The organism is Paenibacillus sp. N22P23, assembly GCF_059383735.1.
Window position 1 is genome coordinate 403,701 of sequence record NZ_JBXENT010000001.1, and the last position, 114,333, is coordinate 518,033.

A 114,333-nucleotide genomic window follows, 5' to 3' on the forward strand; every position below is an offset into this window, starting at 1 on the left:
CTTATTCGTGCCTTGCTGCCGGTATCCGGTCATGCATTGTTTGGCGTAACGATGGGCTATTATTTGGGTAAAGCGAAATTCGCGGCTGAATCGAACAAGAAGCGAAATTTCCTCTTGCTTGCCGCATCAGTACCGCTCGTGGAGCACGGTGTTTATGATTATATTATGGGCTCCGGCAGTACCTACTGGGTATGGTTTATCGTACCGCTCATGGGTTATTTGTGGATTAAAGGCGTGCGGAAGATGAATCATGCAAATGCCAGATCGCCGTTTCGTATGCTTGGCCATGAGGAAGAGATTAAGCTTTAGCATTTCCGTCTATAATAGGAAAAAAGCTGCATCTTACTCAGGAGGATACGATGATTACGGCTCGTGTGAAGGTAACCATTCGCTGCAATTTGTGCGGCGAGAAATTCGTCCTGCGCGGACGCAAGGAGAAAGATAAGATCGATACCGGGTTCAAGCAGTGCCTATGCAACAATATCAACGACTTCGACGTCGAAGAGCTGGCATTGTAGGAACAGCCATGTAAGCAAAATCATACCAATATCATGCATAAAGCTCCTTTCTGCAAACCAAACTAACACCAGGTTTTGCATACGAAAGGAGCTTTTGCTATATGTACCGTCGTTTAAGCGCAGTGCTGTTTCCTGTGATGACGCTGTTTTTTATCGGCTCTATCTATTGGGGCTATCAAGAGCATCAAGAGAAAAACTCAATACTGATTAAAGCAGAGAATCAGTACCAACGTGCCTTTCACGATCTGACCTACCATGTAGAGCAGCTCCATCGTGAGCTCGGAAACACGCTTGCCGTGAACAGCACGTCCCAAGGCTTTCACCGAAAGGGTCTCGTTAACGTATGGCGGCTGACCAGCGAAGCGCAGAACGAAATTAATCAACTGCCGTTAACGCTGCTCCCATTCAACAAGACAGAAGAATTTTTGTCGAAAATCGCGAATTTCTCGTACAAAACCTCCGTTCGTGACTTAACGAAGCAGCCGCTGAGCCCGGATGAATATAAGACGTTAAAAACGTTATATTCCGATTCGGAGTATATCTCCAAGTCACTCTTTGGCGTTCAGGATAAAGTCATCGCGAACAATTTGCGCTGGATGGACGTTGAGATTGCGATCGCTTCAGAGAAGTCGACGCTCGATAATACCATTATTGACGGCTTCAAAACCGTCGACAAGAAAGTCGGCGAATACCCGGAGATCAACTGGGGTCCTTCGGTAGCAAGTATGTATCAGAAGCGTTCGATTAAGATGCTCGGAGGCAAAATGGCGACGCCGGAAGACGTTAAGAAGCTGGCGGCGAAGTTCCTTAAGCTGGACAACCCCAATGATATCAAGGTGGTCGAGAATGGAAAAGGGACCGAGTACATGTCTTACTCAGCCACCTATAAAGGGAATAAAGGAGATAATCCGATCGAGCTGGATTACTCGCAGAAAGGCGCTCAATTGATCTGGTTTGAGAATCCGCGCGATATCGGCAAGCCGATTATCAGTGTGGGCGATGCAAGGAAGAAGGCAGATGAATTCTTGTCCCGCCATGACTATCCGAAGATGAAGGCAATCACGTATGACCAAGACGACTCGATGGCTGTATTTACTTTCGTAGCCAATCAGAACGGGGTGTTGATTTACCCGGATAAGCTGACGGTCAAGATTGCACTTGATAATGGAGATGCGGTTGCACTACAGGCTTCTGACTTTGTGTATGAGCATCACAAACGCAATTTACCGAAGCCAAAGCTGATGAGTGCGGATGCGAGAGCAGCGCTTAACCCGGACTTCAAGGTGCAGAGGGAACAGATGGCGCTCATCGATAATGACATGGGCGATGAAGTGCTATGTTATGAATTCGTAGGCAAAATCAATGGCGGCGTTTATAAAATATATATAAACGCGGACAGCGGTTTAGAGGAATCCATCGAGCAATTACCTGAATAAACAAGGGAAGGCGTGCATGTTATGCACGTCTTTTCCTGTTATCCCACCTCTCCCCAAATTTCGACATGCTGTGGTATAATCGAACCATTAGGGGAGGGGAAGCTAGTATGCTGCCAAAAGTTAATCATTTTCTATATTTGCATGTAGCTTCGTCCGATGAAGAAGAGGCCGCGATCGAGTATAAATCCAGAATTGCGGACAGTAATAACGACGAGTTGCTTATTGATATACCGCTTGTTGAAGGCACGGGGAAATATAAAAGGCTGTTTCTAGGGGACGAGCTCTCTGCGTATTTCGTATCCGAAGACGGTGTGAAGAACTATTTCAATACCCATGTACTGGGTTTTAAAGAAGACGGCGTGAAATTAATCCGTATTCGCAAGCCTGAGCCTGAAGCGATTACGAAAGTACAGCGACGTAATTTTCTGCGTGTTGCCGCGGAGCTGGAAATAGCTATTCAATTGGGTACTAATATTAGATTTATCGGGATGACAGATGATGTCGGCGGTGGCGGGATCTCGTTCCTCGTCGATGGCAAATGGCCGATGAAGCAGGGCACTAATTTGGAATGCTGGCTTCTGCTGGCCTATCGGAACGGCTCGGTCGATCATTCTCATTTCAAAGCAGAGGTAGTTCGCGTAAAGCCGCTTGAGTCAGGGCGCAATCAAGTCATGGCGAAGTTTTCGAGCATTCTCGACAGCGAACGCCAGCGTATAATTCGGTATTGTTTTGAACGCCAGCTGGATTTCCGCAAAAGGTAGAAAAGCAGCATTTAATCTTGTTGCATAGCTGGGTGCATAAGGAATGACAACGTGGAAAAACTACCCTTATCCGAGTAATGCCGGAACAGGGGGACAACCATGGCAAAGAAATCACAGCGCAACTATTTGTCCATCTCGGACGAGGTCACACGTGTGCTGATCATTATCTTTCTGCTGCTGCTTGCTGCAGTCTTAATAAGCCAATTAGCGCTGCAAATTCCGGCAGTTCGGCTATGGGTAACAGGCGTAGATCGCCTTGAAGGAACCCCCTTCTAGTAGGTCTTTCGTTCTTTGCACTTCATGGGCTGCTGTGGTATAATTCTCACTATCGCAGGCAGAGCCTGCTTTTTTAATGGCGATAAGAGCAACATAGCAGCCGCTTACGACTTTCAAGGAGGGTTTACACCGCTTGGACATGGATGGGGGAAACAACGGCGGCCGCATTAACGTAGCAATCGACGGTCCTGCAGGAGCTGGCAAAAGCACTGTCGCTCGAAGAGTCGCTGAACAGTTAGGGTACATATACATTGATACAGGGGCGATGTATCGAGCGGTCGCACTCGCTGCGAATCGTGCAGGTGTTTTGCCGAGTGATGCGGACAGGCTGGCGGAGCTCGTGAAAACAGTGGATATTACACTGGAACCGGGAGCCGAAGGTCAGATTGTGCGGCTCGGCGGTGAGAACATCACAACCGACATACGTTCAAGAGAAGTAACGCTTAAGGTTTCCGAGATCGCTTCGCATGAAGCCGTTCGGTTGCGTCTTGTTGAGATGCAGCGGAAACTGGCAGCAGCGAAAGGTGTCGTTATGGATGGCCGCGATATCGGTACGCATGTACTGCCTGGGGCCGAAGTAAAGGTATTTCTAGTCGCAAGCGTTCAAGTTCGCGCGCTGCGCCGATACCAGGAGCTATCTGAGAGTGAGCTTGTGCCGCTTGAGCAATTGGAGCAAGAAATTGCTGATCGCGACCGAAGCGACGAGAGCAGAGAGTTTTCTCCGCTTATTCGTGCGAAGGATGCAGAAGTTCTTGACAGCACAGAACTGACGATTGACCAAGTCGTCGCACATATTCTAGACTTATGCCGAACCAAAACGGCGGAGGCGAAGTAAACTATGGTATATAACATTTGCCGAAGCTTACTGCGAATCATCTATGCCGTACTATTCCGGTTCGAAGCAACCGGATTAGAGAACATTCCGGCCACAGGTCCTGTCGTGCTTTGCTGTAATCATATCAGCTTGCTTGATCCTACAACGGTAGGCACGAAAGTAAACCGCAAAGTTCATTACATGGCAAAGGCGGAATTGTTTGAGGTACCTCTACTTGGGCCGTTTATTCGGACGCTTGGCGCATTCCCGGTGAAACGGGGAGGAGTCAGCAAGGATGCTATTCGCAATGCCATCAACTTGCTTAAAGAAGGCAATGTGATGGGGATTTTTCCTGAGGGCACTCGAAATGCAGGCGATAACAGCGCAGGTAAGAAAGGTGCTGCCATGATTGCGCTTCGAAGCGGAGCCGTAGTCATTCCGGTCGCTATTATCGGCAAGTACCAAATATTCCGTAAGATGCGCATTAAGTATGGCAAGCCCATTGATATGACGGCCTTTATTCAGGATTCATCTTCCGATGTGCTCGAACAAGTAACAGAAACCATTATGGCGAATATTCGTTTGATGGCGAAGCAAGGGTAATTATTTTTGTTTTTTCACATGTTTTAGACGGTGGGCCTGCGAGAGTGTTTCATTCTGAGGCTGCACGTTTAAATAAAGTTGGGGTATGATCTGAGGAGGTAATTTTAAATGTCAGAAGAAACAAAAGTGCAAGAAACCGCTGCTGCGGAAGTAAGTCAAGATGCGATGGACAATTTCGTGTCCTTGAAAAAAGGGGACACTGTGAATGGTACGATCGTCAAAATTGAAGATAACCAAGTGTTCGTAAGCCTTGGATATAAATATGACGGCGTTATTCCCCTTCGTGAGCTTTCATCGGTTCAACTTGAAAGTGCGCAAAACGCAGTTCAAGTCGGCCAAGAAGTACAACTGAAAGTCGTCAGCATTGACGATGAGAAAGAAAAACTTGTGCTCTCCAAGAAAGTGGTTGACGGCGAGAAAGCATGGGATGGTCTTCAAGCTCGCTTTGATTCCGGCGAAGTATTTGAAGTTACCGTTGCAGACGTCGTTAAAGGCGGCCTAGTCGCTGATGTTGGCGTTCGCGGCTTCATTCCTGCTTCCATGGTAGAGCGTCATTTCGTTGAAGATTTCAGCGATTATAAAGGTCGTACGCTTAAAGTGAAAGTGAAAGAAATCGATCGCGAGAACAACAAAGTGATCCTGTCTGCGAAAGAAGTACTGGACGCTGAGTTCGAGCAAAACAAACAAGCGGTTATCGGCGGCTTGCAAGTTGGTCAAGAGCTTGAAGGTACTGTTCAACGTTTGACTCCATTTGGTGCATTCGTTGATATCGGCGGCATCGATGGCTTGGTGCACGTATCCGAGCTTTCCTGGCAGCATGTAGCTCATCCGAAGGATGTCGTTACAGAAGGCCAATCCGTTCGTGTTAAAGTACTTAAAGTGGATCCTGCTGCGGGCAAGATCAGCCTGAGCATCAAAGCTGCTCAACCAGGTCCATGGGAATCGACAAACGGTCAATTCAATGTTGGTGACATCGTGACAGGTACGGTTCGTCGTATCGTGAGTTTCGGTGTATTCGTTGAAATCGCACCGGGCGTTGAAGGTCTTGTACACATTTCGCAGCTTGCACACCGTCACGTAGCAACTCCGAATGAAGTTGTGAAAGAAGGCCAAGAAGTGAAAGCGAAAATTCTTGACTTCAACCCAGCTGAGAAACGCGTTTCCCTCAGCATCAAAGAAACCGAAGAAGCTCCAGAGCAAGCGCCTGATCAAAAGAGAGAGCGCAGCGACCGTGGTGAGCGTGCACCTCGCGCACCTAAAGTCGAGCTTAACAATCCAAATGTCAGCCTAAGCAACGAAAGCATGAGCTTCACGCTGGCTGAACGTTTCGGCGACAAGCTGAGCAAATTGAAATAATCGTAATTACGATGGTAGAAGAGCCTGTTACTTTGCACATTTGTGCAGGGTAACAGGCTTTTTTCGTTGCCTAAAAATAGGTCTGCCTGGATTAGGTTCACACTCCTAAGCGCATAATATAGGCCATAAGAGGTGAAGGTTGTGAATGATGGGTTTATTGCGTTCTGGCTGTTGTCGATGGCATTCATTCTCTACGCGACAGGCTGGAAAGAGCAAGTAGCGGAAGGGATGCCAGCCCGGGTACTTGGTTTATTTATTTTGGGAGCCTTATTGCTTCATGTCGCTGAACTCACTATAGGGGATAGCGTTGTAATCACCGGCAGTGGTGCCCTCGCTATAGCTGTGGCGTTTCTTCTTTTGTTTAAGATCCGTCATTTTGGAAGTATGCTGTTCGTCTTCTTCTCTGCGCTGCTTACCGGATTTATGTGGATGTGGGTGCGCTACATTTATGGTATGGATCCTGTGTTTGTTGCCCTGAATCCGGCATGGGATGGTCCGCTGCTTGCAGGTTTTTTTGCCGGCCTGCTGGCAGATCGGTTCCGCAGTCAATTTGTTATTGCTGTAGTTGCCGCTGTTATCTCCCAGCTCGATCTGCTGATTAGCCCGCTCGTCATGACGAAGCTGCTGTTGATCGGCTCCCCCGCGTGGTGGGACGGCTTAGTCATTGCACTTACTGCTGCTCGAGTAACCGGCAATGTGAAGAGTTGGTTGAAACAGAAGGCCGTCCGTTTTGTTGAAGGTCGATCAGGCGAGAGAGGGGGGAATGTATAGTTTATGTGGGAGCAACTATGGACACAGCTGAAAGCAGGAGAACCACATCATGTGCTGTATGGGATTATGCTTGGCGTCGTGTTTGGAGTAACCGCAAGATTATTAATGCTGCGGACGGACTATCGGCAGTACCCGACCTATCCACACGGCAGAATCATTCACATCTCGCTTGGCGTCATTGCGGCTGCATTAGGCGCAGTTGCGGTTCCAGCGCTATACAAGAAGGATTTCACAGCGATAACATTTCTGACGCTGGCTGCGCAGCAATTTCGTGATGTTCGCAAGATGGAACGGGAGACGTTGGACAAAATCGACAGTATGGAGCTTGTCCCTCGCGGTACGACATATATAGAAGGTATAGCGATGGTCTTTGAGGGCCGCAATTACCTCGTTATTTTTTCAGCCTTATTGACCAGTCTTGCTTCATTGGCACTGGGACTGCCGTTTGGCTTAGGTATGGGGCTTCTGTCGCTGCTGTTTGTCTATGCTCTGAAATCCGGCAAAGCCGTATCCCATATTGCCAAAGCCGAAATTGCTGAGGTCAAAGTAGATGGTCCCGATTTATTCGTCGGTGACATCTATATTATGAACGTGGGACTGACGTCCAACCAGCAGCTGATTGCCGAACGCGGACTGGGCATTATTTTGACACCTTACAACCCTAATGGGAAAGCGACGTTGAGTAATTTAGGACAAAGACAGGCGATCTTGTTTGATTTATCCACCATTCTTGGCGTGTACCGTGACGACGGCGAACCGGCGCTCGTACCTATGGCGAAGCTCGATATGAAAGACGGGAGGCTGGCGATATTTCTGATTCCTCAGGAGAAAGATGCGACGAAGGCGAAGATTATCGTGGAGAAGGTACCGATTCTGGAATCAGCGGTGCGTATGCCGACAGAAGCGAGTGTGAACAAGAAGAAGGGAGAACAGCATGGCTAAAATTGTGGCAATCGTGACGATGCAGCATGAGCAGGTAGGAGGAGGTGCCCCGATCTTCGTGGAACCTGACATCGCGAAACGAGAATCGACCGCTTTTCTACTCGAAAAGATATTGGATGCGAGTGTGCACGATTTGAAGAACGGTTGTTTCATATTGGTAGATCATCACCGAGAATGAAATGTTAGCCAATCCCGTTGTTTTTTGCTATGATGGTAGGCGTGAGTATTTGAGTATGCCCCTCTATTACTTGTCCTGCACGTTTGAGTGTTACCATTTTAGTCGGCGCAAAGCCGGTTCATTATTGAGGAGTGAAAGATGTGTCTAAACCCATTATTGCCATAGTAGGTCGGCCTAATGTGGGGAAGTCTACGATATTTAACCGCGTAATTGGCGATCGGTTAGCCATTGTAGAAGACAAGCCTGGTGTAACCCGAGACCGTTTGTACGGTTCGGGAGAATGGAATGGTCGTGCTTTCAGTATCGTAGATACTGGCGGTATCGAAATTGACGGTGAAGATGAAATCATGAAGTCTGTCCGCATGCAAGCGGAACTGGCAATTGAAGAAGCTGACGTCATCATTTTCATGGTAGATGCCAAAACCGGGCTGACCCATGCCGACGACGAGGTTGCACAAATGCTGCTTCGTTCACGCAAACCGATTGTGGTTGCGGTTAATAAAGTCGATAACTTAAATCGGCGCGATGATATTTATGAATTTTATAACCTTGGCTTCGGAGATCCGATTGGGATCTCGGGCTCGCACGGAATGGGAATCGGCGATCTGCTGGATGCAGCGGTCGAGAAGCTTCCTGAAATTGTAGAAGAGCATTATGATGATGACGTTATTCGGGTTGCATTAATTGGACGGCCGAATGTGGGCAAGTCTTCGCTTGTTAATGCACTGCTTGGCGAAGAACGCGTCATTGTAAGCGATGTTGCAGGCACGACTCGTGACGCAATCGATACGCCGTTTGAGCGTGATGGGCAGAAGTACGTGCTGATCGACACTGCGGGTATGCGCAAACGCGGCAAAGTGTACGAGTCGACGGAGAAATACAGCGTTATGCGTGCGCTTAAAGCGATTGAACGCGCAGATGTTGTACTTGTGCTGATCAATGGTGAAGAAGGGATCATTGAACAGGATAAACATATCGCAGGTTACGCGCATGAAGCGGGTAAAGCTTCGATCTTTGTCGTGAATAAGTGGGATGCTGTCGAGAAAGATGATAAGACGATGCAGCGTTTCGAGAAAGATATCCGCGATCACTTCCTGTTTATGACGTATGCGCCGGTCATCTTCTTATCCGCACTTACCAAGCAACGGCTCCATAAGCTGCTGCCGGTTGTCTGTCACGTATCGGAGCAGCATGCGCTTCGCATTCAAACTCATTTGCTTAACGATGTGGTGTCAGATGCAATCGCGATCAATCCGCCGCCAACCGACAAGGGCAGACGTCTTCGCATTAATTACGTGACGCAGGTTGCGGTAAAACCGCCGACGATCGTACTGTTTGCGAACGATCCGGACATGATGCACTTCTCGTATGAGCGTTACCTTGAGAACAAAATCAGGGCAGCCTTCCAGTTCGAAGGCACGCCTGTACGCATTTTCACCAGAAAGAAATCCGACGAAGATTAAGACTAATTGTTGCTGCTCGATTCTGGTGTCTCTGTTTATCGGGGCACCAGTTTCCTTATCTGAAGAAAGAGGCGAAATTATCGTGTTCACCATACTTGCGGTACTCATCAGTTATTTGCTAGGTTCGCTTTCATTTAGTATTTTGATTGCCAAATGGGTCAAAGGCATTGATATCCGCAATTTCGGCAGCGGTAACGCCGGAGCAACCAATACGCTCCGTGTGCTCGGCAAAGGCCCGGGAATCAGCGTATTTCTGCTGGATATTGCCAAAGGAGTCGTTGCGGTGCTGCTTGGCTTATATATGGCTGGCGGCGATTGGGGCCCTGTTCTGTGCGGTTTGGCGGCGATTGCCGGTCATAACTGGCCGGTATGGTTTGGCTTTAAAGGCGGGAAAGGTATTGCGACGACGGTTGGTGTAATGGCGACGCTTGCGATCGTTCCGGCATTGATTGCAGGGGCTGTGGCGATTCTTTCGATCGCCATTACGCGTTTCGTTTCACTTGGATCGCTTATTTTTGCTGTGCTGATGCCAATCTTCGTATGGAATTTTGGCGATAAGCCATTCTCCTATGTTTGGGCTAGTCTGATCGTCTGTGTGCTTGCCTTCGTTCGTCATCGTACGAACATTGTGAAGCTGCTGCAGGGGAAAGAGAATAAGCTTGGAGCCAGAAAAGGGTAAGGAGGCGCGTACATGACGAAACGAAAAGCGGCGGTGCTCGTAGGGGGCAGCTGGGGTACTGCACTCGCGGCGGTACTGGCTGACAATAATTACGAGGTTGCCTTGTGGGCTCGCAACGAAACGCAGGTCGATGAAATCAATACGCATCATACCAATAGTCGTTTCTTGAAAGATGCGGTATTGCCGCATCACATATCGGCTACAACCGATATGGAGTCAGCCGTTCGGGATGCGGAAATTGTATTGTTCGTAGCGCCTTCCTCTGCGATGCGCGATGTAGCTAAACTGGCTGCGCCTTTTATTTCTGAGGATGCCATTTGCATCCATGCGACGAAAGGTTTTGAGTCGGTTACCTACAAACGGATGACCACTGTGCTTCTGGAGGAATTGCCGATCACGGCGGATCGCCTAGTTGTATTGTCAGGCCCGAGCCATGCCGAGGAGGTTGTCCGCAAATTGCCGACAACGGTCGTCGTTGCCTCAGCCAGTGTAGACGCGGCAGAGAAAGTGCAGGATGCATTCATTACGCCTTACTTCCGTGTATACACCAATAAAGATGTGATCGGCGTCGAAGTAGCGGGAGCCATCAAGAATATTATTGCGCTTGGAGCGGGACTCACAGACGGACTGGGCTTCGGCGATAATGCCAAGGCAGCGCTCCTTACGCGCGGATTGGCTGAAATCAGCCGGCTCGGCAACGCGATGGGCGCTAATCCCCTTACGTTCGCCGGACTAGCAGGCGTAGGTGATCTGGTCGTGACCTGTACGAGTAAGCACAGCCGTAACTGGCGCGCAGGCGCTATGCTGGCGGAAGGCCTGTCCTTAGACGAGGTGTTAAGCCGCATGGGCATGGTAGTCGAAGGTGTACGTACAACGAGTGCCGCTCGTGAACTAGCTCACGAGTATGGCGTGGAAATGCCCATTACGGAGCAGCTCTTTGCTGTGCTGTTCCAGAACAAAACGCCGCGCAGTGCCGTTGAATCGCTGATGGGCAGAGGTCGTACGCACGAGACAGAAGACCTGGCGGGCGAATAGTATGGAAGTTGTTTAGCCTACACCAATCCCGTCCTTCCTTCATATGATGCTAGCAGCAGCCTTCGGGGTTGCTCGGAAGCGAGTTTTTACGATGTAAAAACTTGGAGGAGGGAAACTTTTGAGCGGGAAGAAAGATATCTCTAAAGATGTTCTGAGCGCTGTCAATAAAAAGACGGGCAAGCCGGTTACCGAGAATGCGGTCAAAAAGCTAGCCAGCGGTGTTACTCAAGAGACGATGCAAAGCGAAGAAGAGCTGCGCAAGCTGATCCAATCCGTCTCCGCCATGGCGAAGGTGCCCGTATCGGAAAAAACGATCAATGACATCGTTGGAGCCGTCAAGAAGAGCGGCATGAATATCAATAGCATGGAAATGCTGATGAAGCTGATGCTCAAGAAGTAATCATGAGGACTTAAGCAAAAAGCGCCCGGCATTGCAAATACGCCGGTTTTAGCTTTCGCTGAAGTCCTTTTCTTTTTGTACCAATTTCGGATAATCGCGGCAATAGTAGCTGTTCAAACACGACAAGTGGTATAATAGAACGAATAATTGGTGCACAAGGTGGTTTGAGATCATAATGGATCCAATGATGAAGATGTGGGTTTCATTCGTAGGTATCGGATTAATGGCGATAGCAGCTGTATTAATATCGCTGGCAAGATTCAAAACAAAAGGGCTGCTTCGGCTGCTGCTTTCTATGACAGCCTTTCTATTTCTGGTTATCGGCGGTTTCCTCGGCCTGATCTCCATTTCATAACACACAACTATTAGACGAACTCGGACATGGAGTGGAAAAGGAGTAACGAAAGATGCTGGAATTGAAGGGACGTACGAAAAGTACGACAGTTTATCCTTTACAAGGGATGTCGCTGCTCGATATGGCAATGAAGCATGATATCGATTGGGCTTTCTCTTGTTCGAGGGGGACATGCGCAAGATGCCGCTGCCTTGTTGAAGAAGGCGCAGAGTTTCTCGAGGAGGTCACGGACCAAGAATGGGACAGACTTGAGCCAAGTGAGCTGGAGGAAGGTTATCGCCTCGGGTGTCAAGCGATCATCAAGAAGAATGCGGGCACGATCAAAGCTGTGAACCGGCCATATTTCTGATGAAAAGACGTGAGCGCATGCAGGCTGCTGAGCCGTTCTACCGTGCACTTGAAGTCATTGCAAGGGAAGCCGCTCCAACTGGAGCTAAATGGCTGATCGGCGGCAGTGCAGGGCTGCTGCTGCGAGGGCTGGAGCTAACTGATCCGCCCAGGGACCTGGATCTATACGCAGACGATGAGGCTGCGACCGCGCTTCATAAGGCGCTGCTGCCATACGCTGTTGATGAGCAGCACGAAAGTGTGAGTCCGATTTATCGATCGGTGCTCAGCCATTACCTGATTGAAGGCATTCAGGTTGAGCTAGTCGGCGGATTTATCGTATCTGCCGGTCGGGATCGTTATGCAGTCGAAGTGGAAGAGGTACTCTCAACACTGCAAACACCCATTACCATTGGTGAATATAAGCTGGGCATCGTCCCGCTCGCGCACGAGCTGTGGTTTAATGTTCTGCGAGAACGAGAGGACCGCACCGGGCTCATCGTTTCAGAAATACACCAAGAGCCTGCTTTGCACATGGAGGCTGCCAGCGTGATTGCCTCCAGAAATCAGTTTACAGAGAAGACGAAACAATATGTACAGCAACTGCTCGGTGAATAGATAGCACGATGAATATAGGAAGCAGGAAGCGAGGGATTCGCCATGAATGTTCAAGTTACATTCCTCCCTTCCGGACGCAGTGTAACGGTGCGTGCCGGGACAACGGTCCTGGATGCTGCCAGACGTGCCGGAGTACCCATTCGAACACGGTGTGACGGGAAAGCTGCATGTCTCATGTGTAAAGTAACAGCGCAGAACAGCTCCTCAGGACTGTCTCCGCTAAATGACAATGAGCGTTATAAGCTCGCAGGTCTAGACCGCTCGGGGACAAGGCTCGCTTGTCAGGCGCGAGTATTTGGCCGTGCCGTAGTCGAAGTTCCGGAAGATCCGTTTCGCGCAGCAGTCAGAAGACAAATGATGCGCCAAGCGGAAGATGATGAATTGTGGTAGGGGGACGTTAGTGTCATGAAAGGCTTGAGAAAAGCGGCTGCAGCTATGGTGCTTGCACTTATGGCTGCTTTGCTGTCTGGCTGTCTGTATCCGAAGGACCAATTAGGTCAATTTCAGAAGCCGCCAAAAGATGCGATTCTAAATGTACAAACGGTTGTTGACCAGTTTCAGAAAGATACGGGCTTGCTTCCGATTCAGAACAGCACCGAATCGACGCCGGTATACGAGAAATTCAAAGTGGATTTTGACAAGTTGAAGAGAATGAATTACGTCTCAAGTATCCCGGAGACTGCGTATGAGCAGGGCGGAAGTTACTATTATCTCATCATTAACGAGGATACAGATCCTACTATCAAGCTTATGAATCTCGTGCTCTATCAACAAATGAATGATGTACAAGCGGCCGTTAAAGGGTATGCGGATTCAAACAACGGTAAACTTCCTGAAGGTGCTGAACGCTATCCGGACTTTAAAGCAATCGATTTCGATGCGCTGGATCTAAAGGAGCCGGTACTTCAAAGTATGTTCACGGGGGGCATTTTGACCCCAATGATGGACCCAAAAGGAAATGTTTATATTGACTACGGCGCAGACATTATGCAGGTCGTATCGAAGCTGGATAGCGGCAATAAGCCGGATGAACACTCGGATTTGCGAGCGCTCCTTGTAGATTCTTCAGACTTTGTACCTGTCAAATCTCCTGTATATCGTTTAGTGAATGGAGAACCGCAGGCTGTTCTCAAATAACCGCAATCAACTTGCTCCACCAAAGCTCCTGTCCGTCACACGACAGGAGTTTTTTTGTTGTTCAGGCATAGGTTTCGTCTTTCTCTCATATATCTCAATCTTGGAAGGCCGGGAGCGGAGAAGCTCATCGAAATCGAAAGATTTCATGTTTCAGTCGTCATAATCGGGCCATGGACGCAATAAGCTATTACTAGTCCAAAATCATGTACGAGTTGCGTCGCTTGTTTGCAACTGTGGCAGGCGGGTAGCGGCGAACCCTGACGACGAACAGCAGGAGGAAAGCAGCAGTAACGGTACGTCCATGTACAGGCGAAATACGATTGGGAGGGGATATTCAGTGGAGAAAGTGGACATTTTCAAGGACATTGCCGAACGAACCGGCGGGGATATTTACCTCGGCGTCGTTGGTGCAGTCCGCACAGGCAAATCAACCTTCATCAAGCGGTTCATGGAGACGGTTGTGCTGCCGAACATCACGAACGATGCCGATCGGGTGAGAGCTATCGATGAACTGCCGCAAAGCGCAGCAGGCAAGACGATTATGACAACGGAGCCTAAATTTGTGCCGAACCAAGCTGTACAGCTTCGTGTGGCCGAGGGGCTTGATGTAAATGTCAGACTCGTTGATTGCGTTGGATATGCGGTAGTAGGCGCGAAAGGCTATGAGGATGAGAATGGCCCTAGAATGATAACTACGCCATGGTTCGAGGAGCCGATTCCATTCCAGGAAGCGGCCGAAATCGGAACGCGTAAAGTCATTCAAGAGCATTCCACGCTCGGCGTCGTCGTGACGACGGACGGTACAATTGCGGAAATTCCGCGCAGCTCGTATGTTGAAGCCGAAGAACGAGTTGTGAATGAGCTCAAAGAGGTCGGTAAGCCGTTCGTCCTCATTGTGAACTCCACACGGCCGAAGAGCGACGAGGCGCTTGCGCTTCGCAGTGAACTTCAGGCTAAGTATGACATCCCGGTCATTACGCTCAGCGTAGCGACCATGGGTGAAGAAGAAGTCATGTCGGTGCTGCGTGAAGTGCTCTATGAGTTCCCAGTGCATGAAGTAAACGTCAATCTTCCTAGCTGGGTTATGGTGCTGAACGACAATCACTGGCTGCGCAGCAATTACGAGAATTCGGTACGCGATACGGTCAAAGATATCCGACGTCTGCGCGATGTAGACCGAGTCGTCTCGCAATTCATGGAATACGAATTCATCGCTCGCGCCGGACTAAGCGGCATGAACATGGGGCAAGGGGTCGCCGAAATCGACTTGTATGCGCCGGATGAATTGTATGACCAAATCCTGATGGAAGTTGTCGGCGTAGAAATCCGCGGCAAAGATCATCTGCTGCAGCTGATGCAGGAGTTCTCCCATGCGAAGCGGGAATATGACCGTTTTGCAGAAGCACTCGAAATGGTCAAAACGACCGGTTACGGCATTGCAGCACCGACACTTGCAGAAATGGCGCTTGATGAGCCTGAGCTCATCCGCCAAGGCTCACGCTTCGGTGTTCGCTTGAAAGCGACTGCACCATCGATCCATATGATTCGCGTGGATGTGGAGTCCGAATTCGCGCCGATCATCGGTACAGAGAAACAAAGCGAGGAACTTGTCCGCTACTTGATGCAGGATTTCGAGAACGATCCAATCAAGATTTGGGAATCCGACATCTTCGGTCGCTCGCTCCATTCCATCGTAAGGGAAGGCATCCAAGGCAAAATTGCGATGATGCCGGACAATGCGCGCTACAAACTTCAGGAAACGCTGGGCAGAATCATCAACGAAGGCTCCGGCGGTCTGATTGCCATAATCTTGTAATACGTAAGAGACACGCGAACACAGCGTGTCTCTTTTTTGTCGTTTTGAGGGGTATTTCGCAGTAAAAAGCATGAAAAACCTAGAGAAATCCTTGGAAAAACTTGTTCAGCCTCTTGAAATTCTATAGCCAACTGTATTACTATAAATCTGTTCATGGTTCAGTATGCAGGATTTGCACATAACGGAATTTCTTTGCACCAAGGCCTGCAGGTATATTTTCTGAGGTTTCGGTAAAACAGAATGATAATGATGTGCTTATGAACTGCCGTCAGGGGAGGTGAAAGAAATGAACAAAACGGAACTGATTGCGAAAGTAGCCGAATTGACTGACCTTTCCAAGAAAGATGCTTCCAAAGCGGTTGATGCCGTTTTTGATGCCATCTCCGACTCGCTGCAAGGCGGGGATAAAGTGCAATTGGTGGGTTTCGGTAACTTCGAGGTGAAAAGCCGCGAAGCCCGTAAAGGTCGCAACCCGCAAACGGGTGAAGAGATCGACATCCCAGCAAGCAAAATCCCGTCTTTCAAAGCGGGTAAATCACTTAAAGATCTTGTCTCCAAATAAGAAACGGTTTAGGCCGTTGATAACGTCCGGGTGCTTGCTGCATCCGGACGTTTTTCGTCTCTTAGGGGCGGTTTCGTTTCTATTGACAAGGGGAGTTAATTCCAGTAGACTTTTTCTTGCGGTTCTTGGGTTGACTTTGAATCGCCGTAAATAAGCCGTGCATAACAAGCCATAGCTGCTGTCCTGAGCACGATGTTCGGGAGGCAGTTTTTTAACAGATACGGTCTAAGGGCCAATGATCGAATAGGAGGCAGTGCACATGGAAGACATGAGTGGGGAATATATCGTCATTAAAGCGAAAGCTCAAGGCGTACAAGTCATCGGACTGACTCGCGGGCAGGATACGAAATTTCATCACACCGAGAAGCTCGACAAAGGAGAAATCCTTATCTGCCAGTTTACAGACCACACGTCAGCGATAAAGATTCGCGGCAAAGCAACAGTACTTACGAAGTATGGTACCGTCGATACAGAGGATTAAAGCGAAAAGCAGGCATAGCCTGCTTTTTTAGTTTGTACACTAGAGTAGCAGGACATTCTGTGCGCGAGAGGCGGATGGTAGATGTCGCATTACAAAAGACTGCTCTATGCGTGTGCGGTAACAGCAGCTGTTACCGTGTTACTATCTATACTTCCGTTAACGGATTCACGAATGAAGCAAGCCAAAGGCGATATATCTGTCTTTCACCCCGTACCGATAAAGCGGTTGAACGCAGGGGTGATCGTAGATTCGATGCTGGGACTTCATCTTGGATTGGACGTTAAACGGGTCGATTGGAAAGGATCGGTGCTGTCGGTCGATTTATCTACAGAGCATTATGGGAATGCTGTAGAGGAGTGGATGAGCGATTTGCAGCGACTTTTGGAATTTGCATTTGTACATACGGATAATGTGAGCCGTGTTTTAGTCCGATTCGTCACCCCAATGCAGTCAGAGAATGACGATGAGATTCCCGTTAACAGGCTGCTTGCTGCGGTTGATGTCAGACGGACGGATCCCTGGCTGTCCACAGATCTGTCAAACTTAAGCGCAGCAGAGCCATTTACTAACGAAATTTGGAGGCAGCGCCTGCGTTTGTCCATTTCCCAGTTGTAGCGAAACGCTACACATAGTGCTATAATTATTTAGATTATTAACTGATGATTGGTTTGAGACGACCTCTGGTCGACTCAGCATTCATCAACGTGATTGGTTCGAGACGACCTCAGGTCGCTTAGCAATCATCTAAGTTTTGTCCGGAGGCTAGGCCAAATGAAACCATATAGAATTCCTGAGATTGCAAAAAAGTATATTGAATACGATATGATTCAGATGCATACCGAGCTGCCGGATTTTCCCGATACGAGGATCAGGCTGCTCTTCGCATTTCTGGCCAATCAACGCACGCCGCTGTTCCACAGCGAGCTCTATTCGCTTGTCACTTCCCTCGTACAGATGGGGATGGACACGCATGACCTCATTGATTCCGAAAGCGGTCGTCTTCAAGAGCGTGAGATGAGATCGCGACAGTTGAAAGTACTTGCAGGCGATTACTACAGCAGCCGATTCTATCAGCTGTTGTCGCAAGCCGGTCAGGTCGATATGATTCGCAGGATCAGCAGCGGTGTATCTGAGGTCAATAAGCTCAAGGTTAACTTATACCTGAGAATGAAACAGCTCAAGCTGACGGCTGAAGAGTACCTGAACCACTGCGTACAGCTGAAGACTGAGTTATTTCAAGCTTTCACAGTCAGCATGGATGAGAAGTTGACACGCGCCTGGACGGAGCTGCTGCAAGGCTTCGGACGCTGCGAGGTCGTCATGGATGAGCTGATACGCAGCGAGAAGCCAGAGCGGTTCAGCGGCAGCTGGGCATACTGGCATGTGTGGAATAATGGAACCGATGAAGAGAAACGCAAGCTATCCGATCTAATCACTGAGCCGTCTTATGCACAGTCCTTGATCGCAAAATATGATATTCGCACTCAATTGGCCGAGAAGCTGAAACAATCTGCTCTGCATGTACAATCGGTCGTTTCGTGTCTTGATTCCGATAAGCTCGTCCGCGAGTTGATGGGCATCGCAGAAACGTTTACACGTCCTCTTGTACCTGCGGCATCGGCCCAAGGCGAGAGAAGGTAAGGTGACTACCATGCAATCCAAATCCAAGGAACAGCACGTGCATGCCGTGTTTGAAAGCATTGCGCCAACGTACGACCTCATGAATGATTTAATCAGCTTCCGTCGACATAAGGCGTGGAGAAAATTTACGATGCGCAAGATGGATGTAAAACCCGGTGCTACCGCAATCGATTTGTGCTGCGGCACTTGCGACTGGACCATTGCGCTTGCGAAGGCAAGCGCAAGCGGTGAAGTAGTAGGGCTTGATTTCAGCGCAGGCATGCTTGAAGTAGGGAAGAAGAAAGTGAAGAGCGAAGGGCTTGATCGCCAAATTTCGCTCGTACAAGGCAATGCGATGGAGCTTCCATTCGAGGACAATCGTTTTGACTTCGCGACAATCGGTTTCGGCCTTCGCAACGTACCGGATCTCGAACAGGTACTTCGTGAAATGATGCGCGTGGTGAAGCCTGGTGGACAAGTGGTTTGCCTGGAGATGTCCAAGCCTACATGGCAGCCGTTCAAAGCGATTTATTATTTCTATTTCGAACGTGTGATGCCTGCGATCGGGAAGATGGTCGCGAAGCGGTACGAGCAGTATAAATGGCTGCCGGAATCGCTTAAGGCATTTCCGGACTCGAAGCAGCTGGCGGCGAAATACCGTGAAATCGGACTTAACAATGTTCGTGTATTTCCGCTGGCAGGCGGGGTTGCGGCATTACACATGGGGACGAAGGGAACGGACAACGCATGATTCGCAAATTTCGAATAATTTTAGAAATGATTAAGTTTGAACATACCATATTCGCCTTACCATTTGCTTTCATGGGCGCACTGCTTGGTGCGATTATTATGGAGAATCGGTATCCGGAATGGAGTGAAATAGGCTGGATCATTCTGGCGATGGTCGGAGCAAGAAGCGCCGCAATGGGGCTGAACCGAGTCATTGACCGTGTTATCGATGCCAAGAACCCGCGCACCGCGAAACGGGCGATCCCGGCAGGCCTGCTGCGAGCTGGTGAAGTCGGCTTGTTCATTGCGGTGTCCTTTATTGTGTTATTCTTTGCTGCTTCACAGCTGGATCCGATCTGTATGAAACTGATGCCGCTCGCGGTATTCATGCTTGTGCTCTACTCGTATACAAAACGTTTTACATGGCTTTGCCATGTTGTGCTTGGGCTGACAATCGGACTTGCGCCGCTTGGCGGATGGGTAGCGATTGCGGGACATTTCGAGCTGTCGGCTTGGGTGCTCTATGCAACAGTTGCTTGCTGGCTTGCCGGCTTTGATATTATTTATGCTTGCCAAGATTTCGAGTTTGACCGCAAAGAAGGCGTGTTCTCGATTCCGGCTAGGTTTGGTATGACCGGAGCTTTGCGGCTATCGCGCGGGTTTCATCTGTTGACGAGTATCGGATTCATTTCATTATATTGGTTAACCCCGCTTAGCTGGCTTTATCTGATTGGTGCCATCATCTCCGTAGGTATGTTGTGTTACGAGCACATCTTGGTAAAACCAAATGATATGAGCCGTGTGCAAACGGCATTCTTTACCATGAACGGGACACTGAGTGTTGTATTGTTTGCCAGTGCATTGCTCGATTTGGTGGTGCTGCATAAGTGGTAGAGCAAGTTGCTGAAGTAACGCGCAAGCGTATGGTTGTCGGTATTACAGGAGCGAGCGGCGCGATCTATGGGATCAGGCTGATCAGCAGCCTTCTGGAAGGCGGGCTGAGCGTACATCTTGTCGTGACCGAAGCAGGTTGGCGTGTGTTGAAAGAGGAGCTTGGATGGGATACAACGAAGCGTCAACTGGCGCTTGCCGCTGTGTTTCAAGATGCGATGGAAGCAGGGCAGTTGATCCTGCATCCCAATGCGGATATCGGAGCTTCGATTGCAAGCGGTTCTTTCCGAGCAGAAGGCATGATTATCATGCCATGCTCGATGGGGACGCTGGCATCAGTCGCACACGGCATTTCGGATGATTTGATGACACGTGCTGCGGATGTTATGCTGAAAGAAGGACGCAAGCTAATTCTTGTGCCTCGCGAAACGCCGCTGCATGCGATTCATTTGGAGAATATGCTGACGCTTGCCAAGCTTGGCGTTAAGCTGATTCCGGCGATGCCGGCCTTCTATCATGGACCGCAAACAATTGACGATATGATAAATTTTCTAGTCGGGAAAGTGCTTGATCAGCTTCCGCTGGATCATGATTTGTACAGAAGATGGGGAGATGAACAGCATGGGGTTAAATCGCCCGATTACAGTCGGTCGCATTGACTATGCGAACGTTTGGCCTATTTTTCATTATGCGGAGCAGCAACTGCCGCAGGAACGGTTCCGTATTGAGAAGCGTGTGCCTGCAGCATTGAATAAAGCGCTTCGGCAGGGTGAGATCGACATAACCTCGATGTCCTCGTATGCATATGCGGAAAATGCCAGTGAATACTTGCTGCTGCCGAATTTATCGGTTAGTGCGAAAGGACGCGTCAATTCGATACTGTTGTTTCTTAAGAAACCGCTCGAAGAGGTGCTCCAAGGACGGATTGCAATGACAGCAACGTCTGCAACATCCGTTAATTTGCTTAAAATTCTAATGAAGCTTTATTATAAAGCTGAACCTTCATATATAACGATGGAACCTAACCTGGACACCATGCTGGAGGAAGCGGATGCTGCACTTTTGATCGGGGATACAGCTATTCATGCTTCGTGGGCGAATAAGGAACGAGGTATGGCCGTTATCGATTTAGGTGAGCTATGGCGCAATTGGACAGGTTACGGCATGACTTTCGCGCTTGTGGCCGTCCGCAAAGAAATTGCCGCTGCTGATCCGGAGGCGGTATCGACTGTTCTGCATGCGCTAACGGCAAGCAAGGACAGAAGTCTTAGCGACCTGCAGCCTCTTATCGATAAAGCCTGCACATTGCTGGGCGGAGAAGCATCTTATTGGAAACGATACTTCAACGAGCTGCACTATAATTTCGGAACGGACGAGCAGGCAGGTTTATCGTTGTATTTTGACTACGCGCATCAACTAGGTTTGTTGTCGCACGAGGTTCAAATGCAATTTTTCGTAGACCAGCCTGCCCTCAAGGTGAACAAATGAAACTACTCGATATCTACGCTAAAATGAAAAGCGACTTGGATGCGATCGAAGATCAATTGGCGCGCAGCGTTACTTCCGAGCATACGCTGCTCACGGATGCTTCGACTCATCTACTTAAAGCAGGCGGCAAGCGGATACGTCCTGTTTTTGTGCTGCTTGCAGGTAAGTTCGGCACATACCGCCTGGAAGTGCTCCAAAGAATTGCTGTACCGCTTGAACTCATCCATATGGCTTCCCTTGTGCATGATGATGTGATTGACAATGCCGAAACCCGTCGCGGTCAACTTACGGTTAAATCCAAATGGGATAATCGGATTGCGATGTACACCGGCGATTACATTTATGGTAAGGCGCTTACGATTGTAACCGAGCTTGAAAACCCGCAAATTCATCAGATTTTATCCAAAGCGATGGTACAAATGTGTATCGGAGAAATGGAGCAAATCCGCGATTTCTTCAATACAGAGCAAACGGTACGCAACTACTTGCTTCGCATCAGGCGCAAGACGGCTTTGCTGATTGCGATCAGCTGCCAACTTGGCGCTATAGCAGCAGGTGCGGATCGGAAGACAGCAAACTGTCTGTATCGGTTTGGCTATAATGTCGGCATGACCTTTCAAATTCGTGACGACCTGCTTGACCTTCTTGGCACCGAGAAACAAATCGGCAAACCGCCAGGTTCCGACATTAAACAAGGTAATATGACGCTTCCGGTACTGCTCGCGATGCAAGAGCCATCGATAAAAGATGACTTACTTGTAGAAATAAATAAAATTCGCGAGTCGAATGGAGCAGGTGAAACGAAAAAAGCGTTGAACATAATACGTAAGAGCGCCGGTATTCATATTGCTGATGCCATGGCGACAAGATATATGAATAAAGCGATTGAGGCCCTAAGTGAACTGCCGAACATTTCGGCGAAGAAAAATTTGACGGATATTGCGCATTTCGTAGCAAAACGAAACTACTAAAGCGTTTGGGAGGGAATTCAGATGGAAAGAACATTTCTAATGGTAAAGCCAGATGGCGTACAACGCGGATTGATTGGTGAAATCGTATCACGCTTTGAACGTAAGGGGCTAAAGCTCGTTGGAGCCAAATTTATGATGATCACGCCTGAACTGGCTGAACGTCATTATGCAGAGCACATCGGAAAGCCCTTTTATCCGCCGCTTGTAGCCTTTGTGACGTCAGGCCCAGTATTTGCAATGGTTTGGCAAGGGGATAATGTCATCGGTCTTACAAGGGCGATGATTGGCAAAACGAATGCGCTTGAAGCAGCACCGGGAACGATTCGTTCCGATTATGCCGTACATACGAATTTCAATCTTATTCATGGATCGGATTCGCCAGAGAGTGCGGCACGCGAAATCGGTATTTTCTTCGCTCCGTATGAATTGGTGGACTACAATCAAACGATTCAGCAGTGGATTTAACTATTTTACTAACAAGCGATTCAACAGTGGAATTTAACATCAGGCGGCCATGTGTCTGCGACAGCGGGGGAAAACATGATGGAGGACAAGGATTTTACGCTTTTCATCAAGAAAATCAAAGAAAAAACAGCTATTGATCTTTCCCAGTACAAAGAAGCGCAGATGAAGCGGCGTTTGACGACGCTTAGGCAGAAGTACGGCTACACTACATTTGCAGCCTACTGGGATGGCCTTGAGAAGGACAAGAAGCTGATGAACGAATTTCTCGATCGGATGACCATCAATGTATCGGAGTTTTGGCGTAATCCGAGCCGCTGGGAAGCCATGGAGAAGAAGTTTTTACCGGAAGCAATCAAGGGCAACTCTCGCGTCAAAATATGGAGCGCAGCTTGTTCGACAGGCGAAGAACCATATACACTGTCCATGATCTTGACAGAGCTTGGCGCACAGGACAAATCATCCATTCTTGCAACCGACTTGGACAATATTGTTCTGCAGAAGGCGGCACAAGGCATTTATCAAGACAGGTCAATCCGCGAAGTACCTCGCACTTATATGAGTAAATATTTTACGAAGCATGATGAAGATAATGTAGCTGTAGTGAATCAGCTCAAGCGCAATATTACCTTTAAACAGCAGAACCTGCTTCATGACACCTTTGACACCGGTTTCGATGTGATCGTATGCCGTAACGTTATGATCTACTTCACGGAAGAAGCGAAACATCAGCTCTATCATAAGTTTTCGAAAGCGCTTAAGCCTGGCGGTCTGCTTTTTGTTGGCAGCACCGAGCAAATTTTCTCGCCGGCGCAATATGATTTTGATTCGGTTGAAACATTCTTTTACCGCAAACGCGCGTAGAAGTGTATATCGTTTTCCAACTTCTCCAATACTATGCTATGGATAGAATGGCATTGGAGGCACAGCATGGACAAACGTAAGGTTATTGCAGCGTATAAACGTGGATTCATAACGGTCCAGGAATGCGCCCAAATTCTCGGCATTGATACTAGACAAATGAATGGTCTCATGAGTGATCCACATTTGAATGAGGAACCGGAACGTCTGCGGGGCCATCAATCCGTGAATCATTAGTTGATAAGTGCGTGAAAGCTGTCTTGTCATGCCTTCTTCGGAAGGTGTGCTGGGCAGCTTTTTTATTGCGAAGCCGTCTAATCGGAGGCGCTCATTTCCTTGTCAAACCGCCGACGCTATACTATAATGAGCAAAGATATTTGGCAGACATACATAACCGGAATATTCGTTTGCGGTGTTCGGGATGAGGGAGGGCTTTACTGTGAGTTTACGTTATTTGACAGCAGGAGAGACACATGGTCCACAGTTGACAGCAATAATTGAGGGGCTTCCGAGCAATTTGCAGCTTGATTTTCAGGAGCTGAATTTTCAATTGCACCGTAGGCAGAAGGGTCACGGCCGTGGCCGCCGCATGCAAATCGAGAAAGATACCGCTAACATTGTCGGTGGTGTTCGTCATGGTAAAACAACCGGAGCGCCTGTAGCTTTGATTGTGGAGAACAACGATTGGAAGCATTGGACATCGGTTATGAACATCGAGCCGATTGAAGGCAGTGATGAAGAGAAACGCCGCGTTCATCGCCCGCGTCCTGGACATGCGGATTTGAACGGTGGACTTAAATACAATTTAAAAGATTTGCGTAATGTCCTTGAGCGCTCCAGCGCCCGTGAAACGGCTGCTCGTGTAGCGGTTGGGGCAGTTGCTCGCCAATTCTTAGCTGCTTTTGGCATTAAAGTGGGCGGTCAAGTGATTCGGATCGGCGAGATTGAAGCTCCGGCTAATCAATTGCCGCTGGATGAATTGGTTCGTTTGACGGAAGAGTCTCCGGTTCGCGTCGTAGACAAGGAAACCGAAGAGAAGATGACCGCTTATATCGATCAAATCAAAGCTGAAGGCGATTCCATCGGCGGAATTGTGGAATGTATCGTGGAAGGCGTGCCGATTGGTCTTGGCAGCCACGTGCAATATGACCGCAAGCTTGACGGACGGATCGCACAAGCTGTTATGTCGATCAATGCGTTCAAAGGTTGCGAAATCGGCATCGGCTTCGAAGCAGGCACCATTCGCGGCTCTCAAGTGCATGATGAAATCATGTATTCGGAAGAGCACGGCTATTATAGAGCGACTAACCGTCTTGGTGGATTTGAAGGCGGGATGACTAACGGAGAACAAATCGTCGTACGCGGCGTTATGAAACCAATCCCGACGTTATATAAACCGCTGCAAAGCGTAGACATCGATACAAGAGAGCCGTTCACTGCACAAGTAGAGCGCTCTGACAGCTGCGCCGTGCCGGCAGCAAGCGTTGTTATGGAACATGTCGTAGCATGGGAAGTAGCAAGAGCGTTTCTGGAGAAATTCGGCGGCGACTCCATGGAAGAGATTACTGCGAACTATAACAACTACTTGGCACAATTGAGGAGCTACTAATGAGCGGCGCTCATCGTGAACTGACAGTCGAGCTTGGCGAACGCTCCTACCCGATCTATATCGGGGAAGGGGTGTTGGATGAAGCAGGTAGCCTGTTTACTGAGCGAGGCATCAGCAAGAAGTCGCCGCTTATGATTATTACCGATGCGAATGTTGCAGAGCGACATTTAAGCCACCTGACAACGGTATTATCCGCGGCAGGTTTTACGGTTGTAACAGCTGTTGTTCCGGCAGGAGAGGGTTCCAAGTCCCTTACAGAATTGGAAAGATTGATTGGGATTGCACTAGAGCATGGACTTGACCGCAAATCCACAATTGTAGCACTGGGAGGCGGCGTGGTCGGTGATCTCGCCGGCTTCGTTGCAGCTTCTTTCATGCGCGGCATTAAATTCGTGCAGGTTCCGACGACGATCCTTGCTCATGACAGCAGTGTCGGAGGCAAGGTTGCGGTCAACCACCCGCTTGCGAAGAATATTATCGGTGCTTTTCATCAACCTGAGTTGGTGCTTTATGATTTGAAAACGCTGCAAACCTTGCCTGAGCGCGAAGTAAAGGCTGGTTTGTCGGAAGTTGTGAAGCATGGACTGATCTGGGATGCTTCATTCGTGACGTGGTGTGACGAGAATGCGGATAAACTGACTGCACTTGATGCCGATGCGCTTGGTTATGCACTCTACAAAGGCTGCAGCGTTAAAGCAGCCGTCGTCTCGAAGGATGAGCGGGAGAACGATCTTCGCGCGATTCTAAATCTTGGCCATACAATCGGTCATGCACTTGAGGCTGTTGCCGGCTACGGAGAGCTTTTGCACGGTGAAGCGATAGCGATCGGTATGGTTGGGGCTGCGAGGCTGGCGGTTCGTCTGGGTGCTCCTGAAGAGGTCTATATCGTGACGAAGCACGTACTGCAGCGAGTAGGCTTGCCGGTGCGGCTTCCTGCGCATTTGGATTCGGATGAAATCATGCGCGCAATGATGCATGACAAGAAGTTCCAAGAAGGTACAATGGTCTTTATCGTACCAACTGCAATCGGCGTCGTGGAAATCAATAAATCGGTTTCTACTTCTCTCATCCGGGAGATCGTGGAACAATTGAAACAGGAGGCCATCTAGAATGAGTGTACGGGGAATACGCGGAGCGATCACGGTCGAATTGAATGAAGAACTGCCGATTTTACAAGCTACAGAGGAATTGTTACATACCATCGTGGCATCTAACGGCATCGAGCCCGAGGACATCGCAAGTGTGTTTATTACGGTGACCGGCGATTTGGATGCAACGTTTCCGGCAAGAGCCATTCGTGTGATGCAAGGCTGGGAGCTTGTTCCGCTCATGTGCGCTGTTGAAGTGCCGGTTAAAGGAAGCTTGGCCAAATGCATCCGCCTTCTCGTCTCGGTCAACACAGAGAAGTCGCAGAAAGAAATCGAGCATGTTTATTTAGGCGGTGCGAAGGCATTGCGTCCGGATTTATCGAAAGCATAGATACAAGTAAAAAGCTCATTTTTAAAGATTGACGGATCCGTTTACGCTGGTGTATAGTGATTTCATACTTGAAGAATGAGCCGAGTTGAGCAGAGTAGTTAGTGAAGTTAGAAGAGATGAGTAGAGCTGAGCTGAGTTTTTAGTGCAAGATTGAGACGAGTGAAGAAGTGACGCAGGTCGTAGTTTGGCGCACCCTCCTGGATGGAATCTAGGCCATAGGTGTAGCTATCAGTCTATAACCGACGTTATGTTCTATTGCCGTATCAATGCTCATTTTCCATCTTCTGACATGATCACTCCTGCTGCGGCAGGAGTTTTTTTATTTTCCGACAGAGGGAGAGATTGGTTATGAATCAGGAGCTTCAAGGTGTCATTCGATTGTCAAGCACGTATAATTTGATTCCAATTGTCAGACATGTAATGGCGGATACAGAGACGCCAATTCGTATATTCCAGCATTTCTATAAGGAGCGCCGGGCCTTCTTGCTGGAGAGTGTAGAAGGTGGCGTGAAATGGGCGCGTTATTCTTTCATCGGTACCGATCCTTTCATGCTCATTCGGGGCAAGAACGGCGAGATGGTTATCGAAGTCAATGGCAAAGAAGAGGTGCTGCGCGAGAAACCGATTGAGCTGCTCAAAGCTCATTTGCGCTCATTCCGCAGTCCTTCTATCCCTGAATTGCCGCCGTTCACTGGCGGTGCAATCGGATTCTTCGGCTATGATCTGCTTCAGTATTATGAGAAGCTGCCGCCGCACCGCATTGATGACCTGAACATGAACGATCTGCAATTTATGTTTTGCGATCAGGTTATCGTCTTCGATCATTTCAAACAGCAAATCCAAGTGATCGGGAATGTACATATCCCGAATGCGGCGACAGATAGTGAAATTCAAACTGTCTACGAGCAAACGGTCAGCCGTATGGAGGCAACTATCGAGCGCTTGCAGCAGCCGCTGCCGTCCACTTTGATGGCGGCAGGAAGCATTCCGGCCGATCCCGATCTTGGGGAGGTAGCCTCCAACCTGACAAAGGAACAATTTCTAGCGAATGTTGATAAATCGAAGGAATATATTCGTGCAGGTGATATTTTCCAGGTGGTGTTGTCGCAACGGTTCAACATCGAAACAGAGGTCGATCCGCTTCATGTATACCGCGTCCTGCGCACGATGAATCCTTCACCTTATATGTACTATTTGAAAATGGATGATGAGGTCATTGTCGGTACTTCACCGGAAGCGCTGGTCAAGGTGGACGGAGAACGCGTTGAAACTCGTCCGATCGCCGGAACGCGTCCGCGCGGCAAGACGCCTGAGCAGGATTTGGCGCTTGAGAAAGAATTGCTGGCAGATGAGAAAGAACGCGCTGAGCATTTGATGCTCGTCGATCTAGGCCGCAATGATATTGGACGCGTATCGGAATTCGGTACTGTCCGCTGCGATTCATATATGGAGATTGAGCGTTACTCCCACGTTATGCATATCGTCTCGAATGTATCGGGCAAGCTTCGCGAGGATAAAGATTTCTTCGATGCCTTCGTTTCTTGCATGCCAGCAGGTACGGTATCCGGAGCTCCGAAACTGAGAGCGATGGAGATTATTGCAGAGCTGGAGAACGAAGCACGCGGCGCCTATGCCGGTGCAATCGGCTATCTCGGCTTTGGCGGCAGCCTCAATACCTGTATCACGATCCGAACGCTGATCTTCAAGAATGGTAAGGCCTATGTTCAGGCTGGGGCGGGCATTGTTTGGGATTCCATTCCGGAGAATGAGTATATGGAAACCGTTAATAAAGCAATGGCTATGCTCAAAGCGGTTCGAGCTGCGGAAGCAATCTTCGCCGTACCGGATCGCACGAGCAGCATGATCAATATGGATTACTATGCGGATGCGAAAGGGTGAGCAGGGGCATGGCAGTTACGAATGAAATCATGACTATGCAGCAGGCGCTGAACGTAGTAGTTAGCGGGACTAACCTTACACGTGAAGAAGCACGCGGCGTAATGGAGATTATTATGAGCGGCGAAGCTTCCGGCGCGCAAATCGGCGCTATCGCTACCGCGCTTCGGATGAAAGGTGAAACCAAAGACGAGATTACGGGCTTTGCAGAAGCGATGCGTTCGTTTTCGAATCATGTTCAAACCGAGCGTGACGGACTTCTGGATACCTGTGGAACCGGTGGATCCGGGATTCATAAATTCAATATCTCGACTGCTTCTGCTATCATTGCTTCAGCAGCCGGCGTCCGGGTTGCCAAACATGGCAACCGGGCGATGTCCGGCAAGTCCGGCAGCGCAGATACGCTTGAGGCGCTTGGTGTCAACATTACACTATCGCCGGAGCTGGCAGCACGCTGTCTGGATGCCATCGGGATTTGCTTCATGTTCGCACAGCTGTATCATCCATCACTTAAACATGCCGCTGGCCCGAGACGTGAAATCGGTATCCGTACGATCTTCAATATGCTTGGTCCATTAACGAATCCGGCAGGCGCTGACCGTCAGCTTCTCGGCATCTATGATAAATCCAGAACCGAGACGATTGCTTCCGTATTAAGTGAGCTTGGCTTGAAACGTGCGATGGTTGTAAGCAGCTTTGATGGTTTGGATGAAATCAGCATCTCTTCACCGACGCAAATTTCGGAGCTGCAAGGCGGTTCCGTTCGCACGTATACGATCACGCCTGAGGAGCTTGGTTTGACTACACGTTCACTGAGTGAAGTCATCGGCGGCGATGCCGCTGAGAATGCACGTATCATCCGCTCTATTTTTAATGGTGATGACTTCGGCGCTTACCGAGATATTGTCCTAGCCAATGCAGGCGCATGTATCTTCGTTGGTGGCGGTGCGGATTCCCTCCAAGCAGGTGTTGCTGTGGCACGGACCGTCATCGATTCCGGCAAAGCAGCGATGAAGCTGCGGCAGTTGATTGAAACGACAGGAGAGTTGAGCCATGTTTCTTGATAAAATCGTAGCATCCAAACGGAAAGAAGTAGATGATCTGGCGGCACATTTCTCCATTCAAGCTGCAGAACGGCAGATCGCAGAATTACCGCCATGTCGAGGCTTCGAGCGTAGATTAATTTCTGATACGAAGCGTGATCTTGGGTTGATCGCCGAAGTGAAGAAAGCTTCGCCGTCGAAAGGGCTCATCCGGGCTGATTTTGACCCTGTTGCGCTTGCCCGTATCTATGAGGAAGCAGGAACGGACTGTATCTCAGTGTTGACGGACGAGGATTATTTTCAAGGAAAGAACGAATATTTGACAGCTGTTTCGAAGGCAGTAAATGTTCCATTGCTTCGTAAAGATTTCACGGTAGATCACCGTCAAATATACGAAGCTCGCTTAATCGGTGCGGATGCGATTCTGCTCATTGCAGCCATCCTACGGCCCTCCCAGCTAGCGGATTTCTATGATACAGCCAAAGCGATTGGCCTCGATGTACTTGTGGAAGTACATGACGAAGAGGAAATGGAATCCGTCCTTGGCCTGGGCAAAGCAACACTGGTTGGCATCAACAATCGAAATTTACACACATTTGTAACGGATATTAAGACGACAGAGCGACTGATTGGTTTAGTGCCCCCAGGTATAACGGTTATTAGCGAGAGCTCGCTTTCCTCGCGTGAGGATATTGAGTTCGTGAAAGCGGCAGGTGCAAAAGGCGTGCTGATCGGCGAACACTTCATGCGTCAACCGGATGTAGGCGCAGCTGTTGAGCAGCTAATGGGACCGGTGAACGCGTAATGTCAGCTGCAGAGACAGAACAAGATCATAATGGTACGTCTAAACAGACACGCATCAAAATTTGCGGTTTGCGAGATGCAGCTACCATTCGCCAGATGAATGGGCTTGCCTTTGACGAGATTGGTTTCATATTTGCACCAAGCAAACGTCAAGTATCACCGGAGCTAGCCGGGACACTCATCGAGGAAGCCCGGAAGCTGCGTGCGGAAGGCGGTAAAGCTCCGTTGACGGTCGGCGTGTTCGTTAATCCTAGCCTGCAAGAGTTGCAATCCATTCTTGCTGCTGCACCGCTCGACGTTGTTCAATTGCATGGCGAGGAATCACCTCAGCTGTGTGCGCAGGTGAAAGAAGTGCTGAACGTGCACGTGTGGAAAGTGTTTTCCGTTAAGGATATCGAAGGAGATGTCTCAAGCGGAGCTTCAAGACTTGAAGGTTACGCAGGGGTAGTAGATGGATTTCTCATTGATACAGCCGGCGGCGGTACCGGACAGACGTTTGCGTGGCATGTCATTGATCATTATGCTCAAGCTGCGGCAGCCATCGGCGTACCGCTCTACGTAGCAGGCGGGCTTCATCCGAATAATGTTGTGGATTTGTTAAGTCAGTATTCCCCGGGCGGCGTTGATGTGTCGAGCGGTGTGGAGACAGACGGCTTGAAAGATATTCAGAAAATTCGATTGTTTGTGGAAAGGGTGAGAAGCGTATGAACCAAGTCCCGGACGTAAACGGGCGCTTCGGTAAATTCGGCGGACGTTATGTGCCTGAGACGCTCATGAACGCGCTGCTTGAGTTAGAGGAAGCATACCAGCACTACTCGAAGGACCCAGAATTTATTGCAGAGGTTCGTTATTTATTGACTAAATATTCAGGCAGACCGACTTCGCTGTATCATGCGCAGCGTTTATCCGATCATCTTGGCGGCGCTCAAATCTATTTGAAACGCGAAGATTTGAACCATACAGGTGCGCACAAGATTAACAACACCATCGGACAAGGTGTACTTGCCAAGCGAATGGGTAAAACAAAGATTATCGCAGAAACAGGAGCAGGCCAGCATGGTGTTGCATCCGCTACAGTAGCAGCGCTTCTAGGTATGGAATGTAAGGTGTTCATGGGCGAGGAAGACACGAAGCGCCAAGAGCTGAACGTATTCCGCATGAAGTTGCTCGGTGCGGAAGTGGTTCCCGTTATGTCCGGGACAAGAACGCTCAAGGATGCTTGTAACGAGACGCTTCGTTACTGGGTTAGCCATGTAGATGATACGTACTACATCCTTGGCTCCGTTACAGGACCACATCCATACCCGATGATGGTTCGCGATTTCCAGCGTATCATTGGCGATGAATCCAGGGAGCAAATTCTGAAAGAAGTCGGACGTTTGCCGGATTATGTAGTTGCAGCTGTCGGCGGAGGCAGCAATGCGATCGGTATGTTCTATCCATTCATCGGCGACGACGGCGTGAAACTGCTCGGCGTTGAAGCGGCCGGTCGCGGCGTGGAAACGGAAGAGCATGCGGCAACAATGACGAAGGGCCGCCACGGTGTATTCCAAGGATCGCTCAGCTATGTGCTGCAGGACGAGCATGGACAAGTACAGCCGGCACATTCGATTTCGGCTGGCCTTGACTACCCGGGCATCGGACCGGAGCATGCATACCTGAAAGATACGGGCCGTGCAAATTATGTACCGATTACAGATGCTGAGGCACTCGAAGGATTGCAGCTTCTATCGCGTACAGAAGGCATCATCCCGGCACTGGAGTCGGCACATGCCATCGCTGAAGTTATGAAGCTCGCTCCGACACTCAGCCGCGATCAAATTATTGTGGTCAGCTTGTCAGGACGCGGAGACAAAGACGTTCAAGCGATTATGGGCTACTTGGGAGGCGACGAAAACCATGGCCATTAATGAAATAGATGCAGCCTTTCAGCGGCTGCGCGAAGAAGGCCGCACTGCGTTGATTCCTTTCCTTACAATTGGCGATCCTGATCTTGGCACTTCTGTGGACATCATTGGGGCACTAGAGCAAGCGGGCGCTGACATGGTGGAGCTTGGCGTTCCTTATTCAGACCCGTTGGCGGATGGTCCTGTCATTCAACGCGCTTCCGAGCGTGCCTTGAAGAATGGCCGAGTCACGCTGGTCGATTGCATTCAGGTTGCTGAGAATGCCCGTCAAGCCGGCATTAAACTGCCATTCATTCTGTTCTCGTACTATAATCCAATTTTGCAGTATGGGCTGGAACGTTTCTTTGAACTCGTAACAGAGAAAGGAATCAGCGGCTTAATAATTCCGGACTTGCCGATTGAAGAGGATGCAGAGGTTCGCGCAATGGCAGAGGCAGCAGATATTCATCTCATTCCGCTTGTTGCTCCTACATCTAATGACCGTGTGAAGCGTATTGCATCCATGGCGCGCGGATTTGTATATTGCGTATCCTCGCTGGGCGTTACCGGCGTACGCGCTGACTTCCATAGCGGAATTGACGAGTTTCTCGCAACGGTTCGTGAAGCAACAACGACGCCGATCGCGGTAGGCTTTGGTATTTCCAGCCGTGAGCAGGTGGAGCGTTTCGGCAAACAGGCCGATGGCGTTATTGTCGGAAGCGCGATTGTGCGCAAGATCGAAGAGGTCGTGCCACTGCTGCAAGCAGCGGATACGAAGCAAGAAGGCTTAGAACAAATTCGTGCATTTGTTCAAGAATTGCGCGGCTAAAGCATGAATCCGATACCCTTTGGGCTGCCTCCGGCAGACTGAAGGGTATTTATTTCATGAAACGCTTCTGCACATAAAAGCTTAAAAGCGCGAAAGAAAATGAGGCAAAAAGCTTTTAAATGACCACAACTTGTGAGACAATGTTGGAATAGCAATTCTAAACTATACGCCACATATACGAGGTGATTATTGGTGCAACCCAAACAAAGTATCGTTCATTTGCCAGTGTACCAACCAGGCAAGCCGATTGAAGAAGTAAAGAGAGAGCTTGGCCTTAAAGAAGTGATTAAACTGGCATCCAATGAGAATCCGTTCGGAAGCTCCGAGCATGCAAAGGCTGCCATTCAGAATGAGCTTAACAACATTAGCATCTATCCGGACGGCGGAAGCGTCGAACTGACGAACGATTTAGCACAATATCTCGGCGTGCTGCCGAAACAAATTATTTTTGGCGCTGGATCCGATGAAGTTATCCTCATGCTTGCCCGCGCTTACTTAATGCCTGGCGACGAGACAATTATGGCGGATGAGACGTTCCCGCAGTACAAGCATAACTGCGAAATCGAAGGTGCTACGATTATTGAAGTACCTCTGAACAATGGCACGCATGATCTGTCTGCGATGCTGACTAAAGTTACGGACAAAACGAAAATTATTTGGGTATGCAACCCGAATAACCCAACAGGTACGATCGTACGCAAGGAAGAGCTCGAAGCATTCGTGCGTCAAGTTCCTTCGAACGTAATCGTTGTTCTGGATGAGGCTTACTACGAATATGTAACGGATGCCGGTTACCCGGATGGGATATCACTGCTTCCGGAATTTAAGAACGTTATCGTATTGCGGACGTTCTCCAAAATTTACGGGCTTGCCTCGCTTCGCATCGGCTATGGAGTCGGTCACGAAGATGTTATTCGCTCGATCAATCAGGTTCGCGAGCCATTCAACACTTCACGTTTCGGCCAAGCTGCAGCGAAAGCATCGCTTGCTGACCTCGCTTTCTTGAACAGCTGCAAGGAGCGTAATGCGGCAGGTATCAACTATATGTGCGAACAATTCGACCGCCTTGGTCTGAGCTATTTCGAAGCGCATGGCAACTTTGTCATGGTGGATGTGAAGCTGCCTTCGCAGCAGGTATTCGACGGTTTGCTTCGCAAAGGGATCATCTCTCGTGCGCGTTGGTCGTATTACCCGACTCATATCCGCATTACGGTAGGCAGCCAGGAGCAGAACGAAGCTTTCGTTCGCGCGCTTGAAGAAGTACTCTCAGAAGCGGCGGTGCTGGGTTAACATCATGACGAAAATTGCGATATTCGGCGTCGGTCTAATCGGCGGTTCCCTCGCGCTTTGTTTTAAAGGCAAACCGGGTATTACGGTCGTCGGTCATTCCATACGTGAATCATCCGCAGCCAAGTACCTCGAGAGAGGCGTCGTCGATCATGCGACGACGTCGCTCCGCGAGGCGGCGGAAGGCGCGGATTTTATTTTTCTATGCGTGCCTGTAGGTTCGCTTGAGCAGTATGTGCATGATCTTAGCGGGCTCGACTTAAAGCCGGGATGCATCATTACAGACGTGGGCAGCACGAAAGCATCTGTTGCCGCAACGGCACGAAAGGCTCCGCTAGGCAATGCCGTATTTATCGGCGGACATCCGATGGCAGGATCAGAGCGCTCAGGTGTAGAAGCAGCCTCCTTCTATCTATTCGAAAATGCTTTCTACGTATTGACGCCGGATGCTACAACAGCGCAGCGTGATATCGACAGACTAACCGAACTGCTCGCCTATACGCGAGCTCATATTGTACATGTGGCTCCTGATGAGCATGACGAGATTGTCGGTGCGATCAGTCATCTTCCTCATATTATAGCGGTGGCACTTGTTAACTTGGTGCGTGGCTATAATGACAGCAATTCGTTATACAGTGTTCTGGCAGCTGGGGGCTTCCGCGATATTACGCGCATCGGTTCCAGTGATCCGGTTGTATGGCGTGACATTCTGGTGAATAACCGTGAAGTGCTGTTAAAGCTGCTGCACGAATGGCAAGATGGGACAAGCGCCTTCATCGAAATGCTTCAAAACGAAGACGGAGCAGGTATTGAACAGGCATTCCAGCAATCCGGTCAATTTCGCAGCAAGCTGCCGGAGCGTCGCAAAGGAATGATTCATTCCGTATATGAATGCTATATTGATGTTCCTGACCATCCCGGTATAATCGGCCATGTCACAACAGAGCTGGGCAACAGCAATATCAATCTGAGCAATATCCAAATTATCGAGAGCAGGGAAGATGTGCCAGGTATTCTAAGACTCAGCTTCCGTAAGCAAGAGGATCTGGATCTCGCCGTCCATAAACTGGATCAAATTGGGTATTCTGTTCATTTTTAAATTAGTTGTCGCTAAAATGAAAACGCTTATTGACAGAATGAAAACGTATACATATAATAAAGGTACAGTATGGTTTCTCTCCACTCCTATCCAAATCCATCGCAGAATTTTGCGGGGCCGCCTTTATAGGCGGTCTTTTTTTTTGTTTATAAATCCATTTCAATGAAACATTACGCACGGAATGTTCGTCACTGACATAGAGAACGAATGCTACAATAGCCCTAATATAGATACCAACGGGAATGTGTTCATAATTCCTTCACTGGGTCCCGAATCGGATCTTTGAGAAAAATTTACCCTAACACCTGATAAGACATGTTACAATCGGTGTAGATTATGTAAAAAAGTGGGTCTTTGCATTATGTCGAAAGAAGCAGGATTTTCGGTTTATATAACGAATTAATAATGGAATAATGCGAGGAAACATTTTTTTAATGATCGCGCAACTTTTCACTCTCGTGTCGGTACAATATATTACCGAACCGGGAGCACTCCTAAGGCCAAGGAGGGTCGCCCGCGATGACGGATTCCCAGCTTATACGCGAAATCAAAGATGGTAACATACAGCTTTATTCCGAATTGATGCGGCGCTACCAACGTAAAATCCTTGCCTTCATCTACCACATGTTAAAGAGCGCTAAGCTCGAGCTTCTGGCAGAGGATTTATGCTCGGAAACGTTCTACAAAGCGTATCGTAGTCTGCACTCATTCCGGGAAGTTGATGCTTCCTTCTCTACATGGTTGTATACCATTGCACGAAATACGGTACTTAGTGAATTGCGCAAGCAGAAAGCAGGCAGCGTATCCTTTGACGAAGTCGGATACATACCTATCGCGCCGCCGGAAGCCGTTCCGGAGCAGCGTTTGCTGCAAAGCGAGCGGATGTCAATGGTTCGTGATGCGATTAACAGCCTGCCGGAGAAACAGCGATCAGCGCTTATATTACGTGAGTATGACCAACTGGATTATCAAGAAATTGCTAATATTCTTGGTCAAACGGTAAGCTCCGTAAAGTCGCTCTTGTTTCGAGCACGCAGCAGTGTCAAAGTACAGCTTGAACCGTATTTCGGCGAATCGCCAATGCTGGAGGAATACGAGGGGATGAAAATGCGATGAAGTGCCTCGAAGTACAACAATCGTTTGGCGTCTATTGGGATTTATCCGAAGATGATAGCGAACGAAAGTCAGTCAACGAACATCTTCTGACCTGCGAGACTTGCAGGGAGGAATTTCGTGTATGGGAAGAAAGCGAGCAACTAATCAAGTTCTTCTCTGATCATTCCGATGAAATCGGCCCGATTGATCATTTAAATACCGGGGTTATGGACCGTATCTATACGGAACAGTCCTGGTATATGCCTGTTGCTAATCGCAGCTACCAATTCACCAAATCATTCCGCAGGAATGTGACGGCTATTATTGCATGCTGCATGGCGATGTTCGTTTGCGGACTCTTCTACTTGTTGAAAGGAATCGGAAATTCCTCTTCGGTTGAGGTGGCAAAGCTTACAGGATTGCTCGAAACAGCCAACGCTGCCAGCGACAGTTCCTTAATCAGTGCAGACTTCTACGCAGATGTCCCTGTTGCCAGCATTAGCGATCCAATCGTACTGAATATCGTGCCAACGGTACCGCAATACTATGTGGCGTTATCGTTACTCGGCATAATAATCACACTGCTTATTCTCAATTGGTTCTCTCGTACACGGAATTAGCGAATACGTCTACATATACGATGACTTCTCATTGAAAGAGGGAATGAATGTTGCGGATCGGACTCATACGCCATGGTAAGACAGACTGGAATGGACTTGGAAAAATCCAAGGACAAACCGACATTCCGCTTAACAGTGAAGGAATCAGGCAAGCACAAGCGTTAGCTTACCGTTTGGTGCATGAACCGATGAAGTGGGATGCTGTCGTGTCGAGCAACCTGTCCCGTGCAGTCGAAACCGCTCGAATCGTTGCCGACACACTTGGTATACCGTTGTTGCCGGGCGATGCGAGACTTCGAGAGCGGTTCTATGGTGAGATCGAAGGAACGACAGAGCCTGAGCGTTTGGCCAAATGGGGACCGAACTGGAAACGCTGCGACTGCGGTCAAGAAAACGATGGTTCTGTTCGAGAACGTTCTCTTGCTTTCGTTGAGGAAGCCGCAACTGCGATTCCTGCGAGAAACTTGCTGGTCGTGACTCATGGAAGCTTGCTTGCCCAGTTACTGCAAGCGATGTGCGCTGATTTGGCGGATAAACCCATCCACAATTTATCGTTTTCAATTATGGAGCGGGAAGGAGCGGCCTGGACGCCGCTGCTGCATAACTGCACGCTTCATCTCGAACAGCTTCAACAAAGCTGACGATATCGTTTTTTAATGTAAAGACAGCCACTGACCAAGAATTACGAGGTCGGTGGCTTTTTTTATCTCAGGAGGTTATAAATTTCGCCAATGTTCCCATAATGGTAGTAAACCTGCAAGCGGGGCCGGGAACGGAGGTTTGATAGATGAATTTAGCGGACATGCTTAGCTACGCGGATATTGGCCAGCTGAGCCGGATTGCGACAACCTATCAATGTGAGTGCAATGGAAACTCGAAGAATGATTTGATTCAGTCTATTTTGTCCACGGTGAATCGCAGGGATGTATTTGAAGCACAGATCGGGGCAATGAAGTTAGAAGATCTCCGATTTATCAATTCTCTCTTGTTTGATGCTAGAGATGCTTTCAGTTTAGAGGAGCTGATTGCACGCGTACAGCAGAGCAAATTCAGCAGCCCAGGAGCGGATACGCAGACAGAGACCGGGATTGGCCAAGTGGTTGTGAGTGAAACGGCGGCTGATACCAAGAAGAGTCGTACTTCCAAAGCCAAGGCAAAGCCGACCAGCAAAACCAAAGCAGCCAAAGAGAAACAACAGCCTGAAGCCGGACCGAGAGATACGATTTCGAGGTTTAAGCAATACGGTTGGTTGTTTAACGGATATGCCGGACCTGACCGTTATTTGTTCCAGGTTCCGAGTGATTTGAAGGAACGGTTTAAAGAAACGATGGAACGCAAACTCGTCTCTCAGGTTACATATACGGACGATGAGCCGCACGCTTACCGGGATGAGCAAATGTTAATGGGGGACGATGTCTCGCAGCTTCTGACCTATATTCACTTGAACGAAATCTCACTGACGTCAGAAGGAAACATGTATAAGCGTAATATTCTGCAGCTGCTTGAGTTGTTCGGTGTTAAGGAACAACTTCCGGTCAAAGGGGAATGGCGCTTTGGCTACGGAAGAAGAATCAAGGAGTATCCGAGCCGGATGTCGCTGCTATATGACTATTGCTACTATAAAGGTTGGATTACAGAGACGGAAACGATGCTTGTATTGACTCCGGCAGGCAGAGAAAGACAAATGCTGAAAACTCCGGAGCCTCCGGACAAGCTGTATCAATTCTGGCTCAGACTTTACAAAGGTCCAATACCTAATATTCGGGCAATCGTACATTGGATCGATAAGCTCGGGAGCCGCTGGGTCAAAGCCGAGACCATCTTGATTACGCTGACCCCTTATATTAAACCTTTCTATTATGATCAGCCTGATACGATTCTCGAACAGCGATTAATTAGCATGATGATGCATTTAGGACTTCTGAGGATCGGGGAGCATGCCGAATTTGGACAAGTGATCCGAATGACTCCGCTCGGCAGGACAATAATAGCGGGGCAAAGTATCGACGATGAAACGATTGTTCTGAACCGTTAGCAAGGCAGGTGTCCGGGAAACCGGTAGGCATGAGCACATTCATGGCCCTAAGAGGGCCATCGTCCTTAGCGGAGTTCGTTGTGATGAATATGATTTAGTAGAGCCGGTTCGCTCAATGATGGGGTTTACACAGATGGAACCCACCTATACGCTTTCACTTATTCGCCTGCGGGAATCGTCACAGCTTAAGACAAGAAAGACGATCGGCCTTGATCAACAATAGACGATGGAGAGCGGCTTACGTAAGGAAAGGAATATAGGATCTCTTAAACGCAGTGTTGGAGGTGTATCCTATGGACAAAATGAAAGTATCGTACGAAGTGATGCTCGGGCTTGCTGCAGAAATGTTACTTGATGAAGCTGTACTCAAATTCCGTAGGGATAAGCTTTATCAAGCTATTGATCAGGCGCTTGCCTCCGGCGACAAGGAAAAGTTCCGTCGCCTGACTGATGAGCTGAAATCTTTATACGCATAAGCAAGCAGCTGTTCATGCTGCCTAAAGCCAAGTCTGCAGTCCGCTTCGGAGTTATCCGACAAGCGGCTTGCGGGCTTTTTTTTGTGGAGGTATGATAGGTTAGATGCTAGAATACCCTAAGTACGTTTTACGCATGCTTATGATAAAGGAATGGTGAGATGAATGAAATTCAGCGAACTAAGCGCTGAGCAGTGGGCGGAACTGCAGCCTTATCTGGACACAGCAGTGCTGCCTGTTACCGGACTAACTGGAGCAGAAATGCCCCATGAAGCAACCGCTGCACTGGAACGGCTTCGAGATGTGCTAGACTTAATCGAAAATCCGTTCAAAGGAAGAATTGTTACATACCCAGCTTGTCAATACGGCGAATGGACGCCGGCATTCATAACGCAGCTTAAAGGAGTTTGTGACAATTTACGCGTGATCGGCTTTAAACATGTCATCATTGTCACTTCATTTCATGTCGTGATCGAAGGTCTAGAGACGGGCGCGGACCTAATTGTACAACCTGTCCAAAGCGGTCATTTACCAAGCGCAGCCGAGGTTAGCGATGCTGTTCGAAAGCTCTGGCTCGGAAGAGTGTAGCATTCTTGTGTTGCGTTGGCATCTTATTGCATAAGGTGACAGCTCTTGGGGAAAAACAAATGCCAGACAAGGTCAATTGTGACAAAATGATAACAAATCTAAGAAGCGTTTTTGATCAGAACAGCAAATTGCCCGCCATATTCTTGACGCTCCAAATCACCTAGGCTATTATAGGTAATGTCCTAGTTCATCATATGTTTTGCCTTCTCCGGCAGAACACAAGATATGGCTCAGCAAAGGGGGTAGAACAGAAGATGAGTAACCATGAACAACACGAAAACTCGCATCGCTCAGTGAAACAGAGCGGGATGTCTCGGCGTCAATTTTTGTCGTATACGCTCGGAGGCGCAGGCGCATTCATGGCTGCAGGCATGTCACTTCCGATGATACGTTTTGCGGTTGACCCGATTTTGAAGAAAAAAGCGGGCGGTACCTGGATCAAAGTAGTCGAAGCAAACAAGCTTACGAACGAACCTCAGGAATTTAAATTTAAAATTCACCAGGTGGACGGTTGGTATGTCAGCGATCCGGAGTTAACGGCTTGGATTTCCAACGACGATCAAGGTAAAGCATTCGCGCTTTCCCCGGTTTGTAAGCATTTGGGCTGTACAATCGCTTGGAATACGGAGAAAAACAATGAGTATGTTTGTCCGTGTCACAACGCTCACTACACCAAGGACGGTAAGAACTTGATTGTAGCACCTAAGCCTCTCGATGAGTATGATCTCAAAATCGAGAATGACTGGGTATATCTTGGACCAATTAAAGCAAATACACGGGTATAAGGAGGCGTAAGCTCAGATGTTAAAAGATGTATACAACTGGATTGACGAACGTCTTGATATTACGCCGATGTGGAGGGACGTTGCGGACCATGAAGTTCCAGAGCACGTTAACCCTGCTCATCATTTCTCCGCATTCGTGTACTGCTTTGGCGGATTGACGTTTTTCATCACAGTTATTCAAATTCTGTCAGGTATGTTCCTGACGATGTACTTCGTACCGGATATTATCAATGCTTACAAGAGCGTTGACTATCTCCAGCACAAAGTGGCATTCGGCGGTATCGTCCGTGGTATGCATCACTGGGGCGCATCACTTGTAATCGTCATGATGTTCCTGCATACGCTTCGCGTATTCTTCACAGGTTCATACAAAGCGCCTCGCGAAATGAACTGGGTTGTCGGGATGTTGATTTTCTTCATCATGCTTGGCCTCGGATTCACAGGCTACCTGCTTCCTTGGGATAATAAAGCCTACTTCGCGACGAAGGTTGGTATTCAAATCGCGGAATCCGTACCGTATATCGGTACATATATCAAAGAATTGATGCAAGGCGGCGAGATCGTAGGCGCTGAAACGTTGACGCGCTTCTTCGCTATCCACGTCTTCTTCCTGCCAGGCGCGCTTCTTGCGCTTCTTGCGGCACACTTCTTTATGATCCGGAAGCAAGGTATTTCGGGACCACTATAAGCCGAAAGGAGGCATTTTGCGCATGGCACACGGCCACAAATCAAACGAAAAAGTTGTATTCGTTGGTGACTCTCGAGTTCGCAAAAAAGCGAAAACGGGCCCAGTCGTGCCACCAGACTACTCTGCATATCCAGGTAAATCGGAAGCCTTTATTCCGAACTTCCTGCTTAAAGAGTGGATGGTTGGTGTCGTGGTTCTCGTTGGATTTCTCGTTCTGACGATTTCCGAAGCGGCTCCGCTTGGTTATCCGGCTGATCCTACGAATGCAGCGTTTATTCCGATGCCGGACTGGTACTTCCTGTTCCTGTATCAATTCCTTAAATTGCAATACGTATCGAAGGACTATGTCGTTCTCGGTACAGTAGGCGTTCCGGGTATCGCATTCGGTGCGCTCTTGCTAGCTCCATTCTTGGATACGGGTAAAGAGCGTCGTTTCTACAGACGTCCAATTACATCGATCCTGATGTTCATGTCGCTCATTTCCGTCTTCTACCTAACGAAACAATCGTGGGATCACTATCAGCACGAGCTGAAGCTCACGAACACGATTCCTGAGCATATCGTTCGTGAAGAGAAAGCGGAAGAAGCTGCTAAGAAAGCCGCAGAATCCGGCGGCGGCGGCGGAGAAGCAGCAGCTGTTGAAGTTCCGCTCGTGGATAAAGACGACCCAGCTGTCGAACTGACTAAGAAAGCACAATGCGTAGCTTGTCATGGTGCGGATCTGAAAGGTAACGAAAGTGCTGGAATTCCATCTTTCCATGGTATCGGTGATGAATTCAGCAAGGAAGAACTCGTTGATATCGTAACAAACGGTAAAAACAACATGCCTGCTTTCAAAGACAAGCTGACAGCTGAAGAAATCGAGCAGCTTACAACTTGGCTCGCGAAGCAAAAAGCAGAATAACATAGCACAAACTAAACCTGATCGTACGCTGCGATCAGGTTTTTTTATAAACTATAAGCGATTTGTTGGTTACGGTTACCACCTTGTAGGAGAGTGATCTGGTGTTGAAGACTGCGGGATTCTTGTGGAGTCGCGCTTTGTGGACAAATCGGCTGTTTCTATGGCTGATGGTGTTAACGAATGCTGCAGGAACGGTATACGGTTACATCTGGTACGGTAAGCAGATGGAATATACATTGCAATTTCATCCGGTTTGGCGGGTTGTTTTTGTACCAGATAGTCCGACAGCCAGCTTATTCTTTTCGTTATCCCTGCTGTTTCTCTTGTTTCCGGTGCTTGCGAAGCCAAATCCCCTCTACATAGGAATACGCTCTATTATTGAAGCGCTTGGTGTTGTCACTTCGATTAAGTACGGGATATGGGCTGTCACGATGATTGCTGCAGGTGCGGCCCAAGGCGATCCGCTGGAATGGCAGCATTATATGTTGATCGTTTCCCATTTAGCCATGGCTGTTGAGGCGCTGATTTATATTCGTTTTATGGTCTTTGGCCGATTTGCAGCTTTCCTGGCGCTGCTGTGGCTGCTGCTGAATGATACGATGGATTATACCTACTTTATCTACCCGTGGCTTCCAGATGTACTGGAGAATGATTTGCCGGCGATTCAGTCCTTTACGATGGGGTTATCCGTTGTCAGCTTACTCGCAACTTGGCTTTTTATCTCATTTCGAAAGGTCTAAGTTTGGACATCCCCCCATACCTTGTTAATGGGGGGGATGAGAGCATGCGTTCATCAACGTTAATCGCACTGTTATGCAGTGTAGTGATCATCGTGCTGCTTTCGGGCTGCAATCTATCTACTTACGCTGCCGGAAATTTGGCCAAGCCTGCATCGACATTGAAGCCTGTTACAGACCAAAGGGCCAATGCGATCGCACAACTGAGTACATTGTCTGATCAGATCTATACGGCTGCTTATGGGTCGAACCGCCAGCTGGTGTTTACGCTGCTGCAGCGGCTTGAAACGATTTCGGCTGAACAGATCGTACGTCAAAGCGGAACGGCAGCAGGCTGGACTGCTTTTGACGAAAGTATGGCTTTAGCGAAAGATGCACTCTTACAAAAGCAAGCAAGCGGGTTATGGTATACGCAAGCGGCCAGACTTAAGCTGGCGAGTGATGCGCTGAACAGGCCGAAAGTGCCGCTGTGGCTGCAATATGAAGGCGTACTGCGAGAAGATGAACAACGGATTCGTACGGCTTGGCAGATGCAGTCTGAGGGGCGTGCGGAAGCCGCTTCCGTAACGCTCGGTATTTACAGAGAGCATGTAGAACGTTTCGAGGTTGCTGCATTGATGCAGCGTGATGAAGCCAGCTTGCGGCAGTTGAAGGAACAAATGACGTATGCGGAAAGGGTACTTGCAGGTGTCGAGGGCGGTACGGTGAGTCCGGAAGCAGTGCAGATTGCGCTAAGCGGGCTGGATCATGCCGCGAATCAGTTATTTAGGAACTCGGACGGGGAAGCCGCGATCGCAGAGGTGATTCCGCCGGGATCGACCATTGGCAGTCTTCGCAATGGCCGCGCCCAAATAGCAGAAATGTTCATTGCCGCTTTCGTCATGGCGATTCTGGCTCTGGCTGGCTGGCGCAAATACAGACAGCAGCAGAATGGGATTCCATTTCCGCGCGAGCGATTCAAATAAGTGTTGTTATTCTTCTTTAAACCCTTCACCGAGCACATCTTGTACTTCGGATATAACGATAAATGCAAGCGGGTCTATACTGCGAACGATCGATTTCAACTGTCGGATTTCATGACGGGCGACGACGCAGTAGAGGACCTGTTTTTGTTTGCCCGAATAAGCGCCTTTCGCTGGGAAAATGGTCACGCCGCGTTCCATTTCTTTCGTGATTTGCAGTCCAATCTCATCGCCGGATTCGGTGATGATGGAGAATGCTTTTGCCGCATAAGCACCTTCTTGGATGAAATCGATCATCTTCGATGCAATGAACACGGCCACAAGCGTATACAACACTTTCTCCTTCGATATGTAGAGAAGCGAGACGCCGATGATGATAATATCGAGCGTTAGAATGACTTGCCCCATGCTCCAGCCTCTCAACTTAGTGGCAATGCGTGCAATGATGTCGACTCCGCCGGTAGTACCTCCGAAGCGGAACACGATTCCAAGACCTGCACCGAGCGTTACACCTGCATATAGCGCAGCCAGTATGTAGTCATTGGAGGTTTGAAACGGTACAATCCATCCTGCCGCGATCATTTTCTCCATTAAATAGAGAAACAGGGACAAGGAAACGCTGCCGAATATCGTATAACCGGTATGTGAGCGTCCAAGTACTTTCCAGCCTAAGAAATAGAGCGGGATATTGAGCACAAGTGTTGAGATGGAAAGCGGCCAGTCTAGTGAGTAGTTAAGCAGGATCGCGATCCCGGTGACGCCGCCTTCCATGAGCTGATTCGGAATGAGAAAGTAATGGAGCCCGAATGCATAGATGGCCGTACCCAGCATGACCATCGGGAGCGTGCGAAGCAGCTGTGAATAATTGGTTTTCAAAGGGTGATTCTCTCCTTTCCGCAAGGTCGTAAAATTATGAAGGCTTTAACATAGTATGTCTCTTTGCAGGGATTGTCAAAAGCATTGTTTTCAAAAGCGCTTTGATATAACATATGAAAAGAACCTCATGTCAAGAGAGGGTGTTTCATGTGTCAGAGAAATCAATGGCCGAGCTGCAGCGAGAAGTTGACGCGTATATCTCCCAGTTCAAGGAAGGTTACTTTAGTCCGCTGTCCATGCTGGCCAGAATGTCAGAAGAAGTAGGCGAGCTTGCGCGAGAGGTCAATCATCAATTCGGCGAGAAACCTAAGAAAAGTGATGAAGCGGACAACTCCATCGAGATGGAGCTCGGTGATATTTTGTTTATCGTCATTTGCTTTGCAAACTCACTAGGAATCGACCTTACCGAAGCGCATGACCGTATCATGCACAAGTTTAATACAAGAGATGCCGATCGCTGGACACGAAAAAACGTCGAACCGTAAGTCGTGTCCTTACATATGCTGTACCATCACCTGTGTACAAGGAGGATGGGCGGATGGACGGAGAGAGCAGTATTAAGAAAGCTTACGAAGCCATCCTAAGCGGCGATTTCGAACAGGCAATCCTGTTTTTTGAAGAAGCGATTGCGCTGGAACCGAGTAATGGAGCAGCTTACTATAAATGCTCGATCACTTGTGCCCGCAGCGGAAAATGGCAGAAAGCGCTCCAATATGCAGAGCAGGCCGTACAGTTGGAACCTTTCCAAGTGATTTATCAGTTTCACTTGGAAACGGTAAAAGCTAAAGCGCTTGTACTGCAAGCAGAAGGATTGTTGTCACGTTCGTCGACGCATACCGAGGATGCACTCGCCTTGCTTCATGAAGCATCAAGGCTGGATCCCCTCAATATCGAGGCGCTGCTTATGCTAAGCGCGGCCTACGCGACGGTAAGCCGGTTTGATGAGGCTTCCCTCTATGCTCGCGAGGCGGTAAGGCTTGAGCCTGAGCATGCGGCTGCACGCCGGTTATTCGCCGATATGAATCGCAAGCGGCGAATGCTTAAGGCGAACAGTCAACGAACTAAACGGAAAAGGAACAGGTGAAAGTAGGATGGCAACGGAATTGATTCGAGTAGCAGTTATCGGTGCAAGCGGCCGCATGGGTCGTGAGGTCGTGAAAATGGTTCTACAAGATGAAATGCTAACGCTGGCGGCTGCGGTAGCGCCTTCGGCAGGTCCGATCGATGCCGGTACATTGGTCGGACTTCAGCCGTGCGGCGTTACAGTCAGCGCGGATCTAGACGAAGCGCTGGCAGCGGCACAGGCAGATGTACTGGTGGATTTTACAGTACCAAGTGCTGCTTATGGCAATACTAGAATAGCCATTTCTCACGGTGTTCGCCCAGTTATCGGGACGACGGGACTCACGCCTGAGCAAATGACTGAATTGGACGAGCTGTGCAAGGAGAGAGGCATCGGCGCTTTAATTGCTCCGAACTTCTCGATAGGCGCTATCCTTATGATGCGTTTTGCCGCACAGGCAGCCAAATATATGCCTCATGTTGAAATTATTGAATACCACGGGGATCAGAAGCTTGATGCGCCGTCAGGGACATCCATCAAGACAGCTGAGTTGATCTCGGCAGCACGTCAAGAGCTTCGACAAGGGAACCCGAAGGAAGAAGAAATTATCGAAGGCGCACGCGGCGGCTATTATAATGGATTCCGTATACATAGTGTTCGTTTACCAGGCGTATTTGCACAGCAAGAGGTTGTTTTCGGCGGTCATGGGCAAACACTCAAAATTCGTCATGATTCCTACGAACGTGCCGGCTATATGCCTGGTGTAAGCGTAGCTTGCAAGAAAGTAATGACGTATACGGGACTTATTTACGGCTTCGAGCATTTGATGGACTAATGAACCTAATAAACCGCGCAATTGACATCGCATGCGGATATTCAGGAGAGGAGTGCGGCTAGTATGAACATCGCGTTTATTGCGCACGATCGAAAGAAAGATGAAATGGTTAACTTTGTCATCGCATACGAGCATGTTTTTCAAGGCCATAAACTCTATTCGACAGGTACGACCGGAACACGAATTATGGAGCAAACGAACTTGTCGATTCATCGTTTTATGTCCGGTCCGCTTGGCGGCGATCAGCAAATTGGTGCGCTTGTCGCTCAAAATGAAATGGATCTGATCATATTCTTGCGCGATCCGCTGATGGCGCAGCCGCACGAGCCGGATATCATCGCTTTACTGAGGCTTTGTGATGTGCAGGGAATACCGGTAGCAACGAATGTGGCTACAGGCGAGCTGCTTGTTAGAGCGCTGCAGCGCGGTGACTTCGCTTGGCGTGAGCTTGTTCATAAATATAAGCCAGGTGTTGCTGAATGATCGAAGTCGTCGATATACTCGCATTCGGCGCGCATCCCGATGACGTTGAAATCGGCATGGGCGGTACAATTGCCAAACATACATCTGAAGGCTTTAAAGTTGCCATTTGCGATTTGACAGAAGCAGAAATGTCCTCGAATGGTACCGTGGAAACGAGGCGGCAAGAAGCGGCCGAAGCATCTTCGGTGCTTGGTTTATCCTACCGCTCGACGCTGAAGCTGCCGGACCGGGGTTTAACGGGTGCTGCTGATCAAATGGAGGCCATCGTAGCTGAAATTCGTCGATTGCGGCCGCGCCTAGTCTTTGCACCTTATTGGTCGGACAGGCATCCGGATCATGTAAGCTGCAGCCGTCTGATCGAAGAGGCCGTCTTCAATGCTAAGCTTCGCAATTATTTGCCTGAATTGCCGCCTGTACAGGTGGAGCAGTTGTACTTTTATTACATAAACGACAGCAATGAAATTAGTCTTATCACCGATATCAGCAGTCATATAGATACGAAAATCAAAGCGCTGCAAGCTTATCGCTCGCAGTTTGCGCCGCCGCTGCAGGGGGAAGACCGCGTACAGACACCACTAACCGATCGATATATTCAGCGTGTTGAAGCGCGGGACATGCTGCTTGGGCAGACGAGAGGCTGGGCTTATGCGGAAGGATTTGCAATAAAGCGCCCACATACGGTAACTTTATTTTAAAGATTGATTTGATGTAGCGGAAATCGCCTAATTAAGGCATATAATTGGAAAAAACGAGTTCATCCGCCTGAAAGATGGCGAAATGCCGTTTACCTTAACAATAGCGTTGTACAACAGGAGGTGGAAGACATGGCCAAACGCTTGAAAATCGGGATTACTTGTTATCCGACACTCGGCGGCTCCGGCGTTGTTGCAACGGAGCTTGGAAAGCTTCTTGCAGAGAAGGGGCATGAAATTCATTTTATTACGCATAGTGTTCCTTTCCGACTTGGGCAATTCCAGAAAAATATCTTTTATCATGAAGTTGAAGTAAATGATTATTACGTGTTCCGTTATCCGCCTTATGATTTATCTCTGGCCAGCAAAATGGCGCAGGTTGTCAAGAATCAGAAGCTTGATGTGCTGCATGTACATTACGCGGTTCCACATGCCGTTTGTGCGTTCCTGGCGAAACAAATGGTCGGCGATCATTTGAAGACCGTTACAACGCTGCATGGTACGGATATCACCGTACTTGCGCAGGATGAGTCGCTCAAGGATCTGATCCGGATGGGCATTAATAAGAGCGATGCAGTGACAGCTGTTTCAAATGATCTCATTCGTGAAACACGCGAGCTGCTCGATATTAGCAAACCAATTGAACTCACCTACAACTTTGTCGATAAGCGCGTCTATTACCCGCGGGAATGCAGTTCGCTTCGGAGCGATTTTGCGAGTAAAGACGAGAAGATCTTAATGCATATCTCCAACTTTAGACCGGTTAAGCGGCTAAGTGATGTCGTAGATATTTTTGCAAAAGTGTCCCAAGAGGTGCCAAGTCGATTGCTGCTCGTTGGAGAAGGACCGGATTTGCCAAAGGTACAGATGAAGATTCGTCAGCTTGGCCTGCAGGATCGGGTTCATTTCCTTGGCAAGCAGGATGATGTGGCGCAGGTAATCTCGATTGCGGACGTCATGCTGCTGCCTTCGGAGAAAGAGAGCTTCGGCCTTGTTGCACTGGAAGCCATGGCCTGCGGCGTTCCGACCATCGGTTCGATTGCCGGCGGTATTCCCGAACTTGTCACGCATGGTGAAACCGGCTACTTATCGCCGATCGGCGATACGGACAGCATGGCTGCCCATGCAATCAAGCTGCTTCGCAATCCAGAGTTGTATCGTCAAGTTCGTGAGGCTTGTCTTCACCGGGCACGCCGCCAATTCTGTAATGATCTGATTACAGCAGAATACGAGCGTATTTACTACAAGGTGCTCGGTATTGAAGCTGACATTCCGGTGCCAGTCTGCGATTAATGAGACCTAAATCAATGATGACAAATAAACCTCAGGAGGGGAGTGCCAATGTCGTGGAGTGATGCGCTGACAAAGGCGCTCCCTTTGCTTCATACGCTTGAAAGCTTAGGGCATGAAACGGTGTTCGTAGGCGGCTGTGTCCGCGATACGATGATGGGACGGACGCTCAAGGATGTTGATATTGCAACGGCAGCATCTCCGGAGCAGGTTATTGCAGCATTTCCGCATACCATTCCTACCGGACTTCAGCATGGAACTGTTACGGTGGTGCATGAGCGTGTAACCTACGAGGTGACTACGTTCCGTACGGAAACGGCTTACGAGAAGTTCAGGCGCCCTGCACAGGTTCAATTCGTGAAGAGTCTGGATGAGGATCTGCAACGGCGCGATTTCACCATAAACAGCATGGCTATGCGCAGTGATGGCACAATCTATGACCCCTTTGACGGGCAGCGGGATTTACGTGAAGGCGTACTACGCTGCGTCGGTGATCCGGATGCGAGGCTGCAGGAAGATGCGCTTCGTATTGTGAGAGCTGTGCGATTTGCTGCTGCGTTCAATCTGCGAATCGCGATGCAGACTTGGCGAGCCATTCTGCGTCATCAGCATTTGCTTGCACATATTGCGATGGAACGAATCGGCTTGGAGTTTGACAAAATGATCGGAGGCCGTGATCCCGCACGTGCAGCTGCATATCTTGCGGTGAGCGATCTGCTCAAGCATACGAAAGAATCGCTGCCGCAGCTTATGGTGGAGTCAGCGGAACAGTACTTGCTTAATAGACATGAACATAAAGAGGCGCCTATGCAAGCTGCTAGTAGAAGTCGATCCGTGGTACAAAACATGATTCGATTGAAATCCGATGAGGATCGGTGGGCTGCGCTTTGCATGACGCTGCGGTTAGACCAAGGACAAGCTGTCGACTTGTTCGCAAGACTACGTTATGCAACAGCTCGGAGCTCACAATTGAAAGCCGTGATCGGCATTCATACCGAGCTGCAAGGTGATCTTCATTTTGACGAGTCTGGACGTCGCAAGTGGGTTCGACTTGTTTTGCAATACGGGAAACAAGCTGCACAGCAGTGGCTGCGAATAGGAGCGGCAATACCTGTTCTTGTTTCGGCAGATTCAGCTATGTCCAATAACATAGTGGAACAGCTCCACGCATGGTTGGATGCCGTTCCGGCTTCCAGTCTCCGAGAGCTTGCTGTTAAAGGAACGGATATTCTTGCTTTCTCGAAACAATCATCCGGGCCATGGCTTGGCAGTCTGTTAAGTGAACTGCTCTATGCTGTGGCAGCAGGGGATATCGCGAATGATAAACAAGCGTTGCTGAAGGCTGCAGATGCGGCATTGCTCCATAACCATAGATCAGAAGTCCAAGAGGGGTTAACATGAATCGAATACTAGAGCTGTTAGAGCAGCAATCGACTGGTTACCTTTCAGGCGAACTGCTAAGTCAAGAGCTCCATATCAGCCGAACGGCGGTTTGGAAGCATATTAAGAAGCTGGAGGCGGCAGGCTACCAGATTGAAGCGTCAAGGCGGCTGGGCTATCGTTTAATTGGCCGGCCCTCCACGCTTACACCGCAGGAATTGACGATGAAGCTGCAAAGTAAGGGAACTTCGATGATACAGAAGATTCGGTTGTTCGACTCCGTTGATTCCACGCAAAATATTGCGCAGCGATTGGCAGAGGAAGGCGCAGCAGAAGGCACGCTTGTAATCGCGGAGCAGCAAACCAGCGGACGAGGACGACTAGGACGCAAATGGGTGTCGCCATCAGGAAAAGGGATTTACATGAGCTTCATTCTGAGACCGGGAATGCCGCTGCACTTCGCTCCGCAGCTGACGCTGCTGACAGCCGTGGCACTTTGCCGAGCGCTGCGAATGATTGCCTCGCCGCTCGATATCGGCATCAAATGGCCCAATGACCTGTTAATAGGCGGCAAAAAAATCAGCGGTATTCTGCTGGAATCCACCGCAGAGGAAGAACGGCTGCGTTACGTCATTGCCGGGATTGGAATCAGCGTCAACCTAACAGTCGAAGACTTTCCGCAGGAGCTGCTGGATATCGCAACATCGCTGCAGATTGAGCTTGGCCGGCCGCTGGATCGGGCTGACATAATCGCAGGTTTCTTCGAACAGTTCGAGCAGCTTTACACGATCTATCAGAAGGACGGCTTTGGCCCGATTCGGATGTTATGGGAGGCGCTGTCAGTTACGCTGAATAAACCGACAAGATTGATTCTTTCGAGCGGAGAAACAATCGCGACACCGATCGGACTCAATGAGCAAGGTGCTCTACTGGTACAGAAGAGCGATGGGACGATTGTACCTATATTTTCGAGTGAACAAGTGCCCCCAGGATAGGCGAAGGGTTCATAGACGCGGCATCGTTTTTTTGTTATACTCGCCTTACTAGCATGCTCCATTAATGGGTGGTATCGTCCTGTACGAACTGCACCGGGAAGTGGAGCTTCAGTTTGCGGATAGAATTGGATGTATCGTTAGGCAGTGCGCATTCTGCTCTGAGCCGTTAGGGACCGAGACAGAAGGAAGCTCTTATTGAAACTGACTTCTCCGCCACTAGGATGGGGATGGTCGTTTCACCTTGAAACAGGACGTTCCTTTTTGGATTGGACCTTTGTAGCGGGTGCTAGAAGGTTTTTTTGTGTTGATCACATAGGACGACCCGCGATCGTGAAAGCTTAAACTAAGCTTTACAGATCCACGAGAGGAGTCGGACCAATCCCTGAAGGAGGACGGAGCAATGAAACAACCGTTGACTATTACAAAGCTTAAGAAAATGAAGCAAAGCGGCGAGCCGATTTCCATGCTGACCGCCTATGATTATCCTTCGGCTAAGCTTGCCGAAGAAGCCGGAATTGATGTTATTCTTGTCGGTGATTCGCTCGGCAACGTCGTGCTCGGTTACGACACGACAATTCCTGTAACGCTGGACGATATGGTTTATCATTCCAGAGCAGTAGCTCGGGGTGCAACAAATACATTTATCGTCGCCGATTTGCCATTCATGACGTACCGGCTTGGCAAGGAAACGACGCTCCGCAATGCGGGCCGACTGCTGCAAGAAGGTTATGCACACGCGGTTAAGCTAGAAGGCGGCGCAGATATCGCGGATGAAGTTGCCGCATGTGTCAGAGCAGGCATTCCTGTTATGGGGCATATCGGGCTTACGCCACAGTCCGTTCATCAACTTGGCGGTTATCGCGTGCAAGGTAAGCTTGAACGTGAAGCACAGCAGCTCATTGAAGATGCCAAAGCACTCGAAGCCGCCGGAGCATTCTGCATTGTGCTCGAGCTTGTGACGGAACCGCTGGCTGAAGCAATCTCATCGGCGCTTTCGATTCCGATCATTGGGATCGGTGCAGGCCGCGGCTGTGATGGTCAAGTGCTCGTGTATCATGATATTTTGCAATATGCATCGCCATACCGGGAGAAGCGGTTTGTCAAAACCTATGCGGACCTCGGCACAACGATCCGCAACGCCATTGGATCGTATGTATCCGAAGTGAAGTCCCGTGAATTCCCGCAGGAAGCGCATGCGTTCCCGATGGAACAGGAATTGCTCCGGCAGCTCTATGGTTCAGGTCCAACAAGCGCAGCTTCCACATCCGATAAAGGAGAAACAGCCTCACCAGCGTCGCCGCAGAAGGCTGAGAAGCCAGCCGCAAATGCTGTGAAGGGAGGCGGACTGGCGTGATTGTCTGTACCACGATCCAAGAACTCAGAGCTCATCTGGCGCAGCAGCGTTTGAACAAGCCGGAGGGGCTCATTGGAATCGTTCCAACCATGGGATATTTGCACGAAGGTCATGCAAGTCTGATGAAGCGAGCACGTGAAGAATGCCATTATTCGGTTTTAACCATATTCGTAAATCCGCTTCAATTTGGACCAAATGAAGATTTCGACCGCTACCCAAGGGACTTGGAGAGGGATTCCGCTCTTGCACGAGCGAATGGCATTGATTTGCTGTTTGCTCCAACCGTTCAAGAAATGTACCCGACCAAACCGCTTACCAAAGTGTTGATTAGCGAAGTAACCGAACGTTTGTGCGGTGCCTCGCGTCCAGGCCATTTCGATGGTGTCGGTATTGTCGTTAGTAAGCTGTTTAATCTGGTTCAACCGGATCGTGCCTATTTCGGCATGAAAGACGCCCAGCAGGTTGCAGTAATAGAGCAGATGGTGCATGATCTCAACATGCCGGTTCAGATCGTGCGCTGTGAAACCGTACGCGAAGCAGATGGCCTTGCCATGAGCTCGCGGAATGTGTATCTAAGCGGCGATCAGCGTAAGCAAGCCGTTATCTTGTCAGAGACGCTGCGGGCGGCTGAGGGCTGGCTCGAACAGCCGGGGATGACACCCCTGAAGCTGTCTAAGCTCATCGCGGATTCTGTTCGATCCGTTCCGCTTGCAGAGATCGATTACGCAGAAGTGCTTGCTTATCCGAATTTATCTCCTTTGGATGCGAATATGGAATTATCCACTTTATCTCAAACCATCATTATCGCGCTTGCAGTCAAATTCGGCAGCACGCGGTTGATTGACAATCGATTATTTCTACTGGGCGGAGGTGACACAAATGTTCAGAACGATGATGAAATCCAAGCTTCACCGGGCGACCGTCACGGAAGCGAACCTCAATTATGTGGGCAGCATCACCATCGATGAGGACTTGATGGAACTTGCCGATCTTTGGCCTAATGAGAAAGTACAAATCGTCAATAATAATAACGGTGCTCGTTTGGAGACCTATGTCATTACAGGGCCGCGCGGCTCCGGCGTGATTTGTTTGAATGGCGCAGCGGCACGCCTCGTACAGCCTGGAGATAATGTCATTATTATCGCTTACGGAATGATGACCGAGGAAGAATCTCGAACGTACAAGCCAAAGGTTGTCATTCTCGATGCGGGAAACAAGCCTGTTCAAATGCTTGAGCAGGAATTGCATTCCACTATTTTGTAAGCCGCCGTCTACCGCACTTGATACCAGCGCTGTGAAACGTCTGGGACAGGGTATGAAAAGCAGTGCCGGGGCAAAGAATGAGCATAACAAATTCACTTCTATCCTGGCGTGAAGGTGGGTGCGACGATATGTTCAAACATGTATTTGCTACCATGCAGGAAATGCTCGAAGAAATTATTATCCATTATCCGCACGCAAACGGCGCACAACGGAAGCAGCTTGATGAACAACTAACCTCGCTGAAACAGTTCAGCGATACGTTTATCGAGGAATGGCTTCAATTTGAAGAAAAGATGGCGGATTTCCGAGATCTGCAGCTGGCACACTCTAAAGGCACTTCTGCCGGTCAAGGTCAAGTACCGCTTAAACCAGCACCGGCACCAAGTTATCCCAAGATTATCTCGGCTGTTCCTGCACCGCCGCTCCAGCAGCAGAAGCCTGCTGCAGCAAGCAAAGTAAATCATAGCACGGCAGCGCCAATCGAGAAGTCAGATCCATTAGACGTAGACGATGATGCTGCATTCGAAATGCAGCAGGCGATGTCCAAAGGTCAAGGCTATTTTAAATTATTTATGTTTAAAGAAGCGTTTAACCATTTCCAAGATGCGGTCAGAAGATCGCCGGATGATAACCGTGCACGGCTGTTCCTAGGCATGACATGCATGCATTTACAGGAATGGCATGAAGCTCAGCGTCACTTTCAATTGCTCGTAGAAGTTACGGAGCATCCGAAGTGGAAGGCGCTTGGCCTAAACGCACTGGGCTGCATACAAGCTGTCCGCATGAATTTAGAACAGGCGGCCATTTATTTTGAGAAGGCCCATGAAGCGGATCCTAACTTTACGGATCCATTGTCGAACATGAAGTCATGCGAGCAGCATGCAGGCCAGCTATCCTTGTTATTCGGGAGTGGCCAGCTTTAGTATTTGTGAGAGGATACTTACCGGATGAATTATGCCGTACTGGATTTGGAAACGACCGGTCATAGTGCCGGCGATGAAATGATACAAGTTGGTCTTGTGCTGCTGGATGAAGAATTAAACGTGGTTCATTCTTACAGTACATTCGTAAAACCGACGATTACGATACCGCCGTTCATTACGCAGTTAACCGGCATTGATGAATCGATGGTTGCAGACGCGCCAGAGCTTGATGAGGTGCTTCTGGAGCTCATACCGCTGCTGAGCGATGCCGTTCTCGTTGCGCACAACGTCAGTTTCGACGCAGGCTTCCTTAACACGGCGCTTGATCGCTGCGGATATTTGCCTTTTGACGGAAGACGGCTGGATACGATTGATTTATTGCGCATCCTTTATCCGACCTTAACGACTTATCAGCTGGGCGCGGTGACGGAATTGTTCGGCATCGAACATGACCAGCATCACCGTGCAGACAGCGATGCGATGGCAACGGCGGAGTTATTCACCAATTGTTATAACAAGCTTAAAGGACTGCCGCTCCTAACCCTGCAGCGACTAGCTAATCTGCTCGGCGATGATTTGGATGATTTAGGCTGGTTCGTTTCCCAAATGGCGTTCATTAAAGAAACGCAAACTTCCATCGATCCTGACGCCTATCATTACTTCCGTCAATTTGCCATGAAGGCAGGCGATTGGTCGGAAGAGCAGCATCCAAGGGAAAACATGGATGAGGAATCTGGAACGTCTGTGACAGACTGGACGTTCCCGCAATTTCTGACGCATATCAAGAGTGAAATTGCCGCCCTAATTTCCGGTTATGAAGAACGCGAGCCGCAAAATATGATGTTTCAAGAAGTGATTGATGCGCTGGATGAAGAGCGTCATTTGCTCATTGAAGCGGGTACAGGCACAGGAAAGTCGCTGGGATACCTTATCCCAGCTCTGTACTATGGTGTCCAGCACAATAAGAAGATAGTCGTCAGTACGCATACGATCAACCTGCAGGAACAACTGCGTGCGCGCGATCTGCCGCTGCTGCAGGCTGTCATGCCTTATCCATTCCGAGCCGCCGTCTTTAAAGGACGCGGCAATTATTTATGTTTACGCAAGTTTGAAGGTAAAGTAAATATGCGTGATTTCGCTTCACCGGCCGAGGACAGAATTACGGCTTCGCAGATGGTCGTATGGCTCAGCGAATCGAATCATGGTGATCAAGAAGAATTGAATTTCGGTAATCGCGGTGCTGATTTCTGGGGGACGGTTGCCAGTGATACGGACTCCTGTCTCAATCGTGCATGTCCTTGGTTCAAACGCTGCTACTATCACAGGGCGAAGCAGGAAGCGAATATTGCGGATGTCGTCATTACGAATCACTCGATGCTCTTCACTGACATTCGAGCCGATCACCGCTTGCTTCCGGGTTATGAGCATCTTATCCTCGATGAGGCCCATCATTTGGAAGAAGTCGCAGGCAAACATCTAGGCACACAGGTTTCCTACTATTCCGTTCAGCACCCGGTGATCAGACTCTGCAAAGATGCACGCAATGGTCAATTGATTGCACTCAAGAGCAGGCTGGCGAATGAGAATGTCGAGAAAACCCAGAAATGGCGCGAAGAAATTGATGAAGTTGTTCCCGTATTCGGCGACTTGCGTGATGAATGGGATCGTTTATTTGAAATGCTGTACACCTTGATGGGAAACAGTGCTTCCGGTACGAAGAGCTCAGGAGACGCCACAAGCGGCGAGACCGGACAGTTCGTACTCAGACTCCGCAGCGCTAAGCTGCCGGACTATTGGTCGGATGCACAGCTCATTGAGGAAGCGATTAACGGCTACTTAAGCCAAATCATTCGTCCGCTCGATAAAGTGTTTGCTGCCATCAAAGAAGAGATCGACGATCCTGGCATTGCCGCGCTGGTGACGGATTTAAGCGGCACGATCAAAGATCTGTCAAGGGCAAGAGATGATCTGCGTCAGTTTATGAAGGCGGATAAGACAGATACGGTATACTGGCTTGAAGCAAACAGCAATTCAAGAGCGAAATCGATTCAGCTGTATGCTGTACCTGCAGATGTGAGCAGCCAGCTGCGAACTTATTTCTTCGATATTAAGAAAAGCGTCATTCTCACTTCAGCGACCTTATCCGTTCAGAAATCATTTCAATATGCTTGTGAACAGCTTGGTCTAACACAAGATGAGGAGCAGGGAAGACTCAAGACGGTTCAATTGCCGTCTCCATTTAATTACAGAGAGCAAGCGCTGGTCATTATTCCGCGTAACTTTCCTGTATTGAAAGGTGCGGCCGGCGATCCACAATTTAATGATATGCTGGTGAAGTCACTGACAGAGGCAGCTATTGAGACAAAAGGACGTATGCTCGTTCTCTTCACGTCTTACAGGATGCTGAAGCAGGTCTATGATCCGCTCAAGGAAGCGCTAGCGCCGACCGGTATTCACGTTCTCGGACAGGGGATCGACAGCAGTAATCGCAGCAAGCTGACCAGAAGATTTCAACAGCAGCAAGCATCTGTTCTGCTCGGAACAAGCAGCTTCTGGGAAGGCGTAGATATACCCGGAGATGCGCTGACATGTCTTGCTATCGTTAGACTTCCTTTCCAGCCGCCTAACCATCCACTTGTAGAAGCGAAGTCAGAATTGCTGCAGGAGCAGAAGCAGAACCCGTTTATGAAGCTTTCCATCCCGCAAGCGGTTATTCGCTTCAAGCAGGGCTTTGGCCGCCTTGTACGGACTGCTAAGGACCGCGGCATCGTTCTTATCTACGATACTAGAGTGATTGATACGTATTATGGAAAATACTTCCTGTATTCCTTGCCGGGGCCGAAGATCGAACATATGCATTTGGAGCAAATTGTACCGCGCATACGCGAATGGCTTGCGCCAAGTCCAAGTGAAGAAGAGGTGGAGAAATGAAGCCGATGAAAATATCCGAGGCGGTCGTTCGCAGACTACCGGTTTATCTGCAGGTCTTGAACGATCTGAACATGCGGGATGTCCAGACGGTTTCATCGCAAGAGCTTGGGAACAAGCTGGATCTGAATCCGGCCCAAATCCGTAAAGATCTCGCTTATTTTGGTGATTTTGGTCGAAAAGGGATCGGTTATGACGTCACTTATCTCATCGAGAAGATCCGTCAAATCCTAAAGCTGGACCAGCCGCTGAATGTAGGGCTGGTCGGTGCCGGTAATTTAGGCCGAGCGCTGTGCAACTATAATACGTATCTGAAGGATAATATGAAGATTACAGCCGTATTCGACGTTCATCCATCTATGGTTGGCGCCTCCATTAACGGGTTGACGGTATTGCCGATGGATAAATTGAAGGAAACGGTAGCGGAGTGCAATATCCGCATTGGAATCATTACAGTACCTGCAATTGAAGCGCAAAATGTTGCAGATAAATTCGTGGAAGCAGGCGTGGACGGGATCTTGAATTTTGCCCCAACGATTCTAAGGGTACAGGAGCATGTGCGCATCCACTATGCGAATTTCACCACTGAACTGCTGAGCTTAGCGTATTACTTGGACGAAGAAGGGGACGACGAGAATGAAACGGTTGTGGATTGAGAACGGCACTTTTGTCACGATGGACGAACAGCGTCCCGTATTAAAAGGGCATATGGTTGTGGAAGGCGATACGATTCTATATTTGGATGAACTAGCGCCGGATCCTGCTCCTGCAGGGGCTGAACGTTTAGATGGCCAAGGGCTTGTGTTCATGCCTGGTTTAATTAATACCCACGGACATGCTGCGATGTCGTTGCTTCGCGGTTATTCCGACGATGAAGCGCTGCAAGTATGGCTGGAGCAGAAGATGTGGCCAATGGAAGGCAAATACACGGATGAAGATGCACGCTGGGGAACAGCGCTCGCCGTAGCTGAGATGCTGAAATCCGGAACGACGACTTTCGTCGACATGTATGATCGGATGCACATCGTAGCTGAGGTTGTAGAGCAATCCGGCATGAGGGGTCTGCTGACTCGCGGTGTAATCGGACTTTGCCCGCCGGATGTGCAAACAGCAAAGCTGGATGAAGCCAAGCAATTTGCTCAAGAGTGGAACGGAAGAGCAAACGGTCGTATTCGTACGATGCTTTCACCGCATGCTCCGTACACATGCCCACCGGATTATATCGCTCGTATCGTAGAGGCTGCGAATGAACTTGATCTGCCGCTGCATACGCATATGTCGGAAACGGCTGCGGAAGTACAATTCAATGTCAATGATTATGGCTGCCGTCCTGTCGAGCATCTGGACAAGCTCGGTTTCTTCTCTCGCCCGGCTTTGGTCGCGCATGCGGTTCATTTGACGGATGAAGAGATCGCGCTGCTTGCCGAGCGCGGCGTCAGCGTCTCCCATAACCCAGCAAGCAACCTGAAGCTTGCAAGCGGCATTGCCCGTGTGCCGGATATGCTGAAAGCCGGCGTAACCGTATCGCTTGGCACTGACAGTGCGGCGAGCAATAATAATTTGGATCTGTTTGATGAAATTCGTTTGGCTGCCCTTATCCACAAAGGTATCTCAGGCGATCCAACTGCAGTTCCGGCTTGGGAAGCACTCAAGCTTGGCACCGTATATGGTGCACGTGCGATCTGGCAGGAAGAACGGCTAGGTATGCTCAAACCGGGCATGAAGGCTGATTTCATCGCCTTGAATATCGAACAGCCGCATTTCTATCCGCAGACTGAAATTGTCTCGCATCTGGTGTATTCCGGATCAGGGCGCGACGTCGTGCATGTATGGGTAGATGGTGTTCAAGTGGTTAAGCAAAGCGAATGTGTCTTCCTGGATGAAGCGCAAATTCGCGCTGAGGCGCAGCGCTGCTTTGAAAGGCTGCTCTCGAGCTAATGCGTGCGAATCGACGCAAAAGACCGCCGGTATTGACAGCAGGCCGATGGATTGCGCTTAGTGCGACCTTGATCATTCTGATCTTGATTGCGCTCAACTGGTACTATCGGTCTGTGCAGTCTCCTGTTTGGAAAGAAGAACAAGCTGCAGAAGCCGAGGCTAAGGATCGAGGCAGTCTCAGCAGTGTGGACAGTTCTTATCATTATGTTTGGGATGAACCGGTCTGGATTGTGAAAGGGAAAGACCATAACGGTGACATTACATATGTATGGTTGAAGCAAAATGAGTCCATTACGCTTCGTGCAGATGAAGGCATCGCGAAAACAGAGATCAAGGAACGGTTTCTACTTGGGAAGCCGGACGCCGCCATCTCCCATTTGAAGCTCGGATTATTCGGAGGTGAGCCGGTGTGGGAAGTATTTTATTCCCGTAATCAAGCCGGTGTAACGAATCATTATTATGAGTTTTATCGTTTCCGTGATGGCGTGTTTCTGATTACGTATAAGCTGCCTGCCAGGTAAAAAGCAAATGACATGAAGTAAGTTCGACCAGAGTTCCCTTTTATTACACGCCCTCTGCATCAGCAGGTTGTGATATACTTTCGTATAGCAGCAAGTGATAGACGAAAGTGCAGCGCAAATTGTTCGATGAAGGGGGCTTTTTGCTATGAAAATACGTTTGCTTCCAGCCATTCTAACTGCTGTGATTTCCGCCGGCTTGTTAGTTGGCGGCTGGTATATACACCGTAATGTGGCGACGATAGGGCCACTGGAACGAATTGTTGCCGAAACACCTGGCGTCATAGAAGGCGAGCCGGTAATTGACCGCAGCTCGGTTACGATAGATTTAAAGCTGGACCGTGATGCGAATCTGCGGGACGTTTACGATACGATTGCAACGAAAGGCGATAACATGATCGGAAATCGTGAGCTTAAGCTTGATATCCGAACTGAAAATACGTCAAAACAGCTGGATGATGTTTGGTCATCGATGCTCTTCGATATTGCGCAGGCTATGGAGCATCGCAATTATGCGGATATTCCGGCAACCTTGAAGCAAGTCCAGAACAAGTACGCCGGTGTTACGGCTGTATCCGAAATGGATGATAGTAATGTATATATTACGTTAAAAGACAGCAAATCCGAGAAGTATATCGTCTTGCCTCGTACGCCAATTACGTTGGGAGCGTGGCCGAATGCTTAAGTATGGGAAAGAAATGGCGATCGGCTTCGTGCCGGTCTTTATCTTATTTTTACAGTTTTATGTAGGTGTAAACACCATTCCACTCGTATTCCTTGCTGGTATTGTTGGCGGATTGCTCTACATGGCGAAGACGCGCGGCAATCTAGCTACCGTTGGCGGCGGAAGCAGAGGAAAGGTAAGGCCGACGAAGCCGCTATCATTTGACCAAATTGGCGGACAGGACCGGGCGAAGCAGGAGCTCGTCGAAGCACTTGATTTTCTGATCCATGTCGATCAAATTTCGAAATTCGGTATTCGTCCACTGAAGGGCATCTTGCTTACAGGTCCTCCCGGAACAGGGAAAACGCTGCTGGCGAAAGCGGCGGCACATTATACGGATTCGGTCTATGTGGCCGCCTCCGGCTCTGAGTTTGTGGAGATGTATGTCGGCGTCGGCGCAAGCCGTATCCGTGAATTGTTCAAGGAAGCTCGTCAGAAGGCAGCTAAGCAGAACAAGGAAAGCGCCGTTATTTTCATTGATGAGATCGATGTAATTGGTGGAAAACGTGATGGCGGACAGCAGCGCGAGTACGATCAAACGCTGAATCAGCTGTTAACAGAGCTTGACGGTATTCATACGTCGGATACGCCGCGTATTCTGCTGATCGGTGCAACGAACCGCAAGGAAATGCTGGATAGCGCATTGCTGCGTCCAGGCCGATTCGACCGTCATATCGCCGTTGATTTGCCGGATAAGAAAGGCCGCGCGCATATTCTCAATATCCATGCGGAGAACAAACCGCTTAATGCCGAGGATGTGAATCTCGACAAGATTGCTGAAGAGTCCTTCGGTTTCTCCGGCGCACAGCTGGAGAGTGTTATGAATGAAGCTGCCATCTATGCCATGCGAGAAGATGGTGAAGTGATCAGCCAGCGGCATTTATCCATGGCAATTGATAAAGTGATGATGGGTGAGCGTACGGATCGTGAAGCGACGAGCGAAGAGCGTGAACGCGTGGCATTGCACGAATTGGGTCATGCGATCGCCGCAGAGCTAGTCCGTCCGGGCAGCGTATCTCAGGTTGCGCTGCTGCCAAGGGGGCAGGCGCTGGGCTATGTTCGTCACAATCCGCAGCAGGATAAATATTTGTATACGAAGCCTTTCCTGGAAGGCCAGATTATGATTGCGCTTGGCGGCGCAGCTGCAGAAGAGATCTTTTATGGCGGACGCAGCACTGGCTCCAGAGGCGATTTCGATCAAGCCATGAGCATTGTTCGTTCTATGGTGGAATCAGGTCTTACTGATCTTGGCATTATCGACAGCTCGATGATGACGCCTGACAAATGGGCTGATGTGAACGGTCGTATTCTGAACGAGCTTATGGAACGCGTGAAGCGCATGTTGGAGAGCAATCGTGAAGTGTTCACGTCCTCACTGATTGTGCTTACGAATGAAGAAACATTAAGCGGGGACCGGTTCCGTTCTCTGCTTGGCAATGCGGTTTCGGAAGAACAATTGCTTGTCGCACAATAACTGAAATGACGAAGAAGGCGGAGCCTATCCGCCTTCTTTTTTGGCATTGCAGAATATATAAGAAATGAAATGCACCTCCAAAGGACGGGGACAGTCGTTTCTTCTTGGTTTAAAAAAATGTATAATAGACGCAGAACCATGGAGGTGTGAAAGTTGACAGCGGTCCGTAAAGCAGGCGTCGTTGGCGCCGGTACGATGGGGCAGGGCATTTGTGAAATGCTGGCCTTTAATGGTCTTGAGGTCTACATGGTAGAACAAGACAATGCACGACTGAATCATGCGATCTGCATGATTGAACAAAGTTTAGACAAGCAGATGGAGCGTTGGGCGCTCACGTCAGCGGAGAAGAAGCTGGTTATGAACCGCATTCATCCGATGGCGCAGCTCACCGATTTGGCCGAATGCGAGCTTGTCATTGAGACGATTACAGAGGATTTGGACAGTAAGCTGGACATCTTCAAGCAGCTGGATCAAATTTGCGCGCCGCAGGTAATTCTGGCGAGCAATACGTCAACACTGAGCTTAACGGAGCTTGCGAGTGTGACGAATCATCCGGAGCGTGTTATCGGCATGCATTTCGTCTATCCGGTCAGCAAGACGGACTTAGTGGAGATCGTACGCGGTCTGAAAACCTCGGATGAAATCTTCGAGCTCACCAAACATTTTGTTGAGGAAACGATACATAAGAAAGGCGTCATGGTGTTTGAATCGCCCGGATTCGTCACCACGCGGCTCATTTGCCTATTCATAAATGAGGCGCTTCACGTGCTTGAAGAAGGTGTCGCCTCGGCAGACGATATTGACAGCGCGATGAGAATCGGGTACGCGTTCCAGCATGGACCCTTCGAGATGGCGGACCGTTTCGGTCTGGATGCGGTACTTGCAGCGCTTGAGCGGATGTTCCGGGAATATGGTGAACTCAAATACCGGCCATCTTTTATTCTGAAAAAAATGGTAAGAGGCGGTCAGCTCGGCGTGAAGAGCGGAGAAGGCTTCTTCAGCTACGACAAGGATGGGGGCCGCGTATGATCGTTCTCGTCATGAATGCAGGCAGCTCTTCATTGAAATATCAGCTGTACAACATGGAAGATGAGTCGGTCCTCGCACAAGGCCGCGTAGAACGGATTGGCATGGATGATTCGATTCTTACCCATGAGCCGGCAGGCGGTATTGAAGTGAATCGGGTCAGCGAAATTCTCGACCACAATGAAGCCGTACGCAAAGTCAGCAGCATACTGGTGCACCGTGAACACGGCGTATTGAAATCGCTGGATGAGATTAAAGCAGTTGGTCATCGGGTTGTCCACGGCGGCGAAAGCTTCAAGCAATCTACCCTCGTCACCGCCCAGGTGAAGAAAGAAATCAGGCGTTTGTTCGACTTGGCGCCGCTTCATAATCCACCTGCGATGATGGGGATTACTGCTGTTGAGCTGAACTTGCCGGATGTGCCGCAGGTGGTCGTGTTCGATACGGCTTTCCACCAATCGATGCCGATGGAGACGTTTCTGTATCCGATTCCGATGGTGCTGTACCGCCGTCACAAAATCAGACGATACGGCTTCCACGGTACCTCGCATAATTATGTGAGCAAGCTTGCCGCACAGAAGCTTGGCAAGCCGCTGAATGAGCTCAAAATCGTAACCTGCCACATCGGTAACGGCGCCAGCTGCGCGGCTATTCTGAACGGGGAGTCTTTTGACACCAGTATGGGGTTAACGCCGCTTGAAGGGCTTATGATGGGGACTAGAAGCGGGGATTTGGATCCGGCAATCGTGCCGTTTACGATGAACAAGGAAGAGCTGACGCTGAACGAAGTGAACTCTATGCTGAACAAACATAGCGGATTGATGGCGATTAGCGGAATCAGCAGCGATATGCGTGAAATCGTGACAGCGATGGAAGATGGCGATAAACATGCGAAGCTGGCTTTCGATATGTATACCTACCGCCTTCGCAAATATATTGGCGCCTATGCGGCCGGCATGAATGGCTTGGATGCAGTCGTATTTACGGCCGGTGTAGGCGAGAATTCCGTTGCCGTCCGTAAAGCTGTCTGTGAGCAGCTGACTTTCCTCGGCATCGAGCTCGACGAAGAACGCAACTCGGAGCGATCCAAAGAAGCGCGGTACATTACGAAGGATGGTTCACGTGTCCGTGTGCTAGTCATTCCGACGAATGAAGAGCTGTTAATTGCAAGGGATACGTATGAGATCGTGAACAAATAGATGGTTGCTGAACATTAAGATCCGTATAGACGGAAAGGATGGAAATGAACGATGAAAACATTAACAACGATTGCACAACTGAAGGATTTTGCCGGTCAGTCGGTTTGGATTGGCTGCTGGTTGAACGGTAAACGCTCCAGCGGTAAAATCCAATTTCTTCAACTACGCGATGGAACAGGCTATGTGCAAGGTGTCGTCGTAAAGAGTGAAATTGAGGAAACAATATGGAACTCAGCGAAGGAATTGACGCAGGAGAGCTCCCTTTACGTGAAAGGTATTGTACGTGAGGAGCCGCGCAGTCAGTCCGGCTATGAGCTGACAGTCGAAGATATCGAAATTATCCAAATCGCGCAGGATTATCCGATTACGCCGAAGGAGCATGGCGTCGACTTCTTGATGGACCGTCGTCACCTATGGCTGCGTTCGCCGAAGCAGCGGGCAATTCTCGTTGTTCGTGCAGAGATTATCCGCTCGATTCAGCAGTTCTTCGACGATCGAAACTTTACGCTCGTGGATCCGCCGATTCTGACGCCATCTTCTTGCGAGGGAACGACGAATCTGTTCCACACGAAATATTTTGACGAGGATGCGTATTTGACGCAAAGCGGCCAGCTGTACATGGAAGCAGCAGCGATGGCGCTTGGCAAAGTGTACTCCTTCGGACCGACGTTCCGTGCGGAGAAGTCAAAGACTCGCCGTCACTTGATCGAGTTCTGGATGATCGAGCCGGAAATGGCGTTCGTTGATCATGAGGAAAACTTGCGCGTGCAGGAGCAGTTCGTTTCTTTCGTGGTGCAAAATGTCGTGAAGAACTGCCGTAAGGAGCTTGAAACGATTGGCCGCGATATCAGCAAGCTGGAGAACATCGTAGCGCCGTTCCCGCGTATTACGTACGATCAGGCGATTGATTTCTTGCAGGAGAACAAACATGAAATTCAGTGGGGCGAAGATTTCGGTGCGCCGCATGAAACGGCAATTGCGGAGAAATATGATCGTCCTGTGTTCATCACCCATTATCCGGCTTCGTTCAAAGCGTTCTATATGAAGCCTGACCCGAATCGTCCGGAAGTTGTACTTTGCGCGGATATGATTGCGCCTGAGGGGTATGGCGAAATTATCGGCGGTTCGCAGCGGATCGACGATCCCGAGCTGCTGGCGGAGCGGTTTGCCGAGCATGAATTGTCAACGGAAGCGTACCAATGGTACCTAGACCTGCGCAAATACGGCACAGTGCCGCATTCCGGTTTCGGTTTGGGACTAGAGCGTACGGTTGCATGGATTTGCGGCTTGGAGCATGTGCGTGAAACGATTCCGTTCCCTCGTTTGCTGTACCGTTTGTATCCGTAAGCGCATGGGAAGGGAGGACTTACGGTGAAAACCGAAATGTGGAAGGCCTACGCACGCGGAATGGCCGCCGCCATGAACGGCGGCGGCGTCGTGGTGCCGGCCGGTCTGCTCCGTGCTTATCGCGGCATTGGGTTAACGGATACGGAGATGCTGCTTATGCTGCAGCTGATGACGTACCGTCAGGTTGAAGGCGTCGATTTTCCGACGCCGGAGCAGCTGGCAGAGCGGCTTGGCATTCTGCCCAATGCAGCGCATCAGCTGCTAAGCCGCTTGATGAAGGAAGAGCTGCTTGCCATTGACGAAGAGGTTGATCCGGTGAGCGGCATGCAATTCGAACGCTACAATTGGAACGGCTTCATCATCCGCAGTGCGGAGTGGCTGGCTGAAGAAGCGAGAGTGTCGTTCGAGAATGAGCGGGAGCTGCAGCGCGTCAGTGCCGCAGGCGCTGGGACTGGAGTTGGAGTTGGAGTTGGTTCTGGTTCTGGTTCCGGTTCTGGAGCCGGAGCAGGTTTTGGTGGAGCGGGTTCTGTCGGCACAGCAGTAGGCGTGGGGAATTCGCATGCAAGTGCTGGCATCGCAGGCGAGTGGCCGAAGCAATCGGATTTATTTTCAATATTCGAGCAAGAATTCGGCCGCCCGCTATCCCCGATGGAATGCGAGACGATCAGCGCATGGGTCGATCAAGATCGTTATGCGGACGAGCTGATCCGATTCGCGCTGAAGGAAGCCGTCTTCGCGGGCAAGCTGCATTTTCGCTATATCGACCGCATTCTCATCGAATGGAGCCGCAACCGGGTTACCAATACCGATGAAGCAAAAGCACATACTCAGAAATTTCGCGGTGGCCGCGGGTCTTGATGACCTGCGGTTTTTTTGTGTTTTTGGCGGGGAGGGGTATAAGTTGATAAGTGCTTGTTGCTTGTCCGCAAACGAAATAGGGCGAAGTTGCATAAGCTGTTGTCATAGCTGCGTGAATAGGCTTCACCCTAGGAAAGCGGAGAGGATGACAGGACAGCGATGCCGGATAATTCGTTTTGGCAAGGTAAGCAGGTATTTGTGACGGGGCATACCGGTTTTGTGGGAACATGGCTGAGTTTATGGCTGCACCACTTAGGGGCGGTTGTTACCGGATACAGTGATGAATTGCCGACTACGCCATCGATGTACCGTCTGTGTGGACTAGAACACATCATTCCATGGACGCGTGGCGATATACGGGATTCTGCAAAGCTTACGGCTGCACTGCGTGATGCAAAGCCAGAGGTGGTTTTTCATTTAGCTGGGCAGTCAGAGCATCAAGGGAAGCATGGCACGGTTGAAATTTTCGATGTGAATGTCGCTGGGACGGCTGCACTGCTGGAAGCGGTGCGTATCGTACACGAGGATCATCCGATCCGCGCTGTAGTTGCCGTTACGGCGGCGGATTGTTATGCGCCGCGCGATTGGGTGCTCGGCTACCGCGAAGCCGATGGCCTCGGCGGAGCGGAGCCCGGCTCCGCAAGCAAAGCATGCGCGGAGCTTGTCGTGTCCTCCTTCCGGCGCGCTTACTTCGCCGGAAGCGCTGGCGGGCCCGCGGTTGCGACCGTCCGCGCGGGCCACCTCATTGGCGGCGGCGACTTCGCCAGCGGCCGCCTCGTGCCGGACTGCGTGCGCGCAGCAGCCGGAGAGCGCGCAGCGCAAGCGCAGCAGCGGCAGGTATGGCCGAGTGGCTTCCGGCCATGGCTGCACGTGCTTGAAGCGCTGGCGGGCTGCCTCGCGCTCGCGCAGCGGCTGTTCCCGCCAGGCGACGGCAGCGACTTCGCCGAGGCGTGGAACCTGGGTCCGCGCACGTGCGAAGCGCGGACCTCGGCCTGGCTCGCCGAGGCGCTGCGCGTTCGCCTCGGGAGCCAGTTGGCTGCGCCGGCTACTGCTGGCGCAGCGGCCTCGAGCCTGCGTCAGCAGCCTGACGCAGCGCCGATGCTGCTCGACACGACAAAAGCTGCTTCTCGCCTAGGCTGGCGGCCCCGCTGGGATGCACAGCAAGCGGCGCAGCTTACGGCCGACTGGTACGCAGCCTGGATGCAAGGCGCGCCGATGCGTGATATTAGCGTATCGCAGATCGTGCACTATGAAACGTGAATAATCGGATTAAAAGAGCAGCCGTTTGGCTGCTCTTTTAATCCGATGCCATTCTATCGCATGGATGAAATTGCGCAAACGGGATGAAATTCGAGAGAAATATGCTAAACTAAGGGTATCACTTCCGAAAAAGCAGCTATAGGCGGCATGAACCTTCGGAATATTGGAAGGACGTTTATCGATGTCAGAACTTCATTCCCATTCCCATTCGGATGCCCATAAATCGCAAGATACGGTCAAACAAATGATTGAGATCATGTCACAAAGCGGCTGGCGGATTACTGAGCAGCGCCGAGAACTGGCTGAGATTTTCGCTAAGACGGAGGGTTACTTGTCTCCGAAAGACGTATACGATCAGATGTCGCGTGCGTATCCCAGCGTGAGCTTCGATACCGTGTATCGTAATTTGCGTCTTCTAAGTGAGATGGGGGCGCTGGAACAGTTTTATTTTATGGATGGGGGCTTGAAGTTCCGTGTAAGCTGCCTGTCGCATCATCATCATCACTTAATTTGCATCAATTGCGAGAAGACGCTTACGTTCGAATATTGTCCGATGGACCAGTCACTCGATTTGCCGGGTTCATTCAAAATTATGAATCACCGATTTGAAGTGTACGGCGTATGTGAAGCTTGTCAACGGGAATCAGGTACATGATCATCATGTATCTGACTCCCGTTTTTTAATTGGTACCTATATCACGAGATGAGTTGCAGAATGCTCTAACGAACCGTACAGGTCTTATTTGGCCCCAAGCAGCTCCGAAAATCTCTAACGAACCGTACAGGCGTTATATTGTCACTTTTGGTGATTTTTGGAGTTTTTGAAGTGAAATAAGGCCTCCAGGGTTCGTTAGAATTTCAGAATTGAGAAATTTGGCCCAATAAGGTCTCTACGGTTCGTTAGCTTTTTGCTGCAAGCAGCACGCGGTTTGTGGAAGCGGGTAGAGGGTTTTGGCACGTTGAATGGAGAACGGCAGCGGTTTAAGTTTATTTAGCTAATGAAAGCATGAAATTGGGCTTGTATATCTCCCCTGAACAAACCGCTAGGAGTATCGAGTACGAGTTTGATACAAATTGTATCCTTCGGATTTTGAATCTTAAATATCCCATCGGGAGTAAAAAGTGGATATAATTAGAGTGTTAATCAAATCGTTCACGAGGGAAGAATGCATAGCATGTGGCAACTGACGAAGTACGTTAAAGAATTAAGAAAGGTGATGGCTGCCGGATCCGTCGCAATTGTTCTAATCATTGGTTTAACAGCCTGCAACAAAGGAACGACGACAGTGAAGGAAGTGGTTTCATCACCAGTGCAGTCGATCTCAGTGAAAGGCAACATGACGCTGTCCAGGAACGAGTTGGCGAATCATCAAAGTGAGTCCAAGTGGCTGAGTCTCGTGCTTTCGAATGGTGTATATTCTGAGGATTGGAATTATGGCCCGAATATGGGTCGTAATTGGTCAGGTACCTTTGATTTAGTGCTGTCAGATGATACCGGGCGTGTAATTAATCAATTGTCACTCAACCAGTTTTTCACGGAGAAGCTGGAGTTTAATAGCTTTTTCGATATTATTTTCGACGACTATAACGGTGATGGAAATGTCGATTTTTCAATTGGACAATATGGGACAAGCAATGGAGATTTCTATAAACTATTTTCATTGACCAAAGACAATCAGTTTGTTCAGCTATCGGTTAAAGGGTATGATGAATTATTTATCAGCAGCAGGGAAGGTAGCCGTTACTCGGTGAAATTGGACAAGGCTGGCGATAAGGGGTTCAAAAAAAGCTATTACGACAATGCAACAGGCGAGAACAAAGATGATGTTTTTCAATGGGATGGCAATCAATTTGTGCCTCAGACTGCAATGAAATAAAGTTATCCGTGAAGCAAGATTGGAGTATAGCGATCATGATAAGGCATAACCGGATCAGCCGGTTATGCCTATTTTGCTTACACAATAAACATGGCAACGACCGTAGTCACTGCCAGCCCGAACAAGACCGGCTTCAAGTTGCGGCGGGCTAGCTCGAACGGATCAACGCCGCAAATCGCCGCAGCAGGAATGAGCGCCCACGGAATCAAAGTGCCTCCGCCGACCCAAATCGCGGCCACTTGCCCGAGTGCTGTAAGCGTTGCCGCACCGGATCCGATTGCAGATGCAAAGAGCTGTGCAATCGAGCCGGCAAGCGATATCCCCGAGAATCCGGAGCCGTCTAGGCCGGTAATGGCACCTGTCACAGCTAATGTTACGGATCCGATCGCTTGGTTAAGTGGCACATGATTGGCGAGCGCAACCCCCAAATCATTCACAATCCCATGCGAGCCTTCAGGTAGTCCGCTGCCGAACAGCTCAGCAAACGCCGAATCTCCCAAGTAGAAGAATGCCGCGATTGGAATAACGGGTCCAAATACTTTAAATCCAAACTGAAAGCCCTCGATGAGGTAAGCGGTCGTCTGCTCCAGCCCTTTGTTCCGGTGTGCCAGCATGGTAACTAGGATCAGAATGAATACGGCCGTGCCCCCAATCAATGCTGTCGCATCGCCTCCTTGAAGATCGAGTACGAACATGGCGACGACATCAACGACAAATAGGAGCGGAATGAGAATCGCGAGCGTTTGTTTCCATTTTGCAGGTAAACCTACGCGATCTTCCGCGATCGAATGGACGGGATTTGTACCGGCTGCAATAAGGCCGTCTCTCCATTTGCCGCTGCGCATATCTCTGCGCATCATCCAGAAGGCCGTAACCGTGGTGACAACGCCCATAACAATGACAAGCGGAACACTTGCCTGCATGACGCTGGTAACGGATAATCCGGCCGCATCGGCGGTCAATTTCGGTGCGCCTTGTATAATATAATCGCCGGATAAAGCGATTCCATGACCGAACAAGTTCATCGCCATCGCAGCGCCAAGTGCCGGAAGCCCGACACGGACAGCAACAGGCAGCAGTACGGCTCCAATTAAAGCGACGCCCGGAGAAGGCCAGAAGAACCATGAAGTCACCATCATGATCAATCCGATTCCCCAGAAAGCGAGTGCCGGAGTGCGCAAGAATCGCGTCAGCGGCTGAACCATCACTTCATTGATCCCGGTAATGATCAAGATGCGACTCATTGCTACGATGATCGAGATGATAAAGATTGTTCCCAGAAGCTCCTTTGTTGCATAGATGAAGCTATTAAAAACACCGCTCACCGAATCGCTTAAGCTTTCTGTTGCGATTAGGCCAAGCGCAAAAATGCCGACCACACAAACGAGCGTCGTATCTCGTCTTTTGATCAGCACACCCATAATAAATACGATAAAGGCAAGATATACCCAGTGCAATGGAACTAACTGCAATTCCACCAACCATCACCCTTTCCAGCGGCTGTTGCATGTATCGTATGCAAGCCGTGATCTGGGCGTTCGTCTTGACTGCAGGTGTACGCTGGGGCGATTGACGGTTGCCAAGCTGTTGCTATTTTCATATATATGCTAATAGGTTGCAAGTTCGAAACGGTAGGGAGGTGTCGTGTTTAGATGGACAAACAATCGTTTTTCACTCTGCTGCTGCCGGTCACTAAACAGTTATTTGCGGAAGGTTCCCCTATTTTCCCCTCCGTTCGATTAGCACAGAGTTGGCTGGAAACAGGCGGCAACATTCCGTATTGGAACAACCTTGCTGGGTATAAAGTCGGGAGCGGCGTACCTAACGGTTATTGGAAAGGCGCTGTAGTGGATAAACGAACATGGGAAGTCATTAACGGCAAACGAGTTACGGTCACGGCGACGTTCCGGGCCTACGATAGCATCTATGCTTTCTTCAAAGATCAGGATCTGTTGTTCGCACGAAGCCGTTATGAACGAGTGCGTTCGGCCAAAACGCCGTTTGAGCAGGTTCAAATGCTTCTTGAATGCGGCTATGCGACGGATCCCGCTTATGCGGTTAAATTGACAGCTATCATCCAAGGCAGCAACTTAATGCAATATGACATCAAGAGCGAAGGAGATGAACCGATGACTGCAGATGAGAAGAAGGCGTTCGATGAGCTGCAGAAGCTGGCGCTGAAGCTGAAGGCTGACAATGATCAACTCAAAGTCGCGCTGCTGGACCAGACGAATGCGTTAAGAGAATTGCAATTATGGGCGCTTGAAATGGATGCCAGCAACAAAATGGAAACAGTGCCTGCTTGGGCAAAAAATGCGGTAGATGCTGCGGTGAACGGAAAGCTGATTGATACGCCAAACGGAGGGAGCTATGATTTCTACAGGCTGCTCTCTGTGCTGTATCGGAAGAAATTGATTTAAGGATGTATAAATGCTCCTGATCTGGGCATTCTTAAGATATCGGCGTCGCGAGATGCCGTAGACAACCGCGGAGAAGACTTACGTTTCCCCATAAGCTCTTCGTCCGGTTTCTCCTCTCCCATGAAAGGGGCCCCAGCAATGGGGCCCCGGATTTTTTTAATGGTCGCCTTAAGTTCCGAATCGCAATAATAACTGAATACGATCACACGAACAGGAGCCTTATTACGATTAGGCTCCTGTTTTATGTGCATATTTTCTCACTTATCATCAAATGAAGCAGGAAGCAGTTGAAAATGTAACGAAAACCGATTGTAAATTTATTCATTTCGTGTATTTTATAAGTAGGAGGTGTTTTATTTCTATGACAGAGAAGTGCAATAAAAATTTTTGGACATATATGGTAATTCTTTCGTAAACAGATTAAAATGAATATAGATATTCTTGAGGGATTTCATCAGGATATTGTCGGATTGGGGACGGTTGTCTATGCTCCTTGAATTTATGGAGTTTATGTTTTTTTCAACTTTCGAAGGGATTGCAGTCTACTCACTGGCATTTTACGTATTTAGATTTAATTTTAAGAGATACATAGGTCACTCGTTAATTATTATAGAGTTGATTAATCTGCAGAATTTCTTGACTCGTGAAGATTTAGCCGCGGTCTCTAACATGGCTCCTGTGATCAATCTTATTATTACGATCATATTCTTCAGAACTATTGCCCGAATACCTCTGCTAGGCTCATTGGTGATGGCGTGCGTTGGATATGCGAGCTTGATCGCTATTCAAGCGGGACTCATTTTCACGCTTTTCTCGATCGACCAAATGCACTCGTCTCCGATGAAGGCACATATCGTACAATTACTGACTGGATTGTTGGGTATTGTTATTGGGAGGCAGATTTATAAAAGGGGTTATGGTTTCGCGAAAGATTTTGAAAAATTCAGATTCAAGTGGGAACATATGTCAGTTTTAATCTTGACAGTGGCATTTATTGTGCTTGTTGGGGTCATGATGTACTTCCTTAATGTATTCGGCAGTTTGGTTGGTTTTTTGGCATCGCTTATATTATTGCTCCTGTACTCCTTACGGAAAGAGAGGGAGATTACCCGTTGATTAATGCACTATCCCATAAGATCGCTGTATCCATTAAATCAAGAGTGCCAGAGCATCCTTCGAGCGTTAAAGTGCTCGAGTATTTTCTTATCAATTTTCTTAATATTGTTTTTATTACCGGGTTATCGCTAATGATTGCCTTGGTTACCGGTCATGTTTCGGAAGTGATGATTGCTTTAATTTCTTTCGCCGCGCTGCGACAGGTTTCCGGCGGCTACCACTTGCAATCTGGATGGACTTGCATCATTGTCTCTGTACTACTTATGACAGCGCTATCAATGGTGTCGTTGGAGTCAGTCGCACTGCTGGTCCTCAGTGCAATTTCATTTATTCTCTGTCTTATCTTCTCGCCTTCCAATATAACAAAACAGACTCGTATTCCGCATCAATATTTCCCTCTACTTAAGGTCATATCTCTAATCATGGTAACCGCAAGCTTCTTTATCGGCTCTGCCGTGCTCATCGCGAGCATCTTCGCACAGTCACTTACGTTAATTCGGACAAGGAGGTGAGGAGCCATGAAAAAACGTATTCTTTACAACTTAGCCACATTGATGTCAATGGGTGCAGTTATGATCGTATCTGTCGCAAGCTGGGCATTTATACACCAGCCTGAGACTCCTGAAGAGCTGCTGAAGTAATAAATCAATAGGGGATGGTCGGTATGCAGCGATGCTGCGAATACTTAGCTGTAACAAAGGATATCGAAGGAAAGTCCGCTCTGATATCCGTCCCTATTGAAGATATTTTACTGCTCTATTTTGATGGAATTTCTGACAGAATGATTATTCACACTTTACAGGATCACTTTTATACGATGGGGACTCTAAAATATTGGACTGAGGCATTGAACAGTTCAGGGTACGAGTTCCGCGTTGTAGACCGCAGCAATGCAGCGAACATGGAGAAAATCGTCTTTATTGATTCAAAGAAAAAAATCGTGTATTTCGAGAAATCAATTCATTCGAAATCAAAGTGCTGCACGATTTCAGAATCGCAATTCAAGAAGATGAAGGCTGAAAGTGCATGGAGAGTATTATTCGCTTAAACAAAAAAAGCTTCGCCCGATTAAAGGGCGAAGCTTTTTTTGGCTGTGCGGATTTTAAACACGCACTCCTCATCTTACATTCCTCGACAATAATCTAACGAACCGTAGAGACGTTATTTGACCGAATTTCGAGGCTTCAAGAATCTAACGAACCGTAGAGACGTTATTTGAGGATAATCGGTGCCCAAATACTCCAAAAGCATCAAATAGAGCTCCTAAAGTTCGTTAGAATTATTCCGGAGCTATTATTGGGCAAATAAGCGCCGTATGGTTCGTTAGAGCATTCTACACTTCCAACTCATACTTCTTTATCAATTTGGGAAGGTTTTTGTTATGTTTCACAACTGGTGCAAGGATTAGGCAATGATTCGAGAGAATCGGGATAACGGACGTTTTCTCATTGCTGCATAATAGGTAGGTGTCGGGATATGGACATCACATTGCTGTAAGTGGTCGGATTCATTATCAATTATGGAAGCAGGGGCTGCTAATGGATTATGTGAAATTAGGAAATACAGGATTGGATGTTTCCCGAATCTGTCTTGGATGTATGAGCTTTGGTGTTGCTGAGCGGTGGACACATCCATGGGTGTTGAATGAAGAGAATAGTCGTCCGATTATGAAAAGAGCGTTGGAGCTCGGCATCAATTTTTTTGATACGGCGAATATTTATTCGGTTGGATCAAGCGAGGAAATAGTGGGGCGAGCGTTAAAGGATTATGCCAATCGAGATGAAATCGTCATCGCAACAAAGGTTCATTTTCGCATGCATGAAGGACCAAATGGTGCTGGACTATCCCGCAAAGCTATTATGAGTCAAATCGACGAGAGTCTTAGAAGATTGGGTACAGATTATGTGGATCTGTATCAAATTCATCGCTGGGATTACAACACGCCTATTGAAGAGACAATGGAAGCTCTGCATGACGTCGTGAAGGCAGGGAAAGCAAGATACATCGGTGCATCTGCCATGTACGCTTGGCAGTTTCTAAAGGCGTTACATGCAGCTGAGAAGCATGGGTGGACTCGGTTTGCAGCGATGCAGAATCACCTTAACCTCATCTACCGTGAAGAAGAGCGGGAAATGATGCCGCTTTGCAAATCGGAGAAAATCGGTGTTATTCCATACAGTCCTCTCGCTTCAGGCAGACTGGCAAGAGATCGGTCCGAAACAACCTATCGTTCCCAAACCGACCAGGCGCAGCGAATGAAATATGATGCGACTGCAGCTGGAGACCAATTCATAATAGAGCGGGTTGCTGCAATTGCAGAACAACGTGGTCTGCCTCGCGCTCAAATTGCACTGGCCTGGTTACTGCAAAAAGAGCAGGTAGCGGCACCTATTATCGGCGCAACGAACATTTCTCAGCTTGAAGAGGCGGTTGGTTCACTTCGTGTTACGTTGACCTCTGATGAAATTAAATCGCTGGAAGAGCTGTATGTTCCTCATCCAGTAGTTGGCGCACTATAAACACAGCAGCAGTTTTGGATGAAGTTCATGTCCACAACTGCCGCTGTTTTTTTATGTTCAGAAAAGGGGAGGTAGGGGTTAACGATGTTTGTAGACATGCAAAAAACGCTATATATAATGAAGAAACTTTTTGGGGAAAACGCGTTACAGCAATAAAGCTACACTCCGTATATGCGTTGAAGTGATAAAGCTACGTAAATTGTAGCTGAAATCCGGTAAAATCTGTTCGCATCACAGCATGAATGAGGTATGATCAACGTAATGGCATGAATATGAAATACTCTAATTAATGCGGGAAGAAGGGGGAGTTTTACGCAATGAAAATTGTAGTTTTGGATGGCTATACGTTAAATCCCGGAGATTTGGATTGGGCTGAGTTCAACAAGCTAGGCGAACTGATCGTTTATGATCGAACGGCTCGAGAGGATATTCTAAGCCGAGCCATACGGGCCGATGTCATACTCACGAACAAAACGCCGATTTCAGCGGAAACGATCGCTCGTTTGCCGGAGCTCAAATACATTGGCGTATTGGCTACCGGCTATAACGTCGTGGATACGAAAGCAGCTGCCGAGCATGAGGTTGTGGTGACGAATGTGCCGGATTACAGCACACATTCGGTTGTTCAGTTGGTCTTCGCACTCATGTTGGAGCTGACCTATCACGTGAGTGCCCACAGCAGTGCCGTACATAGTGGTCGTTGGTCTGCCGGGCCGGATTTTACATTCTCATTGCATCCTCTGATGGAGCTCTCGGGCAAAACAATGGGGATTGTGGGTTACGGTCAAATTGGTCAGCAAGTCGCCAGAGCAGCGTTGGCATTTGGAATGAATGTCGTGGTACATACGCGTACCCCTCGAGTGGTTCCGGGCCTTGAAGCCGTTACATTTGTTTCGAACAGCGAATTGTTTCGTACCTCTGATGTAGTTACGCTTCACTGTCCGCTGACCCAAGACACGAACGGATTTGTAAACCAGCGTACACTGGGTCTCATGAAACGTTCGGCTATACTCATTAACACTGCGCGAGGCGGTCATATCGTGGAGCAGGATTTGGCGGATGCACTGAACAGCGGGCGGATTGCCGGAGCGGGTCTTGATGTTCTGAGCGTGGAGCCGCCCTCTGTTGATCATCCGCTGCTCCATGCTGCTAATTGTACGATTACCCCACATATCGGGTGGGCCACTGTTGAAGCAAGAAGAAGGTTAATGGGGATTGCAGCGGAGAATTTGCGTTCGTTTATACAAGGCGATGTTTGCAATCAGGTGAACTGAGCGATGCGTGGGTTTTGCATCATTATCGGGTTTGACGGACTAGGCTGGCTGCTGCATCAGTTTGCAGCTGTTCCGCTCCCCTCACATGTACTAGGGCTGCTGCTTCTGTCAGCAGCCCTATTTATGGGAATTGTGAAGCTGGAATGGGTAGAACAGAGCGCAGGATTTCTTAACAGGCATATGATGCTGTTCTTTGTTCCACTGCTTGCTGGTGCTGCAGCGTTCGGCCCACAGCTCAAATCATCCTGGTTAGCAGCAATTGTAAGTCTTACCGCTGGGACTTTAACGATCGTAATCACGACTGGACTTACGACGAAGATGCTGCTTAAGCGGAAGGAGCGTGCCGCGGATGAGAAGTGAGCTGTTCGCAGATCCGATGTTTGGCATCGGACTGACGCTGGCTGCCTACGCATCGGCAGTGCTTATCCGTCGGAGATGGGGATGGCTGCATCCTTTGCTGAGCGCACCTATCCTTGTTTATTTGGTATTACAACTTGGTGATATCTCCTACCCTGATTACCATGCAGGTGGGGATATCGTCACCTTCTTTCTCGGCCCAGCAACGGTGGCGATGGCAATCCCACTGTACAAGCATGCCATGCGGCTTCGCCGCATGCTCCCGTCCTTATTGCTTGGCGCATTGGTCGGAAGTGCTGTTGGACTTCTGGTGAATGGATTATGCGTCATGCTATTTGGCGGAACGGAAGCCTTTCTGCGCTCGGCACTGCCTAAGTCGGTAACCGCCGCGGTAGCCGTTGATTTATCCAGCTGGTTGGGCGGAGCACCGGAGTTGACTGCAGCACTTACCGTATTGACAGGACTTGTTGGCAGTATCGCAGGTCCTCCGCTGCTTCGGTTATGCGGCGTTCGAGACAACATTGCATCGTCCATTGCAATTGGTGCTGCCGCACATGGCATTGGGTCGGCGAAGCTGCTGTCTGAATCGGAAGAGCGGGGAGGTCTCAGCGGCTTCTCTATGGCCGCATGCGCGGTGTTTACACCTGTACTTTTGCTGCCGGTACATGCATGGTTATTTTGACGAATTTGTGAGAATTTCGTCATATTTCATCTTATCTTAAGGTTTATGGGGGTTATACATGATATAGTGACTCAGTAATGTTAAAACTGATTGCAAATGCCGGAAGGGAGTTTTCAAGTTGAACGAGAAAGATAAAGAGAAAAATGTGAATGAGAATGAGCTTGAGACAGTAGAGCTAGAAAAGAAAAAGCAAGAAACCAAAGAGGATGTCTATTCGGATGAAACGGCTGAAGTTTCAGGTGCGGAACGCACCGAATCGGATACAGACAATGAACTTGGTGACGAAGAAGATGAACAAGAAACTGCAGTAGTGCAGCCTCAAAGAGAGGTAGAAGCAGCTCCTGCGGTTCAGAATAGCGGTAAGGCGTGGATGTACATCTCGATCGGACTAGCTGTCATTTTGATCTTCACAATTGTGAAAATGCCATTTGGCGGCGGCAGCAGCGATACAGTAGGCTCCGTTAACGGCGTGGCGATAACGCAGGATCAATTGTATGACGAGATGGTGAAGGTTGGCGGCGAGCAAACGCTTGATAACATGATTCAGGACGAGCTCATCAAGCAAGAAGCGGATAAAGCGGGTATCGTTGTAGGCGATGCTGAAGTGACACAAGAAATTGAGAACATCAAGAAGCGTTTCCCATCTGAAGCGGAATTCGAATCTGCGCTTCAGCAAGCAGGCATGACGCTCGACGATTTGAAGAAACAGACACCAATGCAGCTTCGAATCCGCAAAATTCTTGAGCCACAGGCGAAAGTAACGGACGAGGATGTAAAAACCTATTTCGAACAAAATAAAGCGCAATTCGACGAGCCTGAACAGGTGAAGGCTTCGCATATTCTTGTAGCAACTAAAGAAGAAGCAGATGCAATTGAGAAGCAGCTTAAAGAAGGCGCAGACTTTGCAACGCTGGCTAAAGAGAAATCAACGGATCCAGGCTCCAAGGATCTAGGCGGCGACCTTGGTTTCTTCGGCAAAGGCGCTATGGATCCAGCATTCGAAGCAGCTGCTTTCAAGCTGAAGAAAGACGAAATCAGCGAACCGATCCAAACGCAATATGGCTATCACATCATCAAAGCAACGGACCACAAAGATGCGAAAGCAGCAACGCTTGATGAGAAGAAAGCAGATATTAAAGAGCAGTTGATCGCGCAGAAGGTATCAGAACTTTCACCGACATGGTTGGAAGATCTGAAGAGCAAATCGCAAGTTACGAACACGCTTAAAGCAGCATCTACTGACGAAGCGGTGCAAGAACCGGCTGCTGACAACGCTGCGACAAACACTTCGACTAACGCGAAGTAGTCCTGAACTCAATAAAAATAAGACGACCGCCGCAGGTAAAATTTGGCCTGCGGCGGTCGTCTTATTTTGTGGCACAATAAGTTCGTAAAAGCTAGTAAGCACAAGGGCTGAATACGCTACCAGTCACGTTCTTGTTAACTAATATGACACGAGTGGATAGTAAATCTTTACAATTGTTCAAAATGTGTTTTACAAATTGTTAAATTCGTTGTATTATTGGCTCTGGGTTTAAAAAAATACACTTATCAACATGGAGGCGGGTTCTAAGCAATGAAAAAGAAAATGCTAGTTCTAGTTTCACTCATGCTGGTTCTTACAGGCGTATTGTCAGCCTGCGGGAAAAGCGGATCGGGCAGCGATCAAACGTTCCGGATGAACCTTACATCCGAGCCGCCTAGTCTCGATGTTGCACAAGCACAGGATCAAGTATCCTTCACTGTGCTGAGCGGACTCTTCGAGGGTCTTACACGTATGGACGACAAAGGTAACATCGTTCCAGGCGTAGCTGAGAAATGGGATATTTCCGAAGACGGCAAGAAATTCACGTTCCACCTTCGCGACGATGCGAAATGGTCCAATGGTGACCCAGTCACTGCAGGCGATTTCGAATACTCCTGGAAACGTACTTTGGATCCTAAGCTAAACCCACCGGCTCCTTATGCTTACCAGCTCTATTACATCAAAAATGCGCAGAACTATAACATCGAAGCTGACAACCCAGATCACATCGCTGATCCAGCACAATTAGGCGTTAAAGCAGTCGATGATAAAACTCTTGAAGTTGAGTTGGAAAACCCAACACCATACTTCTTGAATATCACAGCGTTCTTCACTTCCTTCCCGGTTCATAAATCGGCGAAAGACAACGCTAACTGGGCTGCTGAGTCGAAAGACTACATCAGCAATGGTCCTTTCAAATTGGCATCGTGGAAACACGGCGATTCCATTGAGCTTGTACCAAACGACAACTACTGGGCTAAAGACGAAATCAAATTGTCCAGCGTTAAGTTCTCGATGGTTAAAGACGCTAACACTGAGCTTAACATGTACAAAACAGGTCAACTTGACTGGGCAGGCGCTCCAACAGGAAGCATTCCGCCAGAACAACTTGACAAGTTCCGCAAAGAAAACAACGAAGAGCTTTCTGTAAAAGGTATTGCAAGCACATACTACTACAACTTCAACAACCAAAAGAAACCTTTCAACAACGCAAAAGTGCGTAAAGCTCTTGCGATGGCTGTAGATCGTCAAGCGATCGTTGACAACGTAACTAAAGCTGGTCAAGTTCCTGCTTACGGTTTCGTATCCACTGGTATCCACGGCGTGAACGGCGAGTACCGTGCTGAAGTTAAAGATGACTACTTCAAAGAAGATGCAGCTGAAGCTAAGAAATTGCTTGCTGAAGGTCTTGCAGAAGAAGGCATGACTGCTATGCCTGAATTCTCGCTTTCCTTCAACGAAGGTCTTCACAAGAACGTTGCTGAGGCAATCGCTGACATGTGGAAAACAAACCTTGGCATCACAGTTAAACTGGATCTTCAAGAGTGGAAAGTATTCTTGAAAAACCGTCAAAGCTTGAACTATGATGTTGCACGCGCTGGTTGGGGTGCTGACTACAATGACCCGATGACATTCATCGACATGTTCACTTCCAAAGGCGGTAACAACGATATCGGCTTCGCAAGCCCAGAGTACGATGCACTGGTTAAAGAAGCTTACAGCACAAACGATCAACAAAAACGTGTAGACGCAATGGCTAAAGCAGAGAAATTGCTGATTGGCGACAATCAAGCTCTTATGCCGCTTTACTACTACTCTTCTGCACAATTGGTTAAATCGTATGTAAAAAATGCGGTTGTAGATTACAGCGGTAACGTTGATTACACTCGTATCTCGATCGAAAAATAATAGCAGCAAGAAAAAACTAAGGGGTATAGGGATATATGTGGGTTCCCCATATATATCCCTTCTCTTTGATTGGGGGGGCTTGGGATGGCTCGGTATTTAGGTGGTAAGTTCGTTAATATTGTGATTTCGTTGCTAATTCTAGCCACCGCAACCTTTTTCTTGATGAAGGCTGTCCCAGGGGACCCTTTCACACAGGAAAAAGCAATTCCACCGGAAATTAAGGCGCAAATTATGGCGCATTACGGCTTGGATAAACCGATTGGCGAGCAATACATGATTTACATGAAAAACCTGTTCCAGTTGAATCTTGGTGAATCCATGAGAAGTCAGAACAGGACAGTAACGAGTATTATTACGGATTCCTTTGGCACATCGCTAAAAATTGGTTTGATTGCAGTTGTTGTTTCGGTAATAATCGGGATTTACCTCGGCATGATGGCAGCATTAAGACATAAGAAATTGATTGATAACTTGGCGATGTTCATTGCTGTTATCGGGATTTCGGTTCCAAACTTCGTTATCGGTGCCATGATTCAATATTACCTTGCCGTTAAGGTACCGATATTTAATGTTGCAGGGTTGGAAAGTCCGCTTGATTACGTGCTTCCAGTAATCACCTTGTCAACACTCCCTATTGCATTCATCGCGAGATTAACGCGTTCAACAATGCTCGAGGTACTGACCTCGGACTATATTCGTACTGCTAAGGCAAAAGGTTTGACGCCGTCAGCTATTCTGTGGCAGCACGGACTTCGTAACGGTATTTTGCCGGTTGTTACTTATTTGGGTCCAATGACAGCGAACATCATTACCGGTTCCGTCGTAGTAGAACAAATTTATGGTCTCCCGGGATTGGGTGCTCACTTCGTGGATAGTATCACTAACCGTGACTATACACTCATTATGGGCATTACGATTTTCTACGCCGTAATTCTTATGGCAGCACGCTTCTTGACAGATGTTGCTTACATTCTTGTCGATCCGCGTATCAAAATCAGCGGAGGTGTCGTTAAAAAATGAGTACGCATCTGAAAGATTTGCAGCTTGATAAACAAGTTTCTGTGGCACCGTTCGAAAAATTGAAGCAAAGACATACAGAAGCTGAAGTGATAACTGCGCCGAGCCGTTCCACATTCCAAGAGAACTGGGCGCGCCTTCAGAAGAATAAATGGGCCATGACAGGGATGTATGTATTGATCGTCATGATAATTTTGGCGGTTGTATGTCCAATGTTTTCGCCGTATGATTCATCTACGAACAATTTGAAGAATACCTATGCCTCGCCTTCTGGCAGTCATTGGTTTGGAACAGATAACCTAGGCCGCGATCTCTTTACGAGAACATGGATGGGCGTTCGTATCTCGCTTCTTGTTGGTTTCACTGCTGCTTTTATCGACCTTATTATTGGTGTCGCTTATGGCGGTGTAATGGGCTTTGCAGGTAAACGTGTGGGCGATGCAATGAATAAGTTTGCTGAAGTGCTATATGCGATTCCGCATCTGCTTGTTGTTATCTTGCTTTCCGTTGTCATGGGCCCTGGTCTTGGTACCATCATTCTCGCCCTATCCATCACCGGTTGGATTACGATGTCGTGGATCGTCCGCGGTCAAATTCTGCAGCTCAAGAACCAAGAATATGTTCTTGCGGCACAATCGATGGGCGCAAGCGGATCCCGCATTTTGTTCCGTCACTTGATTCCAAATACACTCGGTCCGATTATCGTTACGGTAACGCTGTCGGTTCCGTCCGCTATATTTGCAGAAGCATTCCTAAGCTTCTTGGGTCTTGGCGTTCAATCGCCAGCCGCTTCGCTTGGTACATTGATCGGCGAAGCAATGTCCTCGTGGACACTGTACCCATGGCTGATGCTGATTCCTGCATCCTTATTGAGCATTACAATGCTTGCCTTCAACATTTTCGGTGACGGTCTTCAAGATGCGTTTGATCCGAAAATGAAAAAATAAACAGCGCAGGGAGTGAGCTTATGAGTAATCCGATTCTCAATATTTCTGATTTGCATATCTCGTTTCACGTGCGCGGTGGAGAGGTTCAGGCTGTTCGCGGGGTTGATCTGGAAATCAACCGCGGTGAGTCTGTTGCTATCGTCGGTGAGTCCGGCAGCGGCAAGAGCGTAACCGCTCAATCTATTCTTCGTCTGATCCCTACACCTCCAGGTGTGTACAAGCAGGGTTCCATTGAATTTATGGGCGAAGATCTTCTAAGCAAAACCGAGAAAGAGATGGAGTCCATCCGTGGTAAGGAGATCGGTATGATCTTCCAAGATCCGATGACTTCACTGAATCCTACACTTACTGTAGGTCGCCAAATTACTGAAGTGCTTATTAAACATCAGAAAATGAGCGCTTCGGAAGCGAACAACCGTGCGATTGAATTGTTGAATTTGGTTGGTATCCCGAATACAGCGGAACGTATAAAGCAGTACCCGCATCAATTCTCCGGCGGTATGCGCCAACGGGTTATGATCGCAATTGCACTTGCTTGCAATCCAACGCTTCTGATTGCGGATGAGCCGACAACAGCGCTGGATGTAACGATTCAGGCGCAAATTATGACGTTGATGAAGGATCTGCAGAAGGAAACCGGCACATCGATCATCTTGATTACGCATGACCTTGGTATCGTTGCCGATATGTGTGACCGCGTCGTCGTTATGTATGCAGGACAAGTAGTTGAAACCGGTACGAAACAAGAAATTTTCAAAAATCCACAACATCCATATACGAGAGGACTTTTGCGTTCCCTTCCTCGTTTGGATCATGATAAGAATGAGCCGCTTGTTCCGATTATCGGAACTCCGCCGGATATGTCATCGCCGCCAGTTGGCTGTGCGTTCTGCGCGCGTTGTGATGAAGCGATGCGGATCTGTGTAGACAACGATCCGGTTACGTACACAATCAGCGAAACGCAAGCAGCGAAGTGCTGGTTGCATGACGCGGCCCTCAAAGGGGGAGAAAGTGCATGAAATCAAACCAAGAAATGTTGATCGAAGTTGATCACTTGATGAAGCACTTCGATATTGGTAATGGTAAGACGCTTAAAGCAGTAAATGATATCTCGTTTGGTATCCGTAAAGGTGAGACGCTCGGTATGGTAGGCGAGTCCGGCTGTGGTAAATCGACAGCTGGCCGTACGCTCCTCCGTCTGTACGAACCAACTGCAGGATCTGTGAAGTTCCAAGGTCAAGATATTATGACGGCTAGAGGCTCCAAGCTGAAGGCGCTAAGACGCGAAATGCAAATGGTTTTCCAAGATCCATACGCATCGCTTAACCCGCGCTGGAAGGTTGAGAATCTGATTGCTGAACCTCTCGACATTCACGGTCTAGCTGGCAGCGCGAAGGAAAGAAAGCTGCAGGTAGAACGACTGCTTGATCGTGTCGGTCTTCGTTCGGATCACGCGAAACGTTACCCGCATGAATTCTCAGGCGGTCAGCGTCAACGGATCGGGATTGCTCGCGCACTTGCACTTAATCCTAAATTCATCGTCTGCGATGAGCCGATCTCGGCACTTGACGTTTCCATTCAGGCGCAAGTCGTCAATTTATTGCAGGATTTACAGCGTGATTTTGGCCTGACCTACTTGTTTATCGCGCATGACCTTGCGATGGTTAAACATATCAGTGATCGCGTTGCGGTCATGTACTTGGGTAAGACGGTTGAGCTTGCTGAAAGTGAAGAGCTCTACGCCAACCCGAAACATCCGTACACAAGAGCGCTGATGTCCGCGATTCCGGTTCCGGATCCGGATGTAGAAGAGAACAAAGAGCGTATCGTCCTGACAGGCGAACTGCCGAGTCCTGTTAACCCGCCAAGCGGCTGTAATTTCCGGACACGTTGTCCGTTTGCAACAGAGAAATGTGCTGCAGAAGTGCCTGCATTCCGTGAGGTTGAACCTAACCACTGGGCTGCCTGCCATTATGCATAAATAAATGAGAAGGACGGTTCGCATACCATGCGAATCGTCCTTTTTTCTTCTATAAAATACGTTCGCCCAGCAATGAGCCGATAAGCTCAACGGCTAGCCTGGCTGTGCGTCCATTTGTATCGAGCAGAGGGTTGACTTCAACAATATCTGCAGAAATCACCATTCCGCAATCAAATAACATCTCCATGGCCAAATGCGCCTCTCTGTAATTTAGACCGCCGCGTACAGGAGTCCCTGTGCCCGGAGCTTCGCCCGGATCGACACTGTCGATATCGAAACTCACATGCACGCCTTCGGAGCCGTACGAAGCGATCGCGATCGCTTTCTCCATTACGCGTCCCATCCCGATGCGATCGATATCATGCATGGTGAAGCAGGTTATGCCTGTTTCGTAAATATTCTTTTTCTCACCTTCATCCAGTTCCCTGACACCGACAAGTACGACGCGTTTGGCTTGCAATTTGGGTGATCTCCCACGCAGCTCCGTAAACCTCGTATCGCCAAGTCCGAGGCATGCTGCCAAAGCCATCCCGTGAATATTGCCCGTTAATGATGTTTCCGGTGTGTTCATATCGGCATGTGCATCGATCCAGATGACGCCTAATTGCTGAATATGCTCCGTGATACCGGCGATGGTACCGATCGCGATGCTGTGATCTCCGCCTATAGTGAGTGGGAACGTTTCGTTCTCCATAGCCAAATGAACCGATTGTGCTAAAGCTTCGCTCATCGTGAGTACACGTCCCCAGTTGCGTAACCGTTCCAATGTCCGGCGTTCGATCGCGGATTCACCTGGTTCTTCCCAAGGTAATATGGAGTAACGCTGGTTCAACAGCTGAAGCTTCTCGGGTAACCCCGCTTGCAGGACGGCCTCTGGACCACCGCTTGCACCGGGTCTGCTGGCTCCGTGATGAAAGGGGACGGGAAGGACTGTTACGGGCTGCCGATCTTTGTTCATGGGAATCCCTCCTATGGAATGTGTTGCGCTGCATGGTTATATATAGACGCGAAGGAGCGAAGTCATGACAAACTGGAGGCAATCCTTTAACATGCTGGTTGAATTATGGTACGATACAAGCAGCAGTAAGGATGGATAAGGCGAAAGGGGCAAGAGCGGCTTTGAGAGTAATAGCAGGCACGGCTAAGGGCCGAACCTTAAAGGCGGTACCGGGTAAGAATACGCGTCCGACAACCGATAAAGTAAAAGAAGCGATTTTCAGTATGATCGGCCCTTTCTTCGAAGGCGGATTAGTGCTTGATCTCTTCGCTGGTACCGGAGGTTTAGGTATCGAGTCGTTGAGCAGAGGCATGGAACGTGCCGTTTTTGTCGATTTGGACGGAGGCAGCATTGATATTATTAAACAGAATGTACAGGCTGCCGGGGTGGCGGAACAAGCGGAAATATACCGTACGGAGGCAGTGCGCGCGGTGAAGGCGCTGGCGAAGCGCGGGCTAAAGTTTGAGCTCGTTTTTCTGGACCCGCCTTACCGGATGAAAGAAATGGACAGTTTAATGAGTGAGCTGGCAGAGCGTGAGCTGCTCGGTACGGACGCGACAATAGTCGTCGAGCATGATGCCGACCATATTTATCCGGAGACGATGGATGTTTTCCGGCAGATCAGGCATTCGAAGTATGGCGATACGGCAGTGACTATTTATAGGTACGACAAGGCTTCAGAGCCAGACGTACATATGGAGGCGTAAGCATGACAACTACAACTGGAACGCCGAGAGCGCGTGTTGCCGTATATCCGGGCAGTTTTGATCCGGTCACATGCGGGCATTTGGATATCATTAAGCGCGCGGCTAAGCAGTTTGATCATTTGATCGTGGCGGTGCTGAACAATTCCAGCAAAAATCCGCTGTTTACAGTGGAGGAGCGTAAAGCGCTGTTAACCGAAATCACCAAAGAACTGCCGAATGTGACGATCGACAGCTTCCGTGATCTGCTCGTTAACTTTATGCGCTCGCGCAATGCGGATTGTATTGTGCGCGGAATTCGTTCGGTAACGGATTTTGAATATGAGCTGCAGATGGCATCGACCAATCATCAGCTCGATGGTGAAATTGAAACGATATTTATGATGACGAATCCCAAGTACTCGTACTTGAGCTCTAGCATCGTGAAGGAAATTGCGAAGTTTAAAGGAAATGTGCAAGATCTTGTGCCTGATGAGGTACGGGAAGCATTGATCGCCAAATATGCGGATCAGGCTTAATTCGTCTTCGATTGAGGTGCGGCCAGCATTGAGGTGACAACGAGTGCTAGCAGCATGAAGAGGAATAGAAGGAGCAGGACAGGTGTATAAGGCCACAAGGAATGTAAATCACCCGCATGGATGATTGCAGTCGATGAGGCGCCTGTCTTTTCAGTTTGTTCCAATGCCGGAGCGGCAGTCGGTACGATGCGGCTGAACAGTGTGGACATGGGCTTCCAAGCTGCTAGTGTAAGGATGAACGCGAGTATGCTCTGAATGACCCTTGTAGCGGCAAGTCGCTTCAGCGATAAGCCTGTGCCGGTAATGGCGCTGCCGGCCTGGAGAAGGGCACTTACGCCGCCAAAGCTGAGTACGGCTGCGATAGCTGCCGCATTCCAAGGCAGGCCTCCGGTAAATGTCGATGAAGCTGCCGCGTATGTGCCAATATGGCTTTCAATCAGTCCCGGCAGCAGGAAAGCTGGTGTGCCCTCTGGCAGGAGCGGCTGTGCAAGCTTGACCAGTACGGCGCCGAACATCATGAAACCGCCAACGGCCATAAGCTTGTAGACGGACGCGGTAACGGAATCGCCAAGTACTTTGCCGAAGGTTCGACCATCGCGGTTTCTTGCGGCCAGCATGGCGACAGCGGCTTGTTTCAACAATGTCGACGTTGATGCAGATGCAGATGGCTGAGATTGCTTGCTTGCTCCGCTAAGTTTCTTCTTGGTGAAACGGGCGTGAAGGAAAGCTGTGAATAGTGCGGAGACCCATACGGCTGCAGCAATTGCGGCACCAACTCCTGGGCGTTCCAAGAAGCCTGCACCGACGACGAGCAGCATGAATAGGGGACTTGGCATATGTGTCAACGCGAGCAGTCTTTGTCCTTCCGGAGCGGATACAGTCTCACTGCGGCGAAGAGCGGCCGTCGTTTCCGCTCCGCAGGGGAAACCGCCTGACCATCCCAGTGCAATCGCAATGCCTGCTTCGCCCGGCAGGCGAAACAGTTTGCGCATAAGCGGCTGCAGCAGCGCTCCGAAGCCGTGAATGGCGCCAAAGGCGAGCATCAGCTCAAGTAAGGTAAGGAATGGGAGCAGTCCGGGGAAAACCAGATTCCACCAGACAGTCAGCCCTTGCAATGAGGCTTGGAAGGCTTCGTCTGGCCGCGTAATAATAGAAGCGACGAGCAATATCGACAAGCATGCGAGCATGATGGTTCGCGTCATGGGTTTCACTCCAATGATTCATGTAGGGGCTGGGACAAACACAGCCACTACATTTTTACGCTTGTCTACGTAAGGATAGACCTAAGTCATGCAATCCGTCTTAGATTGTGATCGGTTTCTCGTAATAATCGCGGAAGAGATCGCGGGGGGTTGCATTCGGCCATCCCAGCGCGTACACCGACGTAGCTTGGACATCAAGCTCCAGATACGGATCCGATTGCTGCGACCGGGCGGCGCTGTTTAAGATCGGAAGTTTAGCTGTTTTCCTCATTCGTTTGAGCAGCTCTTGCCCTCGAGGGCTGTAACCGAGTATTCTTATGTATTGTATGCCGCTGCGCAGTTGCTCCGGTGATAAGAGTTCCTTAGCATGTCCTAGAAGCACGGAGAGCAGCGCTCTCTGGAGTTTTGTGCGAGTATATCGTTTTGTTTTCAGCTTCTCGAGCAGCGGTTCAAAGGCGAGCGTATCGAGTGCAGGGAGTATCTTCTTTAGTCGATATTCCAAGCCTTCGGTCATTTCGTGATAGCTGCCAAGCGTGGCTGCCGACTCGCTGGCGAGTTTATGAAACAGATGCGGCGTATATTGCTCCCAACTGTTGCGCCCTCTTCCGATGGCATGATCGCGCAGCAGCAGCTCAAGGGTTGTACGCGGCACGTAAGACGCCGCGCCTTCAGGAGAGGCAGACTCGAGCGTGAGCTTGCGAATCGCTGTGGCGCTCGCGATTTGCGCATCTGTAATGGTCGTCTGCGAGTAGCCGGCCTTCTCGCGCTTAAGAGAGAAGGGCTCGATTGTGCTGCCAAGCCGCTCGAGCGCAAGCAAATAATGCAGCCCCAGCGTGTTGTTCGGCTGGGCAAGCGGGAAGGCAGCCGCTTCAGCATCACCGGCCGCTTCCATATACAAGCGAACAGCTTCGCTGTAGGCTGACGGGTAGCTGGTTCCCGTCCGCAGGCAATCCGTCAAGAGCGCGCTGAAGGCCGCTGGCTCATGTGCGAGCAGCCGGGCAACTCGGCGCAGCGGATCGATCTCGCCGGCCTCGCTGCCGAAGCAGAGCGCGTCTACGACGCCTGTCGCTTCAAGGAGCGCGACAGCGCCGTAGCCGAACCATTCCGCCGCCTGCGTAGAATAGGCGACAGGCAGCTCGATGACGACGTCGCAGCCTCCGCGCAGCGCCATCTCGGTGCGCGTCCATTTATTAAGCAGCGCGGGTTCGCCGCGCTGCAGGAAGTGGCCGCTCATGACGGCGATGACGGCATCGCTTTCCGTTATTTTAAGCGATTGCTGCAAATGATAGTGATGACCGTTATGAAATGGGTTATACTCGACAATGAGCCCGACGGTTCGCATGAATTTAAGCCTCCAAAAGGGGATAGGTTATTTTTTCACTATATCACGGTGTGAAAATGTTGACAAAACGATTCAATAGTCGATATAATAAACTTTGTTTGTTTGGAGTGATGGTATGGAGATTTATGTCCGGGAATTAATCGCCAAAGGATTGAAAGTTCCCACTCAGTCAAGCTTAAACACGGATTGGCTGCTGCAAGTTCGTAAAGACGTATTACATGCAGACCCAATGCAAGTCAACATGACAGCTTGGGGCGAAGATGGTATTGCTCATGTGGAGGGCGAACTGTCCGTTGATGTCGATCTTGCATGCTCGCGGTGTCTGGAGTCGACGAAAGAACATGTTGTCGTTCCATTTCACGAGCGTTTCAAGCCGAAAGCCGCTTTAAACGGAGCTGAGGAAGAAGAAATCATTCCGGTGGAGGAGGACAAGCTTGAGTTTGAGCCATTTCTTGAAGAAATGCTGATGCTCGCTTTGCCTTTCGTACCGCTTTGTGAAGAGGACTGCAAAGGACTTTGCCACACATGCGGCACCAACTTAAATGAGACAAATTGCGGATGCCAAAAGGACGATATCGATCCCAGACTAGCCGCGTTGAAAGATTTGTTTAAGTAGGAATGAAACGGGATTGTTATAGTCCAGTTTCGTTCCAAGGATCAAAAGGGGAGTATTCTATTCCCTTTTTGATCCGGGAATACCGAATTCTGTTAAGGAGGTGGGAAACATGGCAGTACCACAACGTAGAACATCCAAAACACGTCGTGACAAACGTCGTACGCACTTCAAACTCGCGGTGCCGGGTATGATTAAATGCGATCAATGTGGAGAGTTGAAATTGGCTCACCGGGTATGTAAAGTGTGCGGAACTTACAAATCAAGAGAGATCATCAAACAATAGTTTTAGGCTTAGCAATAGTACTTCATCCCGTGATGAGGTGCTATTTTTTTGCCCAGAAGTGCGGTTGAACATTGCGCTCGGCTGCTTTCTTTACTATACTATTAGTACCTGGTTATAATAGCTGATTGTAAACAGTGTGCTCCATCATGGTGTATGATAAACAGCCGAGGTACATACTTAGAACATTAGGCAAAGGTGGTGCGGACCATCGAACGTCTTCCGAAGAGACAAAGGCATCAGCTGCTGACTGGACTTATTGAAGATAATCCGTTCATTACGGATCAGGAGCTGACACGTCAGTTGAAAGTAAGCATCCAAACGGTGCGGCTTGACCGGCTGGAGCTTGGCATACCTGAGCTGCGGGAGAGAATGAAGCTGATGGCGGAGCGTTCGTATGACGCCGTCCGATCACTGCCGCTGCATGAGGTAATCGGGGATATAGTGGATTTGCAGCTGGATAACAGCGGTATTTCTATTTTTGAAATTAAGGAAGAGCATGTATTTTCAAGAACCGGCATCGCTCGCGGTCATCATGTCTTTGCACAAGCGAATTCACTCGCGGTAGCGGTGATTAACGATGAAATTGCTTTAACGGCAACAGCTGACATAAGATTCGTACGATCCGTGAAGCTTGGAGAGAAATGTATCGCCAAAGCTTACGTTCGTTCCGGCGGCCGCAGCAAAGCAAAGGTTGAGGTCTGCTCGTACGTAGGCGACGAATTGGTGTTCCAAGGCCATTTTGTCATCTATCGTTCCGCAGGCGCAGGCGAACCGGGTATCGAAGGAGGAATGGATGGTGCGGATCGCAATTGACGCGATGGGGGGCGACCACGCTCCTTCTCTGATTGTACAGGGAGCGTTGGAAGCAGCACTCGAATGGCCGGCAGTACACTTGATTCTCGTTGGTGATACGGCTCAGATTGAAACGCATCTGGGTTCCAAGCGGCCCTCAAACATTGAGATTTTACACGCGGAGGATGTAATCGGTCCTGATGATGAACCGGTTAAAGCCGTTCGCAGGAAGAAAAATTCTTCGATGGTCATGGCCGGACAGCTGGTGCGTGAAGGCAAAGCGGAAGCGATGCTCTCGGCCGGGAATACCGGTGCACTGATGACGACCGGACTGCTGGTAGTCGGGCGGATGGAAGGCATTGAGCGCCCCGCGCTGGTTACCATGCTGCCGACTATGGATGATAAAGGCGTGCTTGCGCTTGATCTTGGAGCGAACATGGATGCGAAACCGGAACATCTGCTGCAGTATGCCATCATGGGCAGCATCTATCGCAGCAAGATGAATGGCATGGATAAGCCTCGCGTTGGTCTGCTCAACGTAGGGACAGAGGCGATGAAAGGCAATGAGCTTACGAAAGCGGCGTATGAGCTGCTGGAAACGGCACCGATTCATTTTATCGGGAATGTGGAAGCGCGTGATGTACTGCTGCGTAATTGCGATGTGCTGATCTGTGACGGCTTTGCCGGCAACATCATGCTCAAAGCGATGGAAGGAACAGCAGGCACATTGTTCAAAACGATGCGTGACGTGTTCACGAGCTCGCTGCTATCCAAACTCGCGGCGGCAATCGTACAGCCTAAGCTTAGAGCGCTTCGCAACAAAATGGATTACAAAGAACATGGCGGTGCGCCGCTTCTTGGCGTTAATGGTCTTGTCGTTAAATGTCACGGCTCCTCGGATGTGAAGGCGGTTAAGAACGCCGTGCGTCAAGCCAAATTAGCAATCGAGAGCAATTTAATATCATCTATAGCAGCGGAAATCAGCAGGAAGTGAGTGGGACTATGCAGCTACATCCCGTAGGCATTATCGGTACAGGCAAGTATGTGCCGGAACGCATTTTGACAAATAAAGATTTGGAACAAATGGTCGAAACGAACGACGAATGGATTGTGACGCGGACCGGTATGCGTGAACGCCGTATTGCTGCTCCGGATCAAGCGACATCGGACTTGGCGCTGCATGCATCCAAGAAGGCGCTCGAAGCAGCAGGCATTTCGGCCGAAGAGCTCGATTTAATCATCGTAGCAACCATTACACCGGATATGTTCTTCCCTTCGACGGCTTGTCTGCTGCAAGAGAAGCTCGGTGCTAAGAAAGCAGCTGCTTTTGATTTGTCTGCTGCATGCTCGGGCTTCATCTACGGTCTGGCAACGGCTTCAAATATGATTGCGACGGGTATGTACAAGCATGTTCTTGTAGTCGGGGCAGAATGTCTCTCCCGGATTACGGATTATACGGACCGCAATACGTGCATTTTGTTCGGTGATGGTGCAGGTGCTGTTGTCCTTGGGCAAGTCGCAGAAGGCCGCGGCTTCCGTTCGTTCGAGCTTGGTGCAGATGGCGCCGGCGGTGAGCTGCTGAAAGTGTGTGCAGGCGGTTCCCGTACTCCTTCCTCACCGGAGAGCATTGAGAACAAACAGCATTATATTTATATGGCGGGCAATGAGGTCTATAAATTTGCAGTTCGAATCATGGGAAATGCAGCCGAAGAGGCGCTTCGCAAAGCTGGTCTCGACAAAAGCAAGATTGATCTTCTCATTCCGCATCAAGCGAACATCCGTATCATTCAATCCGCACTCAATCGTCTGGATTTGTCGGAAGAGAAGTGCATGATTAATCTAGATAAATACGGCAACGTGTCGGCTGCATCGATTCCGATTGCACTTGCTGAAGCGGTTGAACAGAACCGTGTGAAGGAAGGCGATCACCTCGTGCTGGTTGGCTTCGGAGGCGGCTTGACTTGGGGCGCTTCAGTGCTTGTTTGGTAATTTGGCAACGCCATTATAGATGTATATAAAGATTCGTGGAAAGCACGGAGGTGCAGTGAAGCTTGGGTAAAATCGCATTTGTATTTCCCGGTCAGGGGGCGCAAGCCGTCGGTATGGGAAAAGACGTATATGAAGCGTTTGACGCATCAAAAGCTATAATTGACGCTGCGGACGAAGCGCTCGGCTTTAAACTGAGCGATATTATTTTTAACGGTCCTGAAGAGCAATTGAAACAAACGGCGAACACGCAGCCTGCACTTCTTGCAGTCAGCATTGCGCTGCTGGAAGCGTTGAAAGACCGCGGCTTGAAGCCTGACTTCGTTGCAGGTCACAGCTTAGGCGAATACAGCGCGCTCGTTGCAGCAGGCACATTGTCTTACCAAGATGCAGTGCGTACCGTGCGTGCGCGCGGCGAGTTCATGGAGCAAGCCGTTCCAAGCGGTCAAGGCGCAATGGCAGCCGTATTAGGCGCAGAACGCGAAGCTCTTGCAGCACTCTGTGCAGCAGTTTCTTCCGAAGTAGGCGCAGTGGAGCTCGCAAACGTCAACTGCCCAGGTCAGATCGTTGTCTCAGGTACAGCCGCAGGCGTACAGGGCATAGTCGAACGCGGCAAAGAAGCAGGCGCGAAACGCGTCATTCCGCTGGAAGTAAGCGGACCGTTCCACTCCTCGCTAATGAAACCAGCAGCTGAACGCCTTGAAGGCGTGCTGGCAGCTATTTCACTAAGCGATGCTTCTATACCTGTCATTGCGAACGTAACCGCTCAGCCGGTCACAAACGCAGACGAAATCCGCAAGCTCCTGGCCGAGCAAGTATACTCGCCGGTGCTCTGGGAAGACAGCGTACGCTACTTGATTGATCAAGGTGTAGACACTTTCGTCGAAATTGGATCTGGCTCCGTTCTAGCTGGCTTGATCAAGAAAATCGACAAAACCGTCAACATCATCTCGATCAACAGCCTAGAGTCGCTAAAAGCGGCCGTCCTGTAGTAAGCCGCTGCGGCTTAGCCTGTGGGTTTATGGTTTTGGTTTGGTTTTGGTTTTGTGGTTGGTCTGATTCGCCGATCAGGCGAACAGCACTGTGGCACCGCAGGTGCCATGCACTTGATCTGTTCGGCGAAGATGAAGTCGCCGACACAAAAAGCCAGCCGCAGGCGCAGGCTGACAACGCCTGCACCAAAGGTAAAGCGTGTCCCGCAAGGGACGAAAGCGAGCATAAGCACGAACCCCCACCCACGCGGCTCTTATACAGTCCACGTTACCATGTGTCCCGAAAGGGACAACAGGCAGCTAAACAGGGCCAAAAGTAAAGCGTGTCCCGAATGGGACGAAAGCGAGGATCCGCACGTATGCATCACGCGAGCGGTCCTCTGCAGCACCAACGTTATCCCATTCCGGGTGTCCAGAGGGTCGGAGACCCTTGGGGTCCCCCTATATAGGGGGAATTAGGGGGTCATTAATACAAATGAAAGTAGGTGCCCCACTTTGACCTTTGCAGATTTGTCAGGCAAAATCGCCCTGGTAACAGGCGCATCCCGCGGAATCGGCCGCTCCATTGCAATCGCACTGGCAGAAGCAGGTGCGGATGTGGCGATCAACTATTCCGGCAGTGAAGCCGCAGCGGCAGAAACAGCGCAAACAATCACTGCTCTTGGCCGCCGCACGCTTGTTCTGAAAGCGAATGTAGGCAAGACCGATGAGTTCGACGGCATGGTCAAGCAAGTCGTGGAAACATTCGGCTCCATCGATATTTTGGTGAACAATGCCGGTATTACCCGCGACAACCTCATCATGCGTATGAAGGAAGAAGAGTTCGACCAAGTCATCGAAACGAACCTTAAAGGTGTTTTCAATGGCATCAAAGCCGTAACTCGCCAAATGATGAAGCAGCGTTCCGGCCGCATCATCAATATTTCGTCCGTTGTTGGTGTTCTGGGCAATCCGGGGCAGGCTAACTATGTGGCTGCGAAAGCAGGCGTCATTGGTCTCACGAAAGCATCAGCCCGCGAGCTGGCTTCCCGTGGCATTACAGTTAACTGCGTCGCACCGGGCTTTATTCAAACCGATATGACAGACAAATTGCCGCAAGAAATGCGTGAGAAGCTTGCTGCGGACATTCCGCTTGCAAGGCTTGGCGACCCGCAGGATATTGCTGCTGCGGTTCGTTTCCTTGCGTCTAACGCGGCGGGATACATGACCGGTCAGACGATTCATGTGGATGGCGGCATGTACATGTAACTAAGGCGGAGCGTCCTTAGAGACGCCGCTGGGACATGCTCGGTATGGCAATTTGTCCGCAATTCTCGTATAATACCATGGAGGAGGTGAACCGGATGTCCGATGTATTTGATCGTGTAAAGCGCATCGTTGTCGACCGCCTTGGCGTTGACGAGTCGGAGGTGTCTCTTGAGGCTTCTTTCAAAGAAGATCTTGGAGCTGACTCTCTTGATGTCGTTGAACTCGTCATGGAGCTGGAAGATGAATTCGATATGGAAATCTCTGATGAAGATGCAGAGAAAATTACCAGTGTGGGAGAAGTAGTGAACTACATATCTTCTCTAGCTAAGTAATACAAATGATTAGTCCCGTTGTTACAGGCGGGACTTCTCTCCATATTCGTGTGCCTTGCCATAATAACTGCTGTAAGCGCATTAGCGTTTTTATAGATAGATTAACCAATTGGGTTTCCCATCAGAGGTGAATAGGTATGACACAGAGAGTAGTCGTTACGGGCATGGGGGTTATGACTTCGCTCGGTTCCGATTTGAATACGTTTTGGGGTAATTTAATGGAAGGGAAATCAGGTGTCTCGTTAGTGGAAGCTTTCGACGTATCTGAGTATCCGACTCGAATTGCCGCAGAAATTAAGAACTTTAATCCGGAAGATTATCAAATTGATAAAAAAGAAGCGCGTCGTATGGACCGTTTCGTGCAATTCGCAGTCGTTGCGAGCACACTGGCTGTTAAGGATGCCGCGCTAAACATTGGCGAAGAAGTAGATGCAGAGCGCGTTGGCGTTATGATCGGATCGGGTATCGGCGGTCTGGGCACTTGGGAAGACCAGCATAATATTTTGCTGGAGAAGGGTCCTAAGCGCGTCAGCCCATTCTTCATTCCGATGATGATTGCGAACATGGCTTCCGGTCAAGTGTCGATGGTTACCGGTGCCAAAGGCCCGAACAGCACAGCGGTTACGGCTTGTGCGACTGGAACGCACTCCATTGGCGATTCCTACAAAATGATTCAACGCGGCGATGCCGATGTCATGATTTGCGGCGGCGCAGAAGCGACAATCAGACCGACAGGTATGGCAGGATTCTGCTCCTTGCGTGCAATGTCGACAAGAAACGATGAGCCGACTAAGGCTTCCCGTCCTTTCGATGTGGACCGCGATGGATTCGTTATGGGCGAAGGCTCAGGCGTAATGATTCTGGAATCGCTTGAACATGCACAGAAGCGCGGTGCTCGCATTTATGCGGAAATCGTCGGTTATGGCATGAGCGGTGACGCTTATCATATGACAGAGCCAGATCCGGATGGAGCTGCTCGTTGTATGGTGAAAGCTCTTCGCGACGGCGGTATCGAGCCGTCCCAAATCGATTACATTAACGCACACGGTACATCAACTCCGGTTGGTGACAAGTCCGAGACGACGGCCATTAAGAAAACCTTCGGTGAGCATGCTTACAAGCTGGCAGTAAGCTCCACGAAGTCAATGACCGGGCACTTGCTTGGCGCAGCCGGCGGTGTGGAAGCCGTTATTCTGGGACTATCCCTGAAGAACGGAATGATTCCTCCGACGATTAACCTTGAGAATCAAGATCCGGAATGTGATCTCGATTATGTGCCGAATACTCCGCGTAAAGCCGATCTTAATTATGCATTGTCCAATTCCTTCGGGTTCGGCGGTCATAACGCAACGATCGTGATGAGAAAATATGAAGCATGATAAGTTTGAAGAGCTGCAGCAGCGTCTGCAGCTCCATTTTCGTACCATTCGACTTCTTAGGCAGGCATTCACACATACCTCATATGTGAACGAACATCGTCAAACCGCGATGGAGCACAATGAACGGCTGGAGTTTCTGGGCGATGCGATCTTGCAGCTAACCGTTTCCGAGTTTCTGTACAAGACTTTTCCGGAACGGCCTGAAGGACAGCTAACTCGCATGCGAGCTTCGATTGTTTGCGAGCCTTCGCTTGCACGGTTTGCGGATCTGCTTGATTTAGGCTCACATGTTCTTCTTGGACGCGGTGAGGAGCAGTTAGGTGGACGTCATCGTCCTGCGCTGCTTGCGGATTTGTTCGAAGCTTGTGTAGGTGCGATTTATTTGGATCAGGGCTTGGATGCGGTTCGTACGTTTCTCACAGCGCATATGTTCCCGCACATCGACAGTGACGGCGGCTTGCTGGTGAAGGATTTCAAATCGAACCTGCAGGAGAAAGCACAGCATGCCGGGATGGGTTCGATTGAATATCGCATTGTGGAAGAACGCGGTCCAGCGCATGACCGAGAGTTCATTGTTGAAGTCTATATCGGGGATACCAGTTATGGTTCCGGTACAGGCAGAACGAAGAAGGAAGCCGAGCAGCAGGCAGCCGCAGAAGCATGGCGTAAGCTGGTATAGCATCGATGTGAAACAAAATTCTGGTCGCCACTGGTAACCGGGATTTTTTGCATTTACAGAGCCGGTTAGATGCGACACTTGGAAACGCCTTCCTGTAACAGTCCCTAAAGGCCTGCAAAAGGCGGGAATTCGGGCATATTTCGACGTTTTTCGACCTGACCTTTTGGAACAGTTATGGTACAATAATCGTTGAGGTGAAGGTAAGCGATGTTCCTGAAAAGGATTGAATTAGCAGGGTTTAAGTCGTTTGCCGACAAGACGGAAATGGAATTCGTCCGCGGTATCACGGCGGTCGTTGGCCCCAACGGCAGTGGTAAAAGTAATATCAGCGATAGCATTCGTTGGGTATTAGGGGAACAAAGCGCGAAGAGCCTTCGCGGCGGCAAGATGGAGGATATTATTTTCGCAGGGAGCGATGCGCGCAAAGCGGTCAACTTCGGCGAAGTATCGTTGACGCTGGATAATTCCGATGGCGCTCTTCCGCTTGATTTTAACGAAGTAACGGTCACGCGCCGCGTGCATCGCAGCGGTGACAGCGAATATCTGATTAACAAGCAGTCATGCCGACTGAAAGATATTACTGAATTGTTTATGGATACGGGGATCGGTAAAGAAGCCTATTCCATTATCGGACAAGGCCGTATAGAAGAAATTTTAAGTACGCGCTCCGAGGACCGGCGCGGAATCTTCGAAGAAGCTTCCGGGATCGTCAAATATAAATCACGTAAACGCGAAGCCCAGAAGAAGCTGGAGGAAACGGAATCGAATCTGCTCCGGATCCACGATCTGGTCACCGAACTTGAGGATCAGGTTGAGCCGCTGCGGGTACAATCCGAGAAGGCCAAGCAATTCAAGCTGCTGCGCGAACAGTTGAAGCACACCGAAATTTCAATGTATGTACATAACATTGAAACCGTTCATAATTCATGGAGCGATTCCAATGCGCGCATTTCCAAGCTGCAAGAAGAGCAATTGTCATTGTCTACAGTAGTAAGTAAGCATGATGCGGTGCTGGAGAAGGATCGCTTCAAGCTTCGTGAGCTGGAGGAAGCGCTTGATCGATTGCACGAATCGATGCTGCAATACAGCGAAGAGTATGAGAAATGCGAAGGCTACGGCGAGGTACTCAAAGAACGTAAACGTAACCTGGAGCAAAATCGTACCCAGCTTGAAGCAACGCTTGCTGCGCATAACGAACGGATCGGTGCATTGACCAAAGAAGAAGCTGAGTTCCGCGGCAAAGCAGCATCATTGGAGAATGATTTGAACTCGCTGCGCTTCAAGCTTAGCGAAGAGGAAGCGCAGCTTCTTGGGACATCCGCTTCCGCTTCCGGCGATGCCGAGGAATCGCTCAAAGGCGAGCTGCTGGACGTGCTTAGCACAATGGCGCAGCTGCGTAACGAGATTCGTTATGCGCTCCAGCAAGAAGAAGCGCTCCAGCGCAGAATGGAACGGCTTGGTGACGAGCATTCCAAGTGGCAGGAACAGCATGAGCGCGTAAGTGCGAGACGGACAGAGCTTAAGCACCGATTGGAAGCAACGCTTGCTGAGATCAATAAAGTGCGGAATCGGTACATTACCGAAGCGGAGCATCTCCAGAACGGACAGAAGCTGCTTGAAGAAGCACAGTCTGCTGTACGGAAATGGGAGCAGAAGCTCGAGGCACTTACATCCAGACGCGATACGATGAAGGAAATGCAGGATGATTTGGACGGCTTTATGCAAGGCGTCAAAGAAATTCTGAAAGCTTCACGTCGCTCAAGCGGCGGTGTTGATGGCGTACATGGTGCGGTTGCAGAGCTGATTCGCGTTCCTGAGAAAGTGGAGCTTGCGATTGAAACTGCGCTTGGTGGAGCGCTGCAGCATGTCGTCATGAACGATGAACGTACTGCACGAGCAGCTATTGCATTCCTCAAGCAGCGCCAGCTGGGACGCGCGACGTTCTTGCCGCTCGATGTCATCCGTGGGCGGAATATCGGCGAGCACGACAAGCGCACGATTTCAGGAATGGATGGTTTCGTAGGTGTTGCGGCCGATTTGATCTCATGCGATGCGAAGTATGCGCATATTGTTGAGAACTTGCTCGGCAATGTACTCATCTCTGAAACGTTGGAGCATGCCAATCGGATCGCGGCGAAATGCCAGTACCGGTTCCGTGTCGTAACGCTAGAAGGTGACGTCGTTAACGCCGGCGGTTCCATGACAGGGGGAAGCATCCAGAAGAAAGGTGCCAACCTGCTTGGAAGACAGCGTCAAATCGAACAATTGGACGAAGAGATTCGCTCAACCGATTTGCAGCTCGTTAAACTACGCGACAAAATCAGCGATTTGCGCAAGGAACAATCCATCCGCAATCAGAATGTAGATGATTTGCGGGAGCAAGGCGAGAAGCAGCGGATTGATGAACAGCATATCCGTGCAGAGCTGCAGCAACTGGATAATGAAAAGCGCAACTTGGATGATCAGGCTCAGCTGTTCCAAGCAGACAGTGCCGGTCACAAGTCCGAGCAGCAGCAAATCAGCCAATCAGCGAAGGATGCAGAAGTGCGTCTTGAAGTGCTGACCAAGGAAGAGGCTCGTTTACAGGAAGAGATCCGAATCGCGGAGGATCGCCGGAAAGCCGGTGAATCGGCGAAGGAGCAGCTGCAGGATCATTTGACAGATTTGAAGATCGCGCTTGCCAAGACGGATCAGGAGAAAATGTCATTCGAGGATCAAGCATCACGCGTTCGATCGGAAATTGGACGTGCGAAGCAGGAGCTTGCCGGGCTTCGGGAAATGCTGCAGCGCCAAGAGGAAGAGGCAGAGCAGCATCTTGCGGAGAGTGTGAAGCAGGTCGAACAGCTAAACGCGCTGAAGCTGAAGAAGGACGGCTGCTCGGAGCAAACGGACTTCAAGCGTGCCCAGCGTGCAGAACTTACACGTGACCTGGAACTAGGCGAGAGCGAGACGAAAGAGCAGCGTGTTCAGCTTCGCAGCATTGAGGATCAATTGCGTCAGATTGAGATTGCAGCGAATCGACTCGATGTTGAACTAGATAACTTGCTCCGCAAGTTGAGCGAGGAATATGAGCTCAGTTATGAGCTCGCGAAAGAGCGCTACCCGGTTCCAGAGGATGTTCAGGCTGCACAGAACGAGGTTCGTGATCTCAAGCGTCGCATTTCAAGCTTGGGTGAAGTCAGCCTTGGTGCAATCGATGAGTATGAGCGTGTTAAAGAACGGTATACGTTCTTAAACGATCAGAAGAATGACCTTATCGAAGCCAAAACAACGCTGTATCAAGTTATCCGCGAAATGGATGAAGAGATGAGCAAACGGTTCCGTACCACGTTCGAAGCCATTCGCGGCCATTTCGTAGTCGTCTTCTCGAAGCTGTTTGGCGGTGGGCGTGCGGATCTGATTATGGTCGATCCTGAGCGGGTGCTAGACAGCGGTATCGATATCGTGGCTCAACCTCCGGGTAAGAAACTGCAGAATTTACAGCTTCTCTCCGGCGGCGAGCGGGCTTTAACTGCAATTGCATTGCTGTTCGCAATCCTGCAAGTGAAGCCTGTTCCGTTCTGCGTACTCGATGAGGTTGAAGCGGCGCTTGATGAAGCAAACGTTGCACGTTTTGCTCGATACTTACGCGAGTTCTCGGAATTGACGCAATTTATCGTCGTTACCCACCGGAAAGGCACGATGGAAGAAGCAGATGTCCTATACGGAGTTACAATGGAAGAAGGCGGCGTTTCGAAGCTGGTATCGGTACGACTCGAGGACGAAGAAGAAGCGTTCTCCGCATAAAAAAGAATCAAATGCACGAATACACTCGTACTATGAGAAGCCGGAGCTTGGCGCACCTTGCGTCACAGCCCGGCTTTTGCAAGTAAAGGATGGAGGATTAGAAGATGAGCTTCTTTAAACGCTTGAAAGAAAGTATTGCACAGAAAACCGAAGCGGTAACATCCAAGTTCAAAGAAGGTTTAACGAAAACCAGAACGGCATTCGTCGGCAAAATCGAGGAGCTCATTACGCGTCGCAAAAAAATCGACGAGGCGTTCTACGAGGAGCTTGAGGAAATTCTGATCGGCGCCGATGTAGGCGTTAATACGGTGATGCAGCTTATCGATGATCTTCGTGCTGAAGTGAAGAAGCGCAAAATTGAAAATGCAGCGGATTTGCAGCCTGTTCTATCCGAGAAGCTGGTTGAGCTGCTTAAAGGCAGCGCGAAAGCAGAATTGCGAATGGCAGATCAAGGCATGACGGTCATCCTATTTGTTGGCGTGAATGGTGTAGGTAAAACAACTACAATCGGTAAACTGGCGCACAAGTTCAAGAGTGAGGGTAAGAGCGTGCTGCTTGCAGCAGGAGATACATTCCGTGCCGGTGCGATCGAGCAGCTTGAAGTGTGGGGCAAACGCGTAGGCGTAGACGTCATTAAGCAAGAGTCCGGCGCAGATCCTGCGGCTGTCATGTACGATGCTGTTCACGCGGCTAAGCAGCGCGGCGTTGATGTCCTGTTGTGCGATACGGCGGGCCGACTGCAGAATAAACACAACCTGATGGAAGAGCTAAACAAAATTTTCCGTGTCATTCAGCGTGAAGTGCCAAGCGCGCCTCATGAAGTGCTGCTGGTGCTCGATGCGACAACAGGTCAAAATGCACTTAGTCAAGCGAAGCTGTTCGGCGAGAAGAGCGGTGTTACCGGTCTTGTGCTGACGAAGCTCGACGGAACTGCGAAAGGCGGTATCGTCATTGCCATTCGTAATGAGCTTGATCTGCCTGTGAAGTTAGTCGGTCTTGGCGAGAAGATGGATGATTTGCAGGAGTTTGACTCCGAACAGTTCGTTCATGCGTTGTTTGGCGGTCTTCTGCAAAGCGTGGAAGAAGAGTCGGAAGATGGTGACAAGTAAAATTACTTGACAGTCTATAGGCGGCTGAGCTATGATAAACGTCGTGGAATTGATGTAAAGGTAATTGCCTTGACGCGAAGGAGTGGCTGGCATGAAGACGGTCCATGAAACTGACGCCTCGGCGAAGAAAACTCACTTACCTGAAACAGATGCCCTGGCGAAGACAAACCGAATTAATATGCTGTTTGACTTCTACGAGAAGCTGCTTACTGAGAAACAGCAGACCTTTCTGAAATATTATTTTCATGACGATTATTCACTTGGCGAAATTGCGGCTGAGTTCGATATTAGCAGGCAGGCCGTCTACGAGCATGTTAAACGTGCGGAGACTGTTCTGGAGAGTTACGAAGGCAAACTGCAATTGCTTGCCAAGCACGAGGCGGCAGCACGAATGCTTTCCCAGCTCGAAGAGCTTGTGGAGCAGGTTGTGACGCAGAAGGAATTAAGTATGGAGCTGCATAAGCTCACCCAGAGCTTTCGCGCTCATATACAAGGAGTTACATAGTAGCGACTAGGAGGTGACGATCATGGCATTTGAAGGGTTGTCCAGCAGGCTGCAGAATGTATTCGGCAAACTGCGCGGCAAAGGCAAAGTGTCTGAGGATGATGTTAACGAAGCGATGCGCGAAGTACGATTGGCGCTTCTAGAAGCCGACGTTAACTTCAAAGTCGTCAAGGATTTCATCGCAAAGGTGAAGGAACAGGCTGTCGGACTTGAAGTGATGAAGAGCTTCACGCCTGGCATGGTCGTCGTCGACATCGTAAATAAAGAGTTAACCGATCTTATGGGTGGTACGCAGTCGAAGCTCGCGAAGGCTAACAAGCCGCCAACAGTCATTCTAATGGCAGGTTTGCAGGGGGCTGGTAAGACAACATCCACTGCGAAGCTGGCGAAACTTCTACTCAAGGACAAGCATAAGCCGCTTATGATTGCAGGTGATATTTATCGCCCCGCTGCCATCAAGCAGCTGCAAGTATTAGGTGAACAAATAGGTGTTCCGGTCTTTACACTCGGAGATCAAACGTCGCCGGTTGAAATTGCCCGTGCAGGTTTGCAATTTGCCAAAGACAACGGTCATGATTATGTGATCGTGGATACTGCCGGTCGACTTCATATCGATGAGGCGTTGATGGGTGAGATTCGTCAAATCCATGAAGTTACAAAGCCGGATGAAGTACTGCTTGTCGTGGATGCGATGACAGGTCAAGAAGCGGTTAATGTAGCGCAAAGCTTCCACAGCCAGCTTGAACTGACAGGTGTCATTCTGACGAAGCTTGACGGAGATACGCGCGGCGGTGCCGCATTGTCCGTCAAAGCAGTAACAGGCTGCCCGATTAAGTTTGCGGCATCCGGTGAGAAGATTGAGCCGCTTGAGCCGTTCCATCCGGAACGTATGGCTTCACGTATTCTCGGAATGGGCGATATGCTGTCCCTGATCGAGAAAGCACATTCCACGATCGACGCTGAGAAAGCGGCTGAGATGGAACGCAAAATGCGTACAGCGGAGTTCACCTTTGAAGATTTCCTTGAGCAAATGGAACAGGTTCGCAAGCTTGGACCACTGGATCAATTGCTAGACATGATGCCTGGAATGGGCAAGATGAAGGATATGAAAAACCTCAAAGTGGATGAGAAGCAGATCGGACGTGTCGAAGCGATTGTGAAATCGATGACGAAGGCCGAGAAGCAGAAGCCGGAAATTCTCAATCACAGCAGACGTAAACGGATTGCAACAGGCAGCGGAACTTCGATTGCAGAAGTAAACCGACTCATCAAGCAGTTCGACGATATGAAGAAGATGATGAAGCAGTTCTCGTCGATGATGGGTCCTAAAGGACCTAAAGGCGGAATGAAGGGTCTTAAAGGGATGCTTCCTAAAGGAATGAAATTCCCGTTCTAATATAGGGCTGAGAAATTTTTTGAAGGAGGTGAATTATCATGGCAGTACGTATTCGTTTGAAACGTATCGGTGCGCACAAAGCGCCTTTCTACCGTGTGGTTGTATCGGACTCCCGTTCCCCACGTGACGGTCGCTTCATTGAAGAAATTGGCACTTATAACCCGGTTGCACAACCGGCACAAGTGAACATTGATGAAGAGAAAGCTCTTAAATGGCTTCAAGACGGAGCACAAGCTTCTGACACAGTTCGCAACTTGCTTTCCAAAGCAGGCGTAATGACTAAGCTTCATGAGCTGAAGCTTCAAAAATAACTACTCGATGCGGGGGGCCTATTGTGATGAAAGATTTGATTCTTGTCATAGCGAAGGCTTTAGTGGATTACCCGGAGGACGTACGTGTCGACGTGAAAGAAGACGATCGCGGCACCGTCTATCTGTTATCCGTGAATCCTGACGATGTTGGGAAAGTCATTGGTAAACAAGGACGGATTGCTAAAGCGCTACGGACGGTTGTCACATCGGCAGCCGTCAAAACGCAAAAGCGTGTCATGGTCGATATTATTTCGTAGCGATCGTACATCGAAGCAGGGTTAGGATACGAAGGTATCCTAGCCCTTTTTCGATGGTGAATTACGAAAAAGATAGGAGAACACAATGGATCAATGGCTATCGGTAGGTAAACTTGTGAATACACATGGTATTCGCGGCGAAGTAAAAGTGGTTTCGCAAACTGATTTTCCGGAGGAGCGCTTTGCTCCGCGTAAAATTCTTACACTCATAAACCCAGAGACCAAGCAGCAGCTTGAGCTTGAAGTACTGTCAGCAAAATTGCACAAAAATATGTACATCGTAAAGTTCCGCGGCTTCGAGGATATTAATGAGGTCGAGAAGTACAAGGGCTGGGAGCTTAAAGTGTCGAAGGATGATCTTGTTGAGCTCGAAGACGGCGAGTATTATCAGCATCAAATTATCGGCTGCACGGTAGTTACGGACGAAGGCGCCATACTTGGTGTCATTACCGAAATCCTTGTTCCAGGTGCAAACGATGTTTGGGTCATTCAACCGCCAAAAGGCAAACAAATATTGATTCCAGTCATTGATGAAGTCGTGCTTGATGTCAATGTGAAAGACAAAGTCGTTAAGGTTCACCTGATGGAAGGGCTGATTTAACGATATGCGCATTGACGTATTGACGCTATTTCCGGAAATGTTCCATGGTGTTTTCGGAGCAAGCATTCTTGGAAAAGCGAAGGATAAAGGAATTGTCAGCCTGAACGCGGTTAACTTTCGTGATTATGCAAATAATAAGCATAATACGGTTGATGACTATCCTTATGGCGGTGGCGGCGGTATGGTCCTTAAGCCGGAGCCGCTGTTCGCCGCAGTAGAGGACTTGATGCCGGAAGGCGCTGAGCGTCCTCGTGTCATTCTGCTTTGCCCGCAAGGGGAGCCTTATACGCAGAAGAAAGCTGAAGAGCTATCTGCTCACAAGCATCTTGTGTTTGTATGTGGTCATTATGAGGGATATGATGAGCGAATTCGTCAGCACTTGGTGACAGATGAAATCTCCTTAGGAGATTACGTGCTGACCGGCGGCGAACTGCCCGCAATGGTGATGATCGATAGCATCGTTCGGCTTCTGCCCGGCGTTCTGGGTAATGAGAACTCCGCTGTGACGGATTCATTCAGCACAGGGTTGCTAGAGCATCCGCATTATACACGTCCAGCTGTATTCCGTGATTGGGAAGTGCCGGAGGTACTGATGTCCGGTCATCATGCGAATGTGGAAGTGTGGCGTCGCCAGCAGTCTATTTTACGGACATTGGAACGTCGTCCGGAGCTGCTTGAGACCGCTGAGCTTACGAAGAAAGAACGTCAATGGCTGAATGAACAGATCCGTTCCCGTGAACAAAGCAGCAAGAACTAACTTTGAAGCACTAGTTCAAAAAGTTTATGATAAGTTATTGTATGCTAGGCTTGGATGTGTTATAATTTCAGATGTTGCTTTTGCAAAGTCGGACGGTCCGCTATGTAGCCATGATCCGGTTTTCTTATGATTCCGGTTAGCTTATAAGAACGTCTATGGTGGAAGGAGTTGAAACTACAATGAATCTTTTACAAATCATTGCTCAAGAAAATCTTCGTACAGACCTTCCTAACTTTCGTCCAGGCGATACGTTAAAGGTGCATGTAAAGGTTATCGAGGGAACTCGTGAGCGTGTACAGTTGTTCGAAGGCGTTGTTATTAAACGTCGCGGCGGCGGTATCAGTGCTACTTTTACAGTACGTAAAATCTCGTACGGTGTTGGTGTGGAAAGAACTTTCCCACTAAACTCGCCGAAGATTGAGAAGATTGAAGTTGCTCGTCGTGGTAAAGTTCGCCGCGCGAAACTGTACTATCTTCGCGAACTTCGCGGTAAAGCTGCGAGAATCAAAGAAATTCGTTAATTATCGACAAGAGAGGGGACTTGCGCAAACAAGTCCCTTTTCGTTTTTTTAAAATACTAGATTACTTACATAACTATACTCCCAGCATAGAAGAGGGTGGAATTTGTGGATCAACAGAACCGCACAGAAGAGAATGGACAAGAGTCGAGCGAATTGAATCAACGTGATCATGTGCATGCTGCAGCAGACGGTGTTGATCCTTCAATCAACAAGTCCAGATCTAATCGATCGAACGGCAGCCGCGCGCAGAAAGAAGTGTTCGAGTGGGTTAAAGCACTCGCAATCGCAGCATTGCTTGTGCTTGTGATCCGTTATTTCCTGTTTGCGCCGTTCATCGTAGATGGCCCGTCGATGGAGCCAACCTTCTATACAGGGGAACGACTCATCGTAAACAAAGTGCTTTATGATATTCGTGAGCCGCATCATGGCGAAGTAGTCGTTTTTCATGTCCCGGAAGAGGGCAGAGATTTTATTAAACGGGTTATTGGTGTGCCTGGCGATAAAGTCAAATATGAAGGCGATAATTTGTACATCAATGGCAAACAGGTCGACGAGCCGTATTTAAAGGAATCGATCGAGAATGCTAAAGCTAACGGAGAAATCTTCAACAATCAAGGGACAGACCGTAATTTCCCGAATGCTAATTTTACAACCGATGTTGTTCCTGAAGGGATGATTCTTGCGTTTGGCGATAACCGCCGCAACAGTAAGGACAGCCGGATGATCGGTTATGTATCGATGAAGGAGATCGTTGGCCGTGCGGATATCATTTTCTGGCCGATGGACAAAATTTCTTTCGTGAAACACAAATGAGGTGAAGTAGTAACATGACGATTCAATGGTTTCCCGGTCATATGACGAGAGCAAGAAGGGAAATTCAAGAGAAGCTCAAACTGATTGATATTGCGATTGAGCTGCTGGATGCCCGTGTGCCGCTTTCGAGCCGGAACCCGATGATTGATGATATTTTATTGAATAAGCCCAGATTGATTTTGCTGAACAAATCGGATTTAGCGGATGCGCGTACGACTGAGAAATGGATGGCTTATTTTGCGGACCTTGGTTATACAAGCTTGGCTATCGACTCATCGACAGGTACACGTGTCAATGAAATTCCGGTCAAGGTAAGGCAGTTGCTCCATGACAAAATCGAACGTCAAATTTCCAAAGGAATAACACCGAGGGCTGTTCGCGGGCTGATCGTGGGCATTCCGAATGTTGGGAAATCAACACTCATTAACCGTCTGGCTGGTCGAAGTATTGCGGCTACCGGTGATCGTCCCGGTGTTACGAAAGGCCAACAATGGATTAAAGTCGGCACGGAAATGGAGCTGCTCGATACGCCGGGTATTCTATGGCCGAAGTTCGAGGACCAGCTTGTTGGTCAACGACTTGCCATGACTGGCGCGATTCGTGAGCAGGTGCTGAACATCGAAGATGTAGCTTTCTTCACCGTGAAAGAACTTGCGAAGCGATACTGGCCGATGCTGTCGGAACGTTTCGGGTTGAAGGACCCTCCGAAGGATTACGATGACAACGACGAAATTGTTCGTTTGATGGAGGATATCGGTCGTAAACGTGGCTGCTTAATAAGTGGAGGCCGCGTTGATCTAGAGAAAACGTCCGGCATTATTTTACGCGAGATGCGGGCAGGTAATTTGGGACGGCTTTCGCTTGAATCTCCGGAAGATTTTATGTAAAGGGCAGATTGGTTTGCGGTTGAAGCCGAGGCTTCAAATGCAGCATTCTGCTATTGGGAACGGCTGCCTTGATCGTGAGGGAGCCGTTTGTTTTGTATATGGGGAAAAATTGCAGTGGACGGATAGGCTGCAAAGCTGGGATAGTAGAATGAGCTGTAAGAGCAGGAGAGTAGAGGGACTGACGAGCTTGAATGCTGATGTTGAAGCGGTTTGGGATTTAGTGGTGGAGAGCGGGGATCGATATGTTGGAGTTTGAGAAGCCGTTATGGGAGCAAGGGTTCCGGAATATTGCCGGCATAGATGAGGTTGGTCGCGGCTGTTTGTTTGGGGATGTAGTGGCGGCGGCAGTTATTTTGCCAGAGGGATTGATTCTTGATGGTGTTGACGATTCCAAGAAGCTGACGGAGAAGAGACGCGAGGAACTATATGAACTCATAGTCGATCAGGCAGAAGCTTGGGCCGTATCTTGTGTGAATGCTGCAATAGTTGATTCCATTAATATCAAGCAAGCTGCGCGACTTGCTATGAAGCAAGCAGTGGAGCTGCTTTCCGTTCCGGCGGAATATTTGCTCGTGGATGCGGAGAAGGTGGATATCGATCTCCCGCAAGAGTCCATCATTAAAGGGGATGCGAGAAGCCAGTCTATCGCAGCAGCCTCGATTATAGCGAAAGTAACGCGAGATCGGCTGTGTAAAGGGGAATGGGATCAACTGTATCCCGATTACGGAATAGCGATACATAAAGGTTATGCGACGAAGCTGCATCGTGAGAAACTACTTGAGCTTGGAGCAAGCCCTATGCACCGCCAGAGCTTCCTGGGGAAGCTGTTTATGGAGCAGCAGGTGCTGTTTTAGGTGATGATGGAGCAGGCGTGGAATTGTGATAGGATAATGTGAGTGATGTTATGAAGTACGAAGAAGTGCGAAGATGTGTGATGAAGTGCAATGAATAGCGATGAAGTGCAATGAATAACGATAAAGATCAAATATGAACCGCTCGTTCCTCTATCATTGGGATGGTCGGTTTTTTATTTGGAATCATTAATCTGCGACTCTGAAGAGCCGATAATAACGATATAGGGTAACTCAAGATACGAACGGAACGTTATCGGAAGCTTGATAGGAAGGAAGCGGTCGCGTTATGACATTATCGATCGGGCAATTGATGAAGGGGCTGCTTGGCGATGTTCAAGCTGGCGATAGTAAGGCGTTAGAGCTTAAGGTTGGCCAAATTGTGCGTGGCGTTCTGGTTAAGATGTTAAGTGATCAAGAAGCGATCATACAAATAAATGGAACACAGGTGCAGGCTAAATTGGAGACGCCGCTGCAGCCGGGACAATCGACGTTGCTTCAAGTGCAGCCGCAGTCAGTCGATGGAACGCTTGTATTGAAACTGGTCGATCAGCAATCGGCAACTTTGAATGATGGGAGCTTGAAAGACTGGCTCAAGGCGGCAGGTTTACCCGAACAGAAATGGACGCAGGAGCTTGTGCGGGATTTGCGTCGTGAAGGCGGTACTCTGACTCGCGAAACAGCGAGTCAATTTAAGCAGGCGCTAACTGCTATGCCGCAAGGCAGTGACGCGCAGGTTTGGGCTAAGGCTGCCGCGCTCGCGAATAAGCGCGGCTTGCCGATGACAAGCGCAACGATCGGAGCGCTTGCACAGACGCTCTCCGGCACTCCAGCACATGCGCTGCTGGAGTCGCTGGAGCAGGGGCTTGCCGCTTGGCGCGGCGAATCCGCCGCCGGTGATGCGGCGGGCGAGACCGCGCAGCCGCAGACGGCGGCGCAAGCGGCTGCAGCGAAGCTGCAAACGCTGCTGCGCGAAGGCGCAGCGTTCATGCGCGCAGCGCCGGGCGGGGCCGAGGCGCAGCCGGCTTCCAGCGCCGAAGGCGCACCTGGCGCCGGGGCGCAGCCGGCGCCAGTGTCCGCGGGAGCAGCGGGTTCCGCTGCTGCTCCCGCGGCCGCTGCGCGCAGCGCAGCGGGCGAAGGCGCGGCGGCTGGCACAGCCGCGCCGAGCTCCGGAGGCGCAGCCGCGGCAGGCGCGCAGCCCGCGGCACCGCCGACAACAGCCCCGCCAATCACTACTGGCGGCGGGGCTGCAAAGCCGGCTTCGCCGGAAGCGACAACGCAGAAGCATGCCGCAGACGATGGCACTCCAACCCCATCGCCGCAGCCGGCCGGATCGTCATCGAACTGGGTAGGCCAGATGATGAAATGGCTGGGCGTCGATCATGAACGTCTGCTTGCAGCTGCAGTTACAGAAGATCAGCAGCAAGCATCGAAGCAGCAGGAGCTGCAGAAAGTACCAAGTGACCCTGAGGTTCAGAATGGTCAACCTAACAACTCCTCGTCGATGACTCAATCTCCGAAGGAAAGCATAAATCGGAATGTCGAGGGCCAGATGAATGATCGAGCTCAGCTCCAGCCGGGGAACATTCAGCTTCCGAACGTTTTGCCTTCTTCGGAGAATGCGCTTGGTACTGTTAAGAATCCTGCCGATGATTCGCTCAAGAGTGCATTAATGACGCTTGCTTCCTCGGACGACGTACCGCCGGCGCTTCGGGAAACGGCACAGCAGCTCGTTTCACATATTACGGGGCAGCAATTGCTGTTATCCCCGGAGAAAACAAACTCGTTGTTTTCCCATGTGACAATGTTTATTCCCATGCATAGTCAAGATGGGGGACAAACGGCGTCGGTACATATTCAAACAAGGCGAGGTCGCAAAGGTGAGCTCGATGCGGATAATTGCAGGCTTTTGTTTGATCTGCGCATGAAGTCGTTAGGCGATACTGTCGTAGATGTGCAGATAGTCGACAAGATTGTCAGTCTTAATTTGTGGAATGACCATCCGATGGCCGGTTCACTCATAGAGACGTCCCGTGCTGAGTTGTCGGAGGCGCTGCAGCGTGCTGGATATCAGCTGCTTACACTGAAAGCGACTCCGATGCCGGAAAGAATGGCTGAGCGTATGAACGCTTCTGATGCAGCGGCAGTAGGACCGGGTGCGACCGAGTGGTCGACGAAGCCTTACAAGGGAGTAGACTATCGCGTATGAACGAGAAAGAAAAGAAGGAACAGTCCCAAGACGGAATGCTGCAGAATAAGAAAGCAGTTGCGCTCAAATATGAGCCTGGTGAGCGAAACGCACCGGTCGTTGTAGCAAAAGGTCGCGGTAAGATGGCAGAAGCTATACTCGATAAAGCTGCTGAAAGCGGAGTTCCTATCCAACAAGATTCTTCACTCGTTGAAGTACTATCGAAGCTCGACTTGGATCAGGAAGTGCCGCCGGAGCTGTATACACTGGTTGCAGAGATATTGTCGTTCGTTTATCGGTCGGATCGTAAGGCGGGGGGAAGCAAAGAGTGAAGCCGGATAACCACACTGCTAGAACCGACACGAGACAGGCCATAGGCAAGTTCGGTGAAGAAGAAGCTGTTCGCTATTTGAAAGAACAGGGTTATACGATCCTTCATCGGAACTGGCGATGTCGTACGGGAGAACTGGATATTGTCGCGAAATCGGATTCCGTCATCATTATTGTCGAGGTTCGGACGCGCAGAGCAGGCGGTCGGTTCGGCACAGCTGCGGAATCGGTCGATATCCGTAAACAACTGCAGGTCAGATCCACAACAGAAGTTTATCTGACAATGAATAAACTGCTTCATCAGCTTGGGATACGTTTTGATGTTATTGCAATAACCGCAACGGTTCAGGTAGGAACGCTTGATCCGTATCATGTCGCCGAACTCAAACATATTGAATCCGCGTTCTAAATCAAAATTGTTAAATAAAGCACAGAAGAGATGGTCGCGGCCATCTCTTCTTTTTGTTGTAGACTACTACAAGGCATGAAGTTTTCGATCCAGACTACGATAGCCGATCGCCTCGGCGACATGTTGACTGTCAACAAGGTCGCTTGATTCTAAATCAGCGATCGTACGAGAGAGCTTTAATATTCGATCATGAGCACGTAAGCTGACGCCAAGTGTATCGAACGCAACACGCACCAATTGTTCGGCTTCTCGTGTTAAATGAACGACCTTGCGAAGTGACGCACCAGCGAGTTCAGTTATCGAACGGCCGGATAGGCTAGCTGTTCGAGCCTGCTGGCGCTCC

127 protein-coding genes (2 of these 127 running past the window's edge) are annotated in these 114,333 nt (G+C 49.4%); 121 read left to right on the forward strand and 6 right to left on the reverse strand.

Annotated elements, in window-relative coordinates:
- From prsW to AC506A_RS02250, 55 genes are all read left to right on the forward strand, one after another.
- Window positions 1-309, forward strand: the 3' portion of a protein-coding gene (gene prsW, locus AC506A_RS01980) for a glutamic-type intramembrane protease PrsW (protein ID WP_495459323.1). The gene continues 390 nt to the left of window position 1, outside the view; the window shows 309 of its 699 coding nt (coding positions 391-699); its start codon lies off the left edge, out of view; it ends in the stop codon at window positions 307-309.
- Window positions 310-359: 50 nt separating this feature from the next.
- Window positions 360-518, forward strand: coding sequence for a hypothetical protein (locus AC506A_RS01985; protein WP_495459324.1), 159 nt, complete (start codon window positions 360-362; stop codon window positions 516-518).
- A gap of 101 nt (window positions 519-619) precedes the next feature.
- A complete protein-coding gene (gene ypeB / locus AC506A_RS01990; RefSeq protein WP_495459325.1) occupies window positions 620-1,954 on the forward strand; it encodes a germination protein YpeB in 1,335 nt (444 codons plus the stop codon).
- Between the two features lie 107 nt (window positions 1,955-2,061).
- Window positions 2,062-2,715 (forward strand): flagellar brake protein, encoded by a 654-nt coding sequence (locus AC506A_RS01995; protein ID WP_495459326.1) that lies wholly within the window; start codon window positions 2,062-2,064, stop codon window positions 2,713-2,715.
- 99 nt (window positions 2,716-2,814) lie between these two features.
- Complete coding sequence (locus tag AC506A_RS02000) at window positions 2,815-2,991, forward strand: hypothetical protein (RefSeq protein ID WP_495459327.1); 177 nt, start codon at window positions 2,815-2,817, stop codon at window positions 2,989-2,991.
- A 139-nt stretch (window positions 2,992-3,130) separates the two neighbouring features.
- Window positions 3,131-3,826, forward strand: a complete 696-nt coding sequence (gene cmk, locus AC506A_RS02005; RefSeq protein ID WP_495460944.1) for a (d)CMP kinase — start codon at window positions 3,131-3,133, stop codon at window positions 3,824-3,826.
- 3 nt (window positions 3,827-3,829) lie between these two features.
- Window positions 3,830-4,408: a lysophospholipid acyltransferase family protein gene (locus AC506A_RS02010; RefSeq protein ID WP_495459328.1), complete on the forward strand. Its 579-nt coding sequence runs from the start codon at window positions 3,830-3,832 to the stop codon at window positions 4,406-4,408.
- Between the two features lie 108 nt (window positions 4,409-4,516).
- A complete protein-coding gene (rpsA, locus tag AC506A_RS02015; RefSeq protein WP_495459329.1) occupies window positions 4,517-5,764 on the forward strand; it encodes a 30S ribosomal protein S1 in 1,248 nt (415 codons plus the stop codon).
- Window positions 5,765-5,905: 141 nt separating this feature from the next.
- Window positions 5,906-6,535, forward strand: a complete 630-nt coding sequence (locus tag AC506A_RS02020) for a YphA family membrane protein (protein ID WP_495459330.1) — start codon at window positions 5,906-5,908, stop codon at window positions 6,533-6,535.
- 3 nt (window positions 6,536-6,538) lie between these two features.
- Entirely contained in the window at window positions 6,539-7,477 is a 939-nt protein-coding gene (locus AC506A_RS02025) for a YIEGIA family protein (RefSeq protein WP_495459331.1), read from the forward strand.
- Window positions 7,470-7,655, forward strand: coding sequence for a capping complex subunit for YIEGIA (locus tag AC506A_RS02030; protein WP_091219041.1), 186 nt, complete (start codon window positions 7,470-7,472; stop codon window positions 7,653-7,655). Before AC506A_RS02025 ends, AC506A_RS02030 begins: the two co-directional genes overlap by 8 nt.
- A gap of 140 nt (window positions 7,656-7,795) precedes the next feature.
- On the forward strand, window positions 7,796-9,118 hold the full coding sequence (gene der, locus AC506A_RS02035) for a ribosome biogenesis GTPase Der (RefSeq protein WP_495459332.1): 1,323 nt from the start codon (window positions 7,796-7,798) through the stop codon (window positions 9,116-9,118).
- A 79-nt stretch (window positions 9,119-9,197) separates the two neighbouring features.
- A complete protein-coding gene (plsY, locus tag AC506A_RS02040) occupies window positions 9,198-9,797 on the forward strand; it encodes a glycerol-3-phosphate 1-O-acyltransferase PlsY (protein ID WP_495460945.1) in 600 nt (199 codons plus the stop codon).
- Between the two features lie 12 nt (window positions 9,798-9,809).
- Window positions 9,810-10,832 carry an NAD(P)H-dependent glycerol-3-phosphate dehydrogenase gene (locus AC506A_RS02045; RefSeq protein ID WP_495459333.1) on the forward strand — a complete coding sequence of 341 codons (1,023 nt, stop codon included), beginning with the start codon at window positions 9,810-9,812 and terminating at the stop codon, window positions 10,830-10,832.
- A 118-nt stretch (window positions 10,833-10,950) separates the two neighbouring features.
- Entirely contained in the window at window positions 10,951-11,232 is a 282-nt protein-coding gene (locus AC506A_RS02050) for a stage VI sporulation protein F (RefSeq protein WP_495459334.1), read from the forward strand.
- Window positions 11,233-11,407: 175 nt separating this feature from the next.
- Window positions 11,408-11,587: a DUF2768 family protein gene (locus tag AC506A_RS02055; protein WP_495459335.1), complete on the forward strand. Its 180-nt coding sequence runs from the start codon at window positions 11,408-11,410 to the stop codon at window positions 11,585-11,587.
- A gap of 52 nt (window positions 11,588-11,639) precedes the next feature.
- Window positions 11,640-11,936, forward strand: coding sequence for a 2Fe-2S iron-sulfur cluster-binding protein (locus AC506A_RS02060; protein ID WP_495459336.1), 297 nt, complete (start codon window positions 11,640-11,642; stop codon window positions 11,934-11,936).
- The gene (locus AC506A_RS02065; protein WP_495459337.1) at window positions 11,936-12,532 is read left to right on the forward strand and encodes a hypothetical protein; all 597 of its coding nucleotides are present in this window, start codon (window positions 11,936-11,938) and stop codon (window positions 12,530-12,532) included. The genes AC506A_RS02060 and AC506A_RS02065 overlap by 1 nt, the downstream gene beginning before the upstream one ends.
- A 42-nt stretch (window positions 12,533-12,574) precedes the next feature.
- On the forward strand, window positions 12,575-12,922 hold the full coding sequence (locus AC506A_RS02070) for a 2Fe-2S iron-sulfur cluster-binding protein (RefSeq protein ID WP_091219021.1): 348 nt from the start codon (window positions 12,575-12,577) through the stop codon (window positions 12,920-12,922).
- A gap of 15 nt (window positions 12,923-12,937) precedes the next feature.
- Window positions 12,938-13,669 carry a YphF family lipoprotein gene (locus AC506A_RS02075; protein ID WP_495459338.1) on the forward strand — a complete coding sequence of 244 codons (732 nt, stop codon included), beginning with the start codon at window positions 12,938-12,940 and terminating at the stop codon, window positions 13,667-13,669.
- Between the two features lie 337 nt (window positions 13,670-14,006).
- Window positions 14,007-15,485: a stage IV sporulation protein A gene (gene spoIVA / locus AC506A_RS02080; RefSeq protein WP_475779386.1), complete on the forward strand. Its 1,479-nt coding sequence runs from the start codon at window positions 14,007-14,009 to the stop codon at window positions 15,483-15,485.
- 286 nt (window positions 15,486-15,771) lie between these two features.
- Window positions 15,772-16,047: an HU family DNA-binding protein gene (locus AC506A_RS02085; RefSeq protein WP_090976740.1), complete on the forward strand. Its 276-nt coding sequence runs from the start codon at window positions 15,772-15,774 to the stop codon at window positions 16,045-16,047.
- A gap of 259 nt (window positions 16,048-16,306) precedes the next feature.
- On the forward strand, window positions 16,307-16,528 hold the full coding sequence (gene mtrB, locus AC506A_RS02090) for a trp RNA-binding attenuation protein MtrB (protein ID WP_495459339.1): 222 nt from the start codon (window positions 16,307-16,309) through the stop codon (window positions 16,526-16,528).
- A gap of 81 nt (window positions 16,529-16,609) precedes the next feature.
- The gene (locus tag AC506A_RS02095; RefSeq protein WP_495459340.1) at window positions 16,610-17,143 is read left to right on the forward strand and encodes a hypothetical protein; all 534 of its coding nucleotides are present in this window, start codon (window positions 16,610-16,612) and stop codon (window positions 17,141-17,143) included.
- Window positions 17,144-17,299: 156 nt separating this feature from the next.
- A complete protein-coding gene (locus AC506A_RS02100) occupies window positions 17,300-18,169 on the forward strand; it encodes a heptaprenyl diphosphate synthase component 1 (protein WP_495459341.1) in 870 nt (289 codons plus the stop codon).
- A gap of 10 nt (window positions 18,170-18,179) precedes the next feature.
- On the forward strand, window positions 18,180-18,899 hold the full coding sequence (locus AC506A_RS02105; RefSeq protein WP_495460946.1) for a demethylmenaquinone methyltransferase: 720 nt from the start codon (window positions 18,180-18,182) through the stop codon (window positions 18,897-18,899).
- On the forward strand, window positions 18,896-19,771 hold the full coding sequence (locus tag AC506A_RS02110; RefSeq protein WP_495459342.1) for a UbiA-like polyprenyltransferase: 876 nt from the start codon (window positions 18,896-18,898) through the stop codon (window positions 19,769-19,771). The genes AC506A_RS02105 and AC506A_RS02110 overlap by 4 nt, the downstream gene beginning before the upstream one ends.
- Window positions 19,772-19,800: 29 nt before the next feature.
- Window positions 19,801-20,427 (forward strand): UbiX family flavin prenyltransferase, encoded by a 627-nt coding sequence (locus AC506A_RS02115; protein ID WP_495460947.1) that lies wholly within the window; start codon window positions 19,801-19,803, stop codon window positions 20,425-20,427.
- Window positions 20,390-21,256, forward strand: coding sequence for a menaquinone biosynthetic enzyme MqnA/MqnD family protein (locus tag AC506A_RS02120; RefSeq protein ID WP_495459343.1), 867 nt, complete (start codon window positions 20,390-20,392; stop codon window positions 21,254-21,256). Before AC506A_RS02115 ends, AC506A_RS02120 begins: the two co-directional genes overlap by 38 nt.
- Window positions 21,253-22,227 (forward strand): heptaprenyl diphosphate synthase component II, encoded by a 975-nt coding sequence (gene hepT / locus AC506A_RS02125; protein WP_495459344.1) that lies wholly within the window; start codon window positions 21,253-21,255, stop codon window positions 22,225-22,227. The genes AC506A_RS02120 and hepT overlap by 4 nt, the downstream gene beginning before the upstream one ends.
- 21 nt (window positions 22,228-22,248) lie before the next feature.
- Window positions 22,249-22,692 (forward strand): nucleoside-diphosphate kinase, encoded by a 444-nt coding sequence (ndk, locus tag AC506A_RS02130; RefSeq protein WP_495459345.1) that lies wholly within the window; start codon window positions 22,249-22,251, stop codon window positions 22,690-22,692.
- A gap of 78 nt (window positions 22,693-22,770) precedes the next feature.
- Window positions 22,771-23,553, forward strand: a complete 783-nt coding sequence (locus AC506A_RS02135; protein WP_495460948.1) for a CheR family methyltransferase — start codon at window positions 22,771-22,773, stop codon at window positions 23,551-23,553.
- Between the two features lie 66 nt (window positions 23,554-23,619).
- Window positions 23,620-23,787 (forward strand): hypothetical protein, encoded by a 168-nt coding sequence (locus AC506A_RS02140; protein WP_495459346.1) that lies wholly within the window; start codon window positions 23,620-23,622, stop codon window positions 23,785-23,787.
- 202 nt (window positions 23,788-23,989) lie between these two features.
- Window positions 23,990-25,159 carry a chorismate synthase gene (aroC, locus tag AC506A_RS02145; RefSeq protein ID WP_495459347.1) on the forward strand — a complete coding sequence of 390 codons (1,170 nt, stop codon included), beginning with the start codon at window positions 23,990-23,992 and terminating at the stop codon, window positions 25,157-25,159.
- Complete coding sequence (gene aroB / locus AC506A_RS02150; RefSeq protein ID WP_495459348.1) at window positions 25,159-26,268, forward strand: 3-dehydroquinate synthase; 1,110 nt, start codon at window positions 25,159-25,161, stop codon at window positions 26,266-26,268. Before aroC ends, aroB begins: the two co-directional genes overlap by 1 nt.
- A 1-nt stretch (window position 26,269) precedes the next feature.
- Window positions 26,270-26,638 (forward strand): chorismate mutase, encoded by a 369-nt coding sequence (gene aroH, locus AC506A_RS02155; protein ID WP_495459349.1) that lies wholly within the window; start codon window positions 26,270-26,272, stop codon window positions 26,636-26,638.
- Between the two features lie 348 nt (window positions 26,639-26,986).
- Window positions 26,987-28,537 (forward strand): anthranilate synthase component I, encoded by a 1,551-nt coding sequence (gene trpE, locus AC506A_RS02160; RefSeq protein ID WP_495459350.1) that lies wholly within the window; start codon window positions 26,987-26,989, stop codon window positions 28,535-28,537.
- 8 nt (window positions 28,538-28,545) lie between these two features.
- Complete coding sequence (gene trpD / locus AC506A_RS02165) at window positions 28,546-29,598, forward strand: anthranilate phosphoribosyltransferase (protein ID WP_495459351.1); 1,053 nt, start codon at window positions 28,546-28,548, stop codon at window positions 29,596-29,598.
- Window positions 29,588-30,382, forward strand: a complete 795-nt coding sequence (gene trpC, locus AC506A_RS02170) for an indole-3-glycerol phosphate synthase TrpC (RefSeq protein ID WP_495459352.1) — start codon at window positions 29,588-29,590, stop codon at window positions 30,380-30,382. The genes trpD and trpC overlap by 11 nt, the downstream gene beginning before the upstream one ends.
- A complete protein-coding gene (locus AC506A_RS02175) occupies window positions 30,382-31,089 on the forward strand; it encodes a phosphoribosylanthranilate isomerase (RefSeq protein ID WP_495459353.1) in 708 nt (235 codons plus the stop codon). Before trpC ends, AC506A_RS02175 begins: the two co-directional genes overlap by 1 nt.
- Window positions 31,086-32,291, forward strand: a complete 1,206-nt coding sequence (gene trpB / locus AC506A_RS02180; protein WP_495459354.1) for a tryptophan synthase subunit beta — start codon at window positions 31,086-31,088, stop codon at window positions 32,289-32,291. Before AC506A_RS02175 ends, trpB begins: the two co-directional genes overlap by 4 nt.
- Complete coding sequence (gene trpA / locus AC506A_RS02185) at window positions 32,287-33,096, forward strand: tryptophan synthase subunit alpha (protein WP_495460949.1); 810 nt, start codon at window positions 32,287-32,289, stop codon at window positions 33,094-33,096. Before trpB ends, trpA begins: the two co-directional genes overlap by 5 nt.
- 192 nt (window positions 33,097-33,288) lie before the next feature.
- The gene (gene hisC / locus AC506A_RS02190) at window positions 33,289-34,386 is read left to right on the forward strand and encodes a histidinol-phosphate transaminase (RefSeq protein WP_495459355.1); all 1,098 of its coding nucleotides are present in this window, start codon (window positions 33,289-33,291) and stop codon (window positions 34,384-34,386) included.
- Between the two features lie 4 nt (window positions 34,387-34,390).
- On the forward strand, window positions 34,391-35,482 hold the full coding sequence (locus AC506A_RS02195; RefSeq protein WP_495459356.1) for a prephenate dehydrogenase: 1,092 nt from the start codon (window positions 34,391-34,393) through the stop codon (window positions 35,480-35,482).
- A gap of 519 nt (window positions 35,483-36,001) precedes the next feature.
- On the forward strand, window positions 36,002-36,598 hold the full coding sequence (locus tag AC506A_RS02200; RefSeq protein WP_090976703.1) for an RNA polymerase sigma factor: 597 nt from the start codon (window positions 36,002-36,004) through the stop codon (window positions 36,596-36,598).
- The gene (locus AC506A_RS02205; RefSeq protein WP_495459357.1) at window positions 36,595-37,197 is read left to right on the forward strand and encodes an anti-sigma factor family protein; all 603 of its coding nucleotides are present in this window, start codon (window positions 36,595-36,597) and stop codon (window positions 37,195-37,197) included. Before AC506A_RS02200 ends, AC506A_RS02205 begins: the two co-directional genes overlap by 4 nt.
- Before the next feature lie 50 nt (window positions 37,198-37,247).
- A complete protein-coding gene (locus AC506A_RS02210) occupies window positions 37,248-37,838 on the forward strand; it encodes a histidine phosphatase family protein (protein WP_495460950.1) in 591 nt (196 codons plus the stop codon).
- A gap of 146 nt (window positions 37,839-37,984) precedes the next feature.
- Window positions 37,985-39,232, forward strand: coding sequence for a hypothetical protein (locus tag AC506A_RS02215; RefSeq protein WP_495459358.1), 1,248 nt, complete (start codon window positions 37,985-37,987; stop codon window positions 39,230-39,232).
- A gap of 293 nt (window positions 39,233-39,525) precedes the next feature.
- Complete coding sequence (locus AC506A_RS02220; RefSeq protein ID WP_495459359.1) at window positions 39,526-39,708, forward strand: IDEAL domain-containing protein; 183 nt, start codon at window positions 39,526-39,528, stop codon at window positions 39,706-39,708.
- Between the two features lie 162 nt (window positions 39,709-39,870).
- Window positions 39,871-40,293 (forward strand): DUF2487 family protein, encoded by a 423-nt coding sequence (locus AC506A_RS02225; RefSeq protein ID WP_495459360.1) that lies wholly within the window; start codon window positions 39,871-39,873, stop codon window positions 40,291-40,293.
- Window positions 40,294-40,547: 254 nt separating this feature from the next.
- On the forward strand, window positions 40,548-41,078 hold the full coding sequence (locus AC506A_RS02230; protein ID WP_495459361.1) for a QcrA and Rieske domain-containing protein: 531 nt from the start codon (window positions 40,548-40,550) through the stop codon (window positions 41,076-41,078).
- A gap of 16 nt (window positions 41,079-41,094) precedes the next feature.
- Entirely contained in the window at window positions 41,095-41,766 is a 672-nt protein-coding gene (gene qcrB / locus AC506A_RS02235; RefSeq protein WP_495459362.1) for a menaquinol-cytochrome c reductase cytochrome b subunit, read from the forward strand.
- A 22-nt stretch (window positions 41,767-41,788) separates the two neighbouring features.
- Entirely contained in the window at window positions 41,789-42,670 is an 882-nt protein-coding gene (locus AC506A_RS02240) for a c-type cytochrome (protein ID WP_495459363.1), read from the forward strand.
- 167 nt (window positions 42,671-42,837) lie between these two features.
- A complete protein-coding gene (locus AC506A_RS02245) occupies window positions 42,838-43,410 on the forward strand; it encodes a DUF1405 domain-containing protein (protein ID WP_495460951.1) in 573 nt (190 codons plus the stop codon).
- Window positions 43,411-43,454: 44 nt separating this feature from the next.
- Window positions 43,455-44,372: a hypothetical protein gene (locus AC506A_RS02250; protein WP_495459364.1), complete on the forward strand. Its 918-nt coding sequence runs from the start codon at window positions 43,455-43,457 to the stop codon at window positions 44,370-44,372.
- 6 nt (window positions 44,373-44,378) lie between these two features.
- On the opposite strand, the gene AC506A_RS02255 is transcribed toward AC506A_RS02250, so the two are convergent.
- Entirely contained in the window at window positions 44,379-45,245 is an 867-nt protein-coding gene (locus AC506A_RS02255) for a YitT family protein (protein WP_495459365.1), read from the reverse strand.
- A gap of 113 nt (window positions 45,246-45,358) precedes the next feature.
- Here AC506A_RS02255 and AC506A_RS02260 point away from each other — a divergent pair, with 113 nt between their 5' ends.
- The 25 genes from AC506A_RS02260 (at window position 45,359) to AC506A_RS02380 (ending at window position 70,672) form a co-directional block, all read left to right on the forward strand.
- Window positions 45,359-45,730: a nucleotide pyrophosphohydrolase gene (locus AC506A_RS02260; RefSeq protein ID WP_495459366.1), complete on the forward strand. Its 372-nt coding sequence runs from the start codon at window positions 45,359-45,361 to the stop codon at window positions 45,728-45,730.
- Window positions 45,731-45,783: 53 nt separating this feature from the next.
- Window positions 45,784-46,329, forward strand: a complete 546-nt coding sequence (locus AC506A_RS02265) for a tetratricopeptide repeat protein (RefSeq protein ID WP_495459367.1) — start codon at window positions 45,784-45,786, stop codon at window positions 46,327-46,329.
- Window positions 46,330-46,336: 7 nt separating this feature from the next.
- Window positions 46,337-47,143 (forward strand): 4-hydroxy-tetrahydrodipicolinate reductase, encoded by an 807-nt coding sequence (dapB, locus tag AC506A_RS02270; RefSeq protein WP_495459368.1) that lies wholly within the window; start codon window positions 46,337-46,339, stop codon window positions 47,141-47,143.
- A gap of 63 nt (window positions 47,144-47,206) precedes the next feature.
- A complete protein-coding gene (locus tag AC506A_RS02275) occupies window positions 47,207-47,626 on the forward strand; it encodes a methylglyoxal synthase (RefSeq protein ID WP_495459369.1) in 420 nt (139 codons plus the stop codon).
- Complete coding sequence (bshB1, locus tag AC506A_RS02280; protein WP_495459370.1) at window positions 47,623-48,321, forward strand: bacillithiol biosynthesis deacetylase BshB1; 699 nt, start codon at window positions 47,623-47,625, stop codon at window positions 48,319-48,321. Before AC506A_RS02275 ends, bshB1 begins: the two co-directional genes overlap by 4 nt.
- 129 nt (window positions 48,322-48,450) lie before the next feature.
- The gene (gene bshA, locus AC506A_RS02285) at window positions 48,451-49,611 is read left to right on the forward strand and encodes an N-acetyl-alpha-D-glucosaminyl L-malate synthase BshA (RefSeq protein ID WP_495459371.1); all 1,161 of its coding nucleotides are present in this window, start codon (window positions 48,451-48,453) and stop codon (window positions 49,609-49,611) included.
- A 48-nt stretch (window positions 49,612-49,659) separates the two neighbouring features.
- Complete coding sequence (locus AC506A_RS02290; protein ID WP_495459372.1) at window positions 49,660-51,009, forward strand: CCA tRNA nucleotidyltransferase; 1,350 nt, start codon at window positions 49,660-49,662, stop codon at window positions 51,007-51,009.
- Window positions 51,006-51,983, forward strand: coding sequence for a biotin--[acetyl-CoA-carboxylase] ligase (locus AC506A_RS02295; protein WP_495459373.1), 978 nt, complete (start codon window positions 51,006-51,008; stop codon window positions 51,981-51,983). Before AC506A_RS02290 ends, AC506A_RS02295 begins: the two co-directional genes overlap by 4 nt.
- Before the next feature lie 400 nt (window positions 51,984-52,383).
- Window positions 52,384-53,337, forward strand: a complete 954-nt coding sequence (panB, locus tag AC506A_RS02300) for a 3-methyl-2-oxobutanoate hydroxymethyltransferase (RefSeq protein WP_495459374.1) — start codon at window positions 52,384-52,386, stop codon at window positions 53,335-53,337.
- Window positions 53,334-54,305: a pantoate--beta-alanine ligase gene (gene panC / locus AC506A_RS02305; RefSeq protein ID WP_495459375.1), complete on the forward strand. Its 972-nt coding sequence runs from the start codon at window positions 53,334-53,336 to the stop codon at window positions 54,303-54,305. The genes panB and panC overlap by 4 nt, the downstream gene beginning before the upstream one ends.
- Window positions 54,217-54,600 (forward strand): aspartate 1-decarboxylase, encoded by a 384-nt coding sequence (gene panD, locus AC506A_RS02310; protein ID WP_495459376.1) that lies wholly within the window; start codon window positions 54,217-54,219, stop codon window positions 54,598-54,600. Before panC ends, panD begins: the two co-directional genes overlap by 89 nt.
- Before the next feature lie 128 nt (window positions 54,601-54,728).
- Window positions 54,729-55,523 carry a hypothetical protein gene (locus tag AC506A_RS02315; protein WP_495459377.1) on the forward strand — a complete coding sequence of 265 codons (795 nt, stop codon included), beginning with the start codon at window positions 54,729-54,731 and terminating at the stop codon, window positions 55,521-55,523.
- A 24-nt stretch (window positions 55,524-55,547) separates the two neighbouring features.
- Complete coding sequence (dinG, locus tag AC506A_RS02320; RefSeq protein ID WP_495459378.1) at window positions 55,548-58,454, forward strand: ATP-dependent DNA helicase DinG; 2,907 nt, start codon at window positions 55,548-55,550, stop codon at window positions 58,452-58,454.
- Window positions 58,451-59,107, forward strand: coding sequence for a redox-sensing transcriptional repressor Rex (locus AC506A_RS02325; protein WP_495459379.1), 657 nt, complete (start codon window positions 58,451-58,453; stop codon window positions 59,105-59,107). The genes dinG and AC506A_RS02325 overlap by 4 nt, the downstream gene beginning before the upstream one ends.
- Window positions 59,088-60,389: an amidohydrolase gene (locus tag AC506A_RS02330; RefSeq protein WP_495459380.1), complete on the forward strand. Its 1,302-nt coding sequence runs from the start codon at window positions 59,088-59,090 to the stop codon at window positions 60,387-60,389. The genes AC506A_RS02325 and AC506A_RS02330 overlap by 20 nt, the downstream gene beginning before the upstream one ends.
- On the forward strand, window positions 60,389-60,910 hold the full coding sequence (locus tag AC506A_RS02335; protein WP_495459381.1) for a cell wall elongation regulator TseB-like domain-containing protein: 522 nt from the start codon (window positions 60,389-60,391) through the stop codon (window positions 60,908-60,910). Before AC506A_RS02330 ends, AC506A_RS02335 begins: the two co-directional genes overlap by 1 nt.
- 145 nt (window positions 60,911-61,055) lie before the next feature.
- Complete coding sequence (locus AC506A_RS02340) at window positions 61,056-61,592, forward strand: hypothetical protein (protein ID WP_495459382.1); 537 nt, start codon at window positions 61,056-61,058, stop codon at window positions 61,590-61,592.
- The gene (locus AC506A_RS02345) at window positions 61,585-63,105 is read left to right on the forward strand and encodes an AAA family ATPase (protein WP_495459383.1); all 1,521 of its coding nucleotides are present in this window, start codon (window positions 61,585-61,587) and stop codon (window positions 63,103-63,105) included. The genes AC506A_RS02340 and AC506A_RS02345 overlap by 8 nt, the downstream gene beginning before the upstream one ends.
- A gap of 153 nt (window positions 63,106-63,258) precedes the next feature.
- The gene (locus tag AC506A_RS02350; protein ID WP_495459384.1) at window positions 63,259-64,134 is read left to right on the forward strand and encodes a 3-hydroxyacyl-CoA dehydrogenase family protein; all 876 of its coding nucleotides are present in this window, start codon (window positions 63,259-63,261) and stop codon (window positions 64,132-64,134) included.
- A complete protein-coding gene (locus tag AC506A_RS02355) occupies window positions 64,131-65,330 on the forward strand; it encodes an acetate/propionate family kinase (RefSeq protein WP_495459385.1) in 1,200 nt (399 codons plus the stop codon). The genes AC506A_RS02350 and AC506A_RS02355 overlap by 4 nt, the downstream gene beginning before the upstream one ends.
- A gap of 51 nt (window positions 65,331-65,381) precedes the next feature.
- Window positions 65,382-66,677 (forward strand): asparagine--tRNA ligase, encoded by a 1,296-nt coding sequence (gene asnS, locus AC506A_RS02360; RefSeq protein WP_495459386.1) that lies wholly within the window; start codon window positions 65,382-65,384, stop codon window positions 66,675-66,677.
- Window positions 66,678-66,701: 24 nt separating this feature from the next.
- On the forward strand, window positions 66,702-67,535 hold the full coding sequence (locus AC506A_RS02365; RefSeq protein WP_495459387.1) for a DnaD domain protein: 834 nt from the start codon (window positions 66,702-66,704) through the stop codon (window positions 67,533-67,535).
- Between the two features lie 159 nt (window positions 67,536-67,694).
- Entirely contained in the window at window positions 67,695-68,795 is a 1,101-nt protein-coding gene (gene rfbG / locus AC506A_RS02370) for a CDP-glucose 4,6-dehydratase (protein ID WP_495459388.1), read from the forward strand.
- 181 nt (window positions 68,796-68,976) lie between these two features.
- Entirely contained in the window at window positions 68,977-69,450 is a 474-nt protein-coding gene (locus tag AC506A_RS02375; RefSeq protein ID WP_495459389.1) for a Fur family transcriptional regulator, read from the forward strand.
- 520 nt (window positions 69,451-69,970) lie between these two features.
- Window positions 69,971-70,672, forward strand: a complete 702-nt coding sequence (locus tag AC506A_RS02380) for a hypothetical protein (RefSeq protein WP_495459390.1) — start codon at window positions 69,971-69,973, stop codon at window positions 70,670-70,672.
- Window positions 70,673-70,749: 77 nt separating this feature from the next.
- Here the strand turns inward: AC506A_RS02380 and AC506A_RS02385 are convergent, their stop codons facing one another.
- Complete coding sequence (locus tag AC506A_RS02385) at window positions 70,750-72,093, reverse strand: hypothetical protein (RefSeq protein ID WP_495460952.1); 1,344 nt, start codon at window positions 72,091-72,093, stop codon at window positions 70,750-70,752.
- A 231-nt stretch (window positions 72,094-72,324) separates the two neighbouring features.
- On the opposite strand from AC506A_RS02385, the gene AC506A_RS02390 reads away from it, so the two are divergent.
- From AC506A_RS02390 to AC506A_RS02455, 14 genes are all read left to right on the forward strand, one after another.
- Window positions 72,325-73,092, forward strand: a complete 768-nt coding sequence (locus tag AC506A_RS02390; protein ID WP_495459391.1) for a glycoside hydrolase family 73 protein — start codon at window positions 72,325-72,327, stop codon at window positions 73,090-73,092.
- 1,112 nt (window positions 73,093-74,204) lie between these two features.
- A complete protein-coding gene (locus AC506A_RS02395; protein ID WP_495459392.1) occupies window positions 74,205-74,720 on the forward strand; it encodes an accessory gene regulator ArgB-like protein in 516 nt (171 codons plus the stop codon).
- A gap of 6 nt (window positions 74,721-74,726) precedes the next feature.
- Entirely contained in the window at window positions 74,727-74,849 is a 123-nt protein-coding gene (locus AC506A_RS02400; protein ID WP_495459393.1) for a cyclic lactone autoinducer peptide, read from the forward strand.
- 23 nt (window positions 74,850-74,872) lie between these two features.
- A complete protein-coding gene (locus tag AC506A_RS02405) occupies window positions 74,873-75,256 on the forward strand; it encodes a LytTR family transcriptional regulator DNA-binding domain-containing protein (protein ID WP_495459394.1) in 384 nt (127 codons plus the stop codon).
- 490 nt (window positions 75,257-75,746) lie between these two features.
- A complete protein-coding gene (locus AC506A_RS02410; protein WP_495459395.1) occupies window positions 75,747-76,727 on the forward strand; it encodes an aldo/keto reductase in 981 nt (326 codons plus the stop codon).
- A 317-nt stretch (window positions 76,728-77,044) separates the two neighbouring features.
- Entirely contained in the window at window positions 77,045-78,001 is a 957-nt protein-coding gene (locus AC506A_RS02415; RefSeq protein WP_495459396.1) for a D-2-hydroxyacid dehydrogenase, read from the forward strand.
- A gap of 3 nt (window positions 78,002-78,004) precedes the next feature.
- Window positions 78,005-78,361, forward strand: a complete 357-nt coding sequence (locus AC506A_RS02420) for a CidA/LrgA family protein (RefSeq protein WP_495459397.1) — start codon at window positions 78,005-78,007, stop codon at window positions 78,359-78,361.
- Window positions 78,351-79,040: an LrgB family protein gene (locus tag AC506A_RS02425; RefSeq protein WP_495459398.1), complete on the forward strand. Its 690-nt coding sequence runs from the start codon at window positions 78,351-78,353 to the stop codon at window positions 79,038-79,040. The genes AC506A_RS02420 and AC506A_RS02425 overlap by 11 nt, the downstream gene beginning before the upstream one ends.
- Window positions 79,041-79,158: 118 nt before the next feature.
- Window positions 79,159-80,346 carry a foldase protein PrsA gene (locus AC506A_RS02430; protein ID WP_495459399.1) on the forward strand — a complete coding sequence of 396 codons (1,188 nt, stop codon included), beginning with the start codon at window positions 79,159-79,161 and terminating at the stop codon, window positions 80,344-80,346.
- A 270-nt stretch (window positions 80,347-80,616) separates the two neighbouring features.
- Window positions 80,617-82,254: a peptide ABC transporter substrate-binding protein gene (locus AC506A_RS02435; RefSeq protein WP_495459400.1), complete on the forward strand. Its 1,638-nt coding sequence runs from the start codon at window positions 80,617-80,619 to the stop codon at window positions 82,252-82,254.
- An 84-nt stretch (window positions 82,255-82,338) separates the two neighbouring features.
- Entirely contained in the window at window positions 82,339-83,274 is a 936-nt protein-coding gene (locus tag AC506A_RS02440; RefSeq protein ID WP_495459401.1) for an ABC transporter permease, read from the forward strand.
- The gene (locus AC506A_RS02445) at window positions 83,271-84,218 is read left to right on the forward strand and encodes an ABC transporter permease (protein WP_495459402.1); all 948 of its coding nucleotides are present in this window, start codon (window positions 83,271-83,273) and stop codon (window positions 84,216-84,218) included. The genes AC506A_RS02440 and AC506A_RS02445 overlap by 4 nt, the downstream gene beginning before the upstream one ends.
- A gap of 20 nt (window positions 84,219-84,238) precedes the next feature.
- Window positions 84,239-85,237: an ABC transporter ATP-binding protein gene (locus AC506A_RS02450; protein ID WP_495459403.1), complete on the forward strand. Its 999-nt coding sequence runs from the start codon at window positions 84,239-84,241 to the stop codon at window positions 85,235-85,237.
- Window positions 85,234-86,199: an ABC transporter ATP-binding protein gene (locus tag AC506A_RS02455; RefSeq protein ID WP_495459404.1), complete on the forward strand. Its 966-nt coding sequence runs from the start codon at window positions 85,234-85,236 to the stop codon at window positions 86,197-86,199. Before AC506A_RS02450 ends, AC506A_RS02455 begins: the two co-directional genes overlap by 4 nt.
- A gap of 49 nt (window positions 86,200-86,248) precedes the next feature.
- Here the strand turns inward: AC506A_RS02455 and rocF are convergent, their stop codons facing one another.
- A complete protein-coding gene (rocF, locus tag AC506A_RS02460) occupies window positions 86,249-87,157 on the reverse strand; it encodes an arginase (protein WP_495459405.1) in 909 nt (302 codons plus the stop codon).
- Between the two features lie 161 nt (window positions 87,158-87,318).
- On the opposite strand from rocF, the gene rsmD reads away from it, so the two are divergent.
- Together rsmD and coaD are read left to right on the forward strand one after the other, a co-directional pair.
- A complete protein-coding gene (gene rsmD, locus AC506A_RS02465; protein WP_495460953.1) occupies window positions 87,319-87,903 on the forward strand; it encodes a 16S rRNA (guanine(966)-N(2))-methyltransferase RsmD in 585 nt (194 codons plus the stop codon).
- A gap of 2 nt (window positions 87,904-87,905) precedes the next feature.
- Window positions 87,906-88,418, forward strand: a complete 513-nt coding sequence (gene coaD / locus AC506A_RS02470; protein WP_495459406.1) for a pantetheine-phosphate adenylyltransferase — start codon at window positions 87,906-87,908, stop codon at window positions 88,416-88,418.
- On the opposite strand, the gene AC506A_RS02475 is transcribed toward coaD, so the two are convergent.
- Window positions 88,415-89,620: a nucleoside recognition domain-containing protein gene (locus tag AC506A_RS02475; RefSeq protein WP_495459407.1), complete on the reverse strand. Its 1,206-nt coding sequence runs from the start codon at window positions 89,618-89,620 to the stop codon at window positions 88,415-88,417. The genes coaD and AC506A_RS02475 overlap by 4 nt on opposite strands.
- 100 nt (window positions 89,621-89,720) lie before the next feature.
- The gene (locus tag AC506A_RS02480) at window positions 89,721-90,962 is read right to left on the reverse strand and encodes a nucleotidyltransferase (RefSeq protein WP_495459408.1); all 1,242 of its coding nucleotides are present in this window, start codon (window positions 90,960-90,962) and stop codon (window positions 89,721-89,723) included.
- Window positions 90,963-91,077: 115 nt separating this feature from the next.
- Here AC506A_RS02480 and AC506A_RS02485 point away from each other — a divergent pair, with 115 nt between their 5' ends.
- The 25 genes from AC506A_RS02485 (at window position 91,078) to AC506A_RS02605 (ending at window position 113,990) form a co-directional block, all read left to right on the forward strand.
- Complete coding sequence (locus AC506A_RS02485) at window positions 91,078-91,578, forward strand: YceD family protein (RefSeq protein ID WP_495459409.1); 501 nt, start codon at window positions 91,078-91,080, stop codon at window positions 91,576-91,578.
- Window positions 91,579-91,687: 109 nt separating this feature from the next.
- Complete coding sequence (rpmF, locus tag AC506A_RS02490) at window positions 91,688-91,861, forward strand: 50S ribosomal protein L32 (protein ID WP_090976607.1); 174 nt, start codon at window positions 91,688-91,690, stop codon at window positions 91,859-91,861.
- A gap of 195 nt (window positions 91,862-92,056) precedes the next feature.
- Window positions 92,057-92,674: a transcription factor FapR gene (gene fapR, locus AC506A_RS02495; protein ID WP_494819003.1), complete on the forward strand. Its 618-nt coding sequence runs from the start codon at window positions 92,057-92,059 to the stop codon at window positions 92,672-92,674.
- The gene (gene plsX, locus AC506A_RS02500; RefSeq protein WP_495460954.1) at window positions 92,658-93,647 is read left to right on the forward strand and encodes a phosphate acyltransferase PlsX; all 990 of its coding nucleotides are present in this window, start codon (window positions 92,658-92,660) and stop codon (window positions 93,645-93,647) included. The genes fapR and plsX overlap by 17 nt, the downstream gene beginning before the upstream one ends.
- Before the next feature lie 8 nt (window positions 93,648-93,655).
- Window positions 93,656-94,642, forward strand: a complete 987-nt coding sequence (locus AC506A_RS02505; protein ID WP_090976604.1) for a beta-ketoacyl-ACP synthase III — start codon at window positions 93,656-93,658, stop codon at window positions 94,640-94,642.
- A 62-nt stretch (window positions 94,643-94,704) separates the two neighbouring features.
- On the forward strand, window positions 94,705-95,631 hold the full coding sequence (gene fabD, locus AC506A_RS02510) for an ACP S-malonyltransferase (RefSeq protein ID WP_495459410.1): 927 nt from the start codon (window positions 94,705-94,707) through the stop codon (window positions 95,629-95,631).
- A gap of 495 nt (window positions 95,632-96,126) precedes the next feature.
- Window positions 96,127-96,879: a 3-oxoacyl-[acyl-carrier-protein] reductase gene (fabG, locus tag AC506A_RS02515; RefSeq protein WP_495459411.1), complete on the forward strand. Its 753-nt coding sequence runs from the start codon at window positions 96,127-96,129 to the stop codon at window positions 96,877-96,879.
- A gap of 95 nt (window positions 96,880-96,974) precedes the next feature.
- Window positions 96,975-97,211, forward strand: a complete 237-nt coding sequence (acpP, locus tag AC506A_RS02520; RefSeq protein WP_091218839.1) for an acyl carrier protein — start codon at window positions 96,975-96,977, stop codon at window positions 97,209-97,211.
- Between the two features lie 137 nt (window positions 97,212-97,348).
- Window positions 97,349-98,590 carry a beta-ketoacyl-ACP synthase II gene (gene fabF, locus AC506A_RS02525; RefSeq protein WP_495459412.1) on the forward strand — a complete coding sequence of 414 codons (1,242 nt, stop codon included), beginning with the start codon at window positions 97,349-97,351 and terminating at the stop codon, window positions 98,588-98,590.
- Window positions 98,580-99,269: a ribonuclease III gene (rnc, locus tag AC506A_RS02530; protein ID WP_495459413.1), complete on the forward strand. Its 690-nt coding sequence runs from the start codon at window positions 98,580-98,582 to the stop codon at window positions 99,267-99,269. The genes fabF and rnc overlap by 11 nt, the downstream gene beginning before the upstream one ends.
- A gap of 207 nt (window positions 99,270-99,476) precedes the next feature.
- Window positions 99,477-103,055 (forward strand): chromosome segregation protein SMC, encoded by a 3,579-nt coding sequence (smc, locus tag AC506A_RS02535; protein ID WP_495459414.1) that lies wholly within the window; start codon window positions 99,477-99,479, stop codon window positions 103,053-103,055.
- Window positions 103,056-103,159: 104 nt separating this feature from the next.
- Window positions 103,160-104,164, forward strand: coding sequence for a signal recognition particle-docking protein FtsY (ftsY, locus tag AC506A_RS02540; RefSeq protein WP_495459415.1), 1,005 nt, complete (start codon window positions 103,160-103,162; stop codon window positions 104,162-104,164).
- A gap of 178 nt (window positions 104,165-104,342) precedes the next feature.
- The gene (gene ylxM, locus AC506A_RS02545) at window positions 104,343-104,669 is read left to right on the forward strand and encodes a YlxM family DNA-binding protein (protein ID WP_494819244.1); all 327 of its coding nucleotides are present in this window, start codon (window positions 104,343-104,345) and stop codon (window positions 104,667-104,669) included.
- A 22-nt stretch (window positions 104,670-104,691) separates the two neighbouring features.
- Window positions 104,692-106,065 (forward strand): signal recognition particle protein, encoded by a 1,374-nt coding sequence (ffh, locus tag AC506A_RS02550; protein WP_495459416.1) that lies wholly within the window; start codon window positions 104,692-104,694, stop codon window positions 106,063-106,065.
- A 38-nt stretch (window positions 106,066-106,103) separates the two neighbouring features.
- Window positions 106,104-106,376, forward strand: coding sequence for a 30S ribosomal protein S16 (gene rpsP, locus AC506A_RS02555; RefSeq protein WP_090976586.1), 273 nt, complete (start codon window positions 106,104-106,106; stop codon window positions 106,374-106,376).
- A gap of 26 nt (window positions 106,377-106,402) precedes the next feature.
- Entirely contained in the window at window positions 106,403-106,633 is a 231-nt protein-coding gene (locus tag AC506A_RS02560; protein WP_091218819.1) for a KH domain-containing protein, read from the forward strand.
- Between the two features lie 85 nt (window positions 106,634-106,718).
- On the forward strand, window positions 106,719-107,234 hold the full coding sequence (gene rimM / locus AC506A_RS02565; protein WP_495459417.1) for a ribosome maturation factor RimM: 516 nt from the start codon (window positions 106,719-106,721) through the stop codon (window positions 107,232-107,234).
- A gap of 4 nt (window positions 107,235-107,238) precedes the next feature.
- On the forward strand, window positions 107,239-107,991 hold the full coding sequence (gene trmD, locus AC506A_RS02570; RefSeq protein WP_495459418.1) for a tRNA (guanosine(37)-N1)-methyltransferase TrmD: 753 nt from the start codon (window positions 107,239-107,241) through the stop codon (window positions 107,989-107,991).
- Between the two features lie 179 nt (window positions 107,992-108,170).
- Window positions 108,171-108,512 (forward strand): 50S ribosomal protein L19, encoded by a 342-nt coding sequence (gene rplS, locus AC506A_RS02575; RefSeq protein ID WP_495459419.1) that lies wholly within the window; start codon window positions 108,171-108,173, stop codon window positions 108,510-108,512.
- 105 nt (window positions 108,513-108,617) lie between these two features.
- Window positions 108,618-109,325: a signal peptidase I gene (gene lepB / locus AC506A_RS02580; protein WP_495459420.1), complete on the forward strand. Its 708-nt coding sequence runs from the start codon at window positions 108,618-108,620 to the stop codon at window positions 109,323-109,325.
- Between the two features lie 14 nt (window positions 109,326-109,339).
- The gene (gene ylqF, locus AC506A_RS02585) at window positions 109,340-110,212 is read left to right on the forward strand and encodes a ribosome biogenesis GTPase YlqF (protein WP_495459421.1); all 873 of its coding nucleotides are present in this window, start codon (window positions 109,340-109,342) and stop codon (window positions 110,210-110,212) included.
- A 242-nt stretch (window positions 110,213-110,454) separates the two neighbouring features.
- Window positions 110,455-111,066, forward strand: coding sequence for a ribonuclease HII (gene rnhB, locus AC506A_RS02590; RefSeq protein WP_495459422.1), 612 nt, complete (start codon window positions 110,455-110,457; stop codon window positions 111,064-111,066).
- Window positions 111,067-111,352: 286 nt separating this feature from the next.
- Window positions 111,353-113,272 (forward strand): TP0910 N-terminal domain-containing protein, encoded by a 1,920-nt coding sequence (locus AC506A_RS02595; protein ID WP_495459423.1) that lies wholly within the window; start codon window positions 111,353-111,355, stop codon window positions 113,270-113,272.
- Window positions 113,269-113,583, forward strand: a complete 315-nt coding sequence (locus AC506A_RS02600) for an EscU/YscU/HrcU family type III secretion system export apparatus switch protein (protein ID WP_495459424.1) — start codon at window positions 113,269-113,271, stop codon at window positions 113,581-113,583. Before AC506A_RS02595 ends, AC506A_RS02600 begins: the two co-directional genes overlap by 4 nt.
- Window positions 113,580-113,990: a YraN family protein gene (locus AC506A_RS02605; RefSeq protein ID WP_495459425.1), complete on the forward strand. Its 411-nt coding sequence runs from the start codon at window positions 113,580-113,582 to the stop codon at window positions 113,988-113,990. The genes AC506A_RS02600 and AC506A_RS02605 overlap by 4 nt, the downstream gene beginning before the upstream one ends.
- Window positions 113,991-114,056: 66 nt before the next feature.
- Here AC506A_RS02605 and AC506A_RS02610 read toward each other — a convergent pair whose 3' ends face one another.
- On the reverse strand, window positions 114,057-114,333 hold the 3' end of the coding sequence (locus AC506A_RS02610) for a YifB family Mg chelatase-like AAA ATPase (RefSeq protein ID WP_495459426.1). Its footprint extends 1,280 nt past the window's final position; 277 of the gene's 1,557 nt are visible here — the last part of the coding sequence; its start codon lies off the right edge, out of view; it ends in the stop codon at window positions 114,057-114,059.

What these genes read in the sequence shown, in the direction of transcription:
- AC506A_RS01985 (WP_495459324.1), top strand. Translation starts at nt 360, where the DNA reads ATGATTACGGCTCGTGTGAAGGTAACCATTCGCTGCAATTTGTGCGGC.
- ypeB (WP_495459325.1), top strand. Translation starts at nt 620, where the DNA reads ATGTACCGTCGTTTAAGCGCAGTGCTGTTTCCTGTGATGACGCTGTTT.
- AC506A_RS01995 (WP_495459326.1), top strand. Translation starts at nt 2,062, where the DNA reads ATGCTGCCAAAAGTTAATCATTTTCTATATTTGCATGTAGCTTCGTCC.
- AC506A_RS02000 (WP_495459327.1), top strand. Translation starts at nt 2,815, where the DNA reads ATGGCAAAGAAATCACAGCGCAACTATTTGTCCATCTCGGACGAGGTC.
- cmk (WP_495460944.1), top strand. Translation starts at nt 3,131, where the DNA reads ATGGATGGGGGAAACAACGGCGGCCGCATTAACGTAGCAATCGACGGT.
- AC506A_RS02010 (WP_495459328.1), top strand. Translation starts at nt 3,830, where the DNA reads ATGGTATATAACATTTGCCGAAGCTTACTGCGAATCATCTATGCCGTA.
- rpsA (WP_495459329.1), top strand. Translation starts at nt 4,517, where the DNA reads ATGTCAGAAGAAACAAAAGTGCAAGAAACCGCTGCTGCGGAAGTAAGT.
- AC506A_RS02025 (WP_495459331.1), top strand. Translation starts at nt 6,539, where the DNA reads ATGTGGGAGCAACTATGGACACAGCTGAAAGCAGGAGAACCACATCAT.
- AC506A_RS02030 (WP_091219041.1), top strand. Translation starts at nt 7,470, where the DNA reads ATGGCTAAAATTGTGGCAATCGTGACGATGCAGCATGAGCAGGTAGGA.
- AC506A_RS02045 (WP_495459333.1), top strand. Translation starts at nt 9,810, where the DNA reads ATGACGAAACGAAAAGCGGCGGTGCTCGTAGGGGGCAGCTGGGGTACT.
- AC506A_RS02055 (WP_495459335.1), top strand. Translation starts at nt 11,408, where the DNA reads ATGGATCCAATGATGAAGATGTGGGTTTCATTCGTAGGTATCGGATTA.
- AC506A_RS02060 (WP_495459336.1), top strand. Translation starts at nt 11,640, where the DNA reads ATGCTGGAATTGAAGGGACGTACGAAAAGTACGACAGTTTATCCTTTA.
- AC506A_RS02065 (WP_495459337.1), top strand. Translation starts at nt 11,936, where the DNA reads ATGAAAAGACGTGAGCGCATGCAGGCTGCTGAGCCGTTCTACCGTGCA.
- AC506A_RS02070 (WP_091219021.1), top strand. Translation starts at nt 12,575, where the DNA reads ATGAATGTTCAAGTTACATTCCTCCCTTCCGGACGCAGTGTAACGGTG.
- AC506A_RS02075 (WP_495459338.1), top strand. Translation starts at nt 12,938, where the DNA reads ATGAAAGGCTTGAGAAAAGCGGCTGCAGCTATGGTGCTTGCACTTATG.
- AC506A_RS02085 (WP_090976740.1), top strand. Translation starts at nt 15,772, where the DNA reads ATGAACAAAACGGAACTGATTGCGAAAGTAGCCGAATTGACTGACCTT.
- mtrB (WP_495459339.1), top strand. Translation starts at nt 16,307, where the DNA reads ATGGAAGACATGAGTGGGGAATATATCGTCATTAAAGCGAAAGCTCAA.
- AC506A_RS02095 (WP_495459340.1), top strand. Translation starts at nt 16,610, where the DNA reads ATGTCGCATTACAAAAGACTGCTCTATGCGTGTGCGGTAACAGCAGCT.
- AC506A_RS02100 (WP_495459341.1), top strand. Translation starts at nt 17,300, where the DNA reads ATGAAACCATATAGAATTCCTGAGATTGCAAAAAAGTATATTGAATAC.
- AC506A_RS02105 (WP_495460946.1), top strand. Translation starts at nt 18,180, where the DNA reads ATGCAATCCAAATCCAAGGAACAGCACGTGCATGCCGTGTTTGAAAGC.
- AC506A_RS02110 (WP_495459342.1), top strand. Translation starts at nt 18,896, where the DNA reads ATGATTCGCAAATTTCGAATAATTTTAGAAATGATTAAGTTTGAACAT.
- AC506A_RS02115 (WP_495460947.1), top strand. Translation starts at nt 19,801, where the DNA reads ATGGTTGTCGGTATTACAGGAGCGAGCGGCGCGATCTATGGGATCAGG.
- AC506A_RS02120 (WP_495459343.1), top strand. Translation starts at nt 20,390, where the DNA reads ATGGGGTTAAATCGCCCGATTACAGTCGGTCGCATTGACTATGCGAAC.
- hepT (WP_495459344.1), top strand. Translation starts at nt 21,253, where the DNA reads ATGAAACTACTCGATATCTACGCTAAAATGAAAAGCGACTTGGATGCG.
- ndk (WP_495459345.1), top strand. Translation starts at nt 22,249, where the DNA reads ATGGAAAGAACATTTCTAATGGTAAAGCCAGATGGCGTACAACGCGGA.
- AC506A_RS02135 (WP_495460948.1), top strand. Translation starts at nt 22,771, where the DNA reads ATGGAGGACAAGGATTTTACGCTTTTCATCAAGAAAATCAAAGAAAAA.
- AC506A_RS02140 (WP_495459346.1), top strand. Translation starts at nt 23,620, where the DNA reads ATGGACAAACGTAAGGTTATTGCAGCGTATAAACGTGGATTCATAACG.
- aroB (WP_495459348.1), top strand. Translation starts at nt 25,159, where the DNA reads ATGAGCGGCGCTCATCGTGAACTGACAGTCGAGCTTGGCGAACGCTCC.
- aroH (WP_495459349.1), top strand. Translation starts at nt 26,270, where the DNA reads ATGAGTGTACGGGGAATACGCGGAGCGATCACGGTCGAATTGAATGAA.
- trpE (WP_495459350.1), top strand. Translation starts at nt 26,987, where the DNA reads ATGAATCAGGAGCTTCAAGGTGTCATTCGATTGTCAAGCACGTATAAT.
- trpD (WP_495459351.1), top strand. Translation starts at nt 28,546, where the DNA reads ATGGCAGTTACGAATGAAATCATGACTATGCAGCAGGCGCTGAACGTA.
- trpC (WP_495459352.1), top strand. Translation starts at nt 29,588, where the DNA reads ATGTTTCTTGATAAAATCGTAGCATCCAAACGGAAAGAAGTAGATGAT.
- AC506A_RS02175 (WP_495459353.1), top strand. Translation starts at nt 30,382, where the DNA reads ATGTCAGCTGCAGAGACAGAACAAGATCATAATGGTACGTCTAAACAG.
- trpB (WP_495459354.1), top strand. Translation starts at nt 31,086, where the DNA reads ATGAACCAAGTCCCGGACGTAAACGGGCGCTTCGGTAAATTCGGCGGA.
- AC506A_RS02195 (WP_495459356.1), top strand. Translation starts at nt 34,391, where the DNA reads ATGACGAAAATTGCGATATTCGGCGTCGGTCTAATCGGCGGTTCCCTC.
- AC506A_RS02200 (WP_090976703.1), top strand. Translation starts at nt 36,002, where the DNA reads ATGACGGATTCCCAGCTTATACGCGAAATCAAAGATGGTAACATACAG.
- AC506A_RS02205 (WP_495459357.1), top strand. Translation starts at nt 36,595, where the DNA reads ATGAAGTGCCTCGAAGTACAACAATCGTTTGGCGTCTATTGGGATTTA.
- AC506A_RS02215 (WP_495459358.1), top strand. Translation starts at nt 37,985, where the DNA reads ATGAATTTAGCGGACATGCTTAGCTACGCGGATATTGGCCAGCTGAGC.
- AC506A_RS02220 (WP_495459359.1), top strand. Translation starts at nt 39,526, where the DNA reads ATGGACAAAATGAAAGTATCGTACGAAGTGATGCTCGGGCTTGCTGCA.
- AC506A_RS02225 (WP_495459360.1), top strand. Translation starts at nt 39,871, where the DNA reads ATGAAATTCAGCGAACTAAGCGCTGAGCAGTGGGCGGAACTGCAGCCT.
- AC506A_RS02230 (WP_495459361.1), top strand. Translation starts at nt 40,548, where the DNA reads ATGAGTAACCATGAACAACACGAAAACTCGCATCGCTCAGTGAAACAG.
- qcrB (WP_495459362.1), top strand. Translation starts at nt 41,095, where the DNA reads ATGTTAAAAGATGTATACAACTGGATTGACGAACGTCTTGATATTACG.
- AC506A_RS02240 (WP_495459363.1), top strand. Translation starts at nt 41,789, where the DNA reads ATGGCACACGGCCACAAATCAAACGAAAAAGTTGTATTCGTTGGTGAC.
- AC506A_RS02245 (WP_495460951.1), top strand. Translation starts at nt 42,838, where the DNA reads ATGGTGTTAACGAATGCTGCAGGAACGGTATACGGTTACATCTGGTAC.
- AC506A_RS02250 (WP_495459364.1), top strand. Translation starts at nt 43,455, where the DNA reads ATGCGTTCATCAACGTTAATCGCACTGTTATGCAGTGTAGTGATCATC.
- AC506A_RS02260 (WP_495459366.1), top strand. Translation starts at nt 45,359, where the DNA reads ATGAAAAGAACCTCATGTCAAGAGAGGGTGTTTCATGTGTCAGAGAAA.
- AC506A_RS02265 (WP_495459367.1), top strand. Translation starts at nt 45,784, where the DNA reads ATGGACGGAGAGAGCAGTATTAAGAAAGCTTACGAAGCCATCCTAAGC.
- dapB (WP_495459368.1), top strand. Translation starts at nt 46,337, where the DNA reads ATGGCAACGGAATTGATTCGAGTAGCAGTTATCGGTGCAAGCGGCCGC.
- AC506A_RS02275 (WP_495459369.1), top strand. Translation starts at nt 47,207, where the DNA reads ATGAACATCGCGTTTATTGCGCACGATCGAAAGAAAGATGAAATGGTT.
- bshB1 (WP_495459370.1), top strand. Translation starts at nt 47,623, where the DNA reads ATGATCGAAGTCGTCGATATACTCGCATTCGGCGCGCATCCCGATGAC.
- bshA (WP_495459371.1), top strand. Translation starts at nt 48,451, where the DNA reads ATGGCCAAACGCTTGAAAATCGGGATTACTTGTTATCCGACACTCGGC.
- AC506A_RS02290 (WP_495459372.1), top strand. Translation starts at nt 49,660, where the DNA reads ATGTCGTGGAGTGATGCGCTGACAAAGGCGCTCCCTTTGCTTCATACG.
- AC506A_RS02295 (WP_495459373.1), top strand. Translation starts at nt 51,006, where the DNA reads ATGAATCGAATACTAGAGCTGTTAGAGCAGCAATCGACTGGTTACCTT.
- panB (WP_495459374.1), top strand. Translation starts at nt 52,384, where the DNA reads ATGAAACAACCGTTGACTATTACAAAGCTTAAGAAAATGAAGCAAAGC.
- panD (WP_495459376.1), top strand. Translation starts at nt 54,217, where the DNA reads ATGTTCAGAACGATGATGAAATCCAAGCTTCACCGGGCGACCGTCACG.
- AC506A_RS02315 (WP_495459377.1), top strand. Translation starts at nt 54,729, where the DNA reads ATGTTCAAACATGTATTTGCTACCATGCAGGAAATGCTCGAAGAAATT.
- dinG (WP_495459378.1), top strand. Translation starts at nt 55,548, where the DNA reads ATGAATTATGCCGTACTGGATTTGGAAACGACCGGTCATAGTGCCGGC.
- AC506A_RS02325 (WP_495459379.1), top strand. Translation starts at nt 58,451, where the DNA reads ATGAAGCCGATGAAAATATCCGAGGCGGTCGTTCGCAGACTACCGGTT.
- AC506A_RS02330 (WP_495459380.1), top strand. Translation starts at nt 59,088, where the DNA reads ATGAAACGGTTGTGGATTGAGAACGGCACTTTTGTCACGATGGACGAA.
- AC506A_RS02335 (WP_495459381.1), top strand. Translation starts at nt 60,389, where the DNA reads ATGCGTGCGAATCGACGCAAAAGACCGCCGGTATTGACAGCAGGCCGA.
- AC506A_RS02340 (WP_495459382.1), top strand. Translation starts at nt 61,056, where the DNA reads ATGAAAATACGTTTGCTTCCAGCCATTCTAACTGCTGTGATTTCCGCC.
- AC506A_RS02345 (WP_495459383.1), top strand. Translation starts at nt 61,585, where the DNA reads ATGCTTAAGTATGGGAAAGAAATGGCGATCGGCTTCGTGCCGGTCTTT.
- AC506A_RS02355 (WP_495459385.1), top strand. Translation starts at nt 64,131, where the DNA reads ATGATCGTTCTCGTCATGAATGCAGGCAGCTCTTCATTGAAATATCAG.
- asnS (WP_495459386.1), top strand. Translation starts at nt 65,382, where the DNA reads ATGAAAACATTAACAACGATTGCACAACTGAAGGATTTTGCCGGTCAG.
- rfbG (WP_495459388.1), top strand. Translation starts at nt 67,695, where the DNA reads ATGCCGGATAATTCGTTTTGGCAAGGTAAGCAGGTATTTGTGACGGGG.
- AC506A_RS02375 (WP_495459389.1), top strand. Translation starts at nt 68,977, where the DNA reads ATGTCAGAACTTCATTCCCATTCCCATTCGGATGCCCATAAATCGCAA.
- AC506A_RS02380 (WP_495459390.1), top strand. Translation starts at nt 69,971, where the DNA reads ATGTGGCAACTGACGAAGTACGTTAAAGAATTAAGAAAGGTGATGGCT.
- AC506A_RS02385 (WP_495460952.1), bottom strand. Translation starts at nt 72,093, where the DNA reads ATGGGTGTGCTGATCAAAAGACGAGATACGACGCTCGTTTGTGTGGTC.
- AC506A_RS02390 (WP_495459391.1), top strand. Translation starts at nt 72,325, where the DNA reads ATGGACAAACAATCGTTTTTCACTCTGCTGCTGCCGGTCACTAAACAG.
- AC506A_RS02400 (WP_495459393.1), top strand. Translation starts at nt 74,727, where the DNA reads ATGAAAAAACGTATTCTTTACAACTTAGCCACATTGATGTCAATGGGT.
- AC506A_RS02405 (WP_495459394.1), top strand. Translation starts at nt 74,873, where the DNA reads ATGCAGCGATGCTGCGAATACTTAGCTGTAACAAAGGATATCGAAGGA.
- AC506A_RS02410 (WP_495459395.1), top strand. Translation starts at nt 75,747, where the DNA reads ATGGATTATGTGAAATTAGGAAATACAGGATTGGATGTTTCCCGAATC.
- AC506A_RS02415 (WP_495459396.1), top strand. Translation starts at nt 77,045, where the DNA reads ATGAAAATTGTAGTTTTGGATGGCTATACGTTAAATCCCGGAGATTTG.
- AC506A_RS02420 (WP_495459397.1), top strand. Translation starts at nt 78,005, where the DNA reads ATGCGTGGGTTTTGCATCATTATCGGGTTTGACGGACTAGGCTGGCTG.
- AC506A_RS02425 (WP_495459398.1), top strand. Translation starts at nt 78,351, where the DNA reads ATGAGAAGTGAGCTGTTCGCAGATCCGATGTTTGGCATCGGACTGACG.
- AC506A_RS02435 (WP_495459400.1), top strand. Translation starts at nt 80,617, where the DNA reads ATGAAAAAGAAAATGCTAGTTCTAGTTTCACTCATGCTGGTTCTTACA.
- AC506A_RS02440 (WP_495459401.1), top strand. Translation starts at nt 82,339, where the DNA reads ATGGCTCGGTATTTAGGTGGTAAGTTCGTTAATATTGTGATTTCGTTG.
- AC506A_RS02445 (WP_495459402.1), top strand. Translation starts at nt 83,271, where the DNA reads ATGAGTACGCATCTGAAAGATTTGCAGCTTGATAAACAAGTTTCTGTG.
- AC506A_RS02450 (WP_495459403.1), top strand. Translation starts at nt 84,239, where the DNA reads ATGAGTAATCCGATTCTCAATATTTCTGATTTGCATATCTCGTTTCAC.
- AC506A_RS02455 (WP_495459404.1), top strand. Translation starts at nt 85,234, where the DNA reads ATGAAATCAAACCAAGAAATGTTGATCGAAGTTGATCACTTGATGAAG.
- rocF (WP_495459405.1), bottom strand. Translation starts at nt 87,157, where the DNA reads ATGAACAAAGATCGGCAGCCCGTAACAGTCCTTCCCGTCCCCTTTCAT.
- coaD (WP_495459406.1), top strand. Translation starts at nt 87,906, where the DNA reads ATGACAACTACAACTGGAACGCCGAGAGCGCGTGTTGCCGTATATCCG.
- AC506A_RS02475 (WP_495459407.1), bottom strand. Translation starts at nt 89,620, where the DNA reads ATGACGCGAACCATCATGCTCGCATGCTTGTCGATATTGCTCGTCGCT.
- AC506A_RS02480 (WP_495459408.1), bottom strand. Translation starts at nt 90,962, where the DNA reads ATGCGAACCGTCGGGCTCATTGTCGAGTATAACCCATTTCATAACGGT.
- AC506A_RS02485 (WP_495459409.1), top strand. Translation starts at nt 91,078, where the DNA reads ATGGAGATTTATGTCCGGGAATTAATCGCCAAAGGATTGAAAGTTCCC.
- rpmF (WP_090976607.1), top strand. Translation starts at nt 91,688, where the DNA reads ATGGCAGTACCACAACGTAGAACATCCAAAACACGTCGTGACAAACGT.
- AC506A_RS02505 (WP_090976604.1), top strand. Translation starts at nt 93,656, where the DNA reads ATGCAGCTACATCCCGTAGGCATTATCGGTACAGGCAAGTATGTGCCG.
- acpP (WP_091218839.1), top strand. Translation starts at nt 96,975, where the DNA reads ATGTCCGATGTATTTGATCGTGTAAAGCGCATCGTTGTCGACCGCCTT.
- fabF (WP_495459412.1), top strand. Translation starts at nt 97,349, where the DNA reads ATGACACAGAGAGTAGTCGTTACGGGCATGGGGGTTATGACTTCGCTC.
- rnc (WP_495459413.1), top strand. Translation starts at nt 98,580, where the DNA reads ATGAAGCATGATAAGTTTGAAGAGCTGCAGCAGCGTCTGCAGCTCCAT.
- smc (WP_495459414.1), top strand. Translation starts at nt 99,477, where the DNA reads ATGTTCCTGAAAAGGATTGAATTAGCAGGGTTTAAGTCGTTTGCCGAC.
- ftsY (WP_495459415.1), top strand. Translation starts at nt 103,160, where the DNA reads ATGAGCTTCTTTAAACGCTTGAAAGAAAGTATTGCACAGAAAACCGAA.
- ylxM (WP_494819244.1), top strand. Translation starts at nt 104,343, where the DNA reads ATGCTGTTTGACTTCTACGAGAAGCTGCTTACTGAGAAACAGCAGACC.
- ffh (WP_495459416.1), top strand. Translation starts at nt 104,692, where the DNA reads ATGGCATTTGAAGGGTTGTCCAGCAGGCTGCAGAATGTATTCGGCAAA.
- rpsP (WP_090976586.1), top strand. Translation starts at nt 106,104, where the DNA reads ATGGCAGTACGTATTCGTTTGAAACGTATCGGTGCGCACAAAGCGCCT.
- AC506A_RS02560 (WP_091218819.1), top strand. Translation starts at nt 106,403, where the DNA reads ATGAAAGATTTGATTCTTGTCATAGCGAAGGCTTTAGTGGATTACCCG.
- rimM (WP_495459417.1), top strand. Translation starts at nt 106,719, where the DNA reads ATGGATCAATGGCTATCGGTAGGTAAACTTGTGAATACACATGGTATT.
- trmD (WP_495459418.1), top strand. Translation starts at nt 107,239, where the DNA reads ATGCGCATTGACGTATTGACGCTATTTCCGGAAATGTTCCATGGTGTT.
- rplS (WP_495459419.1), top strand. Translation starts at nt 108,171, where the DNA reads ATGAATCTTTTACAAATCATTGCTCAAGAAAATCTTCGTACAGACCTT.
- ylqF (WP_495459421.1), top strand. Translation starts at nt 109,340, where the DNA reads ATGACGATTCAATGGTTTCCCGGTCATATGACGAGAGCAAGAAGGGAA.
- rnhB (WP_495459422.1), top strand. Translation starts at nt 110,455, where the DNA reads ATGTTGGAGTTTGAGAAGCCGTTATGGGAGCAAGGGTTCCGGAATATT.
- AC506A_RS02595 (WP_495459423.1), top strand. Translation starts at nt 111,353, where the DNA reads ATGACATTATCGATCGGGCAATTGATGAAGGGGCTGCTTGGCGATGTT.
- AC506A_RS02600 (WP_495459424.1), top strand. Translation starts at nt 113,269, where the DNA reads ATGAACGAGAAAGAAAAGAAGGAACAGTCCCAAGACGGAATGCTGCAG.